The 115,343-nt window shown below is 27.5% G+C and carries 111 protein-coding genes (1 of these 111 running past the window's edge); 110 read left to right on the forward strand and 1 reads right to left on the reverse strand.

Annotated elements, in window-relative coordinates; genetic code table 11:
- Positions 1–258: 258 nt before the first annotated feature.
- From ACYUEW_RS00005 to ACYUEW_RS00400, 80 genes are all read left to right on the forward strand, one after another.
- Positions 259–1,323, forward strand: coding sequence for an undecaprenyldiphospho-muramoylpentapeptide beta-N-acetylglucosaminyltransferase (locus ACYUEW_RS00005; RefSeq protein WP_042384517.1), 1,065 nt, complete (start codon positions 259–261; stop codon positions 1,321–1,323).
- 631 nt (positions 1,324–1,954) lie between these two features.
- A complete protein-coding gene (nifJ, locus tag ACYUEW_RS00010) occupies positions 1,955–5,533 on the forward strand; it encodes a pyruvate:ferredoxin (flavodoxin) oxidoreductase (protein WP_460275954.1) in 3,579 nt (1,192 codons plus the stop codon).
- 639 nt (positions 5,534–6,172) lie between these two features.
- Positions 6,173–6,574: a DUF1292 domain-containing protein gene (locus ACYUEW_RS00015; protein ID WP_460275955.1), complete on the forward strand. Its 402-nt coding sequence runs from the start codon at positions 6,173–6,175 to the stop codon at positions 6,572–6,574.
- A gap of 159 nt (positions 6,575–6,733) precedes the next feature.
- Positions 6,734–7,375 carry an HAD-IB family hydrolase gene (locus ACYUEW_RS00020; protein ID WP_460275956.1) on the forward strand — a complete coding sequence of 214 codons (642 nt, stop codon included), beginning with the start codon at positions 6,734–6,736 and terminating at the stop codon, positions 7,373–7,375.
- A 124-nt stretch (positions 7,376–7,499) separates the two neighbouring features.
- Positions 7,500–8,333, forward strand: coding sequence for an aminotransferase class IV (locus ACYUEW_RS00025; protein ID WP_460275957.1), 834 nt, complete (start codon positions 7,500–7,502; stop codon positions 8,331–8,333).
- A gap of 254 nt (positions 8,334–8,587) precedes the next feature.
- Entirely contained in the window at positions 8,588–9,415 is an 828-nt protein-coding gene (locus ACYUEW_RS00030) for a PRD domain-containing protein (RefSeq protein ID WP_003484336.1), read from the forward strand.
- A gap of 82 nt (positions 9,416–9,497) precedes the next feature.
- Positions 9,498–11,453, forward strand: a complete 1,956-nt coding sequence (locus ACYUEW_RS00035; protein WP_265204042.1) for a glucose PTS transporter subunit IIA — start codon at positions 9,498–9,500, stop codon at positions 11,451–11,453.
- Between the two features lie 252 nt (positions 11,454–11,705).
- The gene (locus ACYUEW_RS00040) at positions 11,706–13,739 is read left to right on the forward strand and encodes a flagellar assembly protein A (protein ID WP_265204041.1); all 2,034 of its coding nucleotides are present in this window, start codon (positions 11,706–11,708) and stop codon (positions 13,737–13,739) included.
- A gap of 15 nt (positions 13,740–13,754) precedes the next feature.
- Entirely contained in the window at positions 13,755–14,201 is a 447-nt protein-coding gene (locus ACYUEW_RS00045; protein WP_096043391.1) for a chemotaxis protein CheW, read from the forward strand.
- Positions 14,202–14,217: 16 nt separating this feature from the next.
- Entirely contained in the window at positions 14,218–14,706 is a 489-nt protein-coding gene (locus tag ACYUEW_RS00050; RefSeq protein WP_003484344.1) for a chemoreceptor glutamine deamidase CheD, read from the forward strand.
- A 22-nt stretch (positions 14,707–14,728) separates the two neighbouring features.
- A complete protein-coding gene (locus tag ACYUEW_RS00055) occupies positions 14,729–15,793 on the forward strand; it encodes a protein-glutamate methylesterase/protein-glutamine glutaminase (RefSeq protein ID WP_265204040.1) in 1,065 nt (354 codons plus the stop codon).
- A 14-nt stretch (positions 15,794–15,807) separates the two neighbouring features.
- Positions 15,808–16,578 carry a CheR family methyltransferase gene (locus ACYUEW_RS00060; protein ID WP_265204039.1) on the forward strand — a complete coding sequence of 257 codons (771 nt, stop codon included), beginning with the start codon at positions 15,808–15,810 and terminating at the stop codon, positions 16,576–16,578.
- Positions 16,579–16,590: 12 nt separating this feature from the next.
- The gene (locus ACYUEW_RS00065; RefSeq protein ID WP_265204038.1) at positions 16,591–18,666 is read left to right on the forward strand and encodes a chemotaxis protein CheA; all 2,076 of its coding nucleotides are present in this window, start codon (positions 16,591–16,593) and stop codon (positions 18,664–18,666) included.
- Between the two features lie 25 nt (positions 18,667–18,691).
- Positions 18,692–19,291 (forward strand): chemotaxis protein CheC, encoded by a 600-nt coding sequence (locus tag ACYUEW_RS00070; RefSeq protein WP_003484353.1) that lies wholly within the window; start codon positions 18,692–18,694, stop codon positions 19,289–19,291.
- 27 nt (positions 19,292–19,318) lie between these two features.
- Entirely contained in the window at positions 19,319–19,678 is a 360-nt protein-coding gene (locus tag ACYUEW_RS00075; RefSeq protein WP_003359271.1) for a response regulator, read from the forward strand.
- A gap of 99 nt (positions 19,679–19,777) precedes the next feature.
- Positions 19,778–20,173, forward strand: a complete 396-nt coding sequence (locus tag ACYUEW_RS00080) for a chemotaxis protein CheW (protein ID WP_003494998.1) — start codon at positions 19,778–19,780, stop codon at positions 20,171–20,173.
- Between the two features lie 27 nt (positions 20,174–20,200).
- Positions 20,201–21,196, forward strand: a complete 996-nt coding sequence (fliM, locus tag ACYUEW_RS00085; RefSeq protein ID WP_072586551.1) for a flagellar motor switch protein FliM — start codon at positions 20,201–20,203, stop codon at positions 21,194–21,196.
- Positions 21,189–22,349, forward strand: coding sequence for a flagellar motor switch phosphatase FliY (gene fliY, locus ACYUEW_RS00090; protein WP_460275958.1), 1,161 nt, complete (start codon positions 21,189–21,191; stop codon positions 22,347–22,349). Before fliM ends, fliY begins: the two co-directional genes overlap by 8 nt.
- Before the next feature lie 594 nt (positions 22,350–22,943).
- Positions 22,944–23,225, forward strand: coding sequence for a flagellar biosynthesis anti-sigma factor FlgM (flgM, locus tag ACYUEW_RS00095; protein ID WP_003484368.1), 282 nt, complete (start codon positions 22,944–22,946; stop codon positions 23,223–23,225).
- Positions 23,225–23,629: a flagellar protein FlgN gene (locus ACYUEW_RS00100; RefSeq protein ID WP_265204484.1), complete on the forward strand. Its 405-nt coding sequence runs from the start codon at positions 23,225–23,227 to the stop codon at positions 23,627–23,629. The genes flgM and ACYUEW_RS00100 overlap by 1 nt, the downstream gene beginning before the upstream one ends.
- A gap of 260 nt (positions 23,630–23,889) precedes the next feature.
- A complete protein-coding gene (gene flgK / locus ACYUEW_RS00105) occupies positions 23,890–25,758 on the forward strand; it encodes a flagellar hook-associated protein FlgK (RefSeq protein ID WP_265204482.1) in 1,869 nt (622 codons plus the stop codon).
- 173 nt (positions 25,759–25,931) lie between these two features.
- Positions 25,932–27,089, forward strand: coding sequence for a flagellar hook-associated protein FlgL (gene flgL, locus ACYUEW_RS00110; protein ID WP_265204479.1), 1,158 nt, complete (start codon positions 25,932–25,934; stop codon positions 27,087–27,089).
- Between the two features lie 113 nt (positions 27,090–27,202).
- Positions 27,203–27,634 (forward strand): flagellar assembly protein FliW, encoded by a 432-nt coding sequence (gene fliW, locus ACYUEW_RS00115; protein WP_265204478.1) that lies wholly within the window; start codon positions 27,203–27,205, stop codon positions 27,632–27,634.
- The gene (csrA, locus tag ACYUEW_RS00120) at positions 27,634–27,852 is read left to right on the forward strand and encodes a carbon storage regulator CsrA (protein WP_003484377.1); all 219 of its coding nucleotides are present in this window, start codon (positions 27,634–27,636) and stop codon (positions 27,850–27,852) included. The genes fliW and csrA overlap by 1 nt, the downstream gene beginning before the upstream one ends.
- 15 nt (positions 27,853–27,867) lie before the next feature.
- Positions 27,868–28,224, forward strand: a complete 357-nt coding sequence (locus ACYUEW_RS00125; RefSeq protein ID WP_265204476.1) for a flagellar protein FlaG — start codon at positions 27,868–27,870, stop codon at positions 28,222–28,224.
- Positions 28,225–28,280: 56 nt separating this feature from the next.
- On the forward strand, positions 28,281–28,580 hold the full coding sequence (locus ACYUEW_RS00130) for a hypothetical protein (RefSeq protein WP_003484379.1): 300 nt from the start codon (positions 28,281–28,283) through the stop codon (positions 28,578–28,580).
- 36 nt (positions 28,581–28,616) lie between these two features.
- On the forward strand, positions 28,617–29,003 hold the full coding sequence (gene fliS, locus ACYUEW_RS00135; RefSeq protein WP_061906400.1) for a flagellar export chaperone FliS: 387 nt from the start codon (positions 28,617–28,619) through the stop codon (positions 29,001–29,003).
- 93 nt (positions 29,004–29,096) lie between these two features.
- Entirely contained in the window at positions 29,097–31,550 is a 2,454-nt protein-coding gene (fliD, locus tag ACYUEW_RS00140) for a flagellar filament capping protein FliD (protein WP_460276086.1), read from the forward strand.
- A gap of 8 nt (positions 31,551–31,558) precedes the next feature.
- Positions 31,559–31,900 carry a flagellar protein FliT gene (locus tag ACYUEW_RS00145; RefSeq protein ID WP_003495021.1) on the forward strand — a complete coding sequence of 114 codons (342 nt, stop codon included), beginning with the start codon at positions 31,559–31,561 and terminating at the stop codon, positions 31,898–31,900.
- A 246-nt stretch (positions 31,901–32,146) separates the two neighbouring features.
- On the forward strand, positions 32,147–32,977 hold the full coding sequence (locus tag ACYUEW_RS00150; RefSeq protein ID WP_460275959.1) for a flagellin N-terminal helical domain-containing protein: 831 nt from the start codon (positions 32,147–32,149) through the stop codon (positions 32,975–32,977).
- A 174-nt stretch (positions 32,978–33,151) separates the two neighbouring features.
- On the forward strand, positions 33,152–35,260 hold the full coding sequence (locus ACYUEW_RS00155; RefSeq protein ID WP_460275960.1) for a glycosyltransferase: 2,109 nt from the start codon (positions 33,152–33,154) through the stop codon (positions 35,258–35,260).
- A gap of 22 nt (positions 35,261–35,282) precedes the next feature.
- Positions 35,283–36,392: a tetratricopeptide repeat-containing glycosyltransferase family 2 protein gene (locus tag ACYUEW_RS00160; protein WP_460275961.1), complete on the forward strand. Its 1,110-nt coding sequence runs from the start codon at positions 35,283–35,285 to the stop codon at positions 36,390–36,392.
- Positions 36,392–36,754, forward strand: coding sequence for a hypothetical protein (locus tag ACYUEW_RS00165; protein ID WP_460275962.1), 363 nt, complete (start codon positions 36,392–36,394; stop codon positions 36,752–36,754). Before ACYUEW_RS00160 ends, ACYUEW_RS00165 begins: the two co-directional genes overlap by 1 nt.
- A 53-nt stretch (positions 36,755–36,807) precedes the next feature.
- Complete coding sequence (locus tag ACYUEW_RS00170; RefSeq protein ID WP_460275963.1) at positions 36,808–38,850, forward strand: hypothetical protein; 2,043 nt, start codon at positions 36,808–36,810, stop codon at positions 38,848–38,850.
- Positions 38,851–38,908: 58 nt separating this feature from the next.
- A complete protein-coding gene (locus ACYUEW_RS00175; protein WP_460275964.1) occupies positions 38,909–40,336 on the forward strand; it encodes a glycosyltransferase in 1,428 nt (475 codons plus the stop codon).
- Positions 40,337–40,368: 32 nt separating this feature from the next.
- On the forward strand, positions 40,369–41,148 hold the full coding sequence (gene rfbF, locus ACYUEW_RS00180; protein WP_460275965.1) for a glucose-1-phosphate cytidylyltransferase: 780 nt from the start codon (positions 40,369–40,371) through the stop codon (positions 41,146–41,148).
- A gap of 27 nt (positions 41,149–41,175) precedes the next feature.
- Entirely contained in the window at positions 41,176–42,267 is a 1,092-nt protein-coding gene (locus tag ACYUEW_RS00185; protein WP_096043407.1) for an NAD-dependent epimerase/dehydratase family protein, read from the forward strand.
- On the forward strand, positions 42,261–43,376 hold the full coding sequence (locus ACYUEW_RS00190; protein WP_460275966.1) for an FkbM family methyltransferase: 1,116 nt from the start codon (positions 42,261–42,263) through the stop codon (positions 43,374–43,376). Before ACYUEW_RS00185 ends, ACYUEW_RS00190 begins: the two co-directional genes overlap by 7 nt.
- Positions 43,377–43,398: 22 nt before the next feature.
- Positions 43,399–44,964, forward strand: a complete 1,566-nt coding sequence (locus ACYUEW_RS00195) for a radical SAM protein (protein ID WP_460275967.1) — start codon at positions 43,399–43,401, stop codon at positions 44,962–44,964.
- A gap of 24 nt (positions 44,965–44,988) precedes the next feature.
- Entirely contained in the window at positions 44,989–46,245 is a 1,257-nt protein-coding gene (locus ACYUEW_RS00200) for a UDP-glucose dehydrogenase family protein (RefSeq protein ID WP_460275968.1), read from the forward strand.
- Positions 46,246–46,326: 81 nt separating this feature from the next.
- Positions 46,327–48,186 carry a nucleoside-diphosphate sugar epimerase/dehydratase gene (locus tag ACYUEW_RS00205; protein WP_460275969.1) on the forward strand — a complete coding sequence of 620 codons (1,860 nt, stop codon included), beginning with the start codon at positions 46,327–46,329 and terminating at the stop codon, positions 48,184–48,186.
- 14 nt (positions 48,187–48,200) lie between these two features.
- Positions 48,201–49,148 carry a glycosyltransferase family 2 protein gene (locus tag ACYUEW_RS00210; RefSeq protein ID WP_460275970.1) on the forward strand — a complete coding sequence of 316 codons (948 nt, stop codon included), beginning with the start codon at positions 48,201–48,203 and terminating at the stop codon, positions 49,146–49,148.
- 300 nt (positions 49,149–49,448) lie between these two features.
- Positions 49,449–50,453: a UDP-N-acetylglucosamine 4,6-dehydratase (inverting) gene (gene pseB, locus ACYUEW_RS00215; RefSeq protein WP_460275971.1), complete on the forward strand. Its 1,005-nt coding sequence runs from the start codon at positions 49,449–49,451 to the stop codon at positions 50,451–50,453.
- Between the two features lie 276 nt (positions 50,454–50,729).
- On the forward strand, positions 50,730–51,785 hold the full coding sequence (locus tag ACYUEW_RS00220) for a DegT/DnrJ/EryC1/StrS family aminotransferase (RefSeq protein ID WP_460275972.1): 1,056 nt from the start codon (positions 50,730–50,732) through the stop codon (positions 51,783–51,785).
- On the forward strand, positions 51,775–52,452 hold the full coding sequence (locus ACYUEW_RS00225) for a class I SAM-dependent methyltransferase (protein ID WP_460275973.1): 678 nt from the start codon (positions 51,775–51,777) through the stop codon (positions 52,450–52,452). Before ACYUEW_RS00220 ends, ACYUEW_RS00225 begins: the two co-directional genes overlap by 11 nt.
- A gap of 59 nt (positions 52,453–52,511) precedes the next feature.
- Positions 52,512–53,240 carry a WbqC family protein gene (locus tag ACYUEW_RS00230; RefSeq protein ID WP_072586579.1) on the forward strand — a complete coding sequence of 243 codons (729 nt, stop codon included), beginning with the start codon at positions 52,512–52,514 and terminating at the stop codon, positions 53,238–53,240.
- A gap of 8 nt (positions 53,241–53,248) precedes the next feature.
- Complete coding sequence (gene pseG, locus ACYUEW_RS00235; protein WP_072586580.1) at positions 53,249–54,226, forward strand: UDP-2,4-diacetamido-2,4,6-trideoxy-beta-L-altropyranose hydrolase; 978 nt, start codon at positions 53,249–53,251, stop codon at positions 54,224–54,226.
- Positions 54,223–54,957 carry a cytidylyltransferase domain-containing protein gene (locus ACYUEW_RS00240; protein ID WP_460275974.1) on the forward strand — a complete coding sequence of 245 codons (735 nt, stop codon included), beginning with the start codon at positions 54,223–54,225 and terminating at the stop codon, positions 54,955–54,957. The genes pseG and ACYUEW_RS00240 overlap by 4 nt, the downstream gene beginning before the upstream one ends.
- A 42-nt stretch (positions 54,958–54,999) precedes the next feature.
- Entirely contained in the window at positions 55,000–56,046 is a 1,047-nt protein-coding gene (gene pseI / locus ACYUEW_RS00245; protein ID WP_072587302.1) for a pseudaminic acid synthase, read from the forward strand.
- 31 nt (positions 56,047–56,077) lie between these two features.
- The gene (locus ACYUEW_RS00250; protein WP_072586582.1) at positions 56,078–56,827 is read left to right on the forward strand and encodes a crotonobetainyl-CoA--carnitine CoA-transferase; all 750 of its coding nucleotides are present in this window, start codon (positions 56,078–56,080) and stop codon (positions 56,825–56,827) included.
- A gap of 115 nt (positions 56,828–56,942) precedes the next feature.
- Positions 56,943–57,221: a hypothetical protein gene (locus ACYUEW_RS00255; protein ID WP_460263367.1), complete on the forward strand. Its 279-nt coding sequence runs from the start codon at positions 56,943–56,945 to the stop codon at positions 57,219–57,221.
- A 6-nt stretch (positions 57,222–57,227) separates the two neighbouring features.
- A complete protein-coding gene (locus ACYUEW_RS00260) occupies positions 57,228–57,464 on the forward strand; it encodes a hypothetical protein (protein ID WP_460275975.1) in 237 nt (78 codons plus the stop codon).
- A gap of 1 nt (position 57,465) precedes the next feature.
- The gene (locus tag ACYUEW_RS00265) at positions 57,466–57,660 is read left to right on the forward strand and encodes a hypothetical protein (RefSeq protein WP_460275976.1); all 195 of its coding nucleotides are present in this window, start codon (positions 57,466–57,468) and stop codon (positions 57,658–57,660) included.
- A gap of 47 nt (positions 57,661–57,707) precedes the next feature.
- On the forward strand, positions 57,708–58,904 hold the full coding sequence (gene fliB / locus ACYUEW_RS00270) for a flagellin lysine-N-methylase (protein ID WP_460275977.1): 1,197 nt from the start codon (positions 57,708–57,710) through the stop codon (positions 58,902–58,904).
- A 35-nt stretch (positions 58,905–58,939) separates the two neighbouring features.
- The gene (locus ACYUEW_RS00275) at positions 58,940–59,986 is read left to right on the forward strand and encodes a glycosyltransferase (protein ID WP_460275978.1); all 1,047 of its coding nucleotides are present in this window, start codon (positions 58,940–58,942) and stop codon (positions 59,984–59,986) included.
- A 272-nt stretch (positions 59,987–60,258) separates the two neighbouring features.
- Positions 60,259–61,080: a flagellin gene (locus tag ACYUEW_RS00280; RefSeq protein ID WP_460275979.1), complete on the forward strand. Its 822-nt coding sequence runs from the start codon at positions 60,259–60,261 to the stop codon at positions 61,078–61,080.
- 41 nt (positions 61,081–61,121) lie between these two features.
- The gene (locus ACYUEW_RS00285; RefSeq protein ID WP_321161992.1) at positions 61,122–61,970 is read left to right on the forward strand and encodes a methyl-accepting chemotaxis protein; all 849 of its coding nucleotides are present in this window, start codon (positions 61,122–61,124) and stop codon (positions 61,968–61,970) included.
- Positions 61,971–62,329: 359 nt separating this feature from the next.
- Positions 62,330–62,497, forward strand: coding sequence for an aspartyl-phosphate phosphatase Spo0E family protein (locus tag ACYUEW_RS00290; RefSeq protein ID WP_003495072.1), 168 nt, complete (start codon positions 62,330–62,332; stop codon positions 62,495–62,497).
- A gap of 118 nt (positions 62,498–62,615) precedes the next feature.
- The gene (locus ACYUEW_RS00295; protein ID WP_321161993.1) at positions 62,616–62,789 is read left to right on the forward strand and encodes a Spo0E family sporulation regulatory protein-aspartic acid phosphatase; all 174 of its coding nucleotides are present in this window, start codon (positions 62,616–62,618) and stop codon (positions 62,787–62,789) included.
- 128 nt (positions 62,790–62,917) lie between these two features.
- The gene (locus tag ACYUEW_RS00300) at positions 62,918–63,094 is read left to right on the forward strand and encodes a YjfB family protein (RefSeq protein WP_043032172.1); all 177 of its coding nucleotides are present in this window, start codon (positions 62,918–62,920) and stop codon (positions 63,092–63,094) included.
- Between the two features lie 613 nt (positions 63,095–63,707).
- Complete coding sequence (locus ACYUEW_RS00305; protein WP_207131515.1) at positions 63,708–64,670, forward strand: LCP family protein; 963 nt, start codon at positions 63,708–63,710, stop codon at positions 64,668–64,670.
- Positions 64,671–64,703: 33 nt separating this feature from the next.
- The gene (locus tag ACYUEW_RS00310; protein ID WP_042384545.1) at positions 64,704–65,381 is read left to right on the forward strand and encodes a YveK family protein; all 678 of its coding nucleotides are present in this window, start codon (positions 64,704–64,706) and stop codon (positions 65,379–65,381) included.
- Positions 65,382–65,392: 11 nt separating this feature from the next.
- The gene (locus tag ACYUEW_RS00315; RefSeq protein ID WP_045518092.1) at positions 65,393–66,166 is read left to right on the forward strand and encodes a tyrosine-protein phosphatase; all 774 of its coding nucleotides are present in this window, start codon (positions 65,393–65,395) and stop codon (positions 66,164–66,166) included.
- A gap of 18 nt (positions 66,167–66,184) precedes the next feature.
- On the forward strand, positions 66,185–66,895 hold the full coding sequence (locus ACYUEW_RS00320) for a CpsD/CapB family tyrosine-protein kinase (RefSeq protein WP_042384548.1): 711 nt from the start codon (positions 66,185–66,187) through the stop codon (positions 66,893–66,895).
- Between the two features lie 126 nt (positions 66,896–67,021).
- Positions 67,022–67,690 (forward strand): sugar transferase, encoded by a 669-nt coding sequence (locus tag ACYUEW_RS00325; RefSeq protein WP_043032169.1) that lies wholly within the window; start codon positions 67,022–67,024, stop codon positions 67,688–67,690.
- 56 nt (positions 67,691–67,746) lie between these two features.
- Positions 67,747–69,132, forward strand: a complete 1,386-nt coding sequence (locus tag ACYUEW_RS00330; protein WP_265204296.1) for a nucleotide sugar dehydrogenase — start codon at positions 67,747–67,749, stop codon at positions 69,130–69,132.
- Between the two features lie 24 nt (positions 69,133–69,156).
- Positions 69,157–70,398, forward strand: coding sequence for a glycosyltransferase family 4 protein (locus tag ACYUEW_RS00335; protein ID WP_460275980.1), 1,242 nt, complete (start codon positions 69,157–69,159; stop codon positions 70,396–70,398).
- A gap of 31 nt (positions 70,399–70,429) precedes the next feature.
- On the forward strand, positions 70,430–71,251 hold the full coding sequence (locus ACYUEW_RS00340) for a glycosyltransferase family 2 protein (RefSeq protein ID WP_061329581.1): 822 nt from the start codon (positions 70,430–70,432) through the stop codon (positions 71,249–71,251).
- A 6-nt stretch (positions 71,252–71,257) separates the two neighbouring features.
- Positions 71,258–72,391: a glycosyltransferase gene (locus tag ACYUEW_RS00345; protein WP_043032166.1), complete on the forward strand. Its 1,134-nt coding sequence runs from the start codon at positions 71,258–71,260 to the stop codon at positions 72,389–72,391.
- A gap of 18 nt (positions 72,392–72,409) precedes the next feature.
- Positions 72,410–73,768, forward strand: a complete 1,359-nt coding sequence (locus tag ACYUEW_RS00350) for a hypothetical protein (RefSeq protein ID WP_460275981.1) — start codon at positions 72,410–72,412, stop codon at positions 73,766–73,768.
- A gap of 193 nt (positions 73,769–73,961) precedes the next feature.
- Entirely contained in the window at positions 73,962–76,088 is a 2,127-nt protein-coding gene (locus ACYUEW_RS00355) for a bi-domain-containing oxidoreductase (protein ID WP_460275982.1), read from the forward strand.
- Between the two features lie 2 nt (positions 76,089–76,090).
- On the forward strand, positions 76,091–77,473 hold the full coding sequence (locus tag ACYUEW_RS00360; RefSeq protein WP_460275983.1) for a hypothetical protein: 1,383 nt from the start codon (positions 76,091–76,093) through the stop codon (positions 77,471–77,473).
- Positions 77,474–77,498: 25 nt separating this feature from the next.
- Positions 77,499–78,578, forward strand: a complete 1,080-nt coding sequence (locus ACYUEW_RS00365) for a glycosyltransferase family 4 protein (RefSeq protein WP_460275984.1) — start codon at positions 77,499–77,501, stop codon at positions 78,576–78,578.
- A gap of 13 nt (positions 78,579–78,591) precedes the next feature.
- Positions 78,592–79,830: a DegT/DnrJ/EryC1/StrS family aminotransferase gene (locus ACYUEW_RS00370; protein WP_460275985.1), complete on the forward strand. Its 1,239-nt coding sequence runs from the start codon at positions 78,592–78,594 to the stop codon at positions 79,828–79,830.
- A 43-nt stretch (positions 79,831–79,873) separates the two neighbouring features.
- Entirely contained in the window at positions 79,874–80,404 is a 531-nt protein-coding gene (locus ACYUEW_RS00375) for an acyltransferase (protein ID WP_460275986.1), read from the forward strand.
- Between the two features lie 25 nt (positions 80,405–80,429).
- A complete protein-coding gene (locus tag ACYUEW_RS00380; protein WP_460275987.1) occupies positions 80,430–81,713 on the forward strand; it encodes a flippase in 1,284 nt (427 codons plus the stop codon).
- A gap of 61 nt (positions 81,714–81,774) precedes the next feature.
- On the forward strand, positions 81,775–83,961 hold the full coding sequence (locus ACYUEW_RS00385) for a heparinase II/III domain-containing protein (RefSeq protein WP_460275988.1): 2,187 nt from the start codon (positions 81,775–81,777) through the stop codon (positions 83,959–83,961).
- A gap of 11 nt (positions 83,962–83,972) precedes the next feature.
- Positions 83,973–84,434, forward strand: a complete 462-nt coding sequence (locus ACYUEW_RS00390) for a VanZ family protein (protein ID WP_043032159.1) — start codon at positions 83,973–83,975, stop codon at positions 84,432–84,434.
- Positions 84,435–84,471: 37 nt separating this feature from the next.
- Positions 84,472–85,299, forward strand: a complete 828-nt coding sequence (locus ACYUEW_RS00395; protein ID WP_460275989.1) for an SGNH/GDSL hydrolase family protein — start codon at positions 84,472–84,474, stop codon at positions 85,297–85,299.
- A 475-nt stretch (positions 85,300–85,774) separates the two neighbouring features.
- Positions 85,775–85,960, forward strand: a complete 186-nt coding sequence (locus ACYUEW_RS00400; RefSeq protein WP_003484455.1) for a hypothetical protein — start codon at positions 85,775–85,777, stop codon at positions 85,958–85,960.
- A gap of 374 nt (positions 85,961–86,334) precedes the next feature.
- Here the strand turns inward: ACYUEW_RS00400 and ACYUEW_RS00405 are convergent, their stop codons facing one another.
- Positions 86,335–87,222 carry an FUSC family protein gene (locus tag ACYUEW_RS00405; protein ID WP_061325866.1) on the reverse strand — a complete coding sequence of 296 codons (888 nt, stop codon included), beginning with the start codon at positions 87,220–87,222 and terminating at the stop codon, positions 86,335–86,337.
- Between the two features lie 326 nt (positions 87,223–87,548).
- Between ACYUEW_RS00405 and cls the strand changes: the two genes are divergently transcribed.
- From cls to ACYUEW_RS00555, 30 genes are all read left to right on the forward strand, one after another.
- Complete coding sequence (cls, locus tag ACYUEW_RS00410; protein ID WP_080333555.1) at positions 87,549–88,979, forward strand: cardiolipin synthase; 1,431 nt, start codon at positions 87,549–87,551, stop codon at positions 88,977–88,979.
- A 178-nt stretch (positions 88,980–89,157) separates the two neighbouring features.
- Positions 89,158–89,502, forward strand: coding sequence for a hypothetical protein (locus ACYUEW_RS00415; protein WP_042384556.1), 345 nt, complete (start codon positions 89,158–89,160; stop codon positions 89,500–89,502).
- Between the two features lie 22 nt (positions 89,503–89,524).
- The gene (locus tag ACYUEW_RS00420) at positions 89,525–89,863 is read left to right on the forward strand and encodes a hypothetical protein (RefSeq protein ID WP_003484464.1); all 339 of its coding nucleotides are present in this window, start codon (positions 89,525–89,527) and stop codon (positions 89,861–89,863) included.
- 293 nt (positions 89,864–90,156) lie between these two features.
- Complete coding sequence (locus tag ACYUEW_RS00425) at positions 90,157–91,350, forward strand: argininosuccinate synthase (RefSeq protein WP_265204073.1); 1,194 nt, start codon at positions 90,157–90,159, stop codon at positions 91,348–91,350.
- A 20-nt stretch (positions 91,351–91,370) separates the two neighbouring features.
- Positions 91,371–92,693, forward strand: a complete 1,323-nt coding sequence (gene argH, locus ACYUEW_RS00430) for an argininosuccinate lyase (RefSeq protein ID WP_460275990.1) — start codon at positions 91,371–91,373, stop codon at positions 92,691–92,693.
- Between the two features lie 451 nt (positions 92,694–93,144).
- Positions 93,145–93,513 carry a hypothetical protein gene (locus ACYUEW_RS00435; protein WP_460275991.1) on the forward strand — a complete coding sequence of 123 codons (369 nt, stop codon included), beginning with the start codon at positions 93,145–93,147 and terminating at the stop codon, positions 93,511–93,513.
- 142 nt (positions 93,514–93,655) lie between these two features.
- Positions 93,656–94,507, forward strand: coding sequence for a flagellin (locus ACYUEW_RS00440; RefSeq protein ID WP_460275992.1), 852 nt, complete (start codon positions 93,656–93,658; stop codon positions 94,505–94,507).
- Between the two features lie 573 nt (positions 94,508–95,080).
- Positions 95,081–95,482 (forward strand): flagellar basal body rod protein FlgB, encoded by a 402-nt coding sequence (gene flgB / locus ACYUEW_RS00445; RefSeq protein ID WP_265204077.1) that lies wholly within the window; start codon positions 95,081–95,083, stop codon positions 95,480–95,482.
- Positions 95,483–95,629: 147 nt separating this feature from the next.
- Complete coding sequence (gene flgC, locus ACYUEW_RS00450; RefSeq protein ID WP_030035954.1) at positions 95,630–96,064, forward strand: flagellar basal body rod protein FlgC; 435 nt, start codon at positions 95,630–95,632, stop codon at positions 96,062–96,064.
- An 11-nt stretch (positions 96,065–96,075) separates the two neighbouring features.
- Positions 96,076–96,390, forward strand: a complete 315-nt coding sequence (fliE, locus tag ACYUEW_RS00455; RefSeq protein ID WP_045518075.1) for a flagellar hook-basal body complex protein FliE — start codon at positions 96,076–96,078, stop codon at positions 96,388–96,390.
- 15 nt (positions 96,391–96,405) lie between these two features.
- Positions 96,406–97,986, forward strand: coding sequence for a flagellar basal-body MS-ring/collar protein FliF (gene fliF / locus ACYUEW_RS00460; protein WP_265204078.1), 1,581 nt, complete (start codon positions 96,406–96,408; stop codon positions 97,984–97,986).
- Between the two features lie 6 nt (positions 97,987–97,992).
- Positions 97,993–99,006, forward strand: a complete 1,014-nt coding sequence (gene fliG / locus ACYUEW_RS00465; protein WP_003484484.1) for a flagellar motor switch protein FliG — start codon at positions 97,993–97,995, stop codon at positions 99,004–99,006.
- Positions 98,990–99,766, forward strand: a complete 777-nt coding sequence (locus ACYUEW_RS00470) for a FliH/SctL family protein (RefSeq protein ID WP_460275993.1) — start codon at positions 98,990–98,992, stop codon at positions 99,764–99,766. The genes fliG and ACYUEW_RS00470 overlap by 17 nt, the downstream gene beginning before the upstream one ends.
- Positions 99,767–99,805: 39 nt before the next feature.
- Positions 99,806–101,122: a flagellar protein export ATPase FliI gene (gene fliI / locus ACYUEW_RS00475; RefSeq protein WP_460275994.1), complete on the forward strand. Its 1,317-nt coding sequence runs from the start codon at positions 99,806–99,808 to the stop codon at positions 101,120–101,122.
- Positions 101,123–101,227: 105 nt separating this feature from the next.
- Entirely contained in the window at positions 101,228–101,665 is a 438-nt protein-coding gene (gene fliJ / locus ACYUEW_RS00480) for a flagellar export protein FliJ (protein ID WP_265204081.1), read from the forward strand.
- 5 nt (positions 101,666–101,670) lie between these two features.
- Positions 101,671–103,050, forward strand: coding sequence for a flagellar hook-length control protein FliK (locus ACYUEW_RS00485; RefSeq protein WP_265204082.1), 1,380 nt, complete (start codon positions 101,671–101,673; stop codon positions 103,048–103,050).
- Positions 103,051–103,082: 32 nt separating this feature from the next.
- Complete coding sequence (locus tag ACYUEW_RS00490; RefSeq protein WP_265204083.1) at positions 103,083–103,880, forward strand: flagellar hook assembly protein FlgD; 798 nt, start codon at positions 103,083–103,085, stop codon at positions 103,878–103,880.
- A 14-nt stretch (positions 103,881–103,894) separates the two neighbouring features.
- Complete coding sequence (locus ACYUEW_RS00495; protein WP_460275995.1) at positions 103,895–104,314, forward strand: TIGR02530 family flagellar biosynthesis protein; 420 nt, start codon at positions 103,895–103,897, stop codon at positions 104,312–104,314.
- Between the two features lie 80 nt (positions 104,315–104,394).
- Positions 104,395–105,411 (forward strand): flagellar hook-basal body complex protein, encoded by a 1,017-nt coding sequence (locus ACYUEW_RS00500; protein WP_460275996.1) that lies wholly within the window; start codon positions 104,395–104,397, stop codon positions 105,409–105,411.
- 133 nt (positions 105,412–105,544) lie between these two features.
- Entirely contained in the window at positions 105,545–105,754 is a 210-nt protein-coding gene (locus tag ACYUEW_RS00505; protein WP_003484498.1) for a flagellar FlbD family protein, read from the forward strand.
- Positions 105,751–106,563, forward strand: coding sequence for a motility protein A (locus ACYUEW_RS00510; RefSeq protein WP_003484500.1), 813 nt, complete (start codon positions 105,751–105,753; stop codon positions 106,561–106,563). The genes ACYUEW_RS00505 and ACYUEW_RS00510 overlap by 4 nt, the downstream gene beginning before the upstream one ends.
- Positions 106,556–107,299: a flagellar motor protein MotB gene (locus ACYUEW_RS00515; protein WP_265204086.1), complete on the forward strand. Its 744-nt coding sequence runs from the start codon at positions 106,556–106,558 to the stop codon at positions 107,297–107,299. Before ACYUEW_RS00510 ends, ACYUEW_RS00515 begins: the two co-directional genes overlap by 8 nt.
- Positions 107,296–107,817, forward strand: coding sequence for a flagellar basal body-associated FliL family protein (locus ACYUEW_RS00520; RefSeq protein WP_265204087.1), 522 nt, complete (start codon positions 107,296–107,298; stop codon positions 107,815–107,817). The genes ACYUEW_RS00515 and ACYUEW_RS00520 overlap by 4 nt, the downstream gene beginning before the upstream one ends.
- A gap of 71 nt (positions 107,818–107,888) precedes the next feature.
- Positions 107,889–108,296: a flagellar biosynthetic protein FliO gene (gene fliO / locus ACYUEW_RS00525; protein WP_030035930.1), complete on the forward strand. Its 408-nt coding sequence runs from the start codon at positions 107,889–107,891 to the stop codon at positions 108,294–108,296.
- Positions 108,280–109,056 carry a flagellar type III secretion system pore protein FliP gene (gene fliP, locus ACYUEW_RS00530; RefSeq protein WP_460275997.1) on the forward strand — a complete coding sequence of 259 codons (777 nt, stop codon included), beginning with the start codon at positions 108,280–108,282 and terminating at the stop codon, positions 109,054–109,056. The genes fliO and fliP overlap by 17 nt, the downstream gene beginning before the upstream one ends.
- Positions 109,057–109,067: 11 nt before the next feature.
- Positions 109,068–109,337, forward strand: a complete 270-nt coding sequence (gene fliQ / locus ACYUEW_RS00535; protein ID WP_003404514.1) for a flagellar biosynthesis protein FliQ — start codon at positions 109,068–109,070, stop codon at positions 109,335–109,337.
- 33 nt (positions 109,338–109,370) lie between these two features.
- The gene (locus ACYUEW_RS00540) at positions 109,371–111,200 is read left to right on the forward strand and encodes a fused FliR family export protein/FlhB family type III secretion system protein (RefSeq protein ID WP_257412290.1); all 1,830 of its coding nucleotides are present in this window, start codon (positions 109,371–109,373) and stop codon (positions 111,198–111,200) included.
- A 27-nt stretch (positions 111,201–111,227) separates the two neighbouring features.
- Positions 111,228–113,294, forward strand: coding sequence for a flagellar biosynthesis protein FlhA (flhA, locus tag ACYUEW_RS00545; protein WP_257412289.1), 2,067 nt, complete (start codon positions 111,228–111,230; stop codon positions 113,292–113,294).
- Positions 113,291–114,517, forward strand: a complete 1,227-nt coding sequence (flhF, locus tag ACYUEW_RS00550) for a flagellar biosynthesis protein FlhF (RefSeq protein WP_265204090.1) — start codon at positions 113,291–113,293, stop codon at positions 114,515–114,517. Before flhA ends, flhF begins: the two co-directional genes overlap by 4 nt.
- Positions 114,511–115,343, forward strand: the 5' portion of a protein-coding gene (locus ACYUEW_RS00555) for a MinD/ParA family protein (RefSeq protein WP_460275998.1). Its footprint extends 28 nt past the window's final position; the window shows 833 of its 861 coding nt (coding positions 1–833); the start codon lies at positions 114,511–114,513; the stop codon falls past the right edge of the window. Before flhF ends, ACYUEW_RS00555 begins: the two co-directional genes overlap by 7 nt.

Below are 115,343 nucleotides of genomic sequence, written 5' to 3' on the forward strand. Positions count from 1 at the left end.
TTTATATATATTATAATATTAAAGGTAAAAAATATAAATTATACATAGAATGAAAAAGTATTTAAAAAAATAATATTTATAGTATTATTAATAATGAACTTCATATGTGTATAATAAATATGATGAAAAACCTTAGAAGTTTTGGATTAAGTGCATATTTTTTTCTTTTGAATAAACTTTATTAAAAGTAACAATAATTTTACAAAAAAATAAAAACTAGATTATATACATAATGAATTAAAGAAAGGGGATATAATTTTGAAAAAGATTATAATGACAGGTGGAGGAACAGCAGGCCATGTTACACCAAATTTAGCTTTAGTTCCAGAATTGAAGAAATTAGGATATGAAATTAAGTATATAGGGAGCATAGAAGGAATAGAAAGAAAAATTATAAAAAAAGAGGGTATAGAATACTTCCCTATTTCTAGTGGAAAATTAAGAAGATATTTTGACTTAAAAAATTTCTCTGATCCATTTAAAGTGTTAAAGGGAGTGTTTCAAGCAAAAAAAATAATTAAAAGAGAAAAACCAGATATAATTTTTTCTAAGGGAGGATTTGTAACTGTACCAGTGGTTATAGCAGCTCATTTAAATAAAATACCAGTTATAGCTCATGAGTCAGATATAACTCCTGGTCTTGCAAATAAATTAGCTACTCCTTATTGTACAAAAGTATGCGTTACTTTCCCGGAGTCAATAAAACATATAAAAGGAGACAAAGCTGTATTAACAGGTACACCTATAAGAAAAGAATTGTTAGAAGGAAGCAAAGTTAAAGGCATAGAATTATGTGGATTTAAAGATGATAAACCTATTCTTTTAATAATTGGAGGAAGTTTAGGTTCAAAAATTATAAACGAAATAGTCAGAAAAAATTTGGATGATATACTTTTAAAATTCAATATAATACACATTTGTGGAAAGTCTAACTTAGATGAAAATTTAGAAAATAGAAAGGGATATGCGCAATTTGAGTATGTAAATGAAGAATTACCTGATTTAATGAAAGCGTCAGACTTGGTAATATCAAGAGCTGGAGCAAATGTAATATATGAACTGTTAGCGCTTAAAAAGCCAAATCTTTTAATACCCTTATCTAAAAAATCTAGTAGAGGAGACCAAATTTTAAATGCAGGTTCCTTCGAAAAAAGTGGATATAGTTTAGTTTTAAAGGAGGAGGAGCTATCAGATAAAACTTTAATGGAAAAGTTAAGTTACTTGTATGAAAACAGAAATGTATATATAAATAATATGTCCAAAAGTAAAATGGATAATGGCGTTAAAAATATAACAGAATTGATAAAAAAATATACAAAATAAACATATGATATTAAAATTAAAGTTAAATTAAATTAATCCTGCATAGTTTAATAAATTCAAAAAAATATATATATTAAGTTAAATTATAGAATAATAATTCTATAAAATTATTAAATGTTAATGTATATATATTATTTTTTTATTTTAATGTTAAATGGGAAGATCTTTAAAAATATACCATTGAATTTATTTATTTAAGTATTATAATAAAAATAAGCAACAAATTTTTGAAGCTTATAAAAAACCTTATAAATAAGCCTTTAAAAATTTGTTTCTTAGTCATCTGCTTTATGGTCTTACCAGTACTGGTAAGAACGTAGTAAGACAAAATATATACAATTTTATAATAAAATTTATATGTTTTTAATTCTGTATATGCTGGAATAAAAATGTATTAGTGCTATAATGTGCTTTGTAGGAAAGCTATGAATTTTTCGCAATTTAAAATGATTTTTATGCTTTAAAGTGTTATTTTATGCATAAACACTGAAAAGGATTTTACAGATAAAAATTTTTGGTGTATATTAATAATGGGCTTTGAAGAAAAAGGTCAAATTTTACAAATGTTAATTATTTTGCGGATTTATTCCGTAAATTTTATATAAATTAAAGGGAAAGAAGGGAATTTTCTATGAGAAGAATGAAAACTATGGATGGTAATACTGCTGCAGCATATATATCATATGCATTTACAGACGTAGCAGCTATTTATCCAATAACACCTTCATCACCAATGGCAGAACACGTTGATGAATGGGTAGCTCAAGGAAAGAAAAATATATTTGGACAACCAGTAAAAGTTATGGAAATGCAATCTGAAGCTGGTGCAGCAGGTGCTGTTCACGGTTCTCTACAAGCAGGTGCATTAACAACAACTTATACAGCATCTCAAGGTTTATTACTTATGATCCCTAATATGTACAAAATCGCTGGAGAACTTTTACCAGGAGTATTCCACGTAAGTGCAAGAGCATTAGCAGCCAATTCTCTAAACATATTTGGAGACCATCAAGATGTTATGGCAGCTAGACAAACAGGACTAGCTCTATTAGCTGAAAGCAGTGTACAACAAGTTATGGATTTATCAGCAGTTGCACATTTATCAGCTATAGAAGGAAGAGTACCTTTCATAAACTTCTTTGATGGATTTAGAACATCTCATGAAATTCAAAAAGTAGAAGTTTTAGAATATGATGAATTAGAAAATTTAGTTGATATGGATGGGGTAAAAGCTTTCAGAAGAAGAGCTTTAAATCCAGATCACCCAGTTATAAGAGGTACAGCTCAAAACCCTGACATTTATTTCCAAGAAAGAGAAGTATCTAACAACTACTATGAAAGACTTCCTGAAATAGTTGAAAAATACATGGGAGAAATCTCAAAATTAACAGGAAGAGAATATCACCTATTCAACTACTATGGTGCAGAAGATGCAGAAAGATTAATAATAGCTATGGGATCAGCATGTGATACTATAGAAGAAGTTGTTGATTACTTAATGGCTAAAGGAGAAAAAGTTGGTTTATTAACAGTACATTTATATAGACCATTCTCATTAGAACACTTCTTTAAATATATACCAAAAACAGTTAAAAACATTGCTGTTTTAGATAGAACTAAAGAACCAGGCGCTTTAGCAGAACCATTATACTTAGACGTTAAAAATGCGTTCTACGGAAAAGAATGGCAACCAACAATAGTTGGAGGAAGATACGGATTAGGTTCAAAAGAAGTTTATCCATCACACATATTAAGTGTATATGAAAACTTAAAGAAAGATGAACCAAAAGATGGATTTACTATAGGTATAGTTGATGATGTTACAAATACATCATTAGAAGAAGCAGAAGCTATCAACACAACTCCAGCTGGAACTACAGCATGTAAGTTCTGGGGATTAGGTTCAGATGGTACTGTTGGAGCTAACAAGAGTGCTATAAAAATCATAGGTGACCATACAGATATGTATGCACAAGGATACTTTGCATATGATTCTAAAAAATCTGGTGGTATAACAATTTCTCACTTAAGATTTGGTAAATCACCTATACAATCACCATACCTAATAAACCAAGCTGACTTTGTAGCTTGTCACAATCAATCTTATGTATATAAATACAATGTATTAGAAGGATTGAAAAAAGGTGGTAGATTCTTATTAAATACTATCTGGACTCCAGAAGAAGTAGAAACACATTTACCAGCTTCAATGAAAAAATACATTGCTGAAAATGATATAGAATTCTATACATTAAACGCTGTTAAAATAGCACAAGAAATAGGATTAGGCGGAAGAATCAACATGATTTGTCAGGCTGCTTTCTTTAAGATTGCAAACATTATATCAGTAGAAGATGCAGTTAAATACTTAAAAGATGCCGTTGTAACTAACTACGGTAAAAAAGGTCAAAAAATCATTGATATGAATAACGCTGCTATAGACAAAGGTGTTAATGCTATAGTTAAAATAGAAGTTCCAGCTTCATGGAAAGATGCTAAATGCGAAGGTGCATGTGAAGTTAAAGAAAATCCAGAATTTATCAAAAATATTGTTGAACCAATGAACAGACAAGAAGGAGATAAACTTCCTGTAAGTGCATTCAAAGGAATGGAAGATGGTACATTCCCATCAGGAACAGCTGCTTACGAAAAAAGAGGAATTGCTATAAATGTTCCAGAATGGCAATTAGATAAATGTATTCAATGTAACCAATGTTCATATGTTTGTCCACATGCGGTTATAAGACCAGTACTTTTATCTGATGAAGAAGTTAAAAATGCTCCAGAAGGATTCAAATCAAAACCAGCTGTAGGAGCAAAAGGATTAAACTTCACAATGGCTATAAGCCCATATGATTGTACAGGATGCGGAAACTGTGCAGATGTATGTCCAGCTAAAGAAAAAGCATTAATAATGAAACCATTTGATACTCAAATTGAACAAGATAAGAATTGGGAATATGCAATGAAAGTATCTCCAAAATCTAACCCAATGAAGAAAAATTCAGTTAAAGGTAGCCAATTTGAACAACCGTTATTAGAGTTCTCAGGTGCCTGTGCAGGTTGTGGAGAAACTCCATATGCTAAACTTGTAACTCAATTATTCGGAGATAGAATGATGATAGCTAATGCTACAGGTTGTTCATCAATTTGGGGAGCATCAGCACCATCAACTCCATATACTACAAACCATAAAGGATACGGTCCAGCTTGGGCTAACTCATTATTCGAAGATAATGCTGAATTTGGAATGGGTATGTATCTTGGAGTAAAACAAATAAGAGATAAAGTTACAGAAGATGTAAAAGCTGTATTAGGATTTAAATCAGCAGAAGAACTTCAAAGCTGTGCAATAGGAACAGAAGATTGTTCAGAGAAAGATATGACAGGAACAGTTATATCAGGAGAATTAAGAGCTGCTCTAGAAGATTGGTTAAACAATAAAGATCTAGGAGAAGCTACTAGAGAAAGAGCAGACAAAGTTATAGAATTAGTAGGAAAAGAAAAAGGAAGCGACAAAGTCCTAAATGAAATCTATGAAAACAAAGATTTCTTAGTTAAGAGATCACACTGGATATTCGGTGGAGATGGTTGGGCTTATGACATCGGATATGGTGGAGTAGACCATGTACTTGCTTCAGGAGAAGACGTAAATATCCTTGTATTTGATACAGAAGTTTACTCAAACACAGGTGGTCAATCTTCGAAAGCAACACCAACTGCAGCTATAGCTAAGTTTGCAGCATCTGGTAAAAAGACTAAGAAAAAAGACTTAGGTGCAATGGCTATGACTTATGGTTATGTTTACGTAGCACAAATCGCTATGGGAGCAGACAAAAACCAAACATTAAAAGCAATAGCTGAAGCTGAAGCATATCCAGGTCCATCATTAATAATAGCTTATGCTCCATGCATAAACCATGGATTAAAAGCAGGAATGGGCTGTAGCCAATTAGAAGAAAAGAAAGCTGTTGATTGTGGATATTGGGGATTATACAGATTCAACCCAGAATTAAAAGAAGCAGGAAAGAATCCATTCTCATTAGATTCAAAAGAACCAACAGCAAACTTCAAAGACTTCTTAATGGGAGAAGTAAGATATGCATCACTTGCTAAACAATTCCCAGAAGATGCTGAAGCATTATTTGCGAAAACAGAACAAGATGCTAAAGAAAGATTAGAAAACTACAAAAAATTAGCTGAACAATAATAAAAAGAGCCGCAAGGCTCTTTTTTATTAAGTATAAAGAGCGATATTACTTTAAAATTTATAGCTATATTACAAAAAACTAGCATGAGTGTAAGTTCAATACAAACAATAAGTTTTTTTAATTTCCTATTTAATATAGTATTAATGATTTTAGCTATAATTATTTGTGTAAAATTAATAGAAAACAGGCAAATATTTATAAAGTTGAAATAGCATATAAAAAAAGAAAATACATAAAATAAAGCTATAACTTCTTCTGAAGGGAGATGAAAGTTATGGGAAGAAAAATGAAAAAAAGAAGAGTAGAAAAAACAGTAAACAACATGTTAGATAACGTAGAAAAGGGTTTTAAAAAAATTGCTAAAGAAATGAACAAAAAATAAATAAAAAATTAAATACTACAAAAAGTAAATAAAAATATTTCATTACCAAGTAAATAGTTAATATCAATTATTTACTTGGTATATTTTTATCATAAAATATTTTTTGAATTTATAAATATACAAAGAAAATGATAATGATTATTAAATAATTTTATGAAAAAGCAAAAAAACCCTTTTAAAAAACTCTGTTTAAGGGTACAATTAGAACATAGGAAAAAAGGAGGTGAAGATCCTGGTAATATTATCAGGAGATTTTATGAAAGATGAAAAAATAAATAGTTGCGGTTGCGGTTGTGGCTGCGAAGAAGAAATAGAAAAAGATACTTGCGGTTGCGGTGAAGTAGAAGAAAACTGCGGTTGTGGTTGTGGTGATAACAATGAAGAGCATCATCATGAACATTGCGGTTGTGGCTGCGAAGATGAAGAATGCGGTGAAACAATTCTTGTGGATTTACAAGATGAAAACGGAAATGCTGTTACTTGTGAAGTAATAGAAGAATTTGAATATAAAGATAATGTATATGCATTAGTACAAAACCCAGAAAATAATTCAGTATACTTATTTAGAGAAGAAGGTCAAGGGGACGAAGTTGAACTTGTTAACCCAGATGAAAAAGAATTTGAAGAAGTAACTGCTTACTACGAAAATTTACAATAGTATTATAAAAAGAGTCTCTGATTTGTCAGGGGCTCTTTTAGCTTAATAGGAAATATTAAGATTAAAAAGTTTAGTATAAATAAAAAAGTGAATATATTATAAAAAATCACAAAATATATAGTATAATATAAGAATACAACTTATAGAAGAGGTGGTATTTTGGAAAAATTGGCAATATTTGATGTAGATTATACACTTACCAAACAAGAAACACTTATACAATTTTATAAATTTATGCTTAAAAAGAAACCCTCTCTTATATTTCATGCCCCTAAAATAGTTATATCTGGGCTTTTGTATGCTTTAAAAATATTTGAGGCAGGAAAAGCTAAAGAAATATTTATAGGATTTATAGATGGTATTACAGAGGATGAAATGCAAAGATATGTAAAAGAATTCTATGATAAAAAATTAAGCAAAATATTATACAAAGATGCTATAGATACTATGAGAAAATTGAAAAGTGAAGGCTATAAAGTATACCTTATATCTGCTTCTGCAGAATTTTATTTAAAAGAACTTTATAATATAAAAGAAGTAGATAAAGTAATAGGAACTATATTTACATTAAGAGAAGGGTCATATAAGAGAAAAATAATAGGAGAAAACTGTAAAGGTGAAGAAAAGGTAAGAAGGCTTATGGAAGTTTTAAAAGAAGAGAATATAGAAGTAGATTTTAAGGAATCCTATATGTTTTCAGATTCCTTAGCAGATTTACCTTTATTTAAATTAGTAGGAAAGCCGTATCTTATAAATGCGAAAAAGAAGTACAATAATATAGAAGTACTTAATTGGAAGTAGAGTAAAATTTAATTCATATTGAATTTACTAACTGTAAGTTTAAATTGAAACTAATTTAAGCATTTATAATATTAATACACAATATAAGAATTGTGATGTTTACAGTAAATGGGGGGATATGTTAATGGAATGTTTTAACGAATTTTTTATAGAAAATGAGAAAATAAAAGAAAGAGGTTCATTTGAGGAAAGTTTCCTTAAAGAGGGAAAATCTCTATATGAAGTTATAAGGATAATAGATGGAGCGCCTTTATTTTTAAAAAGCCATTTAGAAAGATTTTATAATTCTGCAAAATTAGAAGGACTAAATTTATGGTTAGCTGAAGAAGAAATAAAAGAAAATATAAATAGACTTATAGAAATAAATAAAGTATCTATAGGCAATATAAAACTAGTATTTAATTTTAACAAGGGAAAGAATAATAACTTTTTATGCTATTTTTTAAAACATAATTATCCAGAGGACATAGAGTATAAAAAGGGAGTAAAAACTATACTTTATCATGGAGAGAGAGAGAATCCAAATGCAAAGGTTATAAATATGGATTTTAGAAAAATTGTAGGAGAAAAGATAAAGGAAGAGAAAGCTTATGAAGCAATACTAGTAGACAGAAATGGATACATAACAGAGGGTAGTAAATCTAACATATTTATGATAAAAGATGGTAAAGTAATAACAGCACCTATAGAAAAAGTATTACCAGGAATAACAAGACAAAATATAATGGATGTATGTAAAAATCTAAATTTGAAGGTTGAAGAAGAAAAAGTACATTATAAAGATATAGATAAATTAGAGGGATTATTTGTATCAGGTACATCACCAAAGGTTTTACCAATAAAATCTGTAGATGAAATAGAATTTAAATCTTCAGAGAATAAATTGATACTAAGTATTATGGAAGGCTATAATAAAGCCATAGAGGAAGATGTAAAAAGTTATAAAAATAAAGAATAACTACTTTAAAAATCAAATCAATATTGTGGTGTGATTTTATAAGGTAGATAGCGTAGCAGGATTTGTTAATACATTGACAAAATATTGGATAAAAAATATAATTTTATATTATGATATAAAAATCAGTTCATTTCTAAAGACTTTGTAATAGAAAAATTAATAAATTTTATAATTATAACATAGAGGTAGGAGTAGAAGATTTAATATTATGTTAAATATAAGTTTGGAAAGAAAAAGGTTTGGAGTGTTAAGATTTGGAGAACTATACAGTAAAAAAGGTTCTTAATAATAATGTAATAATAGCTAATTGGCAAGAAGAGGATGCAATATTAGTCGGGAAAGGTATAGGATTTAATTCTAAAAAAGGAGAAACTCTTTCTAAGGATAAAATAGAAAAAGTATATATAAAGACCACCTCAAAAATGTCAGAAAACTATAATAAAGTTTTAGATAATATAGATAATAGAATAGTAGGTATTTCCGAAGAAATAATAAATTTTTCAGAAAAGGCTTTAAATACAAAATTAAATGAAGGAGTTCATATTTCTTTGCCAGACCATATAAATTTTGCATTAAGAAGAATAGAAAAGGGGATAAATATAGAAAACCCTTTTTTAGAAGAACTAGGCATAATTTATCCAAAGGAATATGAAATAGCTATGAAGGCTCTTAATATGATAAATGATAGATTAAAGGTTAACCTTCCAAAGGATGAAGCGGGATTTATATGTCTTCATATAAGAGCAGGTATTACAAAGCAGCAGGTTTCAGAATCCCTAGCCTATACTAAAAAGATAAGCAAAGTAATGGAACTTATATCTAAATTAAAAGGAAAGCCTTTAGATAAAAATTCTCTTTCTTATGTAAGAACTTTGACTCATTTAAATTTTATGATAGAAAGAGTTAAAGAAAATAAAACTATAAAAAATGAGCTATTAGATAGTATAAAAGAAGAAATGAAAAGTGAGTTTGGTATTGCCATTAAAGTAGCCATGCTTATAGAAAAATTATTTGAAATAAAAATACCAGAGGACGAAATAGGATATATCGCATTACATTTAAAAAGGATAGGGCAATATTAAGGTATATTAAATATATAAACTAAAGAACCTTGCTTTCGCAAGGTTTTTAAAGTATAAGCTAGCTTAAAGGTGGTGTGCAAAATTGAAAAATATTTTAACTGTTCTTCAGAGGGTAGGAAAATCTTTAATGTTACCTGTATCCGTATTACCTGCAGCAGCTCTACTTTTAAGATTAGGGTATCCAGATCTTTTAAATAATATATATATGTTAAAAGCGGGAGATGCTATATTTAGTAATCTTCCATTAATATTTGCTATAGGAGTGGCTATAGGCCTTTCAGAGGGGGAAGGAATAGCAGCTTTAGCTGCTATAGTAGGGCAATTAATATTGCAAGGTATATTGGATGTTGGAAGTTCAAAGGCTGCTAAAGAAGCGGCTATAAAAATAGCTGCCCAAAGAAATATGACATTAGAAAATTTTATGAATAGTAAATTTTATGATGATATATTAAGAAGTACCAATATAGATTTAGGTGTTTTTGGTGGAATAATAATAGGAATTATAGCTGCAATTATATACAATAAGTATAAAAACATAAAGCTACCAAGTACCATAGGCTTTTTTGGAGGAAAACGTTTTGTGCTTATTCTTACAGCTATAATTTCCTTCATGTTTGGAATGATTAATGTGGCAATATGGCCAGAAGTACAAAAAAATATTGATACTTTTGCTAGATTTGCAAGCACATCTCCTTTAGGGCCAGGTTTTTATGCAGCAGGAAAAAGACTTTTAATTCCACTGGGACTTCACCATATATACTATCCACCTTTTTTATATCAATTTGGTAGTTATGTAGATCCTAGTGGAATTAAATATTTTGGGGATTTCTCAAGGTATTTTCATGGAGATCCTACAGCAGGAGTTTTTATGGCTTCAGAGTTTCCTATATTAATGTTTGGCCTTCCAGGAGCAGCTATAGCTATGATTTGTGCTGCAGAAAAAAACAATAGAAAGAAAGTTCTTAGCATAATGTTGTCTGCAGCTTTAGTGTCTTTTTTTACAGGGATTACAGAGCCTATAGAATTTGCTTTTATATTTGTAGCTCCTATACTTTTTATTTTTCATGTTTTAGCAGCATTTACATCAGGTATAGTAACTAGTATTTTTAATATAAGACTTGGTTATACTTTTTCAGCCTCCTTTATAGATTATATTTTAGGATATAAATTTTCAGGTAATGGGTTGTTAATATTTCCCATAGGTATTTTTTATTTTTTATTATATTTTATAGTTTTTTACTATTTAATAGTAAAAAAGGATATAAAAACTCTAGGTAGAGAAGGTACAGTACTGAAGGAGAATAAAGAAATAAAAAGTAATGAAAAAGCAGCTTTAATATTAGAAGCTCTAGGAGGAGAAAAAAATATAACAAATTTAGATTGTTGTATAACCAGGCTTAGGGTAGCTTTAAAGGACGAAAAAAAATTAGATAGGGTGTATTTAGAAAAAATAAATTTATTAGGTATAGTACAGACAGGAAAGGTAGTACAGATAATATTAGGTACAGAAGCAGAAAATATAAAATATAGTATAGAACAAATAATTAAAAAAGGAATGAATCCAAAGGAAATAATAGAATATGAAAGATCATTAAAATTAATGAATCCTATGGAAGGAGACATAGTTTTATTAGAACAGGTACCAGATGAGGTTTTTTCAGAAAAACTATTAGGAGATGGATTTGCTATAAAGCCCTATAGAAATAAGGTATATTCCCCTATTGACGGAACTATAAAATTTTTATTTCCTAGTAATCATGCCTTAGCTATAGAAACTAAAGAAGGTTTAGAGATTTTAATACATATAGGTATAGATACTGTAAAACTTAATGGGGAAGGATTTAAAGTTTATATAAAAGAAAAAGAAAAGGTTAAAAAGGGGCAACTTTTAGTAAGCTATGATAAAGAATTTTTAGAGGGGAAAGTTAAAAGCTTAATATCACCTATAGTAATAACGAATTTAAAAGAAGATTCACAAATAAAAATAGAATATGGTTATAAAAAAGAAAAAGAAATAGTAGCCTATATTAAGAATTAATATGAAAATTGTTAAAATTATAATGATTATAATAATTATTTTATAATTAGTCTCTACATTATTCATTAAGAATTACGAAAATAATAAAAGAGTATGTTTAATTTATTAAGTATAATATTTCCTTTGTAAATAATTGAAATAAATTGTAATAAATTATTATATGATATAAAATATAGTTATATATATCTATATTTAGAATTTATATATTCCTCAAAATAGGGGGCGGGATAATATAATTTAAGGGGGATTAATATGAAAAAGACAATTTATAGTTGCTCTACATTAGATAAATGTATAAATAAGGCTTGTAAAGAATTAGGAGTAAAAGAAGAGGAATTAAATTATGAAATTATAGAAGAGAAACAAGGCTTTTTCATGAAAAAGACTACAATATTAGTTAATGCAGAAGAAAAATTAATGAACATGAAAGAAGATAAAGTTAGTATAGAAGATAGTGTAGAAGAAAATATAGAACATAATGATGAAAAGATAGAAATAGAAAAGGAGTCAATAGCTAAAGAAAGTATAGCAGCTAATGATGGAAAAGTAAAAATAGTAAAAAACCAAGTAATAGTTACAAATCCTAAAGAGGGTGGAAAACCAGCAGCTATAGCTCCAGGAGATAATATAACAATACTAGTAGATGGAGACAGAATAAAATCTAGAAAAGAAGTCTTTGAAGAAAATAAAATAGAAGTTATTTTTGAAGAAGTTAAGGCTCATAGAGAGTTAAATGTTAAAACGGATCAAAATAATATGGAAGCTTATATTTCAGTAATATATAAGCCAGAAATAAAGTATGGATCGAAAGATATAGAAGATAAAAATTATTTAATACTAAATTCTTGTAAAATAGAAGAAAAAGATCCTCCTTATTATACTGAAGAAGAAATTATAGAAGCTTTGAAAAAGATGGGCATAGTTTATGGAATAGTAAAAGAAAATCTAGAGCAGTGTACAAAAAATAACTGTATAGAATTGTTAATAGCTAAAGGAAAGGAAACTATTAACGAAGAGGATGAAAGTATAGAGATTAAATTTACAACAGATAATCAAGAATTAAAATTAACAGAGGATAAAACAGGAAATGTAGACTTTAAAAGTATAGGTTCCATAGAATCTGTGAAGCCAGGAGAAGTATTAGCTGTAAGAAAAAAAGGTAAAGAGGGACAAGATGGAATCGATATAAAAGGTATAGTAAAAAAACATAAACAAGGAAAGAAAATTATATTAAAACCAGGTCAAGGAACAGTTTTAAGGGATGAAGATACCATAGAAGCTGCTATGGAAGGAAAGCCCTGCGTAAAATCCAATATATTTTATGTATATCAAGTCCATGAAGTTAAAGGTGATGTGGATATAAGTACAGGAAATATAACATTTGTAGGGGATGTAGTAGTCCAAGGTTCTGTAAAGGAAGGTATGAAAGTACAAGCAGGAAACTCTGTAGAAATAAAAAAACACGTAGAGAGATCAGAAATAATTTCAAAAAGTAATTTGAATATAGATGGCAATATAATAAATTCTGATATATACGGTGGTGGAGAAGATACTTTAAAGGTAATGGTGTTAAATAAATTAGAAAAATTAAAGGATACTCTTACAGAACTAATTTCTGCTGTGGAAGAAATAAAGAGATTTAATTTGCTTGGAGAAGGTAAAAAAGACGGAGAAATAATAAAGATTTTAATAGAGAATAAGTTTAGAAGTTTGACCAAAATATGTATAGCTATAATGGCTAATATAAATATGTGTAGAAGTGATGATGAAGAAGATGAATTAGTAGGAATTATAAGGAAAAAATTAATAGGATTAGGTCCTGTTCATATAAAAAATTACAGAGAATTAGAGCAAATAGTAAATCTTATAGAAGAAAAAATGAAAATGTGTAAGGATGGATTATCACTACCCGTTAATGTTAATATTAGTTATTGTCAAGATTCTAAAATACAAAGTACAGGAGATATTTATATAACGGGTAAAGGTGAATATATATCAAAATTAACAAGCAATAATAATGTTTACTTTACTAAAGATGGTAGTGTAGCAAGAGGTGGGCACATAACAGCTAAAAATGAAATAAGGTGTAAAGAGGTAGGAAGTGAAGCAGGAGTTATTACTAAACTACAAATTTTACAAAAGGGAGACATATATGTAGATGTAGCCTATCAAAATACAGTATTTATTATAGGTGATAGAGAATATTTATTGGAAACACCAAGTAAAGATATACATGCTTATTTAGACAAAAAAGGAGAGATTACCGTAGAAAAGTTTGTATTATAGGAGGTTAATTTAGTAATGGATATAAGTGAAGCTAAAGTATTAATATTTAAAATAAATGGAGAATACTATGCCGCAGATATCATGGAAATAGAAAGAATACTAGGTTATGAAGAACCTACAAATTTACCGGATGCACCAAGTTTTGTTCAGGGAGTTATAAACTATCAGGGTAAAATATTACCTGTAGTTTCTCTTTCTAGAAAATTTAATTTAAAAGAAGAAGAAATTAAAAATGAAGCTAAAATAATAGTAGTTAAAGAAGAAGAAAATAAATTAGGTATAATAGTTGATGTGGTTTCAGAGGTTAAAGACGTAAAATTAGATAATATAGAACAGCCACCAGAAATTGTAGCAGGTATATCCAAAAGATATATAAAAGGATTAATAAAAATAGAAAATGAAATAATAATATTTTTAAATTTATCAACTATACTAACAGAAGAAGAAAAATCAATGATATAGTTGAGGGAGTAATTATATGGATATAAAAGAGATAAAAGTGGGTATTGCAGATTTAAATGTAGGTAAAAATCCTGACAAGATAATAACAGTAGGACTAGGATCATGTATAGGAATAGCATTATATGATGGAATAAAATGTGTAGGAGGGCTTTCACATATAATGCTACCAGATAGCACTCAATTTAGTAAAGTTACAAACCCCATGAAGTTTGCAGATTTAGCTATACCTATATTAGTAGAAAAAATGGAAAAATTGGGAGCAAGAAAAAATGGATTAAAGGCTAAAATATGTGGCGGAGCATCTATGTTTAATTTTTCAGATAAAAGTATGGTAATGGACATAGGAAATAGAAATGGAAAAGCAGTAAAGGAAAAATTAAAGGAACTATCTATACCGTTGCTTGCAGAAGATATAGGTGGAAACAAAGGAAGAACTATGATATTTGATACCTCCACAGGAAAAGTATATATAAAAACTGTAGGCTTAGGAACTAAAGAAATATAGATAAGTTATTGGAGTGATTCATTTGAATAAAATTAAAGTTTTAGTAGTAGATGACTCGGCTTTAATGAGAAAAATAGTATCAGATATGATAAATGAAGAAAATGATTTAGAAGTAATAGATACAGCTAGAAATGGGGAAGATCTCTTAGAAAAATTAAAAAAGATAAAGCCAAACGTAATAACATTAGATGTAGAGATGCCTAAAATGGATGGAATAGAAGCTTTAATAAATATTAAAAGGCTTTATAGAGATATACCAGTTATTATGCTTAGCAGTTTATCTAAAAAAGGTGCAGGCTTAACTATGGATTGTCTTCAAAAGGGAGCCTTTGATTTTGTGCCTAAGCCATCAGGGGCTATATCTTTAGATATAAATAAAGTAAAAGAAGAGTTAGTAGAAAAAATAAGAGCAGCTACCAATGCTATAAAAAATAATTACACTTCAGATATTTTAAAAACAGACGAAAAAATTAATGTTAAAAAAGTGGAAGAAAAGAAATACCCTATAAAAAATACTATTTCTTCAAAAAAAATAGAAGCTGTAGTTATAGGAGCTTCAACAGGAGGTCCTAAAGCATTATACTCTGTAATAACAGCTTTCCCAGAAAGAATAGGTGTGCCAGTATTTGTAGTTCAACATATGCCAAAGGGATTTACAAAAGCTTTTTCAGAAAGATTAAATGCTAATAGTAAATTAAAAGTTGTAGAAGGGCAAGATGGACAAACTATAGAGAAGGATACTGTCTATGTAGCTCCAGGAGGATTCCATATGGAGGTAGGAAAGGACAGAAAAATACATCTAAACATAGAACCAACCCTGTGGGGAGTAAGGCCAGCTGTAGATAAGTTATTTAAATCAGCATCTGAAGTTTATGACAGCAACTTAATAAGTGTTGTATTAACTGGTATGGGAAGAGATGGAGCGGATGGCACAGCTTATATAAAAGATAGAGGTGGCATAACCATATCAGAGGATGAATCTACCTGTACTATATATGGTATGCCAAAAGCAACTTACGAAACAGGAAAGGTGGATTTTGTAGTACCACTTTATAATGTTACAGATACAATACTGAAAAATATTTAATTTTGGAGGTAATTATGGATTTAGAGTATTTCGAGGAGTGGGTATTAAAGGATTTTGGAATAAATTTAAAAGCCTATAAACAAAATCAGCTTCAAAGAAGAATATTAAGTTTGATGTCAAGGGTTGGCGTAAATTCAGTAGAAGAATATATTAACTTATTAAAGAAAGATAAGGATCAAAGGATAAAATTTCTAGATTTTATTACTATAAATGTATCTGAGTTTTTTAGAAATCCAGAAATATTTGATGAATTGGAGAAAAAAATAAAAGTAGAGCTTTTAAATAATACATCAGTGTCTCTAAAAATTTGGAGTGCAGCCTGTTCAATAGGGGCAGAACCCTATTCTTTATCTATAATAATGGATGAAATATCACCTAACAAAAAACATAAAATAATAGCTACAGATTTAGATATGACCATATTACAAAGGGCTAAAGAAGGTATATATGCACAGGCAGAAATTAAAAATGTAAAAAAAGAAAGACTAGAAAAATACTTCACAAAAGAAGGAGAAAAATATAAAATAAAATCATCTATTAAAAATGTAGTTACATTTAAAAAACATGATTTAATATTAGATAATTATGAAAAAGATTTTGATCTTATAGTTTGCAGAAATGTGGTTATATACTTTAATCAGGATATAAAGGACAATATATATAAGAAATTTTCAGAGTCACTAAAAAAAGGGGGCTTACTTTTTGTAGGAGCTACAGAAAGCATTTATAATTATAAAGATTATGGTTTTGAAAAGGTGTCTACATTTATATATAGAAAAATATAAGGGGGAAATAACATGGATACATCACAATACATGTCAATGTTCCTAGAAGAATCTATGGACAATTTACAAACATTAAATGACTCCTTACTTCAATTAGAACAAGAGCCAGATGATATAGATAAACTAAATGAAATATTTAGAGTTGCCCACACCATAAAAGGAATGGCGGCTACTATGGGCTTTAATGAGATGGCAGAGCTAACTCATAAAATGGAAGACGTACTTTCTAATTTTAGAGAAGGAGATTTAAAAGTAACACAAAATGTAGTTACTGTACTTTTTAAATGTCTAGATACTCTAGAACAAATGGTAAATAATATATCAGAAGAAGTAGACGAAAAAGTTCCAATAGACCATATAATAGAAGAACTAGAAAAGGCAGCAAAGGGAGATATAAGTTCAGAAGATCAAAAGGAAGAGGCTATAGAAACTATAGAGGAAAATAAAAGTGAAGGAAATTCTACTATACCACTAAATGAGTATGATTTAAATGTTATAAAACAAGCAGAAGATAAAGGGTTTAATGCTTATGAAATAAAAATAATATTAAGTGAAAATACTCTATTAAAATCTGCAAGAGCTTTTTTAATATTTAAAAACTTAGAAGAGTATGGTGAGATAATAAAATCATTACCTATAGCAGAAGATATAGAAAATGAAAATTTTGATTTCGAAATAGATTTAATATATTTAACTACTAAAGGTAAAGAGGAAATTTATGATATTTTGGCAAATATATCTGAAGTAGATAATGTTATGGTCGATAATGTAGATGTACAGTTAAAAAGGGAAGAAAAAATAGAAAGTAGAGAAGTAAAAGAAAAAGTAAAAGAGCAAATAAATAATATAGATACAAAAAAACCAGAGGAAGAAAATATAGATAAAAAAACTAAAGTAGAAGAAACTAAACCAAAGGCTAATAAAAGGGTAGCAAAACCAAAGGATAATAATCATAAAAAAGCTCACCAATCCGTAAGAGTAGATCTAGAAAGACTAGATAAGTTTATGAATATGGTTTCAGAGCTTGTAATTCACAGAACTAGATTAGAACAAATAAGTACTAATCACAAGCTGACAGATTTAAATGAAACTTTGGAGCAAGTAGCAAGAACTACCTCTGACTTACAAGATTTGGTTATGAAAATAAGAATGCTTCCTTTAGATATAGTATTTAACAGATTCCCAAGAATGGTTAGAGACCTTTCCGTAGAATTAGATAAAGAAATGGAACTTATAGTACAAGGGGCAGACACAGAATTAGATAGAACAGTAATAGACGAAATTGGAGAGCCATTAATCCATTTAATAAGAAATGCAGCAGACCATGGTGTAGAACCAAGGGAGGAAAGAGTAAAAAAGGGTAAAGATCCTATAGGTAAGATAAGATTAATAGCTTATCAAGAAGGAACAAAAGCTGTTATAAAAGTAGAAGACGATGGTGGCGGCGTACCTGTTGACAAAGTAAAAGCTAAAGCAGAAAGAATAGGTATAAATACCGAGGGAATGTCAGATAATGATATAAGAAATTTAATATTTGCTCAAGGATTTAGTACTAATGAAAAAGTAACAGACATATCTGGTAGAGGGGTAGGTATGGATGTAGTAAAAACTAAAATCACTGCATTAGGTGGTACTGTAGATCTTATAAGCGAAGAAGGAAAGGGCTCCTCTTTTATAATAAGACTTCCGTTGACGCTACAAATAATACAAGCTCTTTTAGTTGAAGTTGGAAGTGAAACTATGGCTATATCCTTAGGCTATATAGATAGAGTAATAGATTATGAAAAAGATATAGTAAAGAAAACTAATAATAAAGAAGTTATAATATATAGAGGTAATGTAATACCATTTGTTAGAGTAAATGAAAAACTAGGACTTAAAGAATCAGAAAATGATAAAAAATATATAGTAATAGTTAAATCTGGTGAAAAAACTGTAGGGCTTTTAGTAGATGGTCTTTTAGGTCAAAAGGAGATAGTTATAAAACCATTTGGTAAAACACTACAAGGACTAAAAGAATATATAGGAGCAACCATATTAGGAGATGGACTTGTAACATTAATCTTAGACGTGGCAGCTTTAGTATGATAAAATCATAGGAGGGCTTATATATATGGATTACAATAATATGACGCCTCTTCAGTTAGATGCACTTAAAGAAGTATCTAACATAGGGACAGGAAATGCGGCTACAGCATTATCACAACTTTTAGGTAGAAAAATAGATATGAATGTACCGGATATAAATATAGTTCCTTTTGAAGAGGTAATGGCAGAAATAGGAGAGGAAAAAGTAGCTGTAGGAGTATTAGTAAGGGTACTAGGAGATACTCCGGGGAATATATTGTTTGTATTTGAAAAAAGTACAGCATTAGATTTGGTTCATAGATTAACTGGCATGCAAGAGGAAGAATTAAGTGAGATGGGAAATTCAGTAATGTGTGAAATAGGAAATATAATATCCGCTTCATATATGAATGCTATAGCCAGATTCACTAATTTAACCATAACACCATCCGTTCCAGCAGTATCCTATGATATGTTAGGGGCAATATTGTCTACTACCTTTATAGAAGCAGGACAATATAATGAGCATGTTTTGGATATTGAAACTGTATTCAAAGAGGATGGATCAGAAATAAGTGGGCATTTTTATTACATACCAATGCCTGGTTCATTAGAAAAAATATTAAATACATTAGGAGTAAGTTAATTTGTATTAATTTGGAGGGAAAGAAAAATGGCAAAAGTATTAATCGTTGATGACGCTGCATTTATGAGAATGATGATAAAAGATATATTAGAGAAAAATGGATTTGAAGTTGTAGGAGAAGCTAATAATGGATTAAAAGCTGTAGAACTATATAAAAAGGAGCAACCAGATGTAGTAACTATGGATATAACTATGCCAGATATGGATGGAATAGAAGCGGTAAAAGCCATAAGAGAATTTGATGCTGCTGCAAAAATAATAATGTGTAGTGCTATGGGACAACAAACTATGGTTATGGATGCTATAAAGGCAGGAGCAAAAGATTTTATCGTAAAACCATTCCAAGCAGATAGAGTTTTAGAAGCTATCAAAAAGGTTATAGGATAAAGTATAAAAGAAATTTAATTTCTTAAAGTTTAAAACTTATAGGTGCATTAGGTAAATATCTTAATGCACTAATGGTTTATTTTGAGAGGAGGCTTTCCTTTGCAAGTTGTAATATTTAAATTAAATAATGAACAGTTTGCAGTTCAAACTGATAAAATACAAAGTATAAACGATGCTATGGAAATAACTAAGGTTCCAAAGGCACCAACTCACATAAAAGGACTTATAAATTTAAGAGGAAATATTATCTCACTTTTAGATATAAATCTTTTATTAGACATACCAAAGGGAGATAAAAGCCAAAATAATATAATAATATTAGAAATGGAAGATGAACTAGTAGGAATAGCTGTAGATGATGTATATGAAGTTTTAGATGTAGAAGAAAAATTAATAGAAAGATCCTCAGATGAAAGAAGAAAAGAATATATAGAAGGAATAATTAATTTTCAAGATAGAATAGTAACATTAATAGACATAGATAAATTATTATAATTCTCAAAAAGGAAATGAGGGAAATATATGGCAGAAATATTATCCCAGGGTGAAATAGATGCCCTTTTATCTGCTCTATCTTCAGGAGAAATAACACCAGACGAGGTTCCCAAAGAAGAGGAAAAGCAAAAAGTAAAACCCTATGATTTTAAAAGACCTCAAAAGTTTTCAAAGGATCACATAAGAACCTTAGAGCTTATACACGATAATTATGCAAGAATAATATCAAATTATTTAACAGCTCAAGTTAGAAGTAATGTGAAAGTTAAGATAGAATCAGTTCAGCAGATAACTTATGAAGAATTTATTCACTCTGTGCCAAATCCAACAATTTTAACTATATTTAAAATGCCACCTTTAAACGGTTCCGTATTATTTGAAACAAATCCTCAATTTGTATTTCAAATGATAGATGTACTTTTGGGTGGTAATGGCAATGGAAACTACAAAATGAGAGAGTTTACAGATATAGATAAAAATATAATGAAACAAATAAACACAGGACTTATAACAAATTTAAAATTAGCATGGGAAGATGTAATGGAAGTGGATGTTGAAATAGAAAGCTTAGAAACTAATCCAGCTTTAAATCAAACCCTAGCTCCAACAGAACCTGTAGCTTTAATAACTTTCTCGGTAGAAATGGGAAAAAGTAATACTTTTATAAATATTTGTATACCATATTTGAGCATAGAAAAAGTTTTAGAAAAACTAGTAGTTCAATACTGGTTTAGAGAAAATGATGAGGAATCCATAGAAGAATCTTCATCTAAGATAAAGGAAAGAATAAATATAGTTAGCATGGAACTAACTGCTGAATTAGGAAGAACTTCAGTTACAGTAGAAGAATTTTTAAGATTGGCTGTAGGGGATGTGGTAGCCTTAGATACTAAGACTGAGGAACCTGTCCATTTATTAATAGAAAAAGAACCAGGTTATTATGCTAAACCAGGAGTTATAGGCAAGAATATAGGGTTACAGATACTAGATCAAATAGATAAGGATGTGGAAAGTTATGAGTAACGGGTTTCTTTCACAGGAAGAAATAAATGCTCTTCTAAATGGAGAGGGAAGCCAAGAGGAGGAAGAAAAAAAAGAAGCAACAGATACTGAATTACCAGAATTGCCTGATCTTACAGATCTTGAAAAAGATCTTTTAGGAGAAGTAGGAAATATATCTATGGGTTCAGCCTCCACAGCGCTTTCAACTATAATAAATCAGCAGGTTAATATAACAACGCCTGTGGTAAGTGTTACAACTTTAGAAAGATTAAAAGATTCTTTTGAAATTCCTAATATAGCTTTAGAGGTAAAATATACTAGCGGTATAGTAGGAGAAAACCTATTAGTTATGAAAATTGACGATGCCGCTGTAATATCAAACTTAATGATGGGTGGAAATGGAATTGTTGAAGGAGAAATAAAAGAATTATCAGAAATAGAAATAAGTGCCGTATCAGAAGCTATGAATCAAATGATAGGTTCAGCAGCTACATCTATGGCCACTATGTTTGCAAGAGAAGTAAATATATCACCACCACTATCAAAGATTTGGTCAGATTTAACAGCACCACTAGCTGAGGGAATAAGTGATGATGAACCAGTGGTTCTAGTATCCTTTTCTTTAAATATAGGTGAGTTAGTAGATAGTAGTATAATGCAACTTTTACCTATGAAGACAGCTAAAAAAATAGTTGCTATTATGATGGGAGAGGAAAGCATGGATGAACCATCAGTAGAAAATAATTCAACTCCAGCACCAATTGTAGAGGAGAAAAAGTCTGCTAAAGCAGTAGAAGCACCAAAACAAGAAATCGTATATGAGAAACCAATAGAAAGAGAAGCTCCAAAGGTAGAAGTAAAGCAAGCTTCCTTTGAACCATTATCTGTAAGGGAATCTGCAACTACTATGCCTAATAATATAGACTTAATATTAGATGTACCACTTCAAATATCCGTAGTATTAGGAAGAACAAAAATGAACGTAAAAGATATATTAAATTTAGGAAATGGTTCTTTAATAGAATTAGATAAATTAGCAGAAGAACCAGTAGAAATACAAGTAAATGGTAAAAAAGTGGCCTATGGAGAAGTGGTTGTAGTAGATGAAAACTTTGGAGTAAGGATAACTAATATAGTTAGCAGTCAAGAAAGAATAAAATCCTTAGGAAAGTAAAACTAGGTATATAATAATGAGGTTGCCTAAGAATAAACTAAATTTAATTTTAACACTGCAAAGATAAAAAATACATTTATAAACCAACTTAGTTAACTAATAAATTTATTACATATATTTTTATCTTTGCTATATTAAAATCAAATTTATTTTGAGATATCCTTATTTAATAGTTGAAAGTAAAAGCTATGAATTTAAAAGTATAATATTTTAAATTCATAGCTTTTAAATTTAAAAAGAAAATGTATATTTTATTAAATTTTAGGTTTTTTATAAATTGATATATACTTTATTACTAAGAATATAATATAATAAACTAGGCCTCTATGGATATTTTAATAAAAATAAATTTATAAATAATGGTAATAATATAAATGGATATTAAATGAGCTATATTACAACTATATTATAAGAAATTTAATATAATTAACTTTACAATTAAAGCAGAAAAATAGAGGGACATTGAAAGATAAAAAGCTATTTTATCACTACTAAAGGGTATAAACCTTAATATAAGCTTTTCGATAATAGTAGTACAACAGCGTAAAACCACAGTTAATTGTAGGTTAAAAATATATTTGGGAGTGTATATATATGAAGATAAATGGAGTAGGTATAACAAATAGTATAAATGCTTACAATGCTAACAAAAAAATAACAGAAAAAGAAGAAGTAAAAAGCTTAAAGGACAAAATAGAAATATCTCATTTAGGTAAAAGCTTAACTACTTATTCTTTAGATGATAAGTTTTTAAACGAAAAAGAAAGATTAGATAGAGTAAATGATATAAAAGATAAAATAGAAAAGGGTACTTATAAAGTTGATTCAAAATTAGTAGCAGAAAAGCTATTAAATAATATTAAGGAGAAATTTTAATGGAAGAAAAAATAAAACAATCATTAAAAGAAGAGATAAAAGTACTAAAAGAGCTTTTAAACCTTCTAGATGATCAACATGAATTTATTTCCTTTAAAAAAACCTTTGAGTTAGATAAAATAGCCATAGACATAGAAGAAAAATGTAAAGAGTTAGCTAAGAAAGAAATGGCTAGGCGTAATCTAATAGGAGATACTTCTATGAAAGAATTCATAGCTAACGCAAAGGATGAAGAACTTAAGTCTGTATATAAAGAAGCTACAAATTTACTAGAAGAAATAAAACTTCAAAAGGATAGTAATGATATGCTAATAAAACAGGTTATATCATTAACTACTAATATGCTGAGCATATTAAATCCAGATAGGACACCTAAAACCTATGGACCCTATGGAAGGCGATAAAACAGGCAAGACAAAAGGCTATACAGCCTTGCATAGTCTTTGCCTATTTTTATACAAAATATTAGTTACAATAATCAATTATAAACTAAAAATTGATCATTAATTAAGTATTGAGCATTTAACAATGATAATTGACAATTATACTTAATCCTACCAATACACAAGACATTAATTAATTATAGACAAGCTATATTATTAAAGCTTTTATAGTATAACTACGAAAATAGACATATAAACAAATAGATAGGGAGATGAGAGAGATGTCCGGATTATTCGGAACTTTGAATATAGGTAAAAGTGGTATGTTCGCACAACAGGGAGCTATAAATACCACATCCCATAACATAGCTAATGCAAATACCGAAGGGTATTCAAGACAAAGAGTAGAACTTCAAACCACAAGACCTTACTGCATGCCGAGTATGAACAGTACTGTGGGACCAGGACAAGTAGGTACAGGAGTTCAAATAGCAGCTATAAATAGAGTAAGAGATAGTTTTCTAGATTATCAAACAAGAGTAGAATTAGGAGTACAAGGTCATTTTTCCAGTAGACATAAATTTTTATCCCAAATAGAAAATATATTAAATGAGCCTACAGATGTGGGTATATCAAAATTGTTTGGAAAGTTCTTTGATGCTTGGGAGGATTTATCTTTAAATCCACAAACCTCAAATGCTAAATCAGTAGTAATGCAACAAGCATCAGCTTTAGCTGATGAATTAAGGCATACCTTTAATGAACTTTCAAAATTAAAAGAAAATACTCAAATGGAAATACAACAAACAGTATTTGAAGTAAATAGTATACTAGATCAAATAAATCAATTAAATCAAGAAATTATACAGGTAAAGGTAGCAGGACAACAACCAAATGACTTAATGGATAGAAGAGACTTATTATTAGACAAGCTAAGTGCAAAGTTTGGTATAGAAATTGATAAAGAAAATTTTGAGGGAATAAAGTTAACTACATCTAATCATTCAAAGGATTACGAAAAGAAAACATCACCCTTTGGAGGAGAACCACCTCAAATAAAGGATAAAGACGGTAAATATCAGGATGCAAATTTAGTGCAAAGGACAGAACCAGGAGAAGTATACAGATTTTCATATATCAAAGATATAAAACCTAAGGAAGATGCTACTAAACCGGGAGAACCTGGTGAATATACAGTAACCTATTATGTAGGAGGAGACACAAAAACTGAAGATAATAAAAGAACATTGACCATTAAGATAGAATCTGAAGAAGATTTTAAAAGATTAGATGAATGTAAAGTGCTTTGGACAGATAAGGATGGGAATGCGGTACAGATTAAAGATAATAGTGGTGAAGGAAAAGATGATAATAATGCCATTGGAGTTCTAAAAGATAATGATAAATCAGATTTTAAGAATTTAAAATTATTTGAACCACCTTCAGGAGAGTTAAGGGGACAAATGTCTGTACAGCAGGATATAGATAAATACGAAGAACAGTTAAATAAATTAGCTAAAGCCTTAGCTTTTTCTGTAAATGCTGTTCATACACAAAGCTTGGATCCTGCAAATCCTAAAGATGGAGCGCTAAACTTCTTTATTAACGGCAAAGATCCAGACAATGAAGAAGAAATAACAGCAGAAAATATAGCAATAAATCCAGATATAAAAAAGAATCCTATGAAAATAATGGCTGGAATAACGTCAAACTCTGGTGAAGGAGATGGAAAGAGAGCTTTAGCCATATCTCAAATAAAGGATGTATTTATGAGTATACAGGGCATAGATAAAAATACAGACAGAGAAACATTTTTAAAAGAATTCTTTAAGCCAAATGATGAATTCGAATTTAATGGTACCAAATTGAATACTATACAAAAAGATACTAATGGTATGACTATGAACACTTTTTTTAATGATATTATAGGTGGCCTTGGAGTAGATGAGGGAGAGGCTATAAGAATGGTTAAAAACCAAGCTACTTCATTAGCGGGGTTTCAACAAGCTAGAGATTCTGTATCAGGGGTATCATTAGATGAAGAATTTTCAAACTTAATACAGTTTAATCATTGTTATCAAGCCAATGCAAAAATAATAAGTACTGTGGACCAATTATTAGATGTGGTAATAAATGGGCTTAAGAGATAATGGGTTAACAGAGTAAAGAGTATAGAGTTTGGAGAATTGATAATTTAGGAAAGTTGCTTTAATAAGGATAAAGGCTAGTTTAAAAAATTAAAAACTTTTGGGAAAAGTTAAGAAAAGATATCAATAATTTTTTATTTTCAATTTTAAATTTTAAAAAATAAGAGGTGAGGATTTTGAGAATAACAAATAAAATGATGGCAGATTCATTTATGACAGATATGAATAATAATTTGGAAAATTTAGATAGAATTAGACAACAACTAACTTCTGGTAAAAACTTCTCTAAGCCATCCCATGATCCAGCTGGAGTTATAAGAAGTATGCAACTTTATACAGGCATAGATGCCAATAAACAATATAACAAAAATATAAATAATGTAATAAATTGGCTAGATGTTACAGATACAGCTTTGGATCAAATAGGAAAGCAGTTAGGGAATATAAGGGATAAATTAGAGGCTGCAGGGGATCCAGTATTTGGTGAAACAGAAAGAAAGGCTTTAAGGGATGAGATAAATGGGATTATAGGAAGTATGTCCCAAACTCTAAATACTACCTTCGATGGTAAATATATATTTTCGGGTACAAGGGTTACTTCAAAACCAACAGGGGTAGAAAAAAACAGTAAAAACAATGACCTTGTTTATCTAAAAAATGATCAGAGTACATTATTATTAGATGAGACTTTAAAGGCTGTAAGTGCGGCAGAAAAATTATCAGGGAAGAGTATAAATGAAATAAAGGATTCAGAATTATTAGATTTGAAAAGTTTAGTAAGTAAAGATCCAAGTGCTCTAACACCGGAAGAAAAAGATAAGGTAAATAAGTTAAGTAGTGAAGAAATAGATGCGTTAAAAAATTTATCAGATGATGATTTAAAACATTTAGGAGAATATAATCAAATGAGTGCCAAATTAAAGGCAGAAATATCTGAAGGGGTAGTAATGGAATATAATGTAACTGCTACAGAGGTTTTAGAAGGTGGAGGAGATCTAAGGCAGTTACTAAAAGACATAGTAAAACATTTAGAAAGTGATGATCCAAAAGAAATAAGTAAACTATATGGTGAGGATTTAGGAAATATAGATAAGGTTTTAGATAATGTACTTAGAATAAGGTCAGAAGTAGGAGCAAAACAAAACAGAATGGAAGCAGCACAGGAAATGAATAAAGAAACAAACTTTAATATGAAAGAAATTTTATCTCATACAGAGGATGTGGATGTAGTAGAAAAAAATATGGAATATGCTATACTTCAATCTGTATATATATCATCCCTTCAAACCAGTGCAAAAGTTCTACAACCAACATTGATGGACTACTTAAGATAGAGAACAACTAACAGATTACAGAGAAAAGAGTATAGATAGTAGAGTATGATTAAGGGCGTATAGACAACAATTAATATAGAATAATTGATTTTAGTATAGAGAGTGGGGTAAGTATGAATTTAAATACGAAATATCATGGATGTATAGAGTATGAAGAAAAGGATGTAATTTATTTTGAAAAGGGTATACCAGGATTTGAAGAATTAAAGAAATTTATAATATTTCCTGTGAAAGATAATGATGTATTTTCAGTTTTTCATTCCATAGAAAAGGAAGATATGGGTATTATAGTTACTTCTCCTTTTAATATAGAAAAGGAATACGAGATACAATTGGAGAAAGAACAAATAGCAAATCTTAAACTGCAGGATGAAAAAGATACATTAGTTTTAAATACAGTTACCTTAAATTCAGACATAAATAAAATAACAGCAAATTTAAGAGCTCCCATTGTTATAAATATAAAAGAAAAAATAGGGGAACAAATAATAATAAATAGTGATAAATATAAAGTAAAACATCCACTATTTAAGGAGGAAGCTTAATGCTGGTCATAACTAGAAAAAAAGGAGAGTCTTTTTTAATTGGAGATGATATAGAGATAACTGTAGTTAAATTAGATGATGGTTCTGTAAAATTAGCCATAGATGCCCCTAAAAAATTAACTATACTAAGAAAAGAACTTTATAATGAGGTGCAGGAAGAAAATAAAAAAGCTACTAATTTCAATCCTTCTATTTTGAAAAATATAAAAACTAAATAAAAGGAAGTGTAACACATGGAAGTAAAAGCTATAAGTCAAGGAAGACATCAAGCGTATAATTCTGAAATCATAAATAATGATATAAATTTAGATACCAATATTGAAAAAATTAAGTTGAATGAAAAACATACTACCTTGGATAAAGAAAATACAAAAGAAGTTAAAAATTCTGTAGATAAATTAAATAAGTTATTAGAAGGGCAGGATATACGTCTAGAGTACGAAATTTATGGTAAGTTTAGAGATTTAACCATAAGATTAATAGATACAAAAACAAAGGAAGTAATAAAAGAAATACCACCTAGAAAAATAATAGATATGGTAGCCAAACTATGTGAAATGGCAGGAGTTTTAGTAGACGAAAAGGCATAGTATTGGGAAATAAAAAAACATTTCAACCATTTTAAATTTTATAAGGTGGTGTGGTTATGGAATTTAGATTAAATAAAATAGACTTAGAGGTAAGGGATAAAATAAAGGAACAAACCAAAGAAGGAAAGGTTCATTCTAAGCAAAATATAACCATAAATAAACAGGACAGAGATAATAATTCAAAGGATAGAGGATTCTATGAACAACTAAAAAAACAAAAGAAAAATAAGAATAAAAATATAAAAGTAAAGGCAGTAAAATATGTCAAAGGTGAAAATTTAGACATAGAAGCTACAAAAGAAGAGATAGAAGGAAAAGCTACTATAGTAGGAACTATAATAGATACTAAAAAATAATTTAAAATTTTCCAATATAAGAGGAAGGTGTATTTAATGTATACAGCTAATGCATACAATACTTATAAAAATAACAGTGTTAACTTTGCTTCAAAGGATCAACTACTTTTAATGCTAGTGGATGGGGCTGTGAAATTTTCTAAAATAGCGAGACAAGCCATTTTAGATAAGGATATACCTAAAGCCCATGAAAATTTAGTGAAAACTCAAGATATATTCTATGAATTAATGGCAACTTTGGATGCTAATCAAGCTGGGACTTGGGGACATCAACTTATGTCAATTTATGAGTTTATAGTAAGAAAACTTGGAGAGGCTAATATAAAAAAGGATGTTAAAATAATGGATGAAGTTATTCCATTAATAGAAGATATAAGAGATACATGGTATGAAGCTGATAAACTATCGAAAGAAATGAAGTAAAACAAAAATTAATAGGTAAGAGTTAAAAGATAAAGAATTAAATATATATATTAATTTTTAAATAATAAAAGATGAGGGGGAATACTTATGCCTATGAGATTACCTGGACTTGCTACAGGAATGGATACAGACACTATGATAAAAAATATGATGAAACCCTATACTATGCGTGTAGATCAAATGAAACAGAAGTCACAAATATTAGTATGGCAACAGGACGCCTATAGAAACGTAATGGATGGAGTATCAAATATAACAAAAAAATATTTTGATTTATTAAATGGAGACAACTATATGTTATCTTCAAAGAATTTTTCTAGTTTAAAACCATCAGGAATACCAGATACTTCAAATATTAAAATAAATGCAGGCAGCGGCGCTATATCAGGAAATTATTCTTTAAAGGTTACAGAATTAGCATCTAAAGCTGAAGCCATAGGAACTAAGGCTGTAAATATAAAAACATTAAGTGAAGGAGATTATGGTATAAAGGTAGATGCTTCTAATAATAAAATAGTTATAGAGGGCAATGAAATAACATTAAGTGGAAGTAGATATAATAATGTATCGGATATAGCAGCTGAAATAAATAGCAAAATAAATGCAGATGGATCTGTTTTAAAAGATAAGGTAAAGGCTGTAGTTAAAGATGGAAGTATAAAGATAGAAAATTTATTTAAAATAGATGATACAAATAAAGAACTAAAAGTAACAGTAGATGGAAAAGAGTATACTGCACAGCTAACTACGGGAAACTTTACTTTAGAAGAATTAACAAAAGATATAAATAATAAATTAAAAGTTGCTAAGGATACTGATGGGAATGTGTTGTCAGAGGACAAAGGAGTTAAAGCATCTTTATCAGCGGATGGAAAGAGCATAGAATTTACAGGAACAACAGCTCAACCTAATTATTCTGTAGCTGGAGTTAATTTGGGAGGAACAGCAGAAGGAAGTGGAATTACAGGTACAGATGTAACAGTAGCTGGTAATTCAATAACTTATGCAAAGGAAATAATAGAAGGCTTTAATGATACATTTAATGTACAAATAGGTACTGATGCTTCAAAAACAGTAAAACTAGCAGCAGGAACTATAATTACATTAGCAGATTTAGAAACAAAACTTAATAATGCCTTTGCTAATGCAGGACTAAATAGTACTTTAACTGCAACAGTAAAAGAGGGAAAAGTAGTTTTATCATCTAATTCAGATAAACAAGTAATAATTACAGGAGAAACAGGGAAAAGTGCTACTTCTTTATTAGGATTACCAGATAGATATGAAATGTCCATGAGTACTTATGAAAAAATGTCTAATATAATAGATGGACCAGTTAAATTTACTATAAATGGTGTAGACTTTGATTATGATTTTACAAAAGATTATGATTCAACTACAGCACCAAATGGAGCTAAAAATAAAACTATATCTCAAATATTAGCAGACATATCAGACAAAGCTAAAGTAGATATAAGCTATAGTGAAATTAATAAAAAGTTCACTATAAGGTCTAAAGCTGAAGGCTCAAGTGAAAAAATAGTTGCTAGTGATACTTCAGGAGATTTTTTACAAAATCTATTTGGAAATAGCTCAATAAGTGAAAAGGGTAGAGATTCAGAATTTAATCTTACAACGCCAAATGGAACTTCTACAATAACTAAACCTACAAATAATTTTGCTATAGATGGTGTAAGTTATAATATATCTGGAGCTAAAAAAGATGAAGAAATAAGTTTTTCATTAAATGGTGATACAGGGGAGTCCTTTAATAAGATAAAAGGATTTATAGATGATTACAATAAATTAGTAGATGAATTACAGAAAAAAGTTATAGAGAAAAAATATAGAAAATTTGAACCATTAACGGAAGAACAGAAGAAAGACATGAAAGAAAATGATATAAAGCTTTGGGAAGAAAAGGCCCAGTCTGGTATATTAAGAAATGACTCGGATATACAAAATATGCTTTCCAGCTTAAGAAGAGCTTTCTTTGATTCTGTAGAGGGGGCAGGTCTTTCTTTAAGAGAAGTAGGATTAAACACATCTAGTGATTATACACAAGGTGGAAAAATAATATTTGACCCTATTATAGATAAGGATGGTAACAGTGGAGAAGAAAGACTTAAAAAACTTCTTAAAGAAGATCCAGATAGAGTATTTAAAATATTTTCAAAACAATCTGATAGCTATCCAAGTTATAGTCCAGATCTAACTTCAACTGAAAGAAATCAAAGGTATAAAGAAGAAGGAATACTTCAAAGGATAAATGATATATTTAAAGACTATACAAGAACCCAAAAAAATGTCAATGGTAAGATGGGGATATTTGTAGAGAAAGCAGGTATAAAAGGAACCACATCTGAAATAAATAATAATCTTTATAAAGAATTAGAAAAGAGAGAAAAAACTATAAAAGAAATGGAAGATAGACTTGTAGAACGTGAAAATAGATATTATTATCAATTTGCCCAATTAGAAAAATATATGAATCAAATGAATTCTCAATCTTCATGGCTTGCTCAACAATTAGGTGGAGGAAAATAGAAATAAAAATGAATGAATTGAGAAATAAATTAATAAATTTTAGAGAAATAACACTAAATATAATAGATTCTTTAGAAAAGGAAGACTATGATTCTCCAGAAAGGTTATTAGAAGAAAGGGAAAATATAATAAAAGAAATAAATAATTTAGATTACCAAAAGGAAGAGTTTAAAAAAGTAGATGAAGAGCTAGAACTATTAGTAATAGAAAAAAAGCTACAAAATCTTATGATAGATAAAAAAGTAAAGATAAAATTAAGACTAAAAAAAGCTTCAGAGAACAAAGAAGCAAATAAAAATTATAGTACAAAACAATTTAACACACAAAGTATATTAAATACAAAAATATAAAAATATAAAAATAAATATAAAAACTATAAAGTATAAAAAAAGAAATTCGATATAGTTAATGTAAGATAAATAAAAAGAAATAAGTTATGAAAAATAAATAAAAATATATAAAGTTTATAAAAATATATACGAGATATAATGCATAAAGAAAAGTAATTCAAAAAATGCTAGTAAACCTAAATGGTTTATCTATAAATAAAAAAATTGCACAAGGAAGTGCATGTAAAAAACAGGGAGGAATTTAAAATGATAATTAATCACAATTTAAACGCTATGAACGCTCATAGAAATATGGGAATCAACACTGGAAATTCTGGAAAGGCTATGGAAAAATTAAGCTCAGGTTTAAGAATAAACAGAGCTGGAGATGACGCAGCAGGACTAGCAATTTCTGAAAAAATGAGAGGACAAATAAGAGGATTAAACCAAGCTTCAAGAAACTCTCAAGATGGTATCTCTTTAATCCAAACAGCAGAAGGTGCTTTAAATGAAACTCACTCAATTCTTCAAAGAATGAGAGAATTATCAGTACAAGCTGCTAATGATACTAACGTTACAGTTGATAGAGATGCTATACAAAAGGAATTAACTTCATTAACATCTGAAATTGATAGAATAGCTACTACAACTCAATTCAATGAAAAGAATCTTTTAAACGGAGATTTAGGAACAACTGGAGCTAAACTTCAAATAGGAGCTAATGCTGATACTGCATTAACTTTAGAAATAAAAATAGCTAAGATGGATTCAACAGCATTAACAATTAAAGCTTCTGATGTTAAAGTTGGAAATAATACAGATGCTACAGCGTCTATAACTAATATTAATAACGCGATAAAAGAAGTATCAACTCAAAGATCAGGTCTTGGTGCATACCAAAACAGATTAGAGCATACTATAGCTAACTTAGATAATGCTTCTGAAAACTTACAAGCAGCAGAATCAAGAGTTAGAGATGTAGATATGGCTAAAGAAATGATGAACTTTAGCAAAAACAACATACTACAACAAGCTGCACAAGCTATGCTTGCTCAAGCTAATCAAGCTCCACAAGGTGTTCTTCAATTATTAAGATAATTGTAACTTGATTTTAAAAGAAGTCAGAAATCATTCTGACTTCTTTTTTTTTTTTTTAATAAAAAGCATTGTATATAGGAAAGTTGTTCATTATATAAAGAAAATATTCTTAAGTAATTTTTACAAAGTTCGATAAATAAAATAGGTAAATTTTATATTTAGGAGCGAAAAATAATGAAACTTAGCATCGCTATGATAGTTAAAAATGAAGAAAGAAATTTAGAAAGAACATTAATACCTTTAAAAAAATTACAGGATTATATAGATACAGAAATAGTAATAGTAGATACTGGTTCTACAGATAACACCGTAGAAATTGCTAAAAATTATACTAATAAAGTTTATTTTCATAATTGGAATAATAACTTTGCAGCTATGAGAAATATATCAATTAATTATTGTACTGGAGATTGGATATTAATATTGGATGCGGATGAAGTTCTTTATGACATAGATGAATTAATAAATCTATTAAATAGTAACAGCTTAAATGATTTTAATGCTGTTTTACTAAAAAGAATTGAATTTTTGAAAAGTGTAGAATACTCAGTTTCTAATGGGTATATATCACCCATACTTAGGTTGTTTAAGAAAAACACTATTTCTTATGAAGGGACTATTCATGAACAACCTAAATTTAACTATCCAGTTATGGAAAGTAGTGTTAGATTTATACATTATGGTTATGACAATAATGATTATGAAGTTATGGAGTATAAATTTAAGAGAAATTTAAGTTTGCTTTTAGGAGAACTAAAAGATGATCCTGATAGCGTATATATTAACTTTCAAATAGCAGTGTCTTATACAATGCATAATCAATTAAAAGAGGCATCGGAATATATTGAAATAGCATATGAAAAAGGGAAAAAGGATATTAACAAATACCTTTATGTAATAGATAAATATTGTTTTATTTTATACAATATGGGCAATTATAAGGCACTAATAGACAAAGCAATTGAAGGAATAAAATATTGTAATGATTTTTTAGATTTTTATTTTTATTTAGGAGAAGCATACTTTAATTTAAAGCAATACCCTAGTGCAATAGAAATATATAGTAAATATTTAAAAATTCACGAAGAATTTAATGATACTTTAGTTATGCCAAATAACACTTTAGCAGTAATGACAAGAAGATATAAAGAAAATATAATTTATAACTTAGCATTAAGTTATTATAAAAATAAATGTTTTAAAGAATCATTAGATACTATAAAAAAAATTGAAGATAGCAATCTTGTAAGAGAAAAGATAGTTTTTTTAATGAAAATTATTGTTGAAGGAAAATTATATAATGAAATTAATATAGTAGAAAAATATATTGATAAATATAATTATGAAAATTTACTATTCTTTGTTTATAAAGAGATTTCTATAGAGAATTTAAAAGAGCTTAACAATATAAAATTACATGAAAACTTATATGAAATATTCTCTTTAGTAAAATACTTTAAAGAAAATAATAATATAGATGAAAAGATTGCAGAATATATAAGAAAGATAATTGATAAAGCGCAAACACCGTATTCAATTTATATATATTATATTTTGAAATATGATATATATGAAATTAAAAATTTGATTAATTTTGGTAAAGATAAAATTGAAAATGTTTTAATTAACTTGTGCATTACTTATTTTGATTTTAATGGAGTGATATTACAAGGGTTGAAAAAAATTAGACCAAACAACATATCAAATATATTAATAAGGACAGTAATGGAGAAATCTCTAATTGTAGCTTCTAATTTACCTACAAATGAAAGGAAAAATATATTTTTGAATTATATAGCAGATAAATATTTTGTAATATTAAAACTATATAATGAAAGCTCTATTGAAAGATATTGTTGGATACTTCCTTCAGAAGAAAGGTTTATAATAAAGCTAAAAGAAGGGGTAAGTTATAAATATAAGGATCCTCTAAAATATATCCAATATATGAAAGATATTATAAATGAAGAGAGAATTTATATTGATTATGTAAAAATTTTAATAGAAGAGGATTGTGATTTTGTATTAAATAATGAACTTAAAACCCTTATTCCAGAACTTATAAGTAGCATACAATTACTTATAAACAACGAAAAATATCAAGAAGCTTATAGTACCATTGAAGAAGGTTTATCCTTAGTGAAATTTGATTTCGAGTTGATGCTATTAAAATATAATTTGCTGTTAAAATTTAATTATGAAGATGAAGCACTAAAGTGTTTAAGAGATGTAATTCTTTATGGAGATAGAGAAAAGGTTAATAAATTAATAAAAAATATATGATTAAAAATAAGAGGTACTATTAATGGAGATAACTTTATGTATGATAGTAAAGAATGAGGAAGAAAATATTGAAAAATGTATTACCAGTGCATTTCATATAGTGGATAATGCTGTTATAGTGGATACTGGTTCAACAGATAGTACAAAATATATAATAAAAAAATTTGGAGAAAAGGTAAAATTAATTGAGCATGAATGGAAAGATGATTTTTCGGAAGCTAGAAATGTAAGTATAGAAAATGCAAAGGGAGATTGGATACTTGTTCTTGATGCAGATGAGGAAATCTTAGGATATAAAGAACCAATATTAAAACAAATTACTAATACTAAAAAGGAGTCCTTTAATATCAAAGGGATAAATAAAATAGATGAAGAAGGCGGATTGAATTCTTTCTTCTACAATAGACTTTTTAAAAATAAAGGTTACAAGTATTATAGAGCGATACATGAGCAACTTAATATAGATGAAAATAAAGTAGGAGTTTTAGATGAAAAAATATTTAAAATAATACATTATGGATATTCAAAGGAAAACTTTATAAAAAGAGATAAAATGAATAGAAATTTAAGGATTCTAGCAAATGAATATAATAAAAGTCCAGAAGATCCTTTCATATGTTATCATCTTGGAGCAACCTATGCTTCTTCAGGGGATTATAAAAATGCTTTAAATTATTTTGTGAAAAGCTACCAAATAGGTTTGACTAAAGGATTCGGAGGCTATTATTACGAACTTTTAAAAAGAATGAGCCAATGTATTTATTTATTAAAAGATTATAGACTTTGTATAGATTTTTTAACAGGAATTTTAAAAGATGAAAATCTTAAAGGTTTTACTGACCTTTATTATATACTTGGAAGTTGCCTTTATGAGATTAAAGATTATGAAAATGCTAAAAAAATGTTTAATGAATGTATAAAGTTTGGAGAAAAAACTAAATTTCCCACCTTTACAGGAAGGGGCACTTTCCTTGCTGTACTTATGCTTGCTAGAATATATTTAGCTTTATCTAATAAACAAGAGGCTCAAAAATATTATCTGAAGCTTTTAAATTATAAAGAAAAATTATCAGAGGATATTATAGAAGAAATAAACTGTTATACAAAAAATGTAGAAACTGGAGGATTATAATGGAAAAATCATTAGAAGAACAACAAATAGAAGCCTTAGAAACAACAAATGAATATATACCCAAACTAATCAATGGCATCAATATGTATACGGATAGTGTAAAAGATGGTAAACAAGATGAAGCATTGAATCTACTTTCATATATAGTTGAAGGTATAGAATGGATTAATGAAGTAGCTAGATTAACGAAAGATATTCAAAAGACAAATATGGATGAAGAAATGATGAAAGAAAAGTTAGAGGAAATATCTAATTGTATAGATAAAAAAGAATATGATAGAATTTTTCATATATTAAAAGATGAAATATTGTCTATACTAAGTCTTTGGCAGGACAATGTAAAAAGATCTATATTAAATTAATAAAATTCAAATATTAGATGAAGTTCAAATTTGATTTATGGAGTGAAATAATAGTGGATAATAACTTGCTTCAATATCAGAAAAAATTCAAAGAAAATATAAGTTCATTAATTGAATCAAATAATTTGCAAGAGGCTAAAAATTTAATAAAGGAATATGAAAATATAATAAATAATGATATAGAAATATACTCTTTTAAATCAGTAATTTCAATAATGGAAAATAAATTAGATTATGCATTAGAAATTCTAGAAAAAGGAATATTAATAGATTCTAATAATTTTGACCTTTTATATAATAAGGCATATATAGAAGAAATGATGGAAAATTATAAAATAGCATATAAATATTACAAAAGGTGTTTAGATATTTCAAAAGATGAACAAATTAGATTAGAAATCAAAGAAAAACTAAATTATATAAAAAGTATTGATTCTAACTATGAATTATACGGAAATATAAGCTTATTACAAATAGAAGATAGATTAAATCCTAAATTTGATAATTATATAATTAATTCTTTCCATGAATTTGGATTTACTATATTAAGAGTTATAGATGAACCAAATATTGGCAAATTTAAGAAGGGTATAAGAAAATTAATTGTTTTATATGACTTAGATCCAATTGAAGTGAATAGTGAAGACAAAATAAAATATCCATATATGGACAATGGAAGGCTTTTTCTTATAAAAGATATAAATAAACAAGCCCAGATAGAATTAAATTTAAAAAATATTAAGAATTATATATATTTAACTAAAAATGAAAATGAGGCAAAAGAAATACTTAATAATTTATCTAAAGAAACCCTTGAAGATTTATCTAAAGAAATAAGAAAAATAGAAAAAGAGTATTTAACTGAATATGAAGTAATAAAGGTTTTTGAAGGATTTAAGCATAAAGCGAAGACAGAACTTATTAATTATAGAGATGGTTTAGCAGTTAAAAAAACTTGGAAACCTGATAATGAAAAATTTTTTAAAAGAGAAAAGTTTGCTTATAGTGAGTTAAGTAAAACAATTAAATATATCCCTAAATTATTAGAAAGTGGAGATAACTACGTCATTATTCCCTATTATAATGATGTATTAAATAAAAGTGAACAAAATAAAAAAATAATCTTAACTTCACATATTATTGATGTAGCAGCGTATTTTAAGCAACTATATGATTTAGGGTATTATAATCCAGATATACATCCAGGTCAGTTTTTATACACTGAAAAAGAAGGTATAATTGCTATTGATTTTGAATACTTACAAAAATACGAAGAGAAACCTAGCTCATTATTTGAATCCTATGATATTCTTGGTTATCCTAAAGAGTTTAACGGGGATAAACCTAATTATACAGGACAAAATTTACATAAGTGGTATGATGAATTATGGATTAAGTATACAGGATATGACTTAATGGAAATAGCAAAAATTTCCCACAAAAAATATCGAGGAAATAATGGTGAGATAGATAAAGTCTTAGGATTATTAAATTATGCTAAAACCTCTGGTAAAAGCTATAATGGATCTTTTTATAATAGTGCATATCACTCATTAGAATTAAAAGGATATTATTTTAGGGGGCAAAGAGAGTGTAAATTAAGGTTGAAAAAAATTCCTTATGATTTTAAAGACAAAGTAGTATTAGATATAGGATGTAATGTTGGCGGTATGCTTCATAGTTTATCCGATAAAATAGGAATAGGTATTGGAGTTGATTATGACTATAGATTAATTAATGCTGCTAATGCTATTAAAACCCTAAATTCTTCAAATAATTTATCTTTTTACATGTTTGATTTAGAAAATGAAGATTTAAATTTAATAAATAATTATGTATTATCAAATAAAGAAAAAGTAGACATATGCTTTTTATTATCCATATGTATGTGGATTAAAAATTGGAAAGAAGTTATTAAATTTATTTCAACAATATCAGATAACTTACTTTTTGAAACAAATGGTACGGAAAAGCAACAAGCCGAACAAATAGAAGAGCTTAAAAAATATTATAAAAATATACAATTAATAGAGAAAGCTTCTAATGATGATCCAGGACAGCCATATAGAATGTTAGTTTTATGTAGCATAGTATAAATTTTTTTCAAAAGTTTACAATAATTAGTTTAAGGTTTTAAAATTTTGAGGTGAGAAAATGCAAGATATTGATCAATATAAAAAGATTGTAAAAGGGAATATAGAGGCGTTAATAAATGAAAATAATTTAACCGAGGCTAAGAATTTAATAAAGGAATATGAAGAACTAGTTCCCTATGATATAGATGTTTACTCCATCAAAGGTGTTATAGCTATGATGGAAGGAAATATGGATGAAAGTGAAAAAATTTTAAAAGAGGGAATTTCTATAATTAAAGATAATTTTGATTTAAACTATAATCTTGCTTATTTATATGAATGTGAAAAAAAATATGTAGAAGCGTATGGATATTATAGGGAATCTTTGCAATATTGTAATACTGACATTAAAGAACAGATATTAGACAAGATTAGGAGTTTAAAAGAAATTAAAGAAGTTAGAGAATATAAAGAAGAAACAGTGAAAAGCGCACCTAAGCCACCAACTATAAAAATATTTACAAAAGTTTATAATGTAAAAGAATACATTCATGAATGCGCTGAAAGTGTTTTAAATCAAACTTTCAAGGATTTTGAATGGATTGTATTAGATAATGGGTGCACAGATGGAACTAGTGAAATTTTGGAAAGATATGCTGAAAAAGATAATAGAATTAAACTCTTCAAAAATGAAATGAATAATATTATATATGGTATACCAGAAAATAAGGATTTTATTGATTATTTTTATAATCTACAATCAGAATATTTATGTTGGCTAGATAGTGATGATTACTTGCATAAAGACTTTTTAAAGGATTTATATATAGCGGCTAAAAAATATAATGCAGATATTTCTGCAGCTGGTACCCAAATGTTTAATGATGAAAATCCGAGTCTTCGTGCTAATAGATGTCCACCTACATTTCATACTAATAATACAACCGAACTAGGAAATGGATTTTCAAATTTTTATGGCTCTTTTAGGTCTTTGTGGGGAAAATTGATAAAAACATCTACATATAATAGAGCTGTGGAATTTATGAGTCATAACAATATAAAAATATTTAATGGTGGAGATACATATATGTGTCTTACATTTCTAAAATATTCTAATTCTGTGGTTTCATTAAATAAAGTGCTACATTATTATAGAATAAGGGAAAACTCTCTTTACCAATCTCAAGTAAATAAAAATAGATATTTAGATTATTTAATAATATATAAAGAGAGTAAGAAACTTTTAGACAGCTGGAACAAATTAAATGATACAAATTTAAACTTTATTACAGAGGTTTTGTATTGTTCCATGAAAGATTGTATAGATATAGCAGCTAAAACTTTAAAGGCACCTTTAAAAGATAGAATTGAAGTAATTACAGCTATTTTATCGAATATAAAACTTAGAAAAATTCTTAATGATAGAGGTATATTAATTAATTTGATAGATGAAGGTATAAATACTTTAAACATAATAGTAGAGGAAAAAAATACAAAAACCATATAGGAATCATAAAACAGAAGGATGTGATTTAGAATATGAAAGTTGTAATCTTAGCTGGGGGTTTTGGTACAAGGATAAGTGAAGAAAGTCATTTGAAACCAAAACCTATGATAGAAATAGGAGACAAGCCTATATTGTGGCATATAATGAAAAGTTACAGTTATTATGGATATAATGATTTTATTATATGTCTTGGCTATAAAGGATATGCTATTAAAGAATTTTTTGCAGATTATTATTTGCATACCTCAGATGTAACCTTTGATTTTGCAAATAATAATAAAATGACTATACATAATAATGTATCGGAGCCTTGGAAGGTTACTCTTGTAGATACAGGGCTTAATACTATGACTGGCGGTAGAATAAAGAGAGTACAAAAATATATTGGGAACGAAAGATTTATGTTAACTTATGGAGATGGAGTATCAGATGTTAATATAAATGAGATTGAAGCATATCATAATAATTCAGGTAAATACTTAACTATGACTGCTATTCAACCTGGAGGAAGATTTGGAGTGCTTGATATTAATGATGAAACAAATAATATTAAAGAGTTTGTTGAGAAATCTAAAGAAGATGGTGGATGGATAAATGCAGGTTTTATGGTTGTAGAACCAGAGGTATTTAACTACATAGAAGATGATAGTACAGTCTTTGAAAAAGAACCTCTCCAAAAATTAGCCAAGGAAAGAAATCTTATGGCTTATAAATATAATGGATTTTGGCAGTGTATGGATACACAAAGGGATAAGGGGCTTTTAGAAAAATTATGGATAGAAGATAAGGCTCCATGGAAGAAATGGAAATAAAATTGGTATAGGAGTTAAGGTGATATTATGGTTGAAATATCTAAAGTAACTAAGATGGATATGGAATTGATATACAATGGATTATCTAATATAGATAAAGAAAATTTAAAAGATAAAAAAATACTCGTTACAGGATTTGCCGGGTCATTAGGTTATTCTCTACTTCATTTTTTTGCATTATATGGAGAAAAGCTTAAAATAAAAAAAATATATGGTATAGATAACTTTATGTTTGGAAATCCATTATGGGTAAAAAGAATCTTAAAGAATCCTCTATTTGATTTAAGAGAATTAGATGTAATAAATTGTGATTTGGAATTTGCAGAGGATGCAGAGATAATTTTCCATATGGCATCATTAGCTTCACCAGTGTATTATAGGCAGCATCCGATAGAAACTATAGATGCAGATGTAACAGGTCTTAGGAGATTGCTTGATTTTTATAAAGAAAAACCCATAAAAGGATTTTTATTTTATTCTAGTAGTGAAGCCTATGGAGATCCTAATCCAAAAGAAATTCCAACAAAGGAAACTTACTTTGGAAATGTTAATACCTGTGGACCAAGAGCTTGTTATGATGAGTCAAAGCGATTTGGAGAAACTTTATGTTATAATTTTTCAAGAGAATATAATATGCCAATTACTGTAGTTAGACCATTTAATAATTATGGACCAGGTATGAGAATTAATGATCAAAGAGTTGTAGCCGATTTTGCAAAAGCAATAATTGATGATGAAGACATAGTAATATATTCAAATGGAAAACCAACGCGTACTTTCGACTATATACCAGATGCTACTGTAGGATATATAAAATGTGCATTATATGGGAAATTTGAAGTGTTTAATATAGGTTCCGATAGAGATGAAATATCTATATCAAGGTTAGCAAAATTATACAAAAAAGTAGGTAATGAATTATTCGGGTATAATGGAGAGATAGTTTATAAAAATCATTGGGATAAGGAATATTTAACAGATAATCCTAATAGACGTTGTCCAGATATAACCAAAGCAATAAAATTAATAAATTATGAGCCTCAAATTCATATAGAAGAAGGTATAAGAAGATATCTTCTTTATTTAAAACAGTGCGAAAGAGAGGAATTTGAATGGTAAATGAATTTCAGATAGATATGTTAGAAAAAACGGGATTAGAGGATCAGTTAATAAAATGCAAAAAAAAGCTTGATAAAATTTTCAAAGAAAAAAATGCAATTATTTTATTTGGAGCAGGAACGGTAGGTATTGAAAATTTAAGAATTATAAAAAAATTATCTAAAGCTAGAGCTGTTTTTTGTGATAACAGTCCTAAAAAGCAAGGCACAACTATAGAGGGGAGTACGGTAATAAATTTTAATGAGCTTATTACTAATTATAAAAGTAGTTATATCATAATTACATCTATATCATATTATGATGAAATATTAGAACAACTTGAAAAGTTTGGATTAGAGAAAAATTTGATAGATGCTTTTGATAATTTGCTGGTAAATTATGAATATAAAGATTATTATAATCTAATAAAAGAAAATGAAAGTAAATTTAGTGAAATTTATAGTTTGCTTTCTGATGACTATTCTAAAAAACTTTTTATTAATAGATTAAACTATTGTATAACTGGAAATCCTAAGTATTTAATCCCTCTAAAAAGTAAGGAACAACAGTACTTTGAACATAAAATTATCTCTTTAACAGAAGATGAAATATTTATAGATGGAGGAGGATATACGGGAGATACTGTAGAAGAGTTTTTAAAGCAAACAAATAGAAAATTTAATAAAGTATATTCTTTTGAACCTGAGAAATCTAAACATAAAGAATTTATAAATAAATTTTCAAACTTTAAAAACATAGAACTTGTACCATATGGTTTATGGAGTAGAAAAAATATTCTTCATTTTAATTTAGAAGATAGTGGAGCTAGCTGCATAAGCGATATAGGTGATATAGAAATACCAGTAATATCAATAGATGAACTTTTAAATGGAGAAAGGGTAACTTTTATAAAGATGGATATAGAAGGTGCTGAACTAGAAGCATTACAAGGAGCTAAAAATACTATACAGAGATTTTTACCTAAATTAGCAATATGTATATATCATAAACCTAAGGATATTATTGAAATACCATTATATATAAAAAAAATTGCGCCTAGGTATAATTTATACTTAAGACATTATAGTAATTTTCATAGTGAAACTGTACTTTATGCAGTAGTTGAATAAAAAAGAAAAGAGGATATTAATTATGAGATCGCCTAAAGACATGAGAATAATACAAATAGATATTACTAATGCTTGTGTACATAGTTGCTCAAATTGTACAAGATTTTGTGGGCATCATAAAAAACCATTCTTTATGGATTGGGAGACATTTAAAAGAGCAGTGGATTCTTTGGTTAATTTTGGAAAAACTATTGGTATAATGGGAGGAGAACCTACATTGCATCCACAATTTCAACGATTTGCTAAATATATTGCTGAAAAGTATCCTTCAAAAAATAGCCTTGCCGCTGCAACAAAGCCAATAAAAAAAGGGAATTTTATTGAATATATTAGAGATAGAAATTTTTATTTAGATGAAACATTAAATAATAGAAAAGGTCCAGGATTATGGACATCTTTAAGTAAAAGTTATTATGAGCATTATGAATCAATTCAAGATGTGTTTAGTTATCAGACCATTAATGATCATAATAATCCTTGCATACATCAACCACTACTAGCAAGTAGAAAAGAACTCGGAATTTCAGATGAAAAGTGGATAGAACTTAGAGATAAATGTTGGATTCAAAATACTTGGAGTGCTACTATAACACCTAAAGGAGCTTTTTTTTGTGAAGTAGCTGGAGCTTTGGATATGCTTTTTGATGGCCCAGGAGGATGGCCAATTGAATCAGGTTGGTGGAAGCGTGAACCAAAGGATTTTGGTTATCAATTAAAATGGTGTGAAATTTGTGGTGCAGCTATTTTTAATGAAGGGAGACTTTCGAGTGAAGAAATAGATGATGTTTCACCTATGTTATATGAAAAACTTAAAAATGTACAAAGTCCTAAATTAAAAAAAGGAAAAGTTAAGGTTATGGATATATCGAATCCTAAAATTATAGGAAAAAAGATGCCGGATACCATTAATCGTTATCTTACTGATTATAAGGAGAGAATTTCTAAAGATAACAATGTATTAACACCTAAAAATATAGATGCTGTAGTTTTTTGTTATTCTAAAGCAGATTTAGATTCATTAGAAAAAAATATAGATACATTTACAAAAGTTTTTGATTCTATTTTAGTAGCAGTAATGGATGATAATATAAATAGTTTATTAGACAATGTACAAAATAAGTACTCCAATGTAAAAATAATAAATTCTGTACTTGGCAAATGGGGTAGAACATTAAATAAATCTATAAATTGTATCGAAGATAATGACTGGATGTGTATATTAAATGTAGAATCAAAATTACCAGAAGATTTTTCTAGTAGAATTAAAAAAGTGGTATTAAATCCAGGATGTATATATAGTTTTAATATTTTAGAATTATTAAACAAACTATGCTTATTTAATAGAGGAGCATATGCTTTAAAGTATAAAGGTTTTGATGGAATTAGTGAATGCGAAACTAACTTAGAATTTATTAAATTATGGGATAAAAACAAACAAATAGTCCTCAATAATGATTTTGATATTATAGAAAATCCTGATTTAAAGTATTGGCATGATTTTGCTAATACTATAGATGAAAAAAATAAAGAAAAAATATATAAATGCTTAGATAAAATAAAAAATGATCTTGAAATAAAAGCAAAATAGATTAAAGGAGGGGAATGATTATTAATGGAGTATACAATAACTGTATTTGGACTTGGATTTGTAGGTCTTACTACAGCTTTAGCCTTTGCTGAAAAAGGTAATAAAGTATATGGTTATGATATAAATAGTGAAAGGTCAAAACTTATAGAAAATGGAAAGTTACCTTTTGTGGAACCAGGATTAGATAGTGCCTTAACTAAACATATAAATAAAAACTTTACTGTGGTAAATAATATAGAAATAGCAGTAAAAGAAAGCGATTTTATATTTTTATGTGTTGGAACGCCATGCAAAGAAAATGGAGAAGCGGATTTAAAATATATATATTCTGTAATAGATATGATTTCATCATATTTAAATGATGGTAAATATAAAGTAGTAGTTATAAAATCTACAGTACCTCCATCTACTACATCAGAAAGAGTAATGTCTTATTTAGAAGAAAAAGGACTAAAAGTTTCTGAAAAATTTTCAGTAGCTAATAATCCTGAATTTTTGAGAGAAGGATATTGCTGGGATGATATGATGAATTCTGATAGAATAGTTTGTGGTGTTAGTGATAAAAAAGGACAAGAAATGCTTTCGTTGCTATATGAAAATTTTAATACCCCTTTTTTTGCAGTATCACTTAATACTGGTGAGTTTATAAAATATTTATCTAATACTCTTTTAGCTACGATGATAAGTTATTCTAATGAAATGTCAAAGGTTGCAGATGTTATTGGGGATATTCAAATAAAAGAAGCTTTTAAAATTCTTCATATGGATAAACGTTGGAAAACTGGAAATATGTCATCTTATGTTTATCCAGGATGTGGTTATGGTGGATATTGTTTACCTAAAGATACAGAAGCCATGTATCAAAAGTCAACATTAAAGGGCTATGAACCTATGATATTAAAAAATGTTATAAGCATAAATAATAGTATGCCTGATTTTATGGCAGACAAAATTATGAAAGTTATAAGTAAGGAGGATAAAATAGGAATATTAGGACTATCCTTTAAGCCAGGTTCAGATGATGTTAGAGATAGTTCCTCAGCTAAGATAATTAGAATATTGATAGATAAAGGATATAAAAACATATTAGCTTATGATCCCATAGCTAACATAGCTTTTAGAGAAAAGTATAAGTTTAATGAAATTAATTATTGCAATGATATAGATAGCGTATGTAATGATTCAGGTATATTAGTTTTAGCTACTGCTTGGGATGAATTTAAGAACATTAAAAAGGAATATCCTAATAAAAAAATTATTGATTGTAGATATTTTCTATGAGGTGATAAAAATTTCTTTGATTAAGTGTTATTATAAATAGTAAATTAAAGTAGAAAAGTTTAAAGAAACTAGGTGATATTATTGAGAAATAGTAATATTGATTATGAATTATGTGATATGGGTAAATGGAATAAAATTTTAAATAAAATAAAGGATAAAAAAGTTGTTATATTCGGAGCAGGTAGTAATGCAAGAGATTTATTGGATTTATTAGAATGTGAAATATCATACTTTATAGATAATGACAATGAGAAGGTAGGCAAAATAATAAATAATATTGCTATTAAAAATCCAGAAGTATTAAAATACGAAACTGAAGAGGTACATGTTTTAGTAGTTGGATATTTTTATGATGAAATGATAAATCAATTATTTAAATTTAATTTAGGGAAAAATATACATATTTACAATATTTATAATATATTTGCACATACGTTAAATAAAATTTCTTTTTCTAATAGAGGAGAGGATTTAATAAAGCTTTTTCAAACAGTTCCATATAATACGATTATAAATAGTACTTTTAGCAAAGAAAAAATATCTATATTGATTAGCAATTTTAGTTTTTCATCATCTCCATTCTATCTTATGACTATAGCTGTTATGCTGAAGGTAAGGGGAAATAATGTGGAAATCATATGGGATGATTTAGAAGGACTTGATGAACTTTATTATAATCATGATAATATGACTAGTACACAAAATCAAGTTATTGGCAAAATACTGAACTATATAAATGAAAGGTTTAATATACATATAATTAAAGTTAGTGAAAGCGATTTAGAGGATTTGGATGATAATGATATTAGAGAACTAAAAAAACTTTCAAAGGCAAATACCATATCAAAATGCAGAAAAGTTTTTTTGGATAAGGAATGTGAAGAATATGAAAAAAAATGTTTTGAAATTTTAGAATATAGTTTGAAAAAGGTTAAAAATTTATTTAAGAAATATAAGATAGAAAAAATAATTAGTTTCACAGGAATTCATAAAAAAACAGGATTATATACATGGGGTGCAAAAGAGTATAATACACAAGTTTTTTCATATGATGCTTCAACTTCAAATATGATTCTTACTACAGAAGGAATAGCTACACATTATAAGCATATAGAGAAGATTGTAATGGAAAATAAATTAGATGATATTTTGTCAAAAAAATTTATAAATTTTACAGAAGAGAATTTTAATAAGAGATTATTGAGTGATAATGACATGGATTCTTATGTATATCAAAAAATTAGTTATAATGAAAAAAATAATAATTATGAATATGACATTATTATACCATTAAACATATGTTATGATGGTGCAGCATTAGGATTTGATAGTATTTTTGATTCAATAGGAGATTGGTTGATTGAAACAATTAAATATATTTTAGAAAATACTAGTGCTAAAATTGCAGTTAGGCAACATCCTGCAGAAAGATTCTTGGCTACTGGAGAAGATATAAAAAAACAATTAGAAAATAATTTTTCTAATAATCCTAGATTTACTTATATATCTAGTGATGATGAGATTAATACATATAATTTGATAAGAAGTGCTAAATTAGTATTGCCACATACGTCTACGATAGGTATAGAATCAGCTTTATTAAATAAGCCTGTAATAATGGCAACTTCTGCTTATTATTCAAATATGAGTTTTGTAAAAAAGGCTAAATCAAAAGAAGAGTACTTTTTATTGATTAAAAATACTTTAAATGGGAATGTAAAAAAAATATGCAATGAATCGTTAAATCAAGCCAAGCTAAGCTATGGATTAATGATGCTTACTTCTATTCAAACAAAATTTACTGATATTAATATGAATTCCTGGGTATGTGAATCATTTGAAAATTTATTGAAAAGTAAAAATATTAAAGATATTTTGAATATATTTGAAAGTGGAGATCCTATAGGGATTTATAAAACAGAAAATAAATTTATTAATTAAAGGAATGCAAAAATATGAGAAAAAAGCAATTTAAGATAAGTGTTATTATAGTTACTTATAATAGAAAAAAATATTTAGTAAGATCCTTAGAAAGCATCCTTTCCCAATCGTTTTCAAATTTTGAGCTTATTTTAGTTAATAATGGATCTACTGATGGAACAGGTGAATTATGTAGAAAATATACTGAGAAAGATTCTAGAATAAAAATTATTAATATTAAAGAAAATAAGGGTGCATCGAGAGGTAGAAATATGGGAGTTGATGCAGCATCCTCAGAATATATAACTATAGTAGATGATGATGACTATTGCCAAAATGGAATGTTAGAGCATCTTATTAATTTAGCAGATGAATATAATGCAGATATTTCAATGTGTGGAAGTTACAATGATTTTGGTAATAGATTAGAACCATACTTTATATTTGATGATTTGTTAGTGCTAGATAAAGTAAAAGGTTTAGATGAATTACTAAAAAGAGAAAAATATAATGTGGCACCACCTACTAAGCTTTTAAGAAAAAGTTTATTTGAAGGAATAAGATTTCCAGAAGGAGTTTTAGTAGATGATATTCATGTAATATATAAAATTTTTGCTAAGGCAGATGTTGTGGTTGCAAAAGGGACACCATTATATTATTTTAGAAAGCATGAAAGTAATATGACAAATTTTATTCAATCAAACAATCTTACACCAGAATTATTAAAAGAATACTTATCTATGTATAAAAAACGTACTATATATTTATCAGAAAAGGTACCAGAAATCACACCACGGGCAAGATATTCAGAATGGTCATATATGATTTCTATGTGTGATAAAATAAAAAAATATAATTGCAAAAATTGTTACGAACAGTATATTTATATAAAAAATCAATTGATGGAAAGTTATAAAGAAATTATACACAGTTCTTTTATTACAAAAGATGAATTGGTTAAATTAGAGGGCATTATTAAGTAGTAAATTCTATGTGTATATATTAATTAAAGCAAAGATTGATTTTTCTATATTAATTTTGAAAAAAATAAAAAACTTTGAAGATAAAAATGGATATCCTATACTTTTATTTGAAAAATATTCAAACATAAATTCAAATTATTAATAAAGTATGATAGAATCATTAATGTTAAAAAGTTAAAAATAAATTTTATGTTCAAGAGAAAGATAAAAATAAATTTATATTATACCTCCCAATATATGATAATAGTTTCAATTGAATTTAATGTTATTATCAATGAATGGAATGTAAGGAGATGTACTATGCTAGAAGATAAAGTAATTTTAATAACAGGAGGAACAGGATCTTTTGGTAAAAAGTTTACTGAAATGATTTTAAATAAATATAATCCTAAAAAAGTAATTATTTATTCAAGAGATGAATTTAAACAAGATTTAATGAGAAAAGAATTTTCATTAAAATACCTTGATAAAGTTGATAAATTAAGATTTTTTATAGGAGACGTAAGGGATAAGGATAGATTATATAGAGCTTTTAATGGAGTAGATTATGTTATACATGCTGCAGCTATGAAACAAGTCCCAGCTTGTGAATATAATCCCTTTGAAGCTATAAAAACAAATATCCATGGAGCACAAAATATAATAGATGCAGCACTAGATAGAGGCATAAAAAAAGTTGTAGCCTTATCTACAGATAAGGCTGTTAATCCTATTAATTTGTATGGTGGTACAAAATTAGTATCTGATAAACTTTTTATTGCTGCTAATTCTTATTCAGGTGAAAATGGAACTGTTTTTTCTGTAGTACGTTATGGAAATGTAGCGGCAAGTAGAGGTTCAGTTATACCTTTTTTAAAAGATTTGATAGATAAGGGAGAAAAAGAACTTCCAATAACAGATTTTAGAATGACTAGATTTTGGATTACTCTAGAACAAGGAGTAGATTTAGTACTTAAAGCCCTAAAAGAATCTAAAGGAGGAGAAACCTATATATCAAAAATACCTTCCTTTAAAATAACGGATTTAGCAAAGGCTATGTTAGTAGATGCGAAACTAAAAGAAGTAGGTATAAGAGAAGGCGAAAAGCTTCATGAAGTAATGATAACAAAGGATGATTCAAGATATACATATGAATATCCTCAACATTATATAGTATATCCTCATTTGGAGTGGTGGAGTTCAGGAAAGTATTTAACTCCAGGTGGAAGTTCTATAGAAGAAGGATTTGAATATAATTCAGGGACGAATAGTCAATGGTTAGAAGTGCAAGATTTAAAAGAACAGTTATTTAAATTAGGATTTTAAGTTTTAATCATGATGAATTAATAAAGAAGTAACAGTTAGCAAATGTAAATTTTAGATAATATAAAAATTACTATTACTGATCTTGAGATGAATATATTCAAGATGACTTTAAGTGAATCTGTTAAACTTATGATAAAGTTTTGTGAAATTTTTAGGAGAAGAACTTTTTGTTTTTAAAATTTAAGTTATAAAATTTAATGAATGTAAAATAGGTAGTTACTCCTCACAATATATAAACAAAGAAGATTTAATTTAAGTTAAAAGAGTGTGATACTTATGAATAAATTTGAAAAAGAACTACATAAGATATATAAAAGTAAATTTTGCTGTTTTTCAGGCAATGGAACTACAGTAATGTATTTATTATTTATGGCATTAGAAAAACAAAATAAAAAGGTGTTGTATCCAGCTATAAGTTGCACAAATCCTGTTAATTCTTGCATATATGCGGGGTATACTCCAGAGTTTTGTGATGTGAATTTAGATGATTATACTATAGATATTAAAAGTATGGAGGATAAATTAAGAACAGGACAATTTGGAATAGTGGTACCTACCCATATATATGGCCATAAATACGATAGAAAGAAAGTAAAAAAAATTTGTGATAAATATGGTGTATTTCTTATGGAGGATGCAGCACAAACAGTAGATATAGGAGAAAGTGATGCATCAATTGTAAGTTTTGGTCATACTAAAATATTTCAGACAGCACTTGGTGGTGGTGCTATATTTTTAAATGATAAAGTATTATATGAAAAAATTAAAAAAATAAAAAGCACTTTAACTAAAAAGCCAGATAATTCAAAAGAATTATTTGATGAGTATAGAGAAAAATATTATTCAATATTAAAGTCAAATATGACAGAAAAAGAAAAAAATGACCAATTGTTAGAATTACAATTAGATTCAAAGAAATTTTTTATATATGATATGAATTATAATGAAGAGATATTACTAGCTTTAGAAAATAAAGATACTATAGAAAAAAATAGAATAGCTAAGGGAAAAATATATTGTAAATCCTTAAACAAAATGTATATAAAAAATCCAAAAGTAGAATATAATTTTACACCATTGTGGAGATATACATTTTTAGTAGAAAGAAATAGAAAACAAATATTAGAAAAAGTTAGAGAAAATAAAATTGATATTAGCAGTTGGTATCCTTCATTAAGTAAAATATATAAAAATCAAGTTTTGAAGAATGCTGATTATATAGAAAAACATATAGTTAATTTGTGGATTGATGAAAGCCATAGTTTAGATAAAATTCATAGAGATGTTTGTGTAATAAATGAAGTATTAAAGGAGAGTAGTTATGACAAATAAAGAAATATGGGAAAAACTACATACAGAGCTTAGATTTAGACCTAAATATCCTTCAGAATCAGTAGTTCAGTATGTATTTAGAAATTTTAAAAGGGATGGAAATACAAAAGTTTTAGATTTAGGATGTGGTGCAGGAAGACATATATTCTTTCTAGCAAAGGAAAATATAATTCCATATGGTATTGATATATCAGAAGAAGGTGTGAAATATACTCGAGAGTTATTAAAAAGATATGAGTTTAATAGCTTTACTAAGAATATAATTGTTGGAGATTTTACTGATCTTAAATTTGAAAATGATTATTTTAACGGAATAATATGTTATGGAGTATTATATTATTCAAAGAAAGAGCAAATAGAAAAATCTGTAGAAGAAATTTATAGAGTACTTAAGGAAGATGGAAAAGCATTAATAGTTGTAAGAAATACTGAAGACTATAGATTTGGATTAGGAAAAGAGATAGAAAAAAACACATTTATAATAGATGAAAATGATAGTAATAAGTGTGCATATAATGAAAGTGCTATGATTATGCATTTCTTTACAGAGGAAGAAATTAGAAGTTTATTTTCTGAATTTTCAAAAGTGGAAATTGACATATTATCAGAAACTCATGAAAATAATTCGTATAAAGATAGTGATTACATAATAAGATTAAGTAAATAAGGTTAATATTGTGAATAAAACTGAGAATATGTAAAGTATATTAAAAGCGAGGGAATATTATGATATTAAGTGGACATCAACCTAACTATTTACCTTATCCAGGTCTTATAGGAAAGATTATGTTTTCTAATAAGTTTATATATGTAACTAAAGTTCAATTTGAAAAGAAAAGTTGGCAAAATAGAAATAGAATTAAAGGTTGTAATGGAGAGATACTCCTTACAGTTCCAGTTTTTTCAAAGGGTAAATTTAAGCAAAATATATGCGATGTAAAGATAAATAACGAATTGCCTTGGCGAAAAAAACACTTTTCAGCTATACATTTAAACTATAAGAAAAGTAAATATTATAATGAATATATAGGATTTTTTGATGAACTTTATAAAAAGGAATGGAATTATCTGCATGAATTGGATATTTATATAACGAATTGGATGTTGAATGAGTTGGGAGTTAAAACTGAAATTTACTATGATAAGGATTTTGAATTTGATGGAAATAAAACAAAATTGTTAATTGATATGTGCAAAAAGTTAGATTGCGATACATATTTATCTAATAAAGGTAGTGAGAATTACGTTGAAACTGAAGAATTTACAAAAGTCAATTTAAATCACAAATATTTAAATTTTATAGGAAAAGAATATAAACAATGTTTTAGAGATTTTATTCCTTACTTATCTATATTGGATATGTTATTTAATATTGGACATTTAGAAACTCGTAAAGTTTTAGATGATTTAAATAATTATAAATTTAGTGAATTGAATAAAAAATTACAGTCTTAGGTGATAATATGAAAATTTGTATAAGAACAGATGGTGGATGTTTTATAGGATTAGGTCATATAATAAGAACTTTGGCACTTAGTAAAGAATTAAGAAAAAATCATGAAGTTTTTTATGTTTGTAGACTTAGCAAAAACAATCCTATGAAATATTTACCAGGAATTAACCTTGTAAAGGAAAATGGGTTTAATGTTATTGAGATAGAAGAAGAAAAGCTTATTGATGAAATAGTTAATATAGATGCAGACTTAATTATAACAGATAGCTATGAGGCTGATGAGAATTATTATAATGTGTTAAAAGAGAGATTTAATATAAGTGGATGTTTAGATGATGAGAAGTGCTGTGAATACTTTAATGTGGATTTTTTAATAAATCAAAATCCATACGGAAAAGATATAAATTATAAAGTCAATGATAATACAGAACTATTATTAGGAACTAAGTACATTATATTGAGAGATAAATTTTTGAAAAATGATATTAGAGTTATAAATGAAGAAATGTCTAAGATAATGATAACTGTAGGTGGAAGCGATAATAATAATATTACTGAAGCAATTATAAAAGAGTTATTAGTTTTAAATAAAGAATTGTTTATAATAGTTGGACCAGGTTTTAAGTATGCGGATAAATTAAAAAAATATGAAAATGGAAAAGTGCATCTATGTTTTAATGTAGATATCAAATATTATATGAAACTTTGTGATGTAGCAATAGCATCTTGTGGAAGTACTCTTTATGAATTGGCTTCTGTGGGCATACCTACATTGGGGATTGTAGTTGTAGATAATCAAGTTTTAGCAGCAAAGACTATGGAAAAATTAGATATTATAAAATATAGCAAGATAGAAAATTTAAGGAATGATTTAATAAACTTAAGTTATGATAAGAGAAAATTAATGAGTTCTAATGGACAAAAATTAATTGATGGTAAGGGTATAGAAAGAATTGTAGATGTTTTAGAAAGAAGGTTTTTAAGATGAACTTGCTTATAATACAAGCTCATATTGGCTCTACAAGACTTCCAGGAAAGATAATGAAAAATATTTGTGGAAAAGAAGTTTTATTACATGTTTATGAAAGATGCGTTAAGGCTAAGGAGGTCAACAAAATTATAATAGGGACCAGCAAAAATACTAAAGATGATCAAATTGAAAAATTTTGTAAAAAACATAATATAGAATGTTTTAGAGGTTCAGAAAGTGATGTATTAGATAGATATTATGAATGTGCTAAAAGATATAATCCTGATTATATAGTGAGGGTTACATCAGATTGCCCATTACTTGAACCTAAGCTAATTGATTATTGGATTAAAAATGCAGTAAAAGATAATATTGATTTTGTGGAAGAAGAAAAAGAATTATTTATAGGATTTGGTTTAGATATATTTAGTTATAATGCATTAGAGAGAATGAAAAATAGAGCTAGTGAAAATAAACAAAAAGAACATGTTGTAGGTTATTATTATGATAATAAAAATGAATTTAAACACAATAAATATCTATTAGAAGATGAACTAAAATATTTATATAGACCATATAGGTTAACATTAGATACAGTAGAAGATTTTAATCTTATAAAGGCTATATATGAAAAGTTTTACGAAAATGATTATGTAGAACTTAATAAAGTTATGAACTTTTTGGATACAGATAAAAGTATGCTAAATATTAATAATAATGTATGTCAAAAGAATTATTTTAGAGAATAAATACATACAAAATTTAAAATATCATGGAGAAAAGTGAAAGCTATGATTATAGATGGTAGAAAAATAAAAGCAGGTGAAAAAACATTTATTATTGCAGAAATGTCAGGAAATCATAATCATGATTTTAATAGAGCAGTAGAGATAATTAAAAGAGCTAAATGGGCAGGTGCAGATGCTATTAAAGTTCAAACGTATACTCCTGATACAATAACTATTGATTGTAATAATAAGTATTTTCAAATTAATCAAGGAACAATTTGGGATGGTACTACACTTTACAAAGTTTATAAGACAGCATATACACCATGGGAATGGCAAAAGGAACTAAAGAAGATAGCAGAGGATGAAGGATTAATATTTTTTTCATCACCTTTTGATAATAGTGCAGTAGATTTTTTAGAAGAAATAGATGTACCAGCATATAAAGTTGCATCTTTTGAAATTAATGATATCCCTTTTATAGAGTATATAGCATCTAAGGGAAAACCAGTTATAATATCTACAGGAATAGCTAGAATGGGAGATATTCAAGATGCTATAGATGCATGTAAAAGAGTTGGAAACAATGATATAGCACTTTTAAAATGTACAAGTGCTTATCCATCACCATTAGAAGATATAAATTTAAAAACTATTCCTAATATGAAAGAAACATTTAAAACTATAGTAGGACTTTCTGATCATACAATGGGTCATACTGTTGCACTTGGTGGCGTTGCTCTAGGTGCTAAAATAGTCGAAAAGCATTTAACACTAAGAAGAGCAGATGGTGGAGCGGATTCTAAATTTTCTATGGAACCAGAGGAATTTAAAATAATGGTAGATGAAATACGAAATATGGAAAAAGCTCTTGGAAAAGTAACTTATGATTTAACTGAGAAACAAGTAAATTCAAGAGAACATTCAAGAAGTTTATTTATAATAAAGGATGTTAAAGAAGGTGAAATTTTCACAAGTGAAAATGTAAGAAGTATAAGACCAGGATTTGGATTAGAAACTAAATATATAAAAGATATATTAGGGAAGAAAGCAAATAAAAATATAAAGAAAGGTACACCTATGAATTGGAAATTTATTTCAAATAAATAATACAATACTAATAATGAATGGAGAGATTTATATGAATAAAAATATAATTGGGAACTCAAATTGTAAAGAAAAGAATATGAGAGAAGAGTTTGTAGAGTATTTTAATAACTCACCTATACCAGATGATGAAATATTAAATAATTTAGGATTGTTTATAAGTAGACAAAATTTATCTAGAATATTATTTATGAATGAACTATATAAAAAAATAATAAATGTTCATGGAGTCGTTATAGAATTTGGAGTTAGATATGGACAAAATTTAGCATTATTTGAATCTTTCAGAGGAATGTATGAGCCTTTTAATTATAATAGAAAAATTATTGGATTTGATACTTTTGAAGGATTTAAATGTGTTGATAAAAAAGACGGTAAAGATGAGATTATAAAAGAAAATTCATTTAATGTACCTAAAAATTATGAAGATTATTTAGAAAAAGTTTTAGATTATCATGAAGGTGAAAGTCCAATATCACATATAAAAAAATATGAATTAGTAAAAGGAGATGCAATAAAAACTATTCATGAGTATTTAGAGAAGAATCCTCAAACAATAATTGCTTTTGCATATTTTGATTTTGATATATATAAACCTACTAAAGAATGCTTAATTGCTATAAAAAATCATTTGACTAAAGGTAGTGTTATAGGTTTTGATGAGTTAAATTATGAGAGATTTCCAGGTGAAACTTTAGCTTTTAAAGAAGTTTTTGGATTAGATAATTATGCTATTAAAAGGAGCCCTCTAAATCCATTACAATCATATATAGTCATTGAGTAAAGTTAAATATTATTTATTAATATGAAATTTAATTTATTATAAAACAGGTATAGATAAAGTTAAAGCTAGAGGTTTTAATATAGTAACAATTAATGGAAATGATATTATAAATGATTTGAAAAATATATCAGCAGATTGTTTAATAACAGATAGTTATGATGTAAATGAAGAATATTTTAATTTAATAAAAGGTATGTTTAAAGTTACTGGGTATATAGATGACATGAACTTATATTATTTTGATGTAGATTTTATAATAAATCAAAACATTGGAGCGGAGGAGTATTTTTATAAGGTTAATAAAGATACAAAATTGTTTTTAGGAACTAATTATACTATGTTAAGAGAAAAATTTAGAAAAAATCCTAACAAAAATATTAAAAAAGAAGTATAAAATGTTATGATAACTGTAGGTGGATCAGATCCTAATGGAATTACTAATACAATATGTGATTATGTAAAAGACTTAGAACTTAAATTTCCTATTATTATAGGACCGTCTTTTAAAGAAGAAAACATTAAAAAACTTTTAAGGCTAAAAAAATTAAAAGATAATATAAATTTATATTTTAATGCTAATATGATTGAAATAATGAATAAATGTGACATAGCTATATCAGCCAGTGGAAGCATATAAAATGGATGAAAGAGGATTAATATATAACTTAGGATGGTATGAGGATTTAGCAAAATATATAATTATAGATGATATTAAAAAAATAGCTAGATTAGATAATAGACAAATAATGATTAGGGAACAAAAAAATATTAATGAAAATGGTGTGGAAAAATTAGTTATGGAAATAGAAAAAATAAAAAATAGAGATGAATAACAAAATCATGAAAGCCTTAAATATTTAAACGGTGTGGAGGATAAACCATGAAAATTTTAAAACCAGTTTATTACGATGAGTTTAAATGTATTGGTAGTGAATGCATAGATACTTGTTGCAAGGGTTGGCAAATACAAATAGATAAAAAAAGTTACCTAAAGTATAGAAAAACTAAAGGAGAATTTAGTAAAAAATTAAATGATTCTGTTGTAAGGAACAGGAAAAATGGAACAGAATTATTTTATGCAGAAATAAAATTAAAAGAAGATAAGTGCCCCCTTCTTAATGAAAAAAAACTTTGTGGTATATATATAAATTTGGGAGAAGAATATCTATGTAATACCTGTAAAATATATCCACGTCTAATAAGAAAGTGTGGAGATATATATGAAAAGACTCTAAGTTTATCCTGCCCTGAAGTTGCAAGAATACTTGTTGAAACTAATAAAGATATTAGTTTCAATATGGAAAATGAAAATTTAAATGAAGTAGAGCAGAAATATATTGTAAAAGGGGAATATAATAAAGAATTATATAATTTACTTTGGAAAGGTAGAGATTTATCTATTGAAGTAGCACAATTTAAAGAAATTCCTATTTGGAAAAGGCTTATATTTTTAAAGATAATTGAAGAAAAACTTCAAATTTTAATAGATGAATCAAAATATAATGAATTGAATAATACTATTGTAAATTTAACTAATACCATAACTAATTATGATGTAATAAAATCATTAGATAATATAAATAAAGCTAATAGGATAAAAATTCAGTTTATACATACGATACTTCAAAGAAGAGCTAACTGTGGTAAAACTAATAATAAGTTCTTGGAAATACTGGATGATTTTAATTATTTATTTGGAGATAAAAATGAAACTGATATTTTAGAAATATTAGATATTAAGGAAAATAGATTTAATGAATATTTTAAAGAGTATGAAAACATTTTTGAAAACTATATTGTTTACAATTTATATAATTATTATATGCAGGTCTTAAGGACTAGGAATTTAAATAAGGAAGTATTAATGCTTATATTGAAATATTCAATAATTAAGATTTTGTTATTAGCAAAATGGAATAAACAAGATGAAAGGCTAAATAAAAAAGACATAATAGATGTATTATACTCGTTTAGTAAAGTTATGGAACATAATGATAAGTTTATAGATGATTTATGTATAGATATAAAAAAAGAAGAGTATGATAGTTTGGCTTATTTAGCTATATTAGTAAGATAGCCTTAATTTGTGAAAATAAGAAGGAGCTGTAAATCGTGATTAGCTTATGCCTTATAGTAAAAAATGAAGAGAAAACCTTACATAAATCCTTAGATAGTGTTAAAAATATTGCACAGGAAATAATTGTAATAGATACAGGGTCCATAGATAGAACTAAAGAAATAGCCTTAAATTTTACAGATAAAGTATATGATTTTACTTGGTGCAATGATTTTTCTAGAGCTAGAAATTTTTCTATATCTAAAGCTTCAAATGACTGGATTTTGGTTTTAGATGCAGATGAGGTTGTTACAGATTTTGATATAAGAGATATAGAATCCTTTTGTAGTCAAGATAATAAAAACGTTGTTGGAAGATTAAAAAGAATAAATGAATATGAAGATGAACAAGGAATCAAAAGATATATAGAAAGAGTAAACAGAGTTTTTAATAAAAATTTTTTTACATATGAAGGTATTATCCACGAGCAAATAGTTTCTACAAATAAAGAAAAATATGTTACTAAAAATATAAATCTTATTGTAGATCATATAGGCTATTCCAAAGAAGTTTTAAATAGGACCAATAAAATACAGAGGAATATAGAACTTTTAAAGAAGGCTTTGCAAAAGAATTTTAAAGATCCATATTTGCATTATCAATTAGGTAAAAGTTACTTTATGGGAAAAGATTATGATAATGCTTATATATCTTTTAAAAAAGCAATATATTTAGTAGATGATTTTAATTATGAGTATGCTGAAGATTTAGTAGAAAGCTATGGATATGCATTAATACATTTAAATTTATTTAAAGAGGCTTTAGAATTAATTAAATATGAAAAATATTATAGTAATTCTCCAGATTTCTTATTTATTATAGGGCTTATTTATATGAACAATAATTGTTTTCAAAAATCTGCAGAAACATTTTTGAGATGTACTGAATTTAAAGAAGGTAAAATAGAAGGGATTACTTCATATTTACCACTATATAATATTGGTGTTATTTTTGAATGCCTAGGATTTAAAGAGGAAGCTTTAAATTATTACAATTTGTGTGGAAAGTATATACCAGCTACTAATAGAGTAAAAAAATTATAATGATGGATTTTTTAGTAGCTTGATATCGTACTATAGACATATGGGAACTGAGTTTATTAACTCAAAAGAAGTATTGTAAGAATATAACCAGTCTAAAGCGAGAATTTAAAAAACATAGAACAAAATTATATAAAAGCTAAAAAAGAAAAGGATTTTTGATTTTACAAAAATCCTTTTTAAATTTGGATTAAGTTTTAATAAATTTTATACGATAATAGGAATGATATATAAAAGGCAGGGAAGCCTAGAAAAAATAACAGGGAGGTGGAGAGATGTTTGTTAGTAGTAATGGATCTCTTTTGAATTCCTTTGCAAAATTAACAAAGAATAAAACATCTAAAAACCAGTTAACAGAAAAACTATCCTCGGGGAAAAGAATAAATAAAGCGGCGGATGATGCAGGTGGTTTATCTATAAGTGAAAGTTTAAAGGCTCAAGTAAGAGGATTAAATAGAGCCGAAAAAAATATACAGGATGGAATTTCTATGGTTCAAGTAGCAGATGGTGCTATGGATGAAATAACTAAAACTCTTCATAGAATGAAGGAATTATCAGTACAAGCTTCTAATGGCACTTTAACGGATGATGACAGACAAGCTGTAGGAGAAGAATTCCAGCAGCTAAAGGAAAATATAGATAGCATAGCAAAGGGTACAGAATTTAATGGAATAAAACTTTTAAATGAAGACAAAACGCTAGTTATTCAAACAAGAGAAAATCCTTACCTTACTTATGATTTAACTCTAACTAATAATTCTTTACAAGCTTTAGGCATAGATAGTATAAATATAAATACTGCATCTAATTCTAAAGAATCTATTGGAAAAATTAAAGATGTATTAAATACAGTTATAAAAAATAGAGTGGAAATGAGTAATCATTTAAATAATCTTCAACATGCCTTTAACAATGTAAGCAATTCTGGTACCAATTTAACTTCTTCTTTATCTCAAATTGAAGATATAGATATGGCAACAGCCCTTATGAAATCTGTTAGAGATGATGTGCTTATAGATTATAATAAATCCATGTTAGTATCAGCAAGACAGAGTAACGAAGGGGTAAATACTGTAATAAATAAATGGCTTTTATAAGCCATAAAAAATAAAGGAAATTAAAAAAGGGGAGAATAGAAATGGGTGAGAATAGGAGATTTCAAAGTAATGAAGAAATATTAGCAGCTTTTAAATTAGTACTACCTTACATAAATAAAATTATTCATGAGGATATGGTGGTAGGTCTTACAGATTTAGAAAAATATATTGGCTATCATAGAGCTAATGAATTTGAATTAGATTTATCAGAGGGAAAACCTATAAAGGGTATAAAAACATTAGAGGAATGCATTAAGTATAAAAGGGAAACCTATGATAATATTCCAAAGGAAGTGTATGGCAGAGCTATAAAAACAATATTTACTCCTATTTATGGCGTAAACAATGAAGTTATAGGTACCCTTAGTTCAGGAATAGATTTTGATAATAATAATCAATTAGTAGAAAATGTTCAAAAATTAGTAGAGAATGTTAAACAGGTAACTGAAAATACGGCTCAAGTATCAGAGGCAGCAGAAAGTTTAGCAAAATCAGGTCAAAATGCTATTTCTATGGTGGAAGAATTAAATAATAAGAAAAATGATACTTCTGAAATTCTAGAGTTTATAAAAGGTATTGCCACTCAAACTAATTTATTAGGGCTTAATGCGGCCATAGAGGCTGCAAGAGCAGGGGAATCTGGTCGTGGATTTGCAGTAGTTGCAGGACAAGTTAGAAAATTATCAGATCAGTCCCAAGAAGCCGTTAAAAACATCGAAAAAATATTAGATGAAATGAATAATAGCGTAAATGAAATTAATAATACCATAGGAAGTGTAGGAGCTATTAGTGAAGAACAAGCAGCTTCCACAGAGGAGATATTATCAAGAATAGAAACCCTTAATGAAACGATTAAAAACTTACAAGAATTTGTAGAAAAATATAAATAAAAGATTATAACAAAGTCCCCACGTAATAAAAGTTGGGGACTATTTTAATCTTATATTTCATTGCTTTTTTATTTGAAATAAAATATAAAATTTATTAATATAAAATGTGAATTTTAAAAAATATTTGTTGTAGTTCCCTAAAAAATAATATCAACTACTCTAATGGAAAATAAAGTAAATTTAAAATTAAAATTTATGAAACTATACAAAACAAAGTAATTATATATAATATTTACATTTTTATTTATAATTTAACAAAAATTTATAATTTATATATAAAAGTTTTTGTTACACTAACGATATTTATAATATTAGTTAATTTTTATTTTATTTTCAATATATGGGAGAGTGGGGGACAATTGAAAACTAAAGAACATTTGTTTAAACAAATGAGTCAATTAAGACAGGACTTATATAAAATAAGTGTTACATTAGAAGAAAAGGATAGGGATGAGGAAAAAATATTAAATTTAAGTAGGGAGATGGATGAATTAATAGTACAATATATGAAATGTGAGTATAAATAAATATTAGATTCATTGTTTTAATAAAAATTTAAAATACTATATTGAAAAAATAGATATAATAAGAATACAGTAAATAGATTGTTTTTTATAATATATTAAAAAGAATGGGGAGATGATTTTGAAATATAGTAAAGAATCTTTATGTGAACAAATGGATATGGTAAGACAAGCTCTATATGAAGTTAGCATAACTTTAGAGGATGAAGAAAGAGATAAAGAAAAGATACTTAATGTTAGTAGAGAAATGGATGAGCTTATTTTAGAATATATGAAATTTGGAAAAGAAGATTAAATTTAATACTATATTTTCAATGAAGATCCACGATATTATAAAGTATAACAGTATAAAATATGATATAATTGCCATTATATATGAATTTAAAAGATTTATATATAAAATATAATTAAAGGGGTGATAGTATGGATATAGGAGGATTATCCATGTCATTAAATCAAGGTAAACTTGCACAGGCGGTTTCATTATCTTTAATGAAAATTACTATGAATACAGCAAAAGAAAATGCTGTTCAAATGACAGAAATGATAAAAGAATCAGTGAATCCCAATATAGGGCAAAATGTAGATTTGAGAGGATAAAGAGTGTTAATTTAACATATATTTAAAATGGTCCTTAATATTAACTTGAGTATTAATATTAAGGATTATTTATTTTTAATATTAATCTATCAGTTAACAATTTTAACGTCTTTTGTTAAAAATAAGTATATATATTAACTATACAAAGGTAAGATAAAAAATTCTAAGCTTTTTAGGAGTTATTTACTTCAAATAAAGCTTAGATTTTTTTTATTTAATATTAAATTTATTACTGAATGAAGAAAAAATTTTATGGTATATATATTAAATTATTTCCAAAATACTTTAAAAATATGAAAAAAAGCATAAATTGCATTGGAAAACATGTGAAGTACCAAAAAATAAAATAATTGCAAAACCAGGTATTTTAATGTAATATTAATTATTATATAAAATACAAGAATATTTTGTCGATAAATAAAATATAAATAAAATATTTGTCGGTAAATTGTAATGATTATGATAATTTTGTCGATAAATGGATTGTATTAAACTTAATTTAATCTGTTGAAATTTCTATAAAAGGATCTATAGCATTTTACTATTTTCTAAAAATTAATTTTTATACAAATATTATTATTTTGTATAACCATATTTTGAAGGGAGATATTGTATGGAAAATAAAAAAAAGAAATGGATATTGTCTATAGTAACAGTAATTGTACTTACAACAGTAATAGGAACATTATATGTTTATAGTCAGTTAGCAGCAGTTAAAAAAGTATCTATATCGAAAAATGACCAACAGTTAAAGATAGATAAAAAAGCAGATCAATATGGGGATGATGTAATAAATATAGCATTTTTCGGCTTAGATAGAAGAAAAAAAGATGAGCCTTCAAGATCTGATGCTATAATGATAATTTCTTTAGATAAGAAGCATAAAAAAGTTAAGGTATCATCTATAATGAGAGATTCATATGTGGATATAGATGGTCATGGGAAAACAAAATTAAATCATGCTTATGCTTATGGGGGCCCAGAGCTAGCTATAAAGACTATAAATTCTACCTTTAAACTAAATATTAGAAATTTTGTAGCAGTGGATTTTTATGAATTAGAAAAAATAATAGATACTGTTGGTGGGGTAGAAATACCTGTAAGATCTGATGAAATAAAATATATAAATATTTATATGCAAGAAACTGCAAAAATTCAAGGTAAGAGTGTACAAGAAGTGCAAAAGCCAGGGCTTCAAAATTTAAATGGTATGCAAGCAGTGGCTTATGCAAGAATAAGGTACACTAGTGGTGGAGATTATGAAAGAACAGAAAGACAAAGAATAGTTCTAACAGCTATTATGAATAAGGTGAAAAAATTAGGACCTACAGAGTTTCCTAAAGTAGTAAGTGCCCTACTTCCAAATGTAGAAAGCAGTTTTTCTTCTACAGAAATAATGAAAATGGGAACCTCAGCTTTTGCTTTAGGTATAGATAACATAGAACAACAAAGATTTCCATTAGATGATTATTGCCAAGGGAAGCTTATAGATGGTGTTTACTATTTATTATTTAATGAAGAAAAAACTATAAATCAAATACATAAATATATATTTGAAGATATAAAACCTAACTAATTATTATATTTAGATATGGAGGAAAGCATTAAAATGAATGAAGAAGTAACCTTAGATATACAGGAGATTTTTAATGTATTAAAAAGGAAAAGAAAATTAATTGTAATAATAACACTATTATGCGGAATAGTGGTCGCTATTTTAAATTTTTTTATTATTTCACCTACTTATGAGGTAAGGGCCAGTGTAGTTATAGGGAAAGCTGCAGAAGAAAAAGCTGAAAATAAAAATAATTATAATGATGTTATGATGTATCAAAAATTAGTTAAAACCTATGCTCAAATAGCCAATTCAAGAACTTTAGCAGAAAATGTAGTAGCTAAAACAGGCAGATTAGAACCAGAGGGATTGCAAAGCAAACTAAATGTAATGCCTCAACAGGATACCCAAATTCTAGACTTGAAAATACAAGATAAAGATGCAGAATTTGCATATAAAGCGCTTACTATAGTTTGTGATGAGTTTATAGCTCAAAGTAAAAAAATATATCCTAGCAACACTATAGAATTATTAGACAAGCCAGTAATACCAGAAAAGCCTATAAAACCAAAAAAAATATTTAATATAGCTATAGCTTTATTTATGGGGTTCTTAATATCTTCAGGAATGGCTTTTATACAGGAATATATGGATAAAACTATAAAAACAGAAAATGATATAGATAAATATCTGGGGCTTCCAGTAATAGCTGTAATACCTAAAATGAAATAAGGAGAGGTTATATGATAGATATTCATAGTCATATAATAGCATCCATAGACGATGGTGCGAAAGATTTAGATTATTCTTTAAAGATGCTTAAAGTCGCAGAAGAAAGTGGAACAAAAAGAATAATAGCTACGCCTCATTATTATGTGGGAAAATATGAGGAAAAATATTCTAGCGTAAAGAAAAAGGTGGATTATTTAAATAAAATAGCTAAAGAAAACACTATAAATATAGAAATATTTTCAGGGCAAGAGGTTCTTATACACAGAAAAACTGTAGAGCTTTATGAAAAAGGATATATAGGCACTATAAATAATACATCTTATATGCTAGTGGAATTTCCTATGACTACTTGGGAAGATTATTATATGGATGTACTTTATGAATTAAAAATAAGAGGCATAAATCCTATAATAGCTCATCCAGAAAGATATAAATTTATTCATGAAGATATTTCTAATATAAATAAACTTATAGAAGAAGGTTATCTATTTCAAATAAATGCAGGGAGTTTATTGGGTGTATTTGGAAAAGAATCTGAAAAAATATCAAAGGAACTTATAAAAAATAGAATATGTAATTTTATAGGTTCAGATGCTCATAGCTTAAATGTGAGAAATCCAAATATTAATAAGGGAGTTAAAATTATAGAAACTATGGATAAGTCCTTATATAATGAAATAATTATAAATTCAAATAATCTTCTTGAAAATAAATATGTAGTTACAGATTGTAGAAAAATACAGAAGAAAAAAAATATTTTTAGTTTTCTTAAAAATATAATTTAACATTGGAGTGATTACAAGTTGAATAAAAAATTAGAGTTGATAACTATAAAAGATCCAAAGTCACCAATATCAGAATCCTATAGAATTTTAAGGACTAATATACAATTTTCATCCTTTGATGAAAAAATAAGTGTAATTTTTGTAACTAGTTCTACTCCTGGAGAGGGAAAATCTACAACATCAGCAAACTTAGCTATAACCATGGCACAAAATGGAGCTAAAACTATTTTGGTAGATTGTGACCTTAGAAAACCTAATGTACATAAATTATTTAAGCTATCTAATATAAGGGGACTATCTAATTTACTAATAGAAGACAATTCAATAGATGGGGTTATACAACAAAGTAGTGTAGAAAATTTACATATTTTGACTTCGGGGGTGAAACCACCTAATCCCTCAGAACTATTATCTTCTAGAAAAATGAATAATTTCATAGAAACCAGTAAAAAACACTATGATTATATAATATTAGATACTCCGCCGGTAGGAGTAGTAACAGATGCTCAATTAGTATCACAATATTCTGACGGAGGGATATTAGTTACAGCATCTGGGCAGGTTGAAAGAGAATTAGCCATAAGAGCAAAGCAACTTTTAGAAAAAGTTAATGCAAAAATAATAGGGGTAGTATTAAATAAAGTGGACACAGAATTTGGGAATGGATATAGGTATTATAATTATTATTATGAAGAAGATGGAGAGAAGAAGAAAAGAAATAAAAAATAACAATAGTAGTAAAGAGATATTTGTATGAGCTTAGATATATGCTCAATAGCACTTTGTAGTAATTATGAATGTATTACTGCTTTATTTTAAATAATTTTGGATAAATTTTAAATAGGCGGTGAAGAAATGGGTGAAATACACAAAAATTTAGAAGAAGTCCAAACAGAATATAAAAATGAATATTCTAAAACTATAATGTATTTTGTTATAAAAAAGATTATAGATTTATTAGGTTCTATAATTGGATTAATACTGTTAAGTCCTATATTAATAATAACTGCTATAGCAATAAAGTTAGATTCTAAGGGGCCTGTATTTTTTATTCAAGAAAGAGTAGGGAAAAATGAACAAGTCTTTAACATGTATAAGTTTAGATCTATGGTGATAGATGCAGAAGAAAAGTTATATAAGTTAAAGGATAAAAATGAAATGTCAGGTCCTATGTTTAAAATGAAGGATGATCCTAGAATTACTAAAATAGGTAGATTTATAAGGAAGACAAGCATAGATGAATTACCACAATTATTTAATGTATTAAAGGGAGAAATGTCATTAGTAGGACCAAGGCCTAATCTTCCAAGAGAGGTTATAAAATTTACAGATTATCAAAAAAATAAATTTTTGGCAAAGCCTGGTCTTACCTGTTATTGGCAAGTTATGGGGCGGAACAATATAGATTTTGAAGATTGGATAGAACTAGATATTAAGTACATAAGAAAGAGAAATACCTGGGAAGATATAAAACTTATTTTTAAAACAGTTGGAGTATTATTCGGTGATGATAATGCTAGTTAGAATTTAAAAAAGATATGCTACAGGAATTCAAGGTACAAAGGAGGACAAGTAAAGGTATGGAATTATTAATAAAGCCAAAGGAGATAGAAAGTAAAGAGGAATTTATGGAACGATTTAATGAAAATATACCGGAATATTCTATGAATAAAAATATATGTGTATTTGGTCAAGGCTTTGTAGGATTACCACTAGCATTAAGTTTTGCATTTAGAGGATGTAATACCATAGGAGTAGATGTAGAAGAAAGTCTAGTTCATGAAATTAATTGTGGCAAAACGTATCATACAGAAAAATTTTATGAAGTTACTATAGAAGAAGTTCTACAAATGCAGCTTGAAGATAAAAGATATAAAATCACTATAGATGCAGATATGGCTGTTAGACAGTGTAATAATATAATAGTAACAGTAGGAATTCCCATAAAAAATGGAGATTATATAATGGATCATTTAGAAAGTGTTTGCAAAACTATAGGAAAAAATTTAAAAAAAGATGATTTAATTATTATAAGAAGTACTGTTATTCCAGGAACTACAGAAGAATTTTGTATGCCAATATTAGAAAAAGAATCAGGAATGAAAGCAGGGGAAGATTTTTATTTAGCTTATGCTTCAGAAAGAATAGCAGAAGGAAAAGCTTTTGATGAATTTGCAAATATGCCTACCTTAGTTGGAGCTGTAAATAAGAAAAGTTTAAAAAGAGCTATTGATGTATTGAGTATAGTATGTAAAGCTGATGTAATACCAGCAAGCTGTATAAAAGTAGTAGAAACTTCAAAGGTATTTGAAAATGTTCAGAGGGATGTAAATATAGCTATGTCTCAAGAATTTGCAAGGTTTACAGAAACATTTGGGATAGATATATTTGAAGTTATAAATTTAGCTAATACTCATAAAAGAGTTAATCTTTTAACTCCAGGACCAGGGGTGGGAGGATATTGCATACCTAATGCATACCATTACATAACACCTAAAGCAAAAAAGATGTGTGTAGATATGCCTATTTTAAAACTTGCTAGAGAAAAAAATGCTGTATTACCTGAATTTATAGCAAATAAAGTTGAAGAATTATTATCTAAACAAGGTAAAAATATAAGAAGATGTAAGATATCAGTTTTAGGACTAGCTATGAAGGATTACTCTAACGATGATAGAATAAGCCCACCGATAGATATATGTAGAATATTAGTAAATAAGGGAGCGGATGTTGCAGCTTTTGATCCAGTAGTGCCAACATATTATGATTTTAAAGTTGAGACCCAGGATGAATCCTTGAAGGATGCAGATGCGGTAATAGTACTTACAAAGCAACATGAGATTGATTTTACTGATTGTGAGCATATAGCAAAAATAATGAAGGAAAGGCCTATATGTATTGATACGAAAAATGTTATACATGAGATTCAGGCTAAAAAGTATGGTATTGAACTATGGAAAATATAGTTTATAGAATAGTGGTGAAATAAATTGAAAAAAATAGTATATATGATAACTACTTTATTTTATCCGTCAATTGGTGGAGTTGAAAACCATGTATATAATCTTTCAAAGGAGTTAGTTAAAAAGGATATAATAGTTAAAATTATAAATCCAGTAATTAACTTAGGAAAGAATGATATTTATGATTTAGAGGGGATAGAAGTCCATAAGATAACCGTTGGTAATAATGAGGATGAACAAAAATATTTAAAATATAAAAGTAAATCAAAACAAAATTTATTTGGATTTTTTAATGGATATAAGAGGAAGTGTTATTATAATAAATTTTCTAATGATGTATATGAATATATTTTAAAAGATATTGAATTAGAGAGGCCTGATAAGTTTATATTGCATCAGCACGACTTTATATCCAGTATCAAATTATCAAAGAAATTATCAAAAAAATATAATATTATATTTACTAATCATACAGGAGAATTTTTATTTTTAAAAAAGTTACCTTTTTCTAATTTAATTATAAAGAAGTTAACAAATCATTTTAAATTTATAATTGCACCAAGTAATGAGCTAGCTGATTTTAAAGGGATTAGGAAGGAAAACACGTATTCTTTTTTAAGTAATGGTGTTGATGTTGAAAAATTTTCACCTGTTACAGAAATAGAAAAAAATAACTTAAGGGATAAATATAATATTCCTAAAAATAAAGTAGTAGTAATATGTCCTAGAAGATGGGCTCCTACTAAAGGAGTTATTTACTTAGTTAAAGCTATAGATATTTTAATTAACAAATATAATATTCATAATATTTCATTTGTATTTGCTGGAAATGACTATTTGGATTATCCCGAATATAGAGATGAAATTTTAAATATAATTAAAAATAAATCTTTAAGAGAATATGTTTATTTACAAGGAAATATAGATTATAAAATAATGAATGAGCTAATAAAAATGTCTGATATAGTAGCTATTCCTTCTTTAATGGAAGCTATAAGTTTATCTGCATTAGAAGGTATGGCATGTGGAAAAATAATAATAGGAACTAATGTGGGCGGTTTCCCACAAATAATACAAAATACTGAAACTGGATTTTTGGTTGAACCAGAAGATGAAGAAAAATTAGCCCAGATTATTAAAGATGTTTCTAGCGGGGTATATAACAATATAAAAATATGTGAAAAAGCAAGAGAATTTGTAGAAGTTAAATATAGTTGGAGTTTTATATGTAGCAATACTATAAATATATACGATAAATTTTGGAACTAAGATATGAATATTTATTAGGAGTTAATTTTATATGAATAAAGCAAGCGTTAGCGTTATTATTCCTTATTATAATAGTGAAAGAACTATTATAAGAGCATTAAATTCAGTTATAAATCAAGTATATAAGAATTTTGAAATAATATTAATAGATGATGGTTCAACTGATAATTCTTATAAGGTTGTAGGTAGCTTTATAAAAAATAATTCCCAATATCAAATAAAAAATTTACATCAAAAAAACTCTGGACCTAGTAAAGCAAGAAATCTAGGAATTAAACAATCAATAGGGAAATATATAGCCTTTTTAGATTCTGATGATTCATGGGATAAAAATAAGCTAAAAATACAAATGGATTTTATAGAAATCAGACAAGATATATTTATATTAGGTTGTGATCATAAAATAGTTGAAGATAGTGGGAATATAATAAAGAGTAAAAATTTATGCAAATTTAAGGAGGTTAATTTTTATTCTAGGTTATTTAAGAACTATTTTTCTACACCTAGTGTGATTGTAAAAAAAAGTGCACTATTAGAATTTGGTGGATTTAATGAAGATCAAAAATATGCAGAAGACACATTATTATATTTGAAAATTATTAGAAAGTATAAAGGTGGTAAAATTCAATTGCCCTTAGTTAACCTATATAAGAATGAATTTGGACAAGGTGGTTTATCTAGAAATTTAATAGAAACAGAAAAGTGCGAACTGAAAAACTTTAAAGAATTACGAAGAGAAAATTATAAATATAATAAAAAAATTAATATTATATTATATTTTGTTATAGTAACTTTTTCATTGATAAAATATTTAAGAAGAATACTAATTATAAAACTAAGAAAACAAAGGTGATTTTATATGAAGAAAATAATATTTGCGGATTTCATGGAGTATGATGATCAAAGTAATAAATTAGGTAATTATCATTATGCTAAATTATTTTCACAAAATGGATATGAAGTGTTATGGATATCTTGTCCATGGAATATTCTTATGTATATAAAAAATAAAGAAGTTTATTTAAAAAGAAAAGCTTTATCAAAGCCAATTATACATAAATTAGATAAAAATATATATGGATTTGCACCACATGCTTGGAAATTATATGGGAATCATTTGTTTTGTAAAAATGCTAATACAGTCTTAAATTTTGAAAAATATATTACTCCAAATATAAAAAAATCTTTATTAAAAATAGGATTTGATAAAGTGGATATTTTGTGGGTATCAAATCCTAAACAATATTGGTTATCGAACGTAGTAGAATACAAAAAAATGATTACTAGGTTACCAGATGACTATTGCAAAATAGGGGGATTTCCTGAATCTATAAATATTATTGAAAAAGAATTGTTGAATAAGTCAGATGAAGTATTTGCAATATCTAAAAATTTAATAGATAAAAAAAATAATGTTAGATCCAATATTAAATATTTACCTAATGGTGTAGAACTAGATAATTTTATAAGAAGTACATACAATAAACCTAAATTATTTAATAAGGATAACTTTAGATGTATATATGTTGGAGCCATAGGGCATTGGTTTGATGTAGAGTTAATAAAATACTGTTCTGATAAATTAAAAGAGATAGATTTTTATTTAATAGGACCGATAAATAAAGACTTAAGTATACTAAATGATAGTAAAAATGTACATATACTTGGTAAAAAAAATTACAAGGAAATACCTAACTATATATATTATAGTGACGTAGCGTTGATACCTTTTGAGGTAAATGAATTAACTAATTCTGTTTCACCAATAAAACTATATGAATATATGAGTTTAGGACTTAATGTAGTATCAACTAATTTAAAAGAAGTTAAGTATATAAATAGCCCTGCATATATTGCTGATAGCTATGAAAAGTTTGTTAATTATATCAAACAAGCTATCAAAAACAAAGATAAGGATAGACAAAGAAATATTAGATTTTCAAGGGAAAATACTTGGAATAAAAGATTCGAAAAAATAAAGGAACTTATATAATTATTGAGGAGTTTAATAATGAACAAAGTAATATATATGCTATATATATTTATTTTAATATTATGTAGTTTAGTTAGAATCAATCTGATCCAAAATATTTTAATCATTTTATCTAGTTTTATATTACTAATTATTCTAAATATAAAATTTAAAATAAAAGATTCGAAATTTAAGTTAGTAAGTAGTGTTATTGTAATAATTAATATAGCACTGATATATTTTAATTATTACACATCTATAAGGTTAGGGTTTTCAGACGGATTAGTTTATGGAGTTGTAGGTGATTCTAAATATCTTGATACTTGGAATTATTATTATGAATCGAAGCATTTAGCTGATTTATGGATGAATGGGCAATTTGTGGATTGGATAAAAGGTAATGTATTAAAAGGCGAAGCTTTTTATGGATATTACAACTTTTTTGTTATATGGAATGCAGCTTTAAGAATTTTATTTGGAGATAACTTAATTCTATTAATAGTAATAAAATATCAATTTTCTATAGTAGCTATATATCTTTTGTATAAAATATCAAATGAATTTTTAACAAGCAAATATAGTAGACTAGCGGTAATCCTAATGAACTTTTTTCCAGGATTTTTATTGGTAAATATCAGTTTGATGAGAGATAACTTAGTATATCTATTTATAGTATATGTTTCATACTTGGTTATTATTAATAAAAATACAGATAAAAAGAATTGGCTAATTTGGTTTAAAATTTTAATTAGTATAGCAATAATAACTTATATGAGAGTATATATAGGGATAATGTTAGCTATTTCTTTGTTAATTTATTATATTATGGGAAAATTAAACTTAAAAAGATTGATTGCAGTAAGTTTTATACTTATATTATCTATATTGGTTGTTGGGGGAGTTACATATAAATTAGGATATGGTTTTTTGGGGAAAGACTTAATTTTAAATGCTGATAGTTTAGAAAGATGGAATCCAGAAAAAATATCATCTCCTATTAAGTTCATATTTTGGAGTATTTATTATATATTTTTTGGTGGAAAACTTATTGGTAGTTTTCATACATACATAGGTAATGTTTTGAATTTAATGACACCTATATTTATTTCTATATTTATACTACCTACATTTCTTGTTATATTTACAAAGAAAAATGACAAGAAAACAAATCACTTTATATTATTTAGTTTTATTTTTTCTATATTGAGTGGGGGAATAGTTTTTTTTATTTTTACAGGTATTGTACCAAGACTATATATATGTTGGATTTGGGCAAATATAATAATATTTTGCTGTTTATTAAAAAATATTATGGAAATGAGTTCTAGAGTGRGAAGTTTATTACTAGTTCAATATATATTTTATGTAGTAATTATATTATTATATATAGTTAATTAATTAGAATATATTTTTTAGAGATTATTAAAAGTTAATAAAGTCTAATATGAATATTTTACTACATATTTATTTGCATTGGATAAAATTTATTAGTCAATTTATAAAATGGATTAGTGATTAATAGTGTATAACTTTTAGGGTTACACCATATTATGATGTGAAAATAACATAATAAATAAGGGAGTATGATATTATGAAACAGGTCTTAGTAAAACAAGGACAAGCAATTACAGATAATATTCCAGCACCTGTAGTTTCAGATAATGGTGTTTTAGTTAAGGTTATGTATTCTTGCATAAGTGCAGGAACAGAAATGATGGGAATAAATGAATCAGGAAAATCTCTTGTAAAGAAAGCTATGGAACAACCAGAAAAAGTAAAAAAGGCATTTAATATGTTTAAAAGCGGAGGTTTAAATGCTGTATTAGGAAAAGTAAAAGATATGGGAAGTGGAAAGCCTACAGGATACAGTGCAGCAGGAGTAATTATAGGTATTGGAAAAAATATTAAGGACTTAAAAATAGGTGATAGAGTTGCCTGTGCAGGAGCAGGTATCGCTAATCATGCAGAATATATAGATGTACCTAGAAATTTAGTTATGAGAATACCAGAAGGGGTAAGTTTTGATTTTGCTTGTACTGTTACATTAGGAGGTATAGCGCTCCAAGGCGTTAGGAGAGCAGATGTTAGACTTGGTGAAATAGTCGCTGTAGTAGGTATGGGAATACTAGGACAGTTACAAATTCAAATGCTAAAAGCCTCTGGGTGTAGAGTAATAGGTGTAGACATAGATGATAGAAGACTTAATATTGCCAAAGAAAATGGATGTGACTACATATTAAATTCTAAGAATACAGATGTTGTAAAACAAATAGAAAAAATAACTGAAGGATATGGAGTAGATGTAGTATTAATAACAGCTGCAACTAACTCAAATGAAATTTTATCTCAAGCTTTTGGTATGTGTAGAAGAAAGGGAAAAGTCGTTCTAGTAGGAGTTGTGGGAAATGAGTACAATAGAGAAGATATGTATAAAAAAGAATTAGATTTCATAATATCCACATCGTATGGTCCAGGAAGATATGATCCTATGTATGAAGAAGAAAGCATTGATTATCCATATGCTTATGTTAGATGGACCGAAAATAGGAATATGGAAGAATATTTAAGACTAGTAAGTAATAATAAAATTAATTTAGACACTTTGATAGAAAAAGTTTATGAAATAGATAAGGCTGATAAGGCATATGAAGAGCTGAAAAGTGGTGAAAATAAACCATTGATGATTCTATTAAAATACAGCGAAGAAATGCCAGATAAAATTGAAAGAACTGTGCATGTAAATAAAGAAATAGAGAAAAAAGATGGTAAAATAAATGTTGCTATAATTGGAGCAGGTGGCTTTGCAAAAGGAATGCACCTTCCTAATTTACAAAAATTAAAAGATACTTATAATATATATTCTGTAATGAGTAGAACTGGAACCAATGCAAAAGCTATAGCAGCTCAGTATGAGTCATCATATGCTACAACAGATTACAATGATATAATAAATGATCCAAATGTAGATATGATAATGATATGTACAAGACATAATTTACATGCTGAAATGGCTATAGAAGCTATGAAAAAAGGTAAAGCAGTATTTGTTGAAAAACCTATGGCATTAAATGAGTATGAATTAGAAAAAGTTTTAAAAACAATAGAGGAAACAAAGGTCCCTTATACGGTTGGATTTAATAGAAGATTTTCAAAATATGCAGTAGAAGTTAAGAAACATATTAAAGATAGACTAAACCCGATAATTGTAAATTACCAAATGAATGCTGGATATATTCCGCTAGATTTTTGGGTTCATACAAAAGAAGGTGGAGGAAGAATAATAGGAGAAGGATGTCATATATTTGATTTGTTTAACTATTTTACGGATTCAGAAGTGGCAACTGTATCAGTAGATTCTATATCAGCAAAAACAGATAATATATCGCATAGAGATAATGTAGTTGTAACTCTAAAATATAAAGATGGTTCAATATGTACTTTAACTTACACTTCATTAGGAAATAATAGTTATTCTAAAGAGTTTTGCGAAGTTTATTGTGATGGGAAAATAATTATAATAGATGATTATAAGAAAATTAATGGATATGGGGTAAAGGTAGATAACATACAAAGCAGTAGTTCTGATAAGGGACAATATGAAGAAATTTTGGAGTTTTCTAAAGCAATTAAAAGTGGAGAAAACTATAGTATACCTGTTTGGCAATTAGAACAAGCTAGTAAAGTTAGCTATCTGGTTGAAATGGAGTTGAATAAATAATTATGAAGGATTTACTTAAAAAATCACCATACTTTATTCAGAAACATTTAAGAAACTTATATGGAATAATTCCATATGAAAAAAGACTAGGTAGAGCATTTAATGACACGTATAACTTTTTGGGAAAATCAGAATATTGGACTAAAGAGCAGCATGAACAATATCAAGTATGTAAATTGAAAAAGCTGTTAAAACACTCTTATAATAATGTACCTTATTATAAGAATTTGTTTAATCAATGTGGATTTGATGTTGATAAATTTAAATATTTAGATGATATGCAAAAGATTCCTTTTCTTACAAAGGATTTGGTAATGGAAAATATAGAGAGTTTAAAAGCACAAAATTTTAAAAATAAAGATTTTATATATGCATCTACAGGTGGAACCACAGGTAAACAAATGAAATTTTATATGCAAAAACATTTTTCGTCAGGTATAGAATGGGCATTTATGATGAAACAATGGGAAAGAATTGACTTTGAATATGGAAAATCTAAAAGAATTATATTAAGAAATCAAGTTTTACCTAAGGATAAACTTTGGATTTGGGATAAATTACAAAATGCATTAATATTAGATACCTACCATTTAACAGATGAAAATATTAAAAAAATAATAGATAAGATAAATGAAGTAAGAATACCTTATATTCATACTTATCCTTCAGCTATAACAATAATATGTGAGTTTATTAAAAGAACAGGATACGGAATTAATTATAATTTAAAAGGAGTATTAGCAAGTTCAGAAAATATATACAGCGGACAGAGGGAATTGATAGAAGATACATTAAAAACTAGAATGTATAGCTGGTATGGACATAGTGAAATGTGTATATTGGCTGGTGAATGTAAAAAATCTAATAAATATCATATATTTACAGAGTATGGATATACAGAATTAATAGATGAAAATAATAATATAATTTCAGAAAGTCAAAAGATAGGTGAATTGGTAGGAACTGGTTTCAATAATTTTGTTATGCCATTTATAAGATACAGGACAGCTGATTATGGAATGTACTCAAAGGAACAGCAGTGTAATTGTAGGAGAAATTATAAACTTTTAGATTCAGTGCAAGGTCGATGGCTTCAAGAGATGATAGTTACATCCAAGGGTAACAAGATATCTATAACAGCTATAAATATGCATTCAGATATTTTTGATAATGTATTTAAATTTCAATTTTATCAAGACACCCCTGGAATTTGTACAATAAATATTGTGAAAAAAGATAACTATTCTGATAAAGATGAGAAGAATATAGTTAAGGAATTATCTAAGAAACTTAGTGATGATGTAAAGTTAAAAGTTAATTATGTAGATAACATTGAGAAAACTAAATCTGGTAAGCATAGATTTTTAATACAAAATATAAATTAAAAAATTAGATTAAGAAGGGGATTTAATGAAAATAGCGATTATAGGGCCATACCCCCCACCATATGGTGGTATATCCGTTCACATTAAAAGAATGAAATTATATCTAGAAAATAAAAATATAGATGTTACTGTTTATAATGATGCTAAAGAATATAATAATATATCACAAAAAGTAATATCTATAGGTTCTTATAAAAAGTTTATTTTTAAGGTGATTTTTTTAAAAGAAGATATTTTACATTTTCATTCCATAGATAAAAGGATTAGAATTTTATTAGGTTTTTATAAAATATTCAATAAAAAGATTATTTTATCATTACATGGAGAAAGTATGCATGACCAAATTAAGGGATCTAATTATTTAGAAAAGAAATTATTAAATAATAGCTTAAAAAAGATAGATTATATAACGTGTTCCAATAATAAAATTAAAGAAGATTTAGTATTTTTTGGTGTAAATGAAAATAAGATAGAAGTCATTCCTGAGTATATAAAGCCTTTTGAGACAAAAGAAGATTTTGAAAGTATACCTCAGAATGTATGGAATTTTATTAATAATTCTAATTTTTTAATCGCTGCTAATGGATGGATTAGGTTTTATAATGATGAAGATTTATATGGAGTGGACATGCTTATTGACTTAGTATATGAGCTAAGTAAAAGAAATATACAAGCTAGTTTAATGTTTGCTTTATTAGGTGCAGAAATTCAAAGTATAGAAGAAAAAAAATATTATTGTAAATTAAAAAACAAGATAAAAGAATTGGGTATTGAAAATAATATATTTATATTTGAATCTAAAAATAAAGAATTTTATCCTATATTACAAAAGAGTCAATTGTTTATAAGACCTACTAATACAGATGGAAATTCTGTTTCAGTAATGGAAGCAATGGATTTGAAAATACCATGTATAACTAGTAATGCATGTCCTAGACCCGAAGGTGTAGTTATTTTTAAAACAAGAGATATGGATGATTTAATTAAAAAAACTATGGAGCTGATACAAAATTATGAAGTATATGAGGAAAAAGCTAAATATATTAAGGTAGAACATAATGATGAAAAGCTATTAGCAGCATATAAAAAGATTATAAAAAATTAGGAGGGGAGGAAACATGCAGATATTTAATTCAAAAATAATAAAATATTATTTCAAAAATGATGAACAAGTACAACAAACATTGAAGTATAGTTATGACAACATTTTTATAGGAGAAAATGAAGCACAAGTTGCGTATGATTATATCAACAATAAGTATATGTTAAAGGATGCCGAAGATGATATTAATATTTTTAAAAGAGGTATTAGTAAGTATATAGGAGCAGATATGAATAAAATTTTTACGTTTTATACTGCACATTCAGGAATATATTTTTTATTATGCCAATTAAAGATTATTCATCCTAATAAAAAGTATGTAATAGTTCCAGCATTTACATGTTCTGTAGTAGTTAATGCAATAACAGCAGCTGGATTAAAACCAATTTTTGTAGATATAGAATTAGATACATATGGGGTTAGTATTGACAGTTTAAAAAATATTTTAGATAAAGATAGTGAAAATATATTATTAGTAATAATTCAACATTTATTTGGACTTGCCTCACGGGATTATGATCAATTATTAGAAATATGTAAAAGTAAGAATATATTAACAATGTCAGATGCTGCACAGTCACTTGGAACTTTTTATAATAATAAGTCTATTGGAAGAGAGGAAGACTTTTGTATATTTAGTATGCAAGCTTCAAAATCTATAAATACATATACTGGAGGAATGTTAATAATTAATAATAAACAATATGAGTTTAAAGATAGTTATGATTTATTAAGTTATCCTTCTAATGAAGATTTACAGTATATTTTAAAAGCTTATTATTATCAATATTTAAAAAAGATTAAAAATAAATATACTTTGCCAATATTTTTAAAAAAACATAAAAATGATTTTGTTAGTTCATTACATCCTTCTGAAGCAAATAACAATAAAATTTATGATTCGCAAGCACATACCTTAGAAAATAACAGTATTTATATAAAAAAATATCCTAATGTATTAGCTAAAATCGCTAATATACAATTAAATAAATTAGAAGATAATATTAATCTAAGATTAAAACATTATTATGAATTTAGTAATGAATATGATAAACAAATATATATTAAAAAAAATAGTAGACCATCATTAATAAGGATTCCTATCATTAAAGATAAGATATATAAAAGTAATGTTATTTATGAAAATGGTTATCTAGTTGGTAACTGGTTTTGCTACTATTTTGGATCAAATAAAAATGCTGAGTATGCTGCAACAAATTTAGTTAATTTTTTAAAGATTGATAATTATTATTAGACTTATTAAAATCATATAGTATGGTAATAAAGAAGGAGAAAAAATGAAAGTAATAAGTAAGATTGATAATAAATTTAGATATTACTTAAATAAAATAAGGTGCAGTGCCTTTGGAAAAAATTCCTACATAGATAAAAGTGTAAAAGTGTTTTTTTATAAAGGTTTATATTTAGGGGATTTTGTAAGCATATATTATAATAATTTTATAATGAATGAAAACGGAAAAATAAGCTTTGGTAATAATTCTCATATAGCTCCAGGAGGATATGTTAATTGTAACAATTCAAATATTATTATTGGGAACGATGTAGCAATTGGACCGCAGTGTTGTTTAATCGCTTATAGTAATTATTATAAAGAAACAAAAACTGGTCTTGATATTCATACGGTTATAAGCGGTGATATAAAAATTGGAAGCAATGTTTTTATTGGTTCAAATGTGACTATATTACCAGGGGTTTCAATTGCAGATAATTGTGTTATTGGAGCTGGAAGTGTAGTTAATAAGGATATTTGTACAAGTGGGGTATATGCAGGAAGCCCTGTAGTAAAAATTAAAGATTTGAATATTTAATCTACCATTTGAAAGGAAACACATAATGCAATTAAGTATAAAGAATAAGATAAAGAGTACATTAAATACGGTTTCTAAAATAGGATTTTTTCATTTGTTTTCAGCTAATCTAATATTACAAATAGTTGGTTTTGGTATTCAGATATTTTTAACTAGAATTTTATCTGTGGATGATATAGGTAGAATAAAGGTAATGCAGTCATTCATTGGAATTGCTACAATTATTGCAGGTTTAGGGGTAAATACAGCAATATTAAAGTTATGTTCTGAGGATATAGATAATAAGCAAAAAAAGAAACTTTTTATAAATGGTATAAAATTTAATTTTATTACTTCTATCATAGTTTTAACTATTTGTATAATATGTTCATTTACGAAAATTTATTCTTCAGATAATATAATTAATGTGGCATTAAGATATTATTCTATTATTATTCCGTTTAATGTTTTAAATGATATAGGGATAGTTTATTTACAGTCACAAAAGAAAATAAAAGATATGTCCAGAGTTCAAATTATTACTAAAGTTATATCTGTTTTATTTATTATTTTATTTTCAATTTTATTTTCTTTAAGTGGATTTATATTTGCGTATGTACTAACAGGAATTATAAGTTTTATTATTTTCTTATTCTTATTCAAAGATGAGTTAAAAGAATTTTTAAAGATTCCAATTACTAAAAAATATATTAAAAAAATATATAATATTGGTAAATACGCATTTGCTACAAATTCTATAGGTCAAATATTAGCTTTTGTAGATGTTTTATTTATGAATTATTTAATAAAAGATAATTCTGCAATAGGTTTTTTTGGAACAGCACAGCTAATAATTACTGGGTTAATGATAATTCCAACAACTTTTAATCAAATTATTGTTCCATATGTTTCCGGAATTTGTAAATCTAAAAATAAAGTGATTAAAATTTATAATGGATATTATAAAAAAATGATAAGTTTAATGTTTGCGATTATTTTTATTAGTTTTTTCGTAATTCCTGTTTTTATACCAATAATTTTTGGAAGTAAATATGTAAATTCAATAAGTTACTTTAGAATATTACTAGTTGGATTGTTCTTTTGGTCTATAAGTGCAACTAGAGGTATAATTTTATTGGGGATAGGTCAAGTTAAATATAATTTTTATGTTTCTTTAGTTACTGCTTGTTTTAATATTGCTTTTAATTATGTGCTTATATTAAAGTTTGGAGCAAGTGGAGCTGCCTATGGAACGGTTCTAGGATTTTTTGTTGGAAGTATAGTAAGTAAGAAAATATTTCATAAAGCAATAAATAATAAGTATATATAAATTTTGAACACTAGGGGTTTGTATCTATGAACATAATTATTTACTTTAGATAGGTGATTGTATGAATATAAAGAACTATATTAATAAGTGCAAGGGTCTAACTTTAAAAAAATTAATAATAAAAGTTAATAAAAAAGCCTTTAACAAAATGATTAACATAAAAGAAAGACATAAAACTCTTAATAATGATAGTAGGTACATAAATAAAAAATTGAAAATAAGCTATAAATATATAAATCTACATGATTATGAAGTAGATAAATTAAGTACAGTAGAGTATAGATATTTAGTAGATAAATATTTAAAACATGAATTTGACTTATTAGGAAGTGGATGGGTAAATGTAAATTATAACTCAAGCCCACTAGGTGTAGAAGAATTTTTATATACACCTAGTTTTAAGATTAAGAGTTTTGATAAAGAAGATAATTGGGTTAAACATATAGTTCCAGAACCTTATATAGGATTCTCAAAATATATAAAAAGATTTATTTCACAAAAATATAAACCTATAGATTGGCAACTAGATTTTAAAAGTGGATTTAGGTATAATTGTAAGGAATGGTATAAATCTCAACCTATAGGAAAGCATCTAGGTGTAGATATAAAAGTGCCTTGGGAATTGGCTAGAATGCAACATTTGCCTCAAATAGCTATTGGAGCAATAATATTAGAAGATTATAAAGAGGATATATTGTTAGAGTTTAAGAATATAGTATTAGATTTTTTAGTGGCTAATCCTCTTAATATGGGGTGTAATTGGACATGTACCATGGATGTGGCTATAAGAATTTCTAATATATTATTAGCTTATGATATTTTGAAACAGTTAGATAAAAATAATATTCTAGATGAAAATTTTGAGTATATATTGTCCAATGCTGCATATGAACATGGTAATTTTATAATTAATAATCTAGAATGGTCTAAAGATGCTATTATAGGCAATCATTATTTTTCAGATATAGTAGGACTTTTGTTTGTATCATCATATCTTAATAGAACAGAAGAAGTAGATGCATGGCTTGTTTTTTCAATACAAGAAATTATAGAGTGTGTTAAAAACCAGTTTCATGAAGATGGTACCAACTTTGAAGCTTCAACTAGCTATCATAGATTAAGTGGAGAGCTTATGATATATTCTACAGCATTAATTTATGGTTTATTATATACTGACAAAAAAGAAGCTCTAAATAAATATAATAGCAAATTAATTAAAAGGTTAAAAGTTGTTGAAGAGCAGGAATATGATATTATAAATAAAAAATTTTTCCCTGATTGGTATATGCACAAATTGTTTAGTTCAGCTTGTTTTGTAAAAGATTTAATTAAATCTAATGGTAGGATACCACAGATAGGAGATAATGATAGTGGTAGATTTATAAAACTTTCGCCGACAGGAGAGTTTATTACATGGAAAGAAGCATATAAGAAGTATTATAATTTAAATAAGCATATTAAAAAAGCAAATAGTAGTGACATTTATTGGGATGAGGATATATTAAATACTAAACCATATATTGCTTTAGTAGATGGGTTATTTGATTATAAGGATTTTAATAAATTTTCTAATGACTATCCTTTAGAAAAATCTTTTATAGAAAGCTTATCAAAAGGAAGTAAATCAAAGGGAGATAAAATTTATAAAAATATAAAATTAGAATTTAATACAGAAAAAAAATTATCTATTACTAAAATTACAGAAATTAATTTTAGAGAATATGGTTTCAGTAATATAAAGATGGAGTGTGTAAAATTATTAAATTATCCGGACTTTGGAATATATATTTTTAAGTCAAAAGAAATACATTTAACAATAATGGCAGGCCATAATGGTCAGAATGGTAACGGAGGTCATGCACATAATGATAAACTTTCTTTTGAATTAAATGTAAGAGGGATAGATTTATTTATAGATCCAGGTACTTATCTGTACACACCATTGCCAAAAAGGAGAGATCAATTTAGAAGTGTTAAAGCACATAATGTACCAATAGTAAATGAAGAAGAACAAAATACTTTTATAAGTTCTTTTTCTATGAAAAATGAAACTAAATGTCATATATTAAGCTATACTAATCATAGTATAAAAATATATTTAACCTATAGAGATATAGAAATAATTAGAGAATTTATTATACTCAAAGATAGGATTTATATTAAGGATAGTTGCAATAAAGAATTTAGAGTTAACATAAATACTAATATTTATTCTAATGGGTATGGTAAATTATTGAATAATTTATAGGAGATTTTATTATGAATAAATCTAAAAAACTAGTATATTTTATACCCTCCTCTATTTGGATGGTAGTTATCTTTATTTTTTCAAATCAACAGGCAGACTCATCAAATAAAAATAATTTTTTTATAGCAGATGTGCTAAGAAAAGGAAATGTAACTTTGTTTAAATATATAGATTATAATTTTTTAAATTTTTTAATAAGAAAAGCAGCTCATATAACAGAATACTTTATATTGTTTATGCTTTTATATTATGCTTTTAAAAAAACTTTTTATAAAAATTCACAAATGAAAGCAGCTATTATAACTGTTATATATTCTTGCACTGATGAATTTCATCAACTATTTATTCCAGGAAGAGAAGGAAAGGTAAGAGATGTACTTATAGATTCTATAGGTGTATTTATAGGACTATTTTTAATTTATATATTTGAATTTATAAAAAAACATAAGAAAAAGAAACGAAATAGTATATAATTTATTTTAATATACTATTTATTAGGAGGCTAACATAATGAAAGACAGTAAGTATAATATAGCCATATTTTTTTTAATAGTAATATTTGTAGCCTTAATACTTGTTGGAATCATGAGAGATAAGAAAAACTATGCCAGTAGAAAAGTAAATAAATCTGTACAAATTATAAATAAAAATAAACAATCTTCTAAAAAAGATGATAAAGAAATAAATAAAAATAATAAAGAACCAGAAAATTTATATTTATATGAAAAGATAAATAACAAAAAAGAAATAACTATGCTAAGTATTGGTGATGATATGGCAAATAGTAGTTCTGTAGAAGAAAAAGATAAATGGCATAACAATATAAAAAAGTATATAGAGGACACATATAAAATAAAAGTAGATACAAAAGTTATTTGGAAAGAAAAAAGCAAAATAGATGAAGCTTTAGATAATTATAAACAAGCAGAAACTAAAAATTATGATTTAATATTTATAACTTTAGGAGAATATAATATAGGATATGAACCTACAGAAAAATTAGCGTCAAGATACGAAGAGTTAATAAAGGAAATAATAAAAAATAACTCTAAAAGTGATTTATATTTAATAGTACAAAGTTCTATAAGGTTAGATAAAAACTATCCGGAGGCAATAATAAAAATAGCTAATCATTACAACTTAAATATAGTAGATATGAGAAAGGCTTTTAAAAATTCTAATGAGAATTATATTACATTAACTACAGATGGAATATTGCCAAATAAAAAAGGATATAATTTATATACAAAAGAAATAATAAAATCTTTAGAGAAGAATATAAAAAGTCAAAAGGTAATAAAATATGAAAAAAAACAAGTTTTATACAAAACAAAATAAATCTTATATTAAGATTTCAAGAAAAGAAAAATAATGTGATATAAAAAGGAGCGTCAAAAATGATGGTTCTTTTTATTGTATTGTTCTTTTTATTGTATTAAGGAAAACACTTACTATGTAGATATGTTCAAAATAGCTTTAGTTATGAGTATATAAAAAAGAACATCTCTTGCTAATATAAAAAGTGAGTTTAAATCATTTATGTTTTTGATGGTGAAGTTCTTATTATAAGTTATTAAAGAATATATAAATGAAATTTTAAGGGAATAAAATTATTAAAGCGTATAGTAATTTAAACAAAGGGGAAAATAAAATTATTAAAATCCTATTAGATATTCTCATATAAAAAATTAGATATATAATAGGATTTTAAATAAAAAGAATAAGATATTAAAGATTCAATCATTAATATTCCTTAGAAAATAAAAGTATTTTTTATGTAATAATACAACTACATTATAGGAGGAAAATATAAATGAATGAACTACAAATGATGCATGTAGCAAATGTATGTGATGGATATGATAGTATAGATGCAGGTTTTGTATCTGTAATAGGTGCAGAAAACAGTAAAAGTTGTACAAATTGCAAAAACCTACAAAATGGAATTTGTGTAAAGGACCTTTATGATAAAGTGTTAACAAGTTTAGACCAAACCTAGGCAGAAGTTGCGAGGCAACTTCTGCAGAGTACAGATAATAGAGTGCAAAGTACAGAGCGAAAAGACAGATAAAAGAGTAAAGAGTTCAATATAACAACTTTAAAATCTATTAAAATAAATAAGCACTTTTAAGTAAAATAAATTATAAAAGAAAGTAAATATTTGACAAATAGGGTATAGATTTTATGGAAATAAGTATTCAAAATAATGGGGAAAAGCACTTGTTTTATGGAAAAAATATGAGCGTAAAGGAGACAAGAGGTGTCCTTAGCCGCTTACCATAGGACGTGGTATCAGCGGCGTTAGCTTATATTTTTTTCATAAAACTTAGTGCTTTCCATTATTTTAGCTATTTATAGAATAAAAACTATATCCTATTTACTTAGTTTTAACTTACTTTCTTTGTATTCTTTCTTTAAGCTTTCCAAATTGTATATTATTTTAGATACATGATAGTTATATACCACATTTAAATCATTTTCATCATACTTATGAGGTTCTTCTGGTAAATGATATAAATTTTTAAATCTTTCGTAATTTTTATTATTTAATTCACATTTATTATTTATAGCATCAATAAAGGATAAATGAGTATAGGTTTGATTGAATATTTTTATTAAAACATCTATATAATCTTCATTTAAATTTTTAGCCTTTAATATTTCCTTTTTATAAGCATTAAAATTATTCTCTAAATTAGTTATTTGATTTTTAAGCTTTTTTATATCTACTTTATGATGAAAATAGATTTTTTCTGTGGGTATTTTTGAAAAATGTTTTACTATAGTTTTACACCCAACTATTATTTGTTTTTCATAGGCTGGGGGTTTTATAAACATATTTATAAGTACCGCTACTATAATACCTATAAAAGTATCTAAAGTTCTATGGATACTATAATACAAAGGAGTTTTATTTGTAAGATTTATCATTATACCTATGAATACTATACAGGCAATACTTATAGATTTATCCCATTTTAATAAATTACATATATAAATTATAATTACAATACCTAGTCCACATAAAAAAGGGTTGTTTGGTGAAATACTAGAAAAGGTGAGACCAATAAGTGCACCGGTTACAGTACCTAGCATCCTGTTTTTCCCAACCCTATAGGAACCTGTAACAGAATTTTGCATGGAAATAACTGCGGCAATGGCTGCATAAAAAGGAGAATCTAGTTTAAAAAATTCCGATATTAATATAGAAAGAGTAACTGCTAGAGCGGTTTTAATATTTCGCATACCTATGGATTTCATAGTCTACCTCACTTTGTATAATTTATAAATTTTACTTTAGTTTTTAGTAAAGTTATATATAAATAAAAATAATTTTCTAAAATTAGAGTGCTTTATTAAATCCTATTGTATAAATTAAACTACCTAATATATAAAGTATTCTTCTTTAAAATAATTATACAAAAAGAACAAAAATTACTCAATATAAAACAATTCTTATTAATAGATAAAGTATATCTATGTAAATATATGCTTATTTAATTCATAGTAATTTTAATTTTATTATAGTATAATATATCTATTATATGAAAAGTTTTATGTAAATGCGATTTAAAGGGGGGATTTTAGTGTCCTTTAAGAACATATTCTCTTTATTTTTTATTATAAATATAATTATATCTATAATATTAATAGTAATAGAGAGAAAGAAGCCAGAAAAGACTATAGCGTGGCTACTTATATTTTTTATATTTCCTCCTTTAGGATTATTTTTATATATTTTTTTAGGTCGAAATTGGAAAAAACATAAATTACATGATACTACTAATATAGAAATAGAACAATTAGTACTTGAAGCTATGGGAAAAGTAAAAAATCAGGAATATCATTCTTTAATAGAACTATTGTCGAAAAATAGCGAATCTCCTTTGTTCAGAGATAATAGTATAAAGATATTTAAAGATGGTAATGAAAAATTTGAATATCTAAAAAAAGAGCTTTTAAAAGCTAAACATCATATACATTTAGAATACTATATAGTAAAAAGCGATAATATAGGTACTGAAATAAAAGATATACTTATAAAAAAAGCAAGGGAAGGCGTAGAAATAAGGTTTATAATGGATAGGGTAGGATCTATAGGCATAAAAAGATCTTACATAAAAGAGCTTAAGGAGAATGGTATAGATGTGGTTCAATATTCCTATTTTTTAGCTCCCTTTTTAAGGCATATAAATACTCAAATAAACTATAGAAATCATAGAAAAATAGTAGTTATAGATGGGAAAGCTGGATTTATAGGGGGTATAAATATAGGTGATGAATACTTAGGTAAAGGTAAATTAGGCTATTGGAGAGATACTCATCTTATGGTAAAGGGTGATTTTGTTATGGGGCTTCAGGCGGTGTTTATGGATGACTTTGCTACTATAAAGGCCGTAAATGATGAGATGTTTACTTATGGTGACAATTTTAAGGTCTATTTCCCTAAAATGCATGAGTATGGTGGAAAGGTTATGCAACTTGTAAAAAGTGGACCAGATTCGCAGTTTCAATCTATAATGCAAACAGTATTTAAGATGATAACTTTAGCTAAGGATCATATATATATTACCACACCATATTTTGTGCCTAATGATAGCATAATGAATGCTATAAAAGTAGCATCCTTAAGTGGGGTAGATGTAAGAATATTATTTCCTGGTAGATATGATCATTTAATAGTATATTATGCCTCTAGAACTTATTTAGAAGAACTTATAAAATATGGAGTTAAAATTTATTTTTATGATGAAAAATCCTTTATTCATGCGAAGACTATTATGGTAGATAGTGAAATTTGTACTGTAGGTACTGCTAATATGGATATAAGAAGTTTTGAATTAAATTATGAAATAAATGCAGTTGTATATGATGAGGAAACCACAGAAAATTTAGAAAATATTTTTTTTGAAGATTTAAATCGTAGCAGAAGAATTTATAAAGAAGATTTTAAAAATAGATCTTTAAGGGGAAGAATGTTAGAAGGTATTGCTAGAATTTTCTCTGCCTTGCTATAGAGTACTTAAAGGGATTTGACACTAAAGAGTAAATTTTATATTACGATATTAATATAATGTAAAACATTTTATGATTTAAATAATGTATTAAATATTATTAAACAAATTGTTAATTATTAAAGAATATAAGTTTTTAAGTGATATAATTATATTAATGGCTTATTAGGTGGTGTGATAGGTGAAGAACAATAGCAATAATATAATAGTGGAAGAAACATTAATAAGAAAAATGCTTTCAGAACTAAAAGATATTCAAACCCTTAGCTCAGAAAGGTTGCTTCAACAAAAGATAGATTTACTTATAAAATATATGGAAAATATAGTGAAGTATAAAAATGATGAGCCCTTTGAAGATACAATTTATAATAAAATGAAGGAAGTAAGACTTGATAATCCAGAATTAAATTCTAAATTATATATACTATATAGAAAGCTTTCTGATGGAAAAATAACTGAAGAAGATGCAAGAATTTTATATGATGTATATATTAAAAGTCAAGCTTATGATAAATTAATATATTAATAATATAAAGGTGGTATCTTTAATGGAAGACAAGTGTTTAGAAATCAGTAAAGAGTCTGTAAAAAAGATTTTATCTAGTTTGAATGAAATAAAAATACTTTGCACGGACAAAGAATTAAAAAAAAGAGTAGAAGGTATAATTTATGTAGCTAATGAAGAAATAGCATCTAAAATAGAGCCTTCTTTAAAAGAACTTATATATGATAAGATGAAAGAAACAAAAAATACTAACCCGGATCTAAGCAGTAAGCTATATATATTATATAGGAAATATGTGAGTAATAAGATAAAAGAAGAGGAAGCTAGAGAAATATATGAAACATATATAGTTATGGAAAACTTTGAAAGAATAGTTTGGTAAATAAGCTCTGTTACAATTTGTGTAACAGGGCTTATTTTGTGCATAATTATGAATAAAGCAAAATTTAAAATTACTATATTTGCCATTTATCAGTTGCGATAAATGGCTTATTTTCTGAAAAAAATAAAAAATAAACAAAAACTTTCAAAAAAGTATTGCATATTTATTATTTTATATGTATAATTATAAAACAAATAGGGGATGAATTTTCTGGGAAAACTGATTCCTATAAAAATGAAACTGGATTAAATCCAGATATTAATAAAATTACAATATTTAAGGGGGAGTATTTTATGAAAGAAAAAGTTGTACTTGCATACTCAGGAGGATTAGATACATCAATAATAATTCCGTGGCTAAAAGAAAATTATGACTTGGATGTTATAGCTGTTTGTGTAGATGTAGGCCAGGGGGATGATATGGATTATGTAAAGACAAAAGCAATAAATTCTGGTGCATCAAAAATATATGTGGAAGATGTAAAAGAGGAATTTGTAGTGGATTATTTGTATAAAGCAATAAAATCTGAAGCATTATATGAACAGGACTATATGCTAGGGACGTCCTTTGCAAGACCTTTAATGGCTAAAAAATTAGTAGAAATAGCCCATAAAGAGCAGGCTAAATATGTATGTCACGGTTGTACAGGAAAAGGAAATGATCAAGTACGTTTTGAAGTGGGAGTAAAGGCTCAGGATCCTACTATAAAAATAATAGCACCTTGGAGAATTTGGGATATAAAATCTAGAGAAGATGCTATAGATTATGCTAAAAAAGTTGGAGTTGAAGTACCTGTAACTAAGAAAAAAATATATTCCGTAGATAAAAACTTATGGCATGTAAGTCATGAAGGTGGGGACTTAGAAGATTTAAAAAATGAACATAAAGAAGATATGTATTTCATGGTTACTCCACCAGAAAAGGCAAAAGATGAGCCAACTTATTTAGAAATTTATTTTGAAAAGGGTATACCTGTAAAAATAAATGGAGAGATTTTAAATCCAGTAGATATAATAGATACATTAAATAAAATAGGTGGAGAGAATGGTATAGGTATAGCGGATATAGTAGAAAATCGTTTAGTTGGTATGAAGTCAAGAGGTATATATGAAACACCAGCAGGTACATTATTATATGCAGCTCATAAAAAGCTAGAATCAGTAACCTTAGATAAGTATACTTATCAATACAAGAAATTAGTTTCAGCTCAATATGGGGAACTTGTATATAATGGTTTGTGGTTTACAGCTGTAAGAGAGGCTATCGATGCTTTTGTAGATAAAACTCAAGAAAATGTAACGGGTACGGTAAAATTAAAATTATATAAAGGCAATATAAAACCTTGCTCAGTGGATACAGAATATGCATTGTATGATGAAGGTATATCATCCTTTGGAGATAGTGAACTTTATAGTCATAAGGATGCAGAAGGCTTTATAAATTTATTTGGATTGCCATGCAAAATAAAAGCATTAAAAAATTTCTAGACTAATTGGAGGAACATATTATGAAACTTTGGGGAGGACGTTTTAAGGATGAAGAAAGTAAACTTATGGAGGACTTTAATAGTTCTCTAAGTTTTGATAAAAAACTTTATTATGAAGATATAAAGGGAAGTATAGCTCATGTTAAAATGCTTGCAAATCAAAATATAATAAATGAAGAAGAAAAAGAAAAAATATTACTGGGATTAGAAGAAATATTAAAAGAAATAGATGACGGCGCTTTAAAAATAGATGGAGATTATGAGGATATTCATAGCTTTGTGGAAATAAATTTAATAAGGAAAATAGGAAATGTGGGAAAAAAGCTTCATACAGGAAGAAGTAGAAATGATCAAGTAGCCTTAGATATGAAATTATATGCTAAAAAATCCACAGAAGAAGTAATAGGATGTTTAAAGGAATTGATGGATTCTTTAATTAAAGTTGGAAATGAAAATAATTATATTATGCCAGGATATACTCATCTTCAAAGGGCACAGGTAGTGACTTTTAGATATCATTTATTAGCTTATTTTGAAATGTTTAAAAGGGATGAGAAAAGATTAAAAAATGCCTTAGAGATTTTAAATGAAAGTCCTTTAGGCTCAGGAGCTTTAGCGGGAAGTACTTATAATGTAGATAGAGAATACACTGCGGAGATATTGGGTTTTAAAAAACCAGTAGATAATTTTTTGGACGGAGTTAGTGATAGGGATTATATAATAGAACTTATAAGTAAATTTTCTATAATAATGATGCATTTAAGTAGATTATCCGAAGAACTTATACTTTGGAGCAGTAGTGAATTTAAGTTTATACAAATAGGAGATGCTTATTCCACAGGCAGTAGCATAATGCCTCAAAAGAAAAACCCAGATGGGGCAGAGCTTATACGTGGGAAAACTGGAAGGGTATATGGAGATTTAATAAGTATATTAACTGTTATGAAGTCTTTACCACTAGCTTATAATAAAGATATGCAAGAGGATAAAGAACCTTTCTTTGATGCGAAAGATACTGTAATAAGCTGTTTAAAAGTAATGGAAGGTATAATATCTAAGCTAAAAGTAAATAAAGAAAATTTAATGAAATCTGTGAAAAAAGGCTTTTTAAATGCTACAGAAGCGGCAGATTATTTGGTGAACAAAGGCATGGCCTTTAGAGATGCTCACAAAGTTATAGGTGAAACAGTGATATACTGTGAAGATAAAAATTTAGCTATAGAAGATTTATCCCTAGAAGAATTAAAACAATTCTCAGATTTATTTTGTGAAGATATTTATGAATTCATAGATTATAAGAATTCTATAAATAAGGGAATAAAAAAAGAAATGGGATACTTTTAATGCTCTTTTGTTCTAAAATTACTATAATAACTTTTAAAGGTATTAAAATACAAAATATTTTTAAGGGAAATAAATATCTAGAAAAATAATTAGAATACTTTATTTGCGAACTAATATATAAGAGTGAAATAAACAGAAGGTTTATTTAGAACTGCGCTACAGGAGCTGGAATCAGTGCGTTAGCTTAGATATTAGGATGCAAATATTAGTGTTCTTTATTTTTATAGCTATTTATTGATTAAAAGTATTTTGTGTTTTAATTTTCAATCTTTAAAAGCTTTTAATTCATAATTTTCTTATTTAATATATTGTGTTAAAATAAGTTTTATATAAACAGGATTCTTGTTTTAGAAAGAGGTTTGGCTTTGATTTTAATTAAAGTTTTATAAATCTATGAATAGCTAGAATATCTTGGTTAGATAAAAAGAAATAATATTAAGGGAGAATTTGTATGAATGATTACATAGAGGTGATAAAGAAGTCTATAGAATTATCTAATGTTTTGAAAGAAGGAATAGATTATATGAAGGAAACTATAGTTTTTAGAGAGTATGGAGAATTAGACAGTCTTTTAGAGGGGGTTGTAGATTCAGTAGAATATGTAGAGAAAGCTCTAAAACCAGTTTTTTTAGAGATAAAGGATAATGAGTATGAGAAAATAATAAAAGACTTTCAAAATAGCTTAAATCTTCTTAAAGATACTTTGGATAATGGAGATATGGATGAGGCTATTAGTTTTATAGAGGATAACCTTTCCCTCAAGTATGAAATATGGAAAAAACATTTAGATAGTAAATTGAAGAAATATACTTATTGTTAATTTCTAAAATAAATATTAAAAATCTTATAAATGTTAAAGTAATATAAATTACTTACGATAGAAAAAATATGTGTATATATAGATTTAACCATTTTGGTTTAAAAAATAGATATTTTAATATTTTATTTTGGAGGTAATAGCTATGAGATTAAGCCATAATTTGGCATCCTTAAATGCCTTTAGAAACTATTCCAAAGTTTTAACGGAGCAAAGTACAGCTTTAGATAAAATAACTTCAGGATACAAGGTTAGATGCGCTAAAGATGATCCTAATGTAATGGCACAAAGTGAAAAGACTAAAATACAGATAAGAGGTCTTCAAATGGCTTCAAGAAATGCTCAAGATGGAGTTAGTATGCTTCAAACTGCAGAAGGTGGTTTGGAAAGTATAGGGAATATGCTTGTTCGAATAAAAGAACTTACCCTTCAGGCCTCTAATGGAACAAATAATTTAGATGATAAAGAAGTGATTCAAAATGAAATAAATGAACTTATGGCTGGTATAGAAACTACAGCAAAGGGCACAGAGTTTAATGGTGTTAAGCTTCTTTCACAGGGAAATAAATTTAGTGAAACTAATGTTATGACAAAATCTGTACCTATAGGAGCTAATGTGGGAGATTTAGAGGATATTCCTTTTTACAACCTAACAACAGAAGGATTAGATATAAAAGGAAAAATAAATGTTACAGATACAAGTAAATTAGGAGAAAGTCTTGATGCGGTAAATAATGCTATAGGGACTGTACTCTCTGTAAGAAGTGAATATGGATCTTTAGAAAATAGATTTGAGGAGTGTATGAATAATATAGGAGAAATATCTCTTAAAATGGAGGGTGCTAATAGCAATCTAGTTGATGCAGATGTAGCGGAAGAAATGATGAATTATGCTAAATCAGATATATTATATCAATCTTCCCTTGCTATAATGCGACAAACTAATAATTTCCCTATGGATGTACTAAAAATATTAGAAAATGTAAAATCTAAGTAACAAAAATGCATCTTTAATAAAGATAAATTAAAGATGCTTTATTTGAGCTTATTTTATCAATTTTTTTATTTATGAAAGTTGAAATAGAGAAAATATCTAGCCTATAAATATGTAGGCGTATCTGAATATACCTGTGTGTTAAATGAGATACATATAATATTATTAAATTTTAATAAATAGTTTAAATGTAAATAGTTATTTATATTTAAAGTGGACAGAATTAGGTAGTAAAACATATTTTGTTATTATATAATACTTGTAGGAAAATGTTTATGATATGTAATTTTTTAATATAAATATTTCCATCGTTAAGGTTATTGTTGGAAAACAAGGTTAATTATATTATAAAAATAAAAAAATACATATAATTTCAAGAGGGTTATAATGTAAAGTTAAATTTGTTTAAAAAAATCATTTAACATGAAGAAAATGTATGTACAAAATCCTTTTCTTAATGTAAAATAAAATTGAAGGAATTTGTATATAAATAGTTTATCTTAAAATAATTTGTATATAAATTTTGTAGAAATATATATTGTTGTATTTAATTAAGTAAATATGGGAGTGTAGAGCATGAGAGTAGAAGATATGTCTAGTAGTCAATTGGTTAATAATCTTTTAAAAAAATCTATGGATGCATCATCTTATAGAGGTAGAGCTATTTCAAACAACATAGCTAATTATAATACTCCTGGTTATAAAAGGCATTATGTTACTTTTGAAGAAACTTTAAAAGATAATTTGAATAATATAAATATGAAGGTTACTACGGAAAAACATATGAATAATGGGGCGGAATTTGGACAAGTTAAAGAAGAGGTGGATAATTCCACTAGTATGAGAACAGATGGAAATAATGTAGATATTGATAACGAAATGGTAAATAATTCAGCTAATGCCCTTATGTATAATGCATTAGTTACTCAAGCCAACAATAGATTAGCTACTACCAGATATATTATTAATGGAAGATAACATATGTTATTAGCAGAACATAACATGTGTTATTGATGTAAGATAATTTTGAAAAAAATTTTGAAATTTAGTAGAGAATACTCTAGATCAAGCTTAGAAAAAATCTGTCTAGGAATTTATATGTGGGATGAAAAAGGGGGAAACAATATGATTAAAGCATTTGATACTATGAGAATTAGTGCTAGTGGATTATCCGCTGAAAGATTAAGAATGGATACTATAGCATCTAATATTGCTAATGCTACTACTACAAGGACGGAAAATGGTGGTCCTTATAAAAGAAAAATAGCTGTTTTTGAAGAAAATCTTAATAATGAATTGAATAAAAAGAATGGAACAAATGAAAAAAAACTTTATGGAGTTAAAGCTACAGGAATAGTGGAAGATTCTTCTCCTGTAAGAAAAATGTATGATCCATCCCATCCAGATGCAGATGCCGAGGGCTATGTATCTATGCCTAACGTAAATGTATTAAATGAAATGGCGGATATGATGGCCTCAGTACGTACCTATGAAGCAAGTGTAACAGTTATGAATGCAGAAAAATCAATGTTTGGAAAAGCGTTAGAAATTGGTAAATAGGAGAGTTGATTATGAGAGTAAATGAATTTGTACCCAATATTAAGGTTTTTGATAACTTTGGAAAAAACTTTGTTAATGGAAATGAAAAAACAGAAAATACGGAAAAAGTTAGTTTTAGTGAGGTGCTAAAAGATAAATTAGATGGGGTAAATGCAAAACAAGTTAAATCAGATAATAGTACACAGGCCTTTATAAAAGGAGAAGAGATAGATATACATAATGTAATGCTCAATGCAGAAGAAGCTAAAATGTCCATGGAGTTAGCAGTTCAAGTTAGAAACAAGCTAGTAGAAGCTTATCAAGAATTAAGTAGAATGCAATTATAGTAAGGGGAGCTTTCGATGAATAAGCTAAAGGAGTTTTTTAAAGGGTTAAAAGAAAAGTGGACAGGGTTTAGTAAAGTAAAGAAAATAGCTTTTTCTATAATTTTTTTAGGAATTATAACATCTATTATTGCATTATCTCTTTATTTTGGTAAAACTAAGTATGCAGTTTTATTTTCCAATATGGATTCTAATGATTCTGGTGCGGTGCTTCAAAAATTAAAGGACAAGAAAGTTGAAGCTAAGGTAGAGGGAAATAATATATTGGTACCTAAGGATCAGGTTGATGAACTAAGGATGCAAATGTTATCTGAAGTTCCATTAACTAATGGTAGTCAAGGATTTGAAATATTAGATAAAAGTCAGTTTGGAGAAACAGATCAAGAAATGAAAATAAATTATCAAAGAGCCCTTCAAGGAGAATTAGAACGAACTATAAAGGGGTTCCCACAGGTGGATAATACTAGGGTTCATTTAGTACTTCCAGAGGAAACTGCCTTTGTAAAGGAAACACAGCCAGGTAGAGCCTCTGTTACTTTAAACTTAAAACAAGGACAAACAATTAGCAAAGAGCAAGTTAAATCTATAGTAGCTTTAGTAAGTGGAAGTGTAAAAAATATTCCAAAAGAAAATGTAGAAGTAATTGATAATAATATGAATCTTCTTACAAAAAATTTATTTGATGCTTCAGGAAGTTTAGAAGAGGCTACAACTTCAGCAGAAAAGCAACAACAACTTCAAAAAAATTATGAGAAAGATCTTCAAAATAGACTAGTTAGTATGTTAGAAGCTGTATATGGCAAGGACAAGGTTAAAGTTAATATTAACACAGATTTAGATTTTGATGCAGTTAAAACTAATTCTGTAACCTATGATCCTAAAAATGTAGTAGTTAGTGAACACAGCATTAAAGAAAAAAATCAAAATAATGCAGGTGGAAATAATACAAATGGTAGTGTAGTAGATAATAATATGGTAAATAGAACTACACAAAATAATAATGGTAGTGAAACCTCTTCTAGAGATGAAACTACTAAAAATTATGAAATATCAAAAACTCAACAGGATAGTATAAAGGCTCCAGGTTCTGTGAAAAGGCTAACAGCATCTATTGTGTTAGATGGAAATATAGATGAAGAAACTAGAACTGCTGTTAGAAATCTAGCTGTATCTGCTATAGGTTATGATGAAAAAAGGGGAGATGCTATAAGCATAGAGGGTCTTCCATTTGATACAGCGTCTAAGGATAAAGTGAAAAAAGATTTAGAAGATATGCAAAAAGCTGAAAAAACAAAAGAAAGAATAAAATTGTTTACTGCTATAGGCTTGGGTGTATTACTGTTACTAGGAGCAATAATATTCTTTGTTATTAAGAAAAGAAAGAACGATGAAGAGTATGAAGAGGATGAAGAGGGCCTAGATATTTTAATAGATGATAGCGACAGCGAAACTAAACAAATTCCTAAGTTTAAACCTATAGATTTAGAGGCGCAGGATGAAAAGACTCATGTTGAAAATGAAATAAGAAAATATGCTAAGGACAAACCTGATCAAGTGGCGGAAATAATTAAATCATGGCTAGCAGAGGATGAGAGGTGATAATATATGGCTAAAGATGATAAATTAACAGGAGTTCAAAAAGCGGCAATACTATTTATTACTTTAGGTCCTGAGGCCTCTGCTGGTATAATAAAAAAATTACCAGATTCAGAAATACAAAAAATAACCTATGAAATTGCTAATATAACTTCTGTAAAATCAGAGTTAAAACAGGACATATTAGAAGAATTTATACAAATAAATAAGGCTAAGGACTATATATTAGAAGGTGGATTTGATTATGCAAAAAATCTCTTAGGGAAAGCTTTAGGTAGTCAAAAGGCTATGGAAATATTGGATAAGGTTACAGAGGCTACACAACAATTTAGACCTTTTGCAATAGCTAGAAAAGCAGATCCATCACAGCTTTTGAATACTATATCTAATGAACACCCTCAAACTATAGCTTTAGTTTTATGTTATATGCAATCAGATAAGGCGGGGCAAATATTATCTTCACTTCCTGAAGATTTGCAATCAGAGGTTGCTTATAGAATTGCTACAATGAGTGCTACTTCACCTATGGTGGTTAAAGAAATAGAAAAAGTATTAGATAGTAAGCTATCTTCAGTAGTTAGATCTGATGCTACAACAATAGGGGGAGTTCAGACTATTGTAGAGGTATTAAACCAAGTAGACAGAACTACAGAAAAGAACATTACAGAAGGACTACAAAGAGAGGATGCAGAATTAGCAGAAAAGATAAAGGAATCTATGTTTGTATTCGAAGACATAATAACTTTAGACGATGTAGCAATTCAAAGGGTTCTAAGAGAAGTAGAAACAAAGGATTTAGCTTTAGCTTTAAAGGGATCTTCAGAGGAAGTTGCCAATGTTATATTTAGAAATCAATCTAAGAGAGCCGCATCTTCTTTAAAAGAGGACATAGAGTTCTTAGGTCCTGTAAGAATAATGGATGTAGAAAAGGCCCAACAGGGTATAGTAAGTATAATAAGACGTTTAGACGAAGCTGGAGAGATAGTAATATCAAGAGGTGGCGAAGATGCAATCATTGTATAAAGTCATTAAAAAAAGCAGCGTAGTAAAACAGGGTGAAGAAAAAATAAAAACTAACTATAAAAAACCAGTAAGCTTAGAAAAAGAAATAGAAAAAGAAATAGAAGAAGAAAATTCTAAAAATTTTATAGATAGTTATGAGAATTTAGCTAGAAATATATTAGAAAATGCTAGGAGAAAATCTGAAGAGTTCTTATCAAAGGCTTACGCTGAAGCTGAAGTCGTTGAAGAGGAAGCCTTTAAAAAAGGTCATGAAGAAGGCTTTCATAAAGGCTTGGAAGAAGGAAAAAAATCCGGTTATGAAGAAGCTTATGAAGCTTATATAGAAAAAGGGAAAAATGCCTATGAAGAAATGGTTCAAAAATCTAACAAATTATTTTTAGATACTGAAGCACAATATAATAGCTATTTAAAAGAAAAAGAAGAGGAAGTTAGAAATTTAGTTTTAACTATAGTAGAAGAGGTATTAAAACATGAGGTTAAGGATAAGTCCTCTATGAACGAAATTATATATGAAAAGTTAGAGGAATCAAAAAAATCTGCCACCTTTATAGTTAAAAGTAATACTAATTATTATGAAGAAATAAAAGCTAAAGCAGAGTTTTGGAAAACTCAACTTCCTTATAGGGGAGAAATATTTGTAATAGAGGATATTTCGCTAAAAGAGGGAGAGGTTATTATAGAAACAGAACAAGGAAAAGTTATAGCCTCTTTAGATACTGCTTTAGATAAAATTAAAGAGCTATTAATAAATGAAAAATAAAAGTTATACAATTACTTTAAAGGATAAGGTGTGAATTTAATGTCCATGTTAGATATAGATTTTCAGAGAATAGAAAAAAGAATTAAAGAAACTAATTTTAACTACATGGAAGGTACCGTTAGAAAAGTTATAGGATTAACTGTAGAAGTTGAAGGAATAAAGGCTTTTGTAGGAGAGGTTTGTATTATATATAACGAAAAAAATCAAACAATTCCTTGTGAAGTAGTTGGCTTTAAAGAAGAGAATGTTATATTGATGCCTTTGGGAGAACTTATAGGTATAGCTCCAGGATGTAGGGTAATACCTCAGGGCAAACCTCTTAGTGTTATATGTTCAGAGAATATATTAGGAAAAGTCTTAGATGGACTTGGCAATCCACTGGAGGAAGAGGAATTAATGGAGGGCAGTCCATATGCTTTAGATAGTGATCCTCCAGACCCTATGAAAAGAAGAAGGATAAAGGATGTTATACCTACGGGAATAAAGGCTATAGATGGATTTATGACTGTAGGAGAAGGACAGAGGATAGGTATATTTGCCGGTAGTGGTGTAGGTAAGAGTACTACTTTAGGTATGATTGCAAAATATGCAGAAGCAGACATAAATGTTATAGCTCTAATAGGAGAAAGAGGTAGAGAAGTAAGAGATTTTATAGAAAAAGATTTAGGAGAAGAAGGTCTTAAAAAGTCTGTTATAGTTTGTGCTACCTCTGATAAGCCGGCGTTAGTTAGATTAAAGGGAGCTTTCACAGCTACAGCCATAGCGGAATATTTTAGAGATCAAGGGAAAAAGGTAATTCTTATGATGGATTCTGTAACTAGATTTGCCATGGCACAAAGGGAAATAGGACTAGCTATAGGAGAGCCACCAGCAACTAAAGGATATACACCTTCAGTATTTGCAAAACTCCCAAGGCTTATGGAAAGATCAGGTATGTCTAATAAAGGATCTATAACAGCCTTTTATACAGTGCTAGTTGATGGGGATGATTTTAATGAACCTATTGCGGATGCTGTAAGAGGTATATTAGATGGACATATAGTTTTATCCAGAAGCTTAGCTGCTAAAAACCATTATCCAGCTATAGATGTTTTAAGTAGTGTAAGCAGACTTATGTCAGAAATTGCTTTAAAGGAACATAAGGATGCAGCAGGCATGGCAAGGGATCTTTTGGCCACTTATAAAAATTCAGAGGATCTTATAAATATAGGAGCTTATGCTAAGGGCAGTAATCCTAAAGTTGATATGGCCATACATTATCATGAACCAATATTATCTTTCTTAAAACAGGGTATTGGTGAGCAACATTCCTTTGAGGAAAGTACATCTATTCTTCAAAATATGTTTAAAAATTAAAAATATCTTTTATTAGTTTAACAGTATAAAAAACTATAAATAAAATTAATAGATATTTAATTTAATAATATATTTTTTGATCTTTAAAAGAAGGTAGGTAATTTAATGAAGGGGTATTCCTTTAGACTTCAAAAACTTTTAGATATAAGAGAAAAAAAAGAAGAGGAAAGTAAAATGAAGTTCAAACAGGCTCAAATGGAAAAAAATCATACAGAAGAGAAACTGTTCAATTTAAAAAATAATTATAAAAAATACAATAACATAAATTTAAATGATTCTATATTAGAGAAAAAAATAAGGCATAGTTACTTAAATTCTTTAAATTTCTGCATAAATGAAACGGCAAATGAATTACAACAAAAACTTAGAGTGGTAGAGGAAAGAAGAGAAGAATTAAAAACAAAACAAGTAGAAAGAAAAACTGTAGAAATTTTAAAGGAAAAAGATAAATTAGCCTTTGAAAAAGAACAAAATATGATAGAGCAAAGAAATAATGACGAATTTGCTCTCTATGCCTTTATAAGAAATACTGAAAGGAGGTGAGAAATGTGGAATTAAAAATAAGTGGATTTACCAAAATAGAAAATAATTTAGCTACTAAAAAGTCAACTAACCAAAGTGAAAAATCTTATTCCTTTAACGAAGTGTTAAACAATATATCTTCTAATAAAGATAAAAATATTAGTACAAAACAGGATATTCAACAAGATAATAAAAACTATTTAATTAAAGATGAAAACATAAATAATAAAGATAACAGTATGATGTCAAAATTGAACAAAGAGGATATACAAAAAATAAAGGATAAATTAGAGGAGCAAGGTTTTTCTAAGGAGGAATTAGATTCTATAAAATCTTTAGAGGATTTAAAGAATTTAGTAGAAAAGATTAAAGATGCTGGAGATTTAGATAGCTTTGTAGCTTTAGCTAACTCTATATTACAGTGCTTATATTCTGGACAAAATGTAAAATCAGGTAAAGAATTAGAACAAAATTTAGATAAATTAAAAGTTTTACTGAATAATTTATCTGAAGGTAATGGGAATAAAGAACAATTGCTAATGGAGATAAAAGATATTTTGGGTGAAGAATTTAATAAGCTAAATCTTACAGAAAAAAATTCATTAGATAAAGATTTGTTAGAAACTTTTTCAAATAAGCTTCAGACACAAATTGAAAAAGAACCTAATGAAGAAAAAGTAAGCCTTCTAAAAAATATTAAAAATGAAATAAAAAATATTTTGAAGGAAGAATCTAATAATAATAAATTATCTGTAGAGCCTAAAATAAATGTGGATGAACCATTAGTATTAGAGGAAGAAACTGATTCTTCTAATTTAAAAGAAAATACTTCTAAAGAGGATAAACTTTTAAAGGGACTTTTAGAGGATAAAGAACAGTCAGCAGGAGAAAAAATAAATAAAGCTGTTAATTTTATGTCTCATATTAAAAATGCTACAAATATAAATGAATTATCTTCGAAAGAAAATTTAGGTAATTTAGTAATCAATAAGAACACTATGAATGCTGACATAATCAAATCTATAAAGTATATGGAATTAAATAACGTAAAAGATTTAACAGTAAAAATAATGCCAAAAGAGCTGGGAGAAGTATTTATAAAACTAACTATGGAAGGTGGCATTATGAAAGCTAATATAGGAGCAACTACAAAAGAAGCCTATAATTTATTGAATTCCAATATGCAATTAATAGAAGACAAGCTTCAGAATTCTGGTATAAAGGTACAAGAACTATCACTAAACATATACAACGAAGATACAACCTTTTTTAAACAGGGCAATGAAAAAGGGAAAAATAGTAATCCGTCAAAGTCAAACGATAAAGCAGATTTATCCTCAATGGATGAAATGCCAGAAGAAGAAAATATAAGCACTATAGATGGTAATGTAAATATCTTAGCTTAATATGTTAAAAGAATGGAATGGAGGTGGAATATATGCCAACAGCAATTAATTCAAATTATTCCCCTTATGCTGGGAAAACAAAAACCGATGATAAGAAAGAAGACGAAAAAGGAATAATAGAAAGATCCAATGAGGCCACTGAAACTAAAACAGAGAGAGGTACTAGGATTGTAAAAAAAGGACAAGACCTTGATAAAAATGCTTTTTTTAAGATTTTAGCTGCGGAACTTGCAAATCAAGATCCTACAAATGCAAAGGATGGAACAGAATATGTATCTCAATTGGCACAATTTTCATCTTTAGAGCAAATGGCTAATTTAAATAGCATGATGAAATTGACAGGAGCGTCTAGTTTTATAGGTAAAGTGGTTCTACTTAGAAAGTTTGATGAACAGGGTAATCAATATGCGGGAATAGTAAGAAATGTAATAAAGAATGGTGATGAAGTTAAATTAAGTATAGAGTATGAGCCAGGAAAAGTTGGAGAATTCCTTATGGAAGATGTGCTAAATATTACAGATGATATAAACGAAAACTCTAAGTATAATAATGATTTATTAAATGCAGTAAGTTTAATAGGAAAAAATGTACTAATGGATGATGGAAAAGAAAAATTGTCTGGTGTGGTAAAAGGTGTAGTTAGAAATGGTTTAGGAGTAAGTATTAAAGTTACCATAACAAAAGATGGTAAAGAACAAGATATATATGTACCATTTGAATATGTAACAAATGTTCAAGAAGATGGGGACTTTGGTGATATTGAAAATCCAGACGAAAAACCTTCTGAAGGAGGGGAAGAAAATAAACCTGAGGTAGAAGAAAAGAAATAAGGATGTGAAAAAATATGTCATTTAAAATTATAAATGGTAAATTACATTTAATAGAAGACTATAATTATGCATCCTTAAAAAACAAAAATATTAAGAGTGAACATAAAGTAGGAAGCTTTGAAGATGTATTAAATAAAAAACTAAATGATACTGATAAAGCTAACAAAAAAAACAAGGAAGAAAGTTTTATAATATCAAAGCATGCCTTTGATAGGCTAAAAACTAGAAATATAAACCTATCAGAAGAAGATATGAATAGCATAAATAAAGCTATAAATATAGCTGATAAGAAGGGAAGCAGGGAGTGCTTAATATTATGCAAGGATGCAGCTTTAATAACCTCTATAAAAAATAGAACAATAATAACAGCTATGACAAAGGAAGAAAGCAAAGATAATGTGTTTACAAATATAGATAGTGCGGTAATAATATAAGCTGGACCTTTTTAGGAAGCTTTACTTTGTAGAATGAAAGATACAAAGTTATTACCCCTTAAAAATTGGAGGAATTTTATATGTTAAGATCAATGTATTCAGGTATAAGTGGACTTAAAGCACAACAAACAAAATTAGATATAGTAGGTAATAATATAGCTAATGCTAGTACTACAGCTTTTAAATCTCAAAGTATTAGATTTCAAGATATGTTAAGTCAAAATATGTCTAGTGCAACAGCACCAAGTGCTAATTTAGGAGGTACGAATCCAAGGCAAGTAGGATTAGGTGTACAAGTAGCAGGTATATTCACTAAGTTTACTACAGGAAATATGCAAACTACAGGTAGAAATTTAGACGCGGCTATAGATGGATCAGGTTTTTTTGTGGTAGGAAGAGGTCCGCTGCAAGAGGGACACAGTGATGATTATATTACATTAGATAATACTAAACATGAAATAAAAGATGGTAAAAATATGGAAATAATGTTTACAAGAGATGGATCTTTTTCATTAGATCCAAAAGGGAATCTTTTAACAGCAGATGGATTAAGAATATTTGGATATGAAAATACCAATGCCCAAATAAAATATTCTGTAGCAGATAATAAAAAACAAAATGTTATTGAAAAGCCTACGGATTTTGATGCAGCACCTACTTTTGGAGATGTTCTAAAGCCTCTTACTATACCAGATGAAATAGGAGAAGGTGACGAGGCTGTAAGAGTAAGGTCTTTTACTATAGGTAAAGATGGGGTTATTACAGCATTATTAGTAAATGAGAAATCAGTAGCTATAGGACAAATAGCTATGGCTTCATTTAAGAATGATGGTGGACTTGAAAAAATGGGTAAAAATCTTTATAAATCATCAGGTAACTCAGGTGATCCTATAATAAGATCTAAAAACGGAGATACTACTAATGATAATAGTAAAGGATATGGAGATATGCTTAATGGTATGATTGAAATGTCTAATGTAGATTTGGCAGAAGAATTTACAGAAATGATAGTTGCTAATAGAGCATTCCAAGCGTGCGGTAAAATGATAACTACAGGAGATGAAATACTTCAAGAATTAGTTAACTTAAAAAGATAATAGTTAATAGGTAAAGCTTAACTTAACAGAAATAAAAAATGATGTAATAGTTAATAGGTAAAACTATTAGCTATTACATTAAACATAAAAAACAAAAATTTTTAAAACTTTAACTAACAAAGGGGTGTTTAAAATGATTCAGCTTACAGGTATGAACCGAGAAAGTTTTACTTTAAATGCAGAACATATTGAAAAAATTGAACAGGTACCAGAAAGTTTGATTACTTTGGTAAATGGGAAAAAGTATATAGTTATAGAAACACCAGATGAAATAATAAAAAAAGTTAAAAAGTACAAAAGTGACATAATCACTTTAGGCATACAGGGGGAGTTTAGGAAATGAAGAAGAGAGATATATTAACACCTATAGGACTTGTTCTTTGTTTTGGATTAGTTATATGGGGAATGTCTACAGGTGGATCTAATCTTAAAGTGTTTTGGGATTTAGCATCTGTATTTATAACCATAGGTGGATCTCTAACAGCTATGTTAATTACCTATCCTATAGATGAATTTAAGAGACTTTTTGTAGTTATAGTACAGACATTTAAAGATAATGGAATGTCTAATATAGATGTTATTCAAAACTTTGTAGATTTATCTAGAAAGGCTAGAAGAGAAGGTCTTCTTTCTCTAGAAGATGCTATAAATAATTTAACTGATGATTATATGAAAAAGGGCTTAAGAATGGTAGTAGATGGTATAGAACCAGAAACTATAAGGGAAATTATGGAACTTGAAATAGATGAAATGGAAAAAAGACATAAATCAGGAGCAGACATGCTTAAAACCTGGGGAGGATATTCACCAGCCTTTGGTATGATAGGTACATTAATAGGCCTTATACAAATGCTTGCAAATCTTACAGACTCTAGTACTATAGCTTCAGGTATGGGAAAAGCTCTTATAACTACATTCTATGGTTCTGTAATGGCAAATATGGTATTTAATCCTATGGGAGCAAATTTAATGTTTAAAAGTGGAGTAGAAGCTACCACAAGGGAAATGGTATTAGAAGGAGTTTTAGCAATCCAATCAGGAGTTAACCCAAGAATAATGGAAGAAAAGCTAGTTAGTTATCTTTCACCAACAGAAAGACAAGCTTATAGTAAAGTACAAGTATCTGGGGAAGGAGTAGCTCAAAATGGCTAGGAGAAATAAAAAAGGTGGTGGAGGAGATGAAATAAGAGGTGATGAATGGCTTGCAACCTTTTCCGACACCATAACCTTATTGTTAACTTTCTTTATATTACTTTATTCTTTTTCTAGTGTAGACGCTCAAAAGTTTCAACAGGTGGCCTCTGCTATGCAGGTAGCCATGACAGGTCAATCTGGAGACAGTATTGTAGATTATAATATGAAAAATGGGGATATACCTTTAGTAGGAGAAACAACTAAACTTGGAAGAGAAACAGGTTCTGATGCAAAGGATGTATATAAGGAAGTAAATAAATTTGTAGATAAAAATAATCTTAAATCTTCTGTGGAAGTAAAAGAAGATGGCAGAGGAGTTATAATACAGCTTAGAGACAATGTACTTTTTGAAATAGGTAGAGCTGATATTAAGCCACAAAGTAAACAAATAATGGACAAAATAAATGGTTTAATAGCAACACTACCAAATGAAGTAATTGTAGAGGGACATACAGACAATGTACCTATTAAAAATGAAGTATATGGTTCAAATTGGGAGTTGTCTACAGCTAGGGCAGTTAATGTTTTAAGATATTTTGTTGAAACTAAAAAACAAAATCCAGTAAGATTTACCGCGGCAGGATATGGAGAATATAGACCAATAGCACAAAATAATTCTGATGTAAATAAGGCAAAGAATAGAAGGGTAAATATAGTTATAGTTTCAAAAGAAAAGGAGAGTAGCAAAAAATGAGCGAGAAAAATGTAGAAAAAAAAGATAGCAGTTTAAAAAAAATAATAATAATAGTTGTTGTTTTAGCTATAATAGGCGCAGGAGCTTTTGGAGGATACATGCTTTTTGCAAAGAATAAGAAAGGTGCTAATAGTGCTAATCAAATGCCTGTAAACAATACTAATGTTATAAATTCTCAGCAAACTAATAATGGAATGTATCCACAACAGGTAGTAGTTTCATCTAAAACTTACTCTTTAGATGAATTTTTAGTTAATTTAGCAGATGAAGATGGAAAAAGATTTGTAAAAGCAAAGATTTTTATAGGTTATGAAGAAAAAAAATTAGCTAAAGAATTAGAAACAAAGAAACCTATATTAAGGGATGCGGTTATAAGCGTTTTAAGGTCTAAAAAAGCTGCAGATATAAATCCTAAAAATATTGATAAAATAAAAGTAGAAATTATAAATAAGATTGCTCCTATGCTTGAGAAGGGAAGAATTAATAGTATCTATTTTGATGATTTAATAGTACAATAGAAAATGTAAAAATAATATAAATTTTAAAAGCTTTTAATAAAAGTGATTTTAAGTGTTGAAGGGACATAGTTATGGATATGGAATTTATTGGAATGATTTTTAAAACTATTTTTGCCTTGGCTTTAGTGCTTTTACTTTTGTATTTATCATTAAAGTTGGGAGGAGAAAAGCTTCAAAAATTTCAAAATGGAAAATATATAAAAGTTTTAGAAAGGGTTCCACTATCAAAAGAAAATTTTGTATGTGTAGTTAAAATAGGTGAAAAAGCCTATATTATGACTTCAACTCCTCATAGTATAGAAAAAATAACAGAATTATCTAAAGATGACACAGAGAAAATAGAGAATTTAAAAATTCAATCTATACCACAGTATAATGGTTTAAAAGAATTCTTAGAAAAAAAAGAGTTAAATAAAATCTATGATAAACTTAAGTTAAATAAGCTAAAAAAGGAAGATAAATATGAAGAGAAGAAATAACAGAATAATGTTTATGGTTTTACTAGCTTTAGGTATAGTGTTTTTTTATTCTATGAAAGCCTATGCAGCTCCACAAAATACTATGCCTATACCCAAAATAAATATTTCTGTAGATAATGCTAATAATCCAACGGAGTATGTAGATAATATAAAGTTATTAATAATGTTAACTGTATTAACATTATTGCCATCTTTTATAGTAATGATGACAAGCTTTGTAAGAACAATTGTGGTATTTGGATTTTTGAGAAATGCTATGGGAACACAACAATCTCCACCTAATCAGGTAATGATCGGTCTTGCACTTTTTTTAACCTTATTTATAATGCAGCCCGTATATAGTGAAATAAATACCAAAGCTATACAGCCCTATATGAAAAATAAAATTACTCAAGAGCAGGCAGTAGAAATAGGTGCTAAACCTCTTAGACAATTTATGTTGAAGCAAACGAGGCAAAAGGATTTAAAATTATTTGTGGATTTGGCCAAGCCTAATTTTAAAGTAACAAAGGATAATGCACCTTTATATATAGTGGTACCGGCCTTTATAATAAGTGAGCTTAAAACAGCTTTTCAAATAGGATTTTTATTATTTATTCCATTTTTAATTATAGATTTGGTAGTAGCTAGTGTACTTATGTCTATGGGTATGTTTATGCTACCACCGGTTATGATATCTCTACCTTTTAAGCTTTTGTTGTTTGTAATGGTAGATGGATGGTACCTTATGGTGAAATCTTTAGTAATGAGTTTTGGTTAGGGGTGACTTAAATGAGTGAAAATATGGTTATGGGTATTATAAAAGATGCTATTCAAACAGGTCTTTTAGTATCTGCTCCTATTTTGACAATATCTATATTAGTAGGTCTTATAATAAGTATATTTCAGGCTACAACACAGATTCAAGAACAGACATTGACTTTTGTTCCAAAGCTTATAGCTGTAGCTTTAGTAGGGCTTTTAACTGGTAGCTGGATGTTACATCAATTATTAGCTTTTACAGAAAGAATTTTTGCAATGATAACTCAGATTATAAAGTGAGGAAAGTAGAAAATATGCTAGGAGAGGATTTCTTTGATAAGTGCAGCCTATGCTACAGCCATAATTTTAATTTCTTTTAGGCTTTTTATTTTTTTTAGTATGGTACCTATATTTTTCCCAAAGGGGACCCCTGTAATAGGGAAAGTTGCGTTAGCTTTAATTATAGCTTATATGTTAGTTGGTTCTATAGATATTAGTAGTATAAATACTATAAATAATTCCACTGCATTAATATTTAATATTGTAAATGAGATTTTAGCAGGAGCCATTTTAGGATATATAACTAATGCTGCTTTTGTCTGTGCAAGATATGCTGGTAACATGATGGATCTCCAGGTAGGATTTGCCATGATGACTATGTTTGATCCTAGCACTAATAGTAATGTAACCTTTCTAGAGAGAATATTATATTGGTTTAGTACCATTGTATTTTTTTTAATAGATGGTCATCATATGCTTATAAGGGCTTTAGTAGAAAGCTTCAATGTTATAAAATTAGGAGCGTTTTTTCTAAATCAAGAGGGTATAAAGCATGTTATAAATGTTTTTATACAATATTTTTACATAAGTATTAAAATAGCAGTACCTATCGTATTTATTATACTTATAACAGATTTAACTTTAGGGTTAGTAGCTAGAACAGTGCCTCAATTAAATATAATGATTTTAGGACTTCCCATTAAAATACTAGTGGGCCTTACTGCTTTTGTATTTGCATTACCTTTGTTTTTGAAAGTTTTAAACTCTGCTTTTGGGATGCTACCAGATGCTATAAGAGGTTTTTATAAAACGATACCTGTTTTAATTATTTTTGCATCAGAAGAAAAGACAGAGGAAGCAACCCCTCGTAAAAAAATGGATGCAAGAAAAAAAGGGCAAGTAGCTAAAAGTAAAGAATTAGCCCTTGCATTTACTTTATTAGCTTGTACTCTAGTGCTAGTAGCACTGGGAGAATATGGAGCTAATGAACTTAAAGAAACTATGGCAGGATTTTTAAATAATTATCTTAACATGGAATTAAACTACAATAATTTGAATTCTTTAGCTATATTAACGGTTTTACGGGTAGGTAAAATAGTTTTACCTGTGGCTTTACCAATTATGTGTTTTGGTATAGCTGCTAATTATTTGCAAACAGGATTTTTATTTACGAAAGAACCCTTAAAACCAGATTTTAAAAAATTAAACCCTATAAATGGTTTTAAAAGAATGTTTTCACTAAGAACTGTAATGGAACTTTTAAAAGATTTGACTATAATAACTGTTGTTGGGATTGTGGGTTATAAATTTTTAAAGGATAATTATTTAAAAATATTAAATTTAGGAACCTTAAGACCTTGGTATATGATAACAGGACTTTTATCCCTTGCTATATCTATATTTTTTAAGATAACTTTGATTATGCTTTTTATATCTGTGGCAGATTATGTGTATCAAAAATACCAATATAATAAGGACTTAAAAATGACAAAGCAAGAGGTTAAAGAAGAATATAAACAAGATGAAGGAGATCCTCAAATTAAATCAAAAATAAAACAAAAACAAAGAGAAATGGCTATGCAAAGAATGATGCAGGAAGTTCCTAAAGCTACAGTAGTAGTTACAAATCCTACCCACATAGCTGTAGCATTAAGGTATGAAAAAGGAGATTCTGCACCTAAAGTTGTAGCTAAAGGAGCAGATTACGTAGCTATAAAAATAAAAGATATAGCTAAAAATAATGAAGTCCCTGTAATAGAAAATAAGCCTTTAGCAAGGCTAATATATGAAAAGGTAGAAATTGATTCAGAAGTACCACAGGATATGTATGAAGCAGTAGCGGAAATATTAGCTATAGTTTATACTTTAGAAAAGAAAAAATAAACTAGGTATACAAAATGAGGTGATTTAGTGGAAGGTACTAATAATAGATTTAAAATAAAAAATAATATAGATATTATTGCAGCTTTTGGAGTTGTAGGGATTGTATTAATGATAATAATACCTCTTCCTTCTGGACTTTTAGATGTACTTTTAGCTCTTAATATAACTCTTTCTGTGGTTATAATTTTGATTACTATGTTTACCACAGAAGTTCTTCAGTTTTCATCTTTTCCGACCTTATTATTAATAACTACTCTTTTTAGATTAGGACTCAATATTTCCTCTACTAGACTTATACTAAGGGATGCCTATGCAGGAAAAATAATAGAAACCTTTGGAAGCCTTGTTACAGGAGGAAACTATGTTATAGGTATAATAATATTTCTTATTATAGTTATAATACAATTTGTAGTTATAACCAGTGGTGCATCAAGGGTATCAGAGGTTTCCGCTAGATTTACTTTAGATGCTATGCCAGGAAAACAAATGAGTATAGATGCAGATTTAAATGCAGGACTTATAGATGAACAAGGAGCAAAAGAAAAAAGGCAAAATCTTCAAAAAGAAGCGGATTTTTATGGATCCATGGATGGTGCTTCTAAGTTTGTAAAGGGAGATGCGGTAGCAGGACTTATAATAACTTTTATAAATATAATTGCAGGTATAATAATAGGAGTTGTTATGCTGAAAATGGATATAGGTACAGCAGCTCAAACTTACATAAGACTTACTATAGGGGATGGACTTGTAGGACAAATACCGGCTCTTTTAATATCTACAGCATCCGGTATATTGGTTACTAGATCTGGAAGTGACGAAAATTTGGGAACGGTTCTTAGTAAACAATTAACAGGGTTTCCAAAAGTTTTAGCCATAGCATCTGTAGTACTTTTATTCTTAGCTATGATTCCAGGGCTTCCTCATTTGGCTTTTTTAATATTAGCTATAGCTAATGCAGTGGCCGCTTATCTTTTATTTAAAGAAGCAAAAGAACAGGTTATTATACAGGAAGAAGCTCAGCAAATGGAAATTACAGAAATAGAAAGTAAAGAACCAGAAAACGTTATGAATCTAGTATCTGTAGAACCTATGGAAGTAGAAATAGGATATGGACTTATACCTTTAGCAGATGAATCCGCAGGAGGGGATCTTCTTCAAAGAATAACTTCTGTAAGAAGACAATGTGCTATTGAGATGGGAGTAGTAGTCCAACCTATAAGGATAAGAGATAACTTGCAGCTTAAAACTAATGAATATATAATAAAAATTAGAGGGACAACTATAACAAAGGGAGAGCTTATGCCTAATATGCTTCTTTGTATGGATCCTACAGGAGAAGTAGAAATACCAGGAATAAAGGGCATAGAACCAGCCTTTGGACTTCCAGCTGTATGGATTAATAAAGACCAAAGAGAAGAGGCAGAACTTAAAGGCTTAACGGTGGTAGATCCTACTACAGTTATGGTTACTCATTTAACTGAAATAATAAAGAATCATTCCTATGAACTTTTAGGAAGACAGGAAGTAAAATTAATATTAGATTCTATGAAGGAAAAATACAGTGCGGTTACAGAGGAACTTATACCAGATCTTATGACTATAGGAGAAATTCAAAAGGTTCTTCAAAATCTATTAAAAGAAAGAGTGTCCATAAAGGATATGGTTACTATATTAGAATCTTTGGCGGATAATTCTAGAAATACAAAAGATATAGAAGTTCTAACAGAGTATGTGAGATTTTCTTTAGCTAGAAGTATATGCAACCCACTAATAGATGAAAATGGAGCTTTAACCGTAATAACTTTAGATCCAAGTATTGAGCAAAATATAAACAATAATATACAAAAATCTATGCAGGGTTCTTTTCCTGCTTTAGATCCAGATACTACTAGCAGTATACTAAATGGATTAAAGCAAAAATTAGACGAAGTATATTTTTATAATAATCAAGCAGTAGTTTTGGTGTCACCAAATATAAGGCCAGCTTTTAGAAGGCTTATAGAGATGGTATTTCCAGCAGTGAACGTACTTTCTTTAAATGAAGTACCTAATGATGTGGAAATAAGAACTGAAGGAGTGGTTACACTACAATGAAAATAAAAAAATATGTAGTTAATGATATGAATGAAGCTATGACTAGAATTCGTTATGAACTTGGGACAGATGCTATAATAATAAGTCAAAGAAAAGTAAGAAAGGGAGGCTTTTTAGGCCTCTTTTCTAAAAAATCCTTAGAAGTTACTGCAGCTATAGATAATTATTCAAAGGAAAAAAAACACAATGCTAATACTGAGGATAAAATTAATAAGGGAAATAATGTAGAAGTTATCAAAAGGATGATAGAAGAAAGAAATGATAATATTAAATATGACAACAATATAAAGCATGATACTAATATATTAGATAGCTATAAGGAAATTTTGGAATCTAAAAGTGAAAGCTTTGAAAATAAGCGTTTTAAAGGGAAAGAGTTCACAGAAACAAAAGATTTAATGGATGAAATAAGAGATTTAAAGAAAATAGTTAAAGATATAGGAAAAAATGAAAAATCCTATGAAGATGAAAATTCCTCATTAATGAATTTTTTTAAGGATTTGGACTTAGAAGAAGAATTTATTGAAAAAATAATAAAAAAAGTAGGTGATTTAGAGGATAATTTAGAGGAAAGAGAGAAAATAAAAAGAGTAATAGAAAATACTATAGATATCAGATCAAATTCTGTAGATAAGGTTACTGTTTTGGTAGGGCCTACTGGTGTAGGTAAGACTACAACAATTGCAAAGCTAGCAGGTAAGCTTTCTTTAATAGATAAAAAGAAAGTAGGTCTCATAACTATAGATACCTATAGAATAGGTGCAGTAGAACAACTAAAAACTTATGCAGATATTATGAATATTCCATTTAAAGTAGTGTTTTCTATAAAGGATATGGAAAAATCTATTATAGATTTAGACTATTGTGATGTTATATTAGTAGATACTACAGGTAGAAGTAGTAAAAATATGATGCAAATATCAGAGTTAAGGGCTTTTATAGAAAAAATAAAAGAAAAATCCGTGCATTTGGTAATAAGTGCTTCTACTAAAAACAAGGATATAGAAACTATAATAAAAGGGTATACTATTTTAGAATATGAAAATATAATAATAACAAAGCTAGATGAAACTAGCACCTATGGTTCAATTTTAACTATATTAGATAAAGGTAAAAAACCTATTAGCTTTATAACTACAGGTCAAGATGTACCAGATGATATAAAGGAAGGAAACAAAGAAGAAATAGCAAAGATTGTATTAGGAGAGAATAAATTATGCTAGACCAGGCAGAAAAACTTAGGCAATTAGTAAATAATAAGGACAGAAGTGTAAATTCTCCTAAAATAATTACGGTAACATCTGGTAAAGGAGGAGTTGGGAAAAGTAATTTTGTAGTTAATTTAGCCATAACTCTTCAGAAAATGGGGAAAAAAGTATTAATATTAGATGCAGACATAGGTATGGGAAATGATGATGTATTAATGGGAGTTGTGCCTAGATATAGTATATATGATATTATATTTAACAATAAAATTATAGAAGAGGTTTTAATAAAGGGACCCTTCGGTGTTAAATTACTTCCCGCCGGTACTGCCATAACAAATTTAGAAGGTATAACTGAAGATCAAATAGAAAGATTTATTAAAAATTTATCAACTTTAGAAGAATTAGACTATATAATAATGGATACAGGTGCAGGAGTAAATAGAAGTGTATTAGGATTTGTTGCTTGTTCAGAGGAGCTTATAATTCTAACTACACCGGAGCCTACAGCTATAACAGATGCCTATAGTTTATTAAAAGCAGTATCCCATTTTAATATAAAACAAAAGGCAAAATTAGTTGTAAATAAAACTATAGATCAAGAAGATGGGAAAATTACCTATAATAAATTTAAAAATGCTGTAAATAGATTTTTACGTATAGATTTAGAGTATTTAGGATCTATACAAGAAGATAGAAAAGCAATACAGGCAGTTAGAAGACAAATACCTTTTGTATTAGCATATCCAAATTGTGATGCATCTGGGGATATAGTTAATATTGCTAAAAATATATTAGGCAATGTTAAGGATTATAATGATAATGTGAGCATAGAAGGATTTTT

It is taken from the genome of Clostridium sp. CTA-1, assembly GCF_054768215.1.

Bases quoted from the DNA above. Each gene is read 5' to 3' on its own strand.
- fliF (WP_265204078.1), top strand. From the start codon at position 96,406: ATGAATAAGCTAAAGGAGTTTTTTAAAGGGTTAAAAGAAAAGTGGACA.
- ACYUEW_RS00225 (WP_460275973.1), top strand. From the start codon at position 51,775: ATGACAAATAAAGAAATATGGGAAAAACTACATACAGAGCTTAGATTT.
- ACYUEW_RS00520 (WP_265204087.1), top strand. From the start codon at position 107,296: ATGAGCGAGAAAAATGTAGAAAAAAAAGATAGCAGTTTAAAAAAAATA.
- fliQ (WP_003404514.1), top strand. From the start codon at position 109,068: ATGAGTGAAAATATGGTTATGGGTATTATAAAAGATGCTATTCAAACA.
- ACYUEW_RS00260 (WP_460275975.1), top strand. From the start codon at position 57,228: ATGATAACTGTAGGTGGATCAGATCCTAATGGAATTACTAATACAATA.
- ACYUEW_RS00330 (WP_265204296.1), top strand. From the start codon at position 67,747: ATGGAATTATTAATAAAGCCAAAGGAGATAGAAAGTAAAGAGGAATTT.
- ACYUEW_RS00190 (WP_460275966.1), top strand. From the start codon at position 42,261: ATGGTAAATGAATTTCAGATAGATATGTTAGAAAAAACGGGATTAGAG.
- fliO (WP_030035930.1), top strand. From the start codon at position 107,889: ATGGATATGGAATTTATTGGAATGATTTTTAAAACTATTTTTGCCTTG.
- fliE (WP_045518075.1), top strand. From the start codon at position 96,076: ATGAGAGTAAATGAATTTGTACCCAATATTAAGGTTTTTGATAACTTT.
- ACYUEW_RS00435 (WP_460275991.1), top strand. From the start codon at position 93,145: ATGAATGATTACATAGAGGTGATAAAGAAGTCTATAGAATTATCTAAT.
- ACYUEW_RS00250 (WP_072586582.1), top strand. From the start codon at position 56,078: ATGAATAAAAATATAATTGGGAACTCAAATTGTAAAGAAAAGAATATG.
- csrA (WP_003484377.1), top strand. From the start codon at position 27,634: ATGCTGGTCATAACTAGAAAAAAAGGAGAGTCTTTTTTAATTGGAGAT.
- ACYUEW_RS00155 (WP_460275960.1), top strand. From the start codon at position 33,152: ATGAAACTTAGCATCGCTATGATAGTTAAAAATGAAGAAAGAAATTTA.
- ACYUEW_RS00125 (WP_265204476.1), top strand. From the start codon at position 27,868: ATGGAAGTAAAAGCTATAAGTCAAGGAAGACATCAAGCGTATAATTCT.
- ACYUEW_RS00395 (WP_460275989.1), top strand. From the start codon at position 84,472: ATGAAAGACAGTAAGTATAATATAGCCATATTTTTTTTAATAGTAATA.
- ACYUEW_RS00050 (WP_003484344.1), top strand. From the start codon at position 14,218: ATGGATATAAAAGAGATAAAAGTGGGTATTGCAGATTTAAATGTAGGT.
- fliI (WP_460275994.1), top strand. From the start codon at position 99,806: ATGTCCATGTTAGATATAGATTTTCAGAGAATAGAAAAAAGAATTAAA.
- ACYUEW_RS00160 (WP_460275961.1), top strand. From the start codon at position 35,283: ATGGAGATAACTTTATGTATGATAGTAAAGAATGAGGAAGAAAATATT.
- ACYUEW_RS00340 (WP_061329581.1), top strand. From the start codon at position 70,430: ATGAATAAAGCAAGCGTTAGCGTTATTATTCCTTATTATAATAGTGAA.
- ACYUEW_RS00380 (WP_460275987.1), top strand. From the start codon at position 80,430: ATGCAATTAAGTATAAAGAATAAGATAAAGAGTACATTAAATACGGTT.
- ACYUEW_RS00425 (WP_265204073.1), top strand. From the start codon at position 90,157: ATGAAAGAAAAAGTTGTACTTGCATACTCAGGAGGATTAGATACATCA.
- flgM (WP_003484368.1), top strand. From the start codon at position 22,944: ATGAAGATAAATGGAGTAGGTATAACAAATAGTATAAATGCTTACAAT.
- ACYUEW_RS00305 (WP_207131515.1), top strand. From the start codon at position 63,708: ATGGAAAATAAAAAAAAGAAATGGATATTGTCTATAGTAACAGTAATT.
- argH (WP_460275990.1), top strand. From the start codon at position 91,371: ATGAAACTTTGGGGAGGACGTTTTAAGGATGAAGAAAGTAAACTTATG.
- ACYUEW_RS00515 (WP_265204086.1), top strand. From the start codon at position 106,556: ATGGCTAGGAGAAATAAAAAAGGTGGTGGAGGAGATGAAATAAGAGGT.
- flgB (WP_265204077.1), top strand. From the start codon at position 95,081: ATGAGAGTAGAAGATATGTCTAGTAGTCAATTGGTTAATAATCTTTTA.
- fliB (WP_460275977.1), top strand. From the start codon at position 57,708: ATGAAAATTTTAAAACCAGTTTATTACGATGAGTTTAAATGTATTGGT.
- ACYUEW_RS00500 (WP_460275996.1), top strand. From the start codon at position 104,395: ATGTTAAGATCAATGTATTCAGGTATAAGTGGACTTAAAGCACAACAA.
- ACYUEW_RS00440 (WP_460275992.1), top strand. From the start codon at position 93,656: ATGAGATTAAGCCATAATTTGGCATCCTTAAATGCCTTTAGAAACTAT.
- ACYUEW_RS00280 (WP_460275979.1), top strand. From the start codon at position 60,259: ATGTTTGTTAGTAGTAATGGATCTCTTTTGAATTCCTTTGCAAAATTA.
- ACYUEW_RS00060 (WP_265204039.1), top strand. From the start codon at position 15,808: ATGGATTTAGAGTATTTCGAGGAGTGGGTATTAAAGGATTTTGGAATA.
- rfbF (WP_460275965.1), top strand. From the start codon at position 40,369: ATGAAAGTTGTAATCTTAGCTGGGGGTTTTGGTACAAGGATAAGTGAA.
- flgK (WP_265204482.1), top strand. From the start codon at position 23,890: ATGTCCGGATTATTCGGAACTTTGAATATAGGTAAAAGTGGTATGTTC.
- fliY (WP_460275958.1), top strand. From the start codon at position 21,189: ATGAGTAACGGGTTTCTTTCACAGGAAGAAATAAATGCTCTTCTAAAT.
- ACYUEW_RS00300 (WP_043032172.1), top strand. From the start codon at position 62,918: ATGGATATAGGAGGATTATCCATGTCATTAAATCAAGGTAAACTTGCA.
- ACYUEW_RS00265 (WP_460275976.1), top strand. From the start codon at position 57,466: ATGGATGAAAGAGGATTAATATATAACTTAGGATGGTATGAGGATTTA.
- ACYUEW_RS00175 (WP_460275964.1), top strand. From the start codon at position 38,909: ATGCAAGATATTGATCAATATAAAAAGATTGTAAAAGGGAATATAGAG.
- ACYUEW_RS00130 (WP_003484379.1), top strand. From the start codon at position 28,281: ATGGAATTTAGATTAAATAAAATAGACTTAGAGGTAAGGGATAAAATA.
- ACYUEW_RS00015 (WP_460275955.1), top strand. From the start codon at position 6,173: ATGAAAGATGAAAAAATAAATAGTTGCGGTTGCGGTTGTGGCTGCGAA.
- ACYUEW_RS00195 (WP_460275967.1), top strand. From the start codon at position 43,399: ATGAGATCGCCTAAAGACATGAGAATAATACAAATAGATATTACTAAT.
- ACYUEW_RS00385 (WP_460275988.1), top strand. From the start codon at position 81,775: ATGAATATAAAGAACTATATTAATAAGTGCAAGGGTCTAACTTTAAAA.
- ACYUEW_RS00365 (WP_460275984.1), top strand. From the start codon at position 77,499: ATGAAAATAGCGATTATAGGGCCATACCCCCCACCATATGGTGGTATA.
- ACYUEW_RS00470 (WP_460275993.1), top strand. From the start codon at position 98,990: ATGCAATCATTGTATAAAGTCATTAAAAAAAGCAGCGTAGTAAAACAG.
- fliG (WP_003484484.1), top strand. From the start codon at position 97,993: ATGGCTAAAGATGATAAATTAACAGGAGTTCAAAAAGCGGCAATACTA.
- ACYUEW_RS00285 (WP_321161992.1), top strand. From the start codon at position 61,122: ATGGGTGAGAATAGGAGATTTCAAAGTAATGAAGAAATATTAGCAGCT.
- ACYUEW_RS00165 (WP_460275962.1), top strand. From the start codon at position 36,392: ATGGAAAAATCATTAGAAGAACAACAAATAGAAGCCTTAGAAACAACA.
- ACYUEW_RS00040 (WP_265204041.1), top strand. From the start codon at position 11,706: ATGAAAAAGACAATTTATAGTTGCTCTACATTAGATAAATGTATAAAT.
- ACYUEW_RS00355 (WP_460275982.1), top strand. From the start codon at position 73,962: ATGAAACAGGTCTTAGTAAAACAAGGACAAGCAATTACAGATAATATT.
- ACYUEW_RS00100 (WP_265204484.1), top strand. From the start codon at position 23,225: ATGGAAGAAAAAATAAAACAATCATTAAAAGAAGAGATAAAAGTACTA.
- ACYUEW_RS00220 (WP_460275972.1), top strand. From the start codon at position 50,730: ATGAATAAATTTGAAAAAGAACTACATAAGATATATAAAAGTAAATTT.
- ACYUEW_RS00310 (WP_042384545.1), top strand. From the start codon at position 64,704: ATGAATGAAGAAGTAACCTTAGATATACAGGAGATTTTTAATGTATTA.
- ACYUEW_RS00240 (WP_460275974.1), top strand. From the start codon at position 54,223: ATGAACTTGCTTATAATACAAGCTCATATTGGCTCTACAAGACTTCCA.
- ACYUEW_RS00065 (WP_265204038.1), top strand. From the start codon at position 16,591: ATGGATACATCACAATACATGTCAATGTTCCTAGAAGAATCTATGGAC.
- ACYUEW_RS00405 (WP_061325866.1), bottom strand. From the start codon at position 87,222: ATGAAATCCATAGGTATGCGAAATATTAAAACCGCTCTAGCAGTTACT.
- fliD (WP_460276086.1), top strand. From the start codon at position 29,097: ATGAGATTACCTGGACTTGCTACAGGAATGGATACAGACACTATGATA.
- pseG (WP_072586580.1), top strand. From the start codon at position 53,249: ATGAAAATTTGTATAAGAACAGATGGTGGATGTTTTATAGGATTAGGT.
- ACYUEW_RS00230 (WP_072586579.1), top strand. From the start codon at position 52,512: ATGATATTAAGTGGACATCAACCTAACTATTTACCTTATCCAGGTCTT.
- flhF (WP_265204090.1), top strand. From the start codon at position 113,291: ATGAAAATAAAAAAATATGTAGTTAATGATATGAATGAAGCTATGACT.
- fliJ (WP_265204081.1), top strand. From the start codon at position 101,228: ATGAAGGGGTATTCCTTTAGACTTCAAAAACTTTTAGATATAAGAGAA.
- ACYUEW_RS00345 (WP_043032166.1), top strand. From the start codon at position 71,258: ATGAAGAAAATAATATTTGCGGATTTCATGGAGTATGATGATCAAAGT.
- ACYUEW_RS00390 (WP_043032159.1), top strand. From the start codon at position 83,973: ATGAATAAATCTAAAAAACTAGTATATTTTATACCCTCCTCTATTTGG.
- ACYUEW_RS00200 (WP_460275968.1), top strand. From the start codon at position 44,989: ATGGAGTATACAATAACTGTATTTGGACTTGGATTTGTAGGTCTTACT.
- ACYUEW_RS00360 (WP_460275983.1), top strand. From the start codon at position 76,091: ATGAAGGATTTACTTAAAAAATCACCATACTTTATTCAGAAACATTTA.
- ACYUEW_RS00185 (WP_096043407.1), top strand. From the start codon at position 41,176: ATGGTTGAAATATCTAAAGTAACTAAGATGGATATGGAATTGATATAC.
- ACYUEW_RS00150 (WP_460275959.1), top strand. From the start codon at position 32,147: ATGATAATTAATCACAATTTAAACGCTATGAACGCTCATAGAAATATG.
- ACYUEW_RS00325 (WP_043032169.1), top strand. From the start codon at position 67,022: ATGGGTGAAATACACAAAAATTTAGAAGAAGTCCAAACAGAATATAAA.
- pseI (WP_072587302.1), top strand. From the start codon at position 55,000: ATGATTATAGATGGTAGAAAAATAAAAGCAGGTGAAAAAACATTTATT.
- pseB (WP_460275971.1), top strand. From the start codon at position 49,449: ATGCTAGAAGATAAAGTAATTTTAATAACAGGAGGAACAGGATCTTTT.
- nifJ (WP_460275954.1), top strand. From the start codon at position 1,955: ATGAGAAGAATGAAAACTATGGATGGTAATACTGCTGCAGCATATATA.
- flgC (WP_030035954.1), top strand. From the start codon at position 95,630: ATGATTAAAGCATTTGATACTATGAGAATTAGTGCTAGTGGATTATCC.
- fliW (WP_265204478.1), top strand. From the start codon at position 27,203: ATGAATTTAAATACGAAATATCATGGATGTATAGAGTATGAAGAAAAG.
- ACYUEW_RS00145 (WP_003495021.1), top strand. From the start codon at position 31,559: ATGAATGAATTGAGAAATAAATTAATAAATTTTAGAGAAATAACACTA.
- ACYUEW_RS00495 (WP_460275995.1), top strand. From the start codon at position 103,895: ATGTCATTTAAAATTATAAATGGTAAATTACATTTAATAGAAGACTAT.
- ACYUEW_RS00510 (WP_003484500.1), top strand. From the start codon at position 105,751: ATGAAGAAGAGAGATATATTAACACCTATAGGACTTGTTCTTTGTTTT.
- ACYUEW_RS00025 (WP_460275957.1), top strand. From the start codon at position 7,500: ATGGAATGTTTTAACGAATTTTTTATAGAAAATGAGAAAATAAAAGAA.
- fliM (WP_072586551.1), top strand. From the start codon at position 20,201: ATGGCAGAAATATTATCCCAGGGTGAAATAGATGCCCTTTTATCTGCT.
- ACYUEW_RS00210 (WP_460275970.1), top strand. From the start codon at position 48,201: ATGAGAAAAAAGCAATTTAAGATAAGTGTTATTATAGTTACTTATAAT.
- ACYUEW_RS00315 (WP_045518092.1), top strand. From the start codon at position 65,393: ATGATAGATATTCATAGTCATATAATAGCATCCATAGACGATGGTGCG.
- ACYUEW_RS00400 (WP_003484455.1), top strand. From the start codon at position 85,775: ATGAATGAACTACAAATGATGCATGTAGCAAATGTATGTGATGGATAT.
- ACYUEW_RS00070 (WP_003484353.1), top strand. From the start codon at position 18,692: ATGGATTACAATAATATGACGCCTCTTCAGTTAGATGCACTTAAAGAA.
- ACYUEW_RS00420 (WP_003484464.1), top strand. From the start codon at position 89,525: ATGGAAGACAAGTGTTTAGAAATCAGTAAAGAGTCTGTAAAAAAGATT.
- ACYUEW_RS00505 (WP_003484498.1), top strand. From the start codon at position 105,545: ATGATTCAGCTTACAGGTATGAACCGAGAAAGTTTTACTTTAAATGCA.
- ACYUEW_RS00075 (WP_003359271.1), top strand. From the start codon at position 19,319: ATGGCAAAAGTATTAATCGTTGATGACGCTGCATTTATGAGAATGATG.
- ACYUEW_RS00370 (WP_460275985.1), top strand. From the start codon at position 78,592: ATGCAGATATTTAATTCAAAAATAATAAAATATTATTTCAAAAATGAT.
- ACYUEW_RS00375 (WP_460275986.1), top strand. From the start codon at position 79,874: ATGAAAGTAATAAGTAAGATTGATAATAAATTTAGATATTACTTAAAT.
- ACYUEW_RS00045 (WP_096043391.1), top strand. From the start codon at position 13,755: ATGGATATAAGTGAAGCTAAAGTATTAATATTTAAAATAAATGGAGAA.
- fliS (WP_061906400.1), top strand. From the start codon at position 28,617: ATGTATACAGCTAATGCATACAATACTTATAAAAATAACAGTGTTAAC.
- fliP (WP_460275997.1), top strand. From the start codon at position 108,280: ATGAAGAGAAGAAATAACAGAATAATGTTTATGGTTTTACTAGCTTTA.
- ACYUEW_RS00490 (WP_265204083.1), top strand. From the start codon at position 103,083: ATGCCAACAGCAATTAATTCAAATTATTCCCCTTATGCTGGGAAAACA.